The organism is Haloarcula sp. CBA1129 (assembly GCF_008729015.1).
Taxonomy (GTDB): Archaea; Halobacteriota; Halobacteria; order Halobacteriales; family Haloarculaceae; genus Haloarcula.
This window is the reverse complement of record NZ_RKSM01000001.1, coordinates 2,630,331-2,745,673: the sequence shown is the minus strand read 5'-3', so window position 1 is coordinate 2,745,673 and position 115,343 is coordinate 2,630,331. Positions and strand designations below refer to the sequence as shown.

Sequence of the window (115,343 nt, the reverse complement as noted above, 5' to 3'; positions counted from 1 at the left end):
GCTGGAGCCGCCGTAACTGCTCTGTTCTTTTCCCACGGAGCTGTCAGTCTTGTACCCGCGTTGACTGCCGCAGTCGCCACACGGTTGGATGGCGAAGCTATCCGTCAACGGTGACCGTTCCATCGGTGTCGACGACCACGCGGTAGCCGCTGTAGTCGAACGCCACATGGCCGTCGGTGTTGGAATCAGCGATGCACGTCGTCAGTGCATCTGGGTTGATACTGTCGGCCAACGGCGGCAGCGTCTCGACCGGCCGTCCCTCCGCGGTTGCGACGGCGCGAACGACTGCCGTGACGATAGACTGGCCGGTGCCGTGGACTTCTATAGTGGTTGGTGATGTTCCAGACACGGTTCTCTGACCTCATGCCGGATTTATCTTGTAGCTGTAAAGTTCAGCATGGCTAGTATAGTAAACGGCGAAACACGCTGTATGCCAACATTCTTCACGAAATGCTGGCTACATTTATGTATGTCCCAACAGTCTGGTAACGGCCGGGCGGTGACCCGCGTGGAGTTTGCTCTCTCTGATGGGTCCTATCCCTTTGTCTCGGTGTCTGCAGCCGAATCGTGTTCCGTAATTCTTGAAAAATGTCTCCCGAAGACGGACGACACGTACGCGGAGTTTTTTTCAGTCACGGACACTCGTCCTGACCGGCTTGTCGAGCGCATCGAGGACAACAACGGCGGTGAGGCGCGGGTGCTTGAGCGCACCAGCGACGGTGGGCTCGTCGAGATAGACGTACAGGATAACTGTCCCGTTGTCTCGCTCGCGGACCTCGGGGCGGTACCACAGACTGCCCGGAGTGTTGATGGACAGGGGACTATCGTAGCCGATGTTCCGGATCAGACCAAGACGGCTGCGGTTATCGATTCGTTCCTGACGGCCCATCCAGAGGCCGAACTCGCGGCGAAGAAACAGCGTGAGTCCATCGTACCGCTGTTCGGCTTCAAAAACTACGCGTCAAACTCCGAGTCGCTGACCGACCGCCAGCGGGAAGTCCTCTCGACGGCTCACGAAGCGGGCTACTACAACTGGCCCCGCGGTGCGACGGCTGCGGATCTGGCTGCACTTCTCGATATCTCGGAGCCAACGCTCCACAAGCACTTGCGAGCTGCCGAACAGAAACTCGTCGCGACGATGTTCGCTTGCCCGCACGACGAACGGGCCGCTGATAGCGACAACTGACCGCCTGTTATTCGAGTCGGTCCTGCAGGTCCGCGAGCGCGTTCATCGCCTCTATCGGCGTCATCGTCGCGACGTCGAGCGACGCCAACTGCTGTGCCACCGATTCCGGCAATTCGCCCTCGGCGGCGGCTCCGTTCGTCCGAAGTGTCTCCTGTGTGTGGCCGTCTGCTGTCGCCTCACCATCCGAAGCCGACGCTGTGCCGTTTCTGCTCGGTCCAGTCGTCTCCGCGGCAGCGGCATTCGCGTCAGAATCAGCCATCTCTCCTTCTGATTCCCCGGTAGTTCTCACCTCATCTTCGTTCGTATCGGCCGCCTCTGCATCCGCTAGGAGGCCCCGTGACCGGTCGACGACCGGTTCGGGGACGCCGGCCATGCTCGCCACTTCGATGCCGTAGGAGGCCGCCGCGGGACCGGGCGCGAGGTCGTGATCGAAGCACACGTCGCCGTTCTCGCGGCTGGTCTCGAAGTGCCGGTTGGTCGCCCCGGGCAGGGCCGCAGCGACGGCAGTCAGGTCGTGGTGGTGGGTCGCAAACAGCGTGTACGCGCCGATCTCGTCGTGGAGATACTCCGTGACGGCGCGGGCGATAGCCAGCCCGTCGGCTGTCGACGTACCCCGGCCAACCTCGTCCAGCAGGACCAGCGAGTCGGCGGTCGCCGCGTCCAGAATCGTCGCCAGTTCGGTCATCTCGATCATGAACGTCGAGCGGCCGCCGGCGATGTCGTCGCTGGCCCCGACGCGGGTGAACACGCGGTCGAGGATGGGGAGGTCGGCCGCCTTCGCGGGAACGAAGCCGCCGGCCTGTGCCAGCAAGCAAATCAGTGCGACCTGACGCATGTACGTCGATTTCCCGCTCATGTTCGGGCCGGTGACGACGGCGAGGAAGGGCTGTATATCGTCCGCGGCGACGCCGTCGCCGCTTCCGTCTCCGCTTTCTGCCACTGGACCGCTCCCGAGTCGCGTGTCGTTGGGGACGAAGGCGTCCTCTGTCCGCTCGACGACGGGGTGGCGGCCGGCGGTGATGTCGATGCCGTCGCTCCCGACGGTCGGCCGGCAGTAGTCGTACTGCGCCGCGACTTCGGCGAACGAGACCAGCACGTCGAGGCGGGCGAGCCGGTCCGCGAGGGCCTGCACGCGCTCGGCCTCGTCGGCCACCTCGTCCCGGACCGCACAGAACAGGTCGTACTCAAGATCGTCGGCCGCGCTTTCGGCCCGCAGAATCTCCTCTTCTCGTTCCTTGAGTTCCGGCGTGTAGTAGCGCTCGCTGTTTTTCAGCGTCTGGCGGCGCTGGTAGTCCTCCGGGACCGAATCGAGGTTGGCGTTGGTCACCTCGATGTAATAGCCATGCACCGACGTGTGGCCGACCTTCAGCGAGTCGATACCGGTTCGCTCGCGCTCGCTCGCTTCCAGCTCGTCGATCCACTCCTTGCCCGACTGCTCGGTCGAGCGCAGTCGGTCCAGTTCCTCGTCGTACCCCTCGCGGATGACGCCGCCCTCGGTCACCTCTTGGGGCGGGTCCGGGCGAATCGCCGCTTCGATTTCCTCGCGGGTCTCGGTCAGCGGGTCCAGCGTGGCGTGCAGGTCCGCGAGCAGGCGGGCATCGGCGTCGGCGAGTTGGTTCCGAATCTCGGGTACGACCGACAGCGTCGCAGCCAGCGACCGGAGGTCTCGCGCGTTCGCTCGCCCCCGCGAGACGCGCGAGATGAGCCGTTCGAGGTCGTACACCTCCGCGAGCAGGTCCGAAAGCGCCTCGCGGGTCGCTGGGTCGCGCTGGAGTTCGGCGACCGCGCCGTGGCGGGCCTCGATGCGGTCCGCGTCGAGCAGTGGTCGGCGGAGCCAGTCGGTCAGTTTCCGCCGCCCCAGCGCACACGCCGTCTCGTCGACCGTATCCACGAGCGTGCGGTTCTCGTGGCCCCGGACTGACCGGCGCTCGAACAGTTCGAGGCTCTCGACGGCGACGGCGTCGAGCAGCATGTACTCCCGCGGGTCGTACCGCGTGAGGTGATTGAGGTAGTCGAGCGTGCCGGCGGGGTCAACGTCTGCGTCGACCGGCTCGCCGTCGGGGCCGACCGCGCCGCTGCTCCCGCGGGTGTACTCAGCGTAGGCCAACAGGCCGCCACAGGCCCGGATTTCCGCGTCGCCGGCGAGCAGTCGTTCCGGCGGGCCGAAGTACTGTCCCACGCGGTCCGCGGCGCGCTCCCGGTCGAAGGCGTCCGCGTCGTAGCGCGTCACCAGACAGGCCGGGCCGAAGACGGCGTCCCGGTCCACGTCGACATCCGGTCCGACGATTGCCTCCGCCGGGCCGAACCGGCTGAGTTCGTCGGCGACAGCGCTCTCCGAACCGACGCTCGTGGCGTAGCAGTCGCCGGTCGACACGTCGAGCAGCGCCAGTCCGTACCGCTCGCCTTCGGTCAGGGCGGCGACGTAGTTGTTGTCCGCCCCGCCCAGCAGTTCGCTCTCGGTCAGCGTCCCCGGCGTGACGATTCGTGTGACGGCCCGTTCGACCACGCCGCTGACCTCGTCGGGGTCCTCGACTTGGTCGGCGATGGCGACCCGGTAGCCCGCGTCGAGCAGGGTTTCGACGTACGACTCGGCGTTGTCGATGGGGATGCCGGCCATCGGGTACTCGCCGGTCGAGTCCTCGCGCTGGGTCAGCGTAATCTCACACAGCCGGGCGACCCGCTGTGCGGCCGCACAGAAGGCCTCGTAGAAGTCCCCGACCTGAAAGAGGACCAAGGCGTCGTCGTACTGCCGGCACAGCTCGTAGTACTGTGCCATCATCGGCGTCAGGTCCTCCTCGAGCTCGGCCATCTTCTCGGGCGGGCCAAGCGCAGCGTCCATACCGGAGGGCAACAGCCGGCCCCTGATAGGCGCTCCGCTCTCCTGTCCGCTCGGCACTGCCCGGGGTAGAACTCCGAGTGCGGCTGGCCACTGATTTTTATACTCCCCAGGTGACATCAGTCGTATGTCACGTCGTGCCAACTACGCGCTCTGTCAGTTCCAGCAGCACCTCGGTCCGTCGGCGGATTCGCTCGACGTTCCTTGGGCCGAGTACACCGGTGATTCGACCGATCCAGTTACCTTCGACCTCCCGACCTCGTCACCGGCGGACCCGTACGTGCAGATGCAGGTCTACGATGTCGAGGATTTCGACCACGAGATCGTGGTCAACGACGAAGCGCTGTCGGGGTTTGACATCGCGCCCGGCGAGGGGTGGCAGCTCTGGATGGATACGATTGCGCCCGAGCGACTCCATGTCGGCGAAAACACGATTCAGTTCCGCCGGAACCCCGATTCGAAGGACGCGTTCGTCGTTGGGTCGGTCACAGTCCACTGGACGGAACCCGTCGAATGAATATATAAACAAGTCGTCGGCGTCCTGATGTGGCGTGCCAACAGCTACCACTACTGGCGGACAGTACTCCCTCAGTCGGGTGATTTCACCTGTTCTGGCTAGATCAACAGGTGGCTGGCGAGCGCCCTATAACCCCTACTTTTATATAGAACCACATGCAATCTTCGCTTGATTATGAGCCAACGCCAGATGCAGGGCCAGCCGATGATCATCCTGGGAGAGGACTCCCAGCGGATGAAAGACAAGTCTGCACAGGAACACAACATCTCGGCCGCTCGCGCGGTCGCCGAGTCAGTACGGTCGACGCTCGGCCCGAAGGGGATGGACAAGATGCTCGTCTCCTCGATGGGCGACGTGACCGTCACGAACGACGGCGTCACCATCCTCACGGAGATGGACATCGACAACCCGACAGCCTCGATGATCGTCGAGGTCGCCGAGACACAGGAGGACGAGGCCGGTGACGGCACCACCTCCGCCGTCGCCATCGCAGGCGAACTCCTCAAGAACGCCGAGGACCTCCTCGAACAGGACATTCATCCAACGGCCATCATCAAGGGCTTCAACATGGCCGCCACAGAGGCCAAGGCCGAACTCGACGACATCGCCACCGAAGTCGACCCCGACGACGAGGAACTCCTGAAGAAGGTCGCCGAAACCTCGATGACGGGCAAGGGCGCGGAGCTCAACAAGGAACTGCTCGCCCAGCTCATCGTCGACGCGGTCAACGCAGTCACCGTCGAGGCCGAGGACGGCTCCGTCATCGCCGACCTCGAATACCTCAACATCGAGACCCAGACCGGCAGCTCTGCCGGCAACTCCGAGCTCCTCGAAGGCGCGGTCATCGACAAGGACCCGGTCCACGAGGAGATGCCGACCGAAGCCGACGACGCCGACATCCTGCTCGTCGACACGGCCATCGAGCTCGACGAGACCGAGGTCGACGCCCAGCTCTCCGTCGACGACCCGAGCCAGCTCCAGAACTTCCTCGACAAGGAAGAACAGCAGCTCAAGCAGATGGTCGACCAGATCGCAGACACCGGCGCTGATGTCGTTTTCTGCCAGAAGGGCATCGACGACATGGCCCAGCACTACCTCGCCGAGAAGGGCATTCTGGCCGTCCGCCGCGCCAAGAAGTCCGACATCGAGTTCCTCAAAGAGGTTCTGGGTGCTAACGTCGTGTCCGACCTCGCTTCCGCGACGGCGGAGGACCTCGGTCACGGCTCCGTCACCCGCGACGACGCCGAAGGCCTGTTCTACGTCGAAGGCAGCGGCGACGAGGCCCACGGCGTGACCCTCCTGCTCCGTGGCTCGACCGACCACGTCGTCGACGAACTCGAACGCGGCGTCACGGACGCGCTCGATGTCGTCGCGTCGACGGTTGCCAACGGCAGCGTCCTCGGCGGCGGCGGCGCACCCGAAGTCGAAGTCGCCCGCCGACTCCGCGACTACGCCGACAGCGTCGAAGGCCGCGAACAGCTCGCTATCGAGTCCTTCGCCGACGCGCTGGAGATCATCCCGCGCACCCTTGCAGAGAACGCTGGGCTCGACAGCATCGACACGCTGGTCGACCTGCGTGCCGCCCACGAGGACGGCGACGTCAGCGCCGGCCTGAACGTCTTCTCCGGTGACGTCGAGAACACGCTCGACACCGGCGTCGTCGAGCCCGCACACGCCAAGCGCCAGGCGATTTCCTCGGCTGCAGAGGCCGCGAACCTGGTCCTCAAGATCGACGACATCATCGCTGCCGGCGAGCTCTCGACCTCCGGCGGCGACGAAGGCGGTCCCGGCGGCCCCGGTGGCGCCCCCGGCGGCATGGGCGGCATGGGTGGCGGCATGGGCGGCATGATGTAGGGTAGGGCCGAGCAAGAGCGAGGGCCTACCTCACGGCCGAGCGGCGGAAGCCGCGAGGCAAGCGAGGTTCTGAGCAACGCGAAGAACCTCGGAAAGACGAACGGGCGAAGCCCGTGAGTCGGGTGGTCGACCGGAGCAAAGTCTCCGAACGAGGAATAACTGAGTGCGGTCCGGTTTTTTGCGGTTTCGTACCGCGGTGAGTGTGTCCCAGTACGCATATCGAGACGTGAAACCGGAGCAACAGTTAGGTGTATCTCTGCGAAGTATCGACTGTCCCGGTCCGTTTGGTGGGACGGACTGGTGACAGCGGGTGGGGCCTCTTTCCGTTTTGGGGTGGTTCGACGGCACCCAGCATCGCTCGGTTCAGTCAGGGCGTGCTGTTCGGGTTCGATGGCGCTCGGTCCGCTGTTGGTCCTCGAACACCACGTCCGTCGTCCCCAGATCGCTGTAGCGGAGAATTTCGGTCACCCGGTGGGTCTCAGACCCGTTGATGACCGTGTACTGGAGGGCGTAGCTTCGGACGACGCCGTGAGGCGTCACGGTCGCCGAGAGGGAGACGTTTGACACACGGTCGACGGACCGGGTGGCAACCGCGCTGTCGTCGGCTGCCCCGGTTCCCTTGATGCGATACAGCGAGACCCCATACAGTTGCTTGATGACTTCATCGCCGGGGCGAATGGACGTGATGTTAACGACTGAAAGTAACGTAATCAGTCGGTCGTTGAACGTGGGTTCGAAGAACAGCGCGGCCCGCGGGGGGCGTGGCGGGCCACCGATACCGCGGCTGTCCGCGACAACTTCCGTCGATGTTGATCCGTTGACGGTCGTCCGCCTGAGCGCACGGCCGTCCCGCCAAGTGCTGTGAATCTCACGCGGTGTCACGCCGTGGCCGGATGCCGTTCGGGTGGCCGTGTACGACTGATAGCCTGCGCTGATGCTGGCACGGGTTCGGACGCGACTGTGCAGGCCGCTGCCGTTCATGACGGTTCTGGTGTGGTGGACCTGATACGAAGTGGTCGAGAGCTGGCTAACGTGGGCACGGCCGAGCGCGGTGGCGTTGACGACGCGGTCGCCGACGACGCCCGGGGCGCGTTGTGCCGGACTCGTTGGCGCGTCTGCAGTCGGGACTGGGGCTGGTGTCACCGTCTCCGTGGCGGCCGTCTCGTCCCCGAACAGACCGGTACACCCGGCGCTCAGCAGACAGAGACAGACCACGGCAATCGCCACCCCGCGACGCATACCAGTGACTCGTCGTGTGGCGATATAACCCCTGTGACGGCGGGGGTATAAGTGCTAGCAAGCACCAATATATCGTATGCAGACGCTGCTTCTCGGCGCGGATGCGGTCGAGGATCACGCGACGATGCCGGCCGTCATCGACGCGGTTGCTGCGGCCTTCGCCGCCGATGCCAAGGAGAACACCATCATGCCGGCCAAGTCCTACATCGACCTGCCACAGTACAACGGCGACTTCAGGTCGATGCCGGCCTACGTCAACGCGGAGACGTGGGACGCCGCCGCGGTCAAGTGGGTCAACGTCCATCCGGACAACCCTCGCGACCACGACCTGCCGACTGTGCTCGGGACGCTCATCTACTCGGACCCCGAGACGGCGTTCCCGCTGGCAGTGATGGATGGCACTGTCCTGACGCGCCTGCGGACCGGAGCGGCGGCGGCCGTCGCTACCGACCACCTCGCCGTCGACGACGCCGACTCTCTTGGTCTGGTCGGGGCCGGCACGCAGGCCGCCACGCAACTGGCGGCTATCTCGTCGGTCCGGAACATCGAGACAGTAGTCGTCGCCGACCGGGACGCGGAGAAACAGCAGGCGTTCGTCGACGCCTTCGCCGACCGGTTCGACGTGCGCGCTGGCACCATCGAGGCGGCCGCCGGCTGCGACGTGTTGTCGACGATTACGCCTGTCGAATCGCCTATCGTGGACCGAGAGTGGCTCGGTGAGCACACGCACGTCAACGCTATCGGTGCCGACGCCGCCGGCAAGCAGGAACACGACGAACGAACGCTGCTGGACGCGAAACTCGTCATCGACAACTACGAGCAGTGTACTCACTCAGGCGAAATCAACGTCCCGTGGGGCGAGGGCGTCCTGACCGACCACGACCTCCACGGTGAACTCGGCGACATCGTCGCGGGCACGCTTTCGGGGCGGACCGACGACGACGGGGTTACCGTCTTCGACTCGACAGGGCTGGCGATTCAGGACGTCGCAACCGCACACGTCGTTTACGAGAACGCGAGGGCCGCCGGCGACGGGACGCCGTTCCCGCTTGTCGACACCGACACCTCCTGATTACGACGACGGCGTGAGCATCTCGGTCACTTTCGAGATGCCCCAGACGATGATAATGAACGGCAGGAGCGGGACCAGCAAGACGAGCAGGCCGGCGAGCATCCCCCAGCCGATCACGTCCATGCCCTCGTTGGGACGGCTACGCGTCCCCGGCGTGACCGACCGGAGCGCCGCCGGCAGTCGTCCGCTGTCCCCCGCGTCGTCGTCAGGTGATTTCGACATACTTTCTCTTGCACTGAGACGTGTATAAGCCTAGGCCTCGGTGTACCTACATCGCACCGGCGACGCCGCTACCGATGGCGGCCCCGCAGTTGCCACAGGCCACGAGGTAGAACCGTTTTGAGGCGGTAAAGAAGCCAGTCGTCGAGTCCATGTCGAGGAACTCCACGTCGTCTTGGTCGGTCATCTCCGCGTCACATTCCGGACAGTGGACCATCAGGCCGCACCCCCGTTGGACTTCGCGCCGGCGACGCCGCTACCGATAGTGACGCCACAGGCCGCGCAGTTGGCTGTGTAGAACCGCTTGGAGGCTTTGATGAATCCGACTGCCGAATCAACTTCGACGAACTCGATGTCGTCGGCCGTTTCGAGCGAGGTGTCACAGTCAGGGCAGTGTACCATACACTCTTGACACCTGCAGAGTCCGGCAAAAATCTTGTGTGCTGTCCGACTTCGCCCGGTCGGAGCACGGGTGACGCTATCGGCTCGATACGCCGTGTCTCAGAGTCCCTGTTGACCTTCTTTGATCTGGGCTAACCGGGACCGCCTGCCACTCAAACGTCCGGGTGACATCGCTAAGCTGGCAGTCTTGAGTGGATTCTGCCCTTCGAAACACCCGAAACAGTGACAGTCCACCACACGCAACAGTGTGTGCACCGGGAACGCATCATGGGTAGCAAATCTGTTCTCGTCGTCGCAACCGACGGGCTGGATACGGCCACTCTCGAATCTGCTCTCGACGAGACGGCAGCTTCGATTACGCAACTGTCGTCCCTCACGGACCTCTTTGACACGCTCACCTATTCGGCGTTCCATGCGCTTGTTTTGCCTGAAACAGCAGACGGCCAGTCCGGAACCGATATCGCGTACGGCGTCAAGAAGCTGTTTCCCGACTTGCCGGTCATCGTCGCCGGAGCGGACCCGGCGGCGGTCCCGGATAATCTCGACGTGAGGGCCGTCGAGTCGTCGACACATCTCGAAGACGCCGTCGCCGAGGCCGTCCGAGACAGTCTCGACGCTGAGCCGCCGACTGTTGCCGGACGCCTCCCCTCCCCGATGGAGACACTGTTACTCTCCCTGTTCAACGAGCTGCCGGACCACCTGTACGCGAAAGACGAGCAGGCCCGACACGTCCTGATGGGACGGGGGTTCAACGAGCCGACAGACCGTCTCGGCCTCACTGATGTCGAAGTCCCGGAACTCGATGATGAACACGCGAAAGCGGCCCTGCGTGATGAAATGGACGTCATCGAGGAGGAAATAGATCAGATCGAAGTGGAGGAGTTCCTCGACCTCGACGCGTCGTACGTCCGCACTCGCAAGATGCCGTGGTACGATTCCACTGGAGACGTTCAGGGAATCGTCGGCCACACTCAGAATATCACTGAGCGAAAGCTCCGCGAGCACGCGTTTCGCCGCCAGAACGAACGGATGGTGAAAGTCGCACTCGTGGCGTCTCACGAACTCCGAAACGAACTCCAGATCGCCTACGGCCAACTCGAAGGACTGGCTGACTGCGACGGTCCGACCGACGAAATCGAGGAGTCGCTCTCCCAGATCTCTACGATTATCGATACCGTGGTTGAGCTCTCCACAAGCGACCCGAATGGCCAGATTCAGCACGACGAGATCGAACAGGTCCCGAAGCGAAAACACATGTGGCTCTCCCGTCTCAGCCGGGAAGTATGGGACACGCTCGCCGACAGCGAGGCACGCCTGACGTTCGATGGGGACACCCGTATTGTCGCCGATCAGGAGTCCGCCGGGCTACTGCTCCAGATACTGTTCCAGAACGCGCTCGAACACGCTGGTCCGTCGGTCACTGTCACCGTCGGCACGACGGCTGACGGTTTCTTCGTCGCCGATGACGGTCCGGGTATCGATGTCGACCCGCCGGAACGCGTGTTCGACGCAGGTCACACCGCTGTCGCAGAGAACACCGGGTTCGGACTCTACGTCGCCCGCCGGGTCGCCGCGGACCACGGCTGGACGATATCCATGTCAGAGAGCGAGTCGGGCGGCGCTCGGTTCGATATCGGAAACGTCGACTGTCAGGCATAGCGGGCGGTTTGTCGATTTGCGGCGACGCTCCCGTTCTGTAGTACACTGGCTCCCCGGGGTCACGCCTGTTCGCCCGGGCGCTCGCACGCCGGACCCCAGTAGCCCCTCGAAGGGAAAGGTATAGCACGGTCGCTACCGGATGTTCCGATATCATGACCACGACCGGTGAGGAACGCGAGCGGGGGTTCGATCACACAGAGATCGAACCTCGGTGGCAGCGCACGTGGGACGAGGCCGACGTGTTTCGTATCGACGACGACGAGACCGACCCGGAGTACGTTCTGGCGATGTTCCCCTACACCTCCGGCAGCCTCCACATGGGTCACGTCCGGAACTACACCATCACGGACGCGTATGCCCGCTTCGAGCGACTGCGCGGCGAGAGTGTCCTTCACCCGATGGGGTGGGACTCCTTCGGCCTGCCGGCGGAGAACGCCGCCGAGGAACGGGATACCAACCCCCGGGACTGGACGATGCAGTGCATCGACTCGATGCGCGAGCAACTCACGGAGATGGGCTTTGGCTACGACTGGGACCGGGAGCTCGCCACCTGCGAGCCGGAGTACTACCAGTGGAACCAGTGGCTGTTCAAACAGTTCCGCGAGGAAGGCTTAGTCGAGCGTCAGGCCGCCGAACTGAACTGGTGTCCCTCCTGTGAGACCGTCCTCGCGGACGAACAGGTCGAGGGCGAGGCGGAACTGTGCTGGCGGTGTGATACGCCCATCGAGGCCCGCGAGATGGACCAGTGGTTCTTCACCATCACCGACTACGCCGAAGAGCTGCTGGAGTCACTCGACGATCTCGACGGCTGGCCGAACAACGTCCGGGAGATGCAGCGCAACTGGATCGGCAAGCAGGAGGGCGCGAGCGTTGCCTTCGAGATTCCCGGCTACGGCGAGGTGGACATCTTCACCACCCGACTCGACACCATCCACGGGGCGACCTACTTCTCGCTGGCTCCGGGCCACCCCGTCGCGCAGGAAATCGCCGCGGACAACGACGAGGTCGCCGAGTACATCGAGATGGCTGAGGACGCAGACGAGGACGACCTCGACGTGACCTCCGGCGTGTTCACCGGCGAGTACGCCGAAAACCCCGCCACCGGCGAGGAGATTCCCGTCTACGTCGCCGACTACGTGTTGACCGACGTGGGGACCGGCGCGCTGTACGCTGTGCCTGCCCACGACGAGCGCGACCACGAGTTCGCCACACACCACGACATCGACATCGTGCAGGTCGTCGAACCGGCTGAGGACGCCGACGCCGACCCCGAAGACATCGACGTCCAGGAGGCGGCCTACCCCGAAGACGGCCGACTCGTCAACAGCGGCGAGTTCGACGGACTGGCAAGCGCCGAGGCCCGGGATCGCTTCGTCGAGGAGTTCGACGGCGAGCACCGCACGGAGTACAACCTCCGGGACTGGGGCATCTCCCGTCAGCGGTACTGGGGCACGCCCATCCCGATGATCCACTGCGAGGACTGTGGCTACGTCGAGGTGCCAGACGAGGACCTCCCCGTCGAACTGCCGGAGTTCGTCCACACCACCGGGAACCCGCTGGACGCCGCCGAGGAGTGGAAACACGTCGACTGCCCGGACTGCGGGGCCGACGCCGTCCGCGAGACGGATACGATGGACACCTTCGTCGACTCCTCGTGGTACTTCCTGCGGTACACCTCGCCGGAGATGGACGACGCCCCATTCGACACCGAGCGGGCCAGCGACTGGATGTCCGTCGACCAGTACGTCGGCGGCATCGAACACGCCGTGATGCACCTGCTGTACGCCCGCTTCTTCACGAAAGTGCTCGACGACCTCGACATGGTCGATGGCGTCCGAGAGCCGTTCACGAACCTCACGAATCAGGGCATGGTGCTGGGTGAGGACGGCAACAAGATGTCCAAGAGTCTGGGCAACGGCGTCTCGCCCCAGCGCATCATCGAGGAGTACGGCGCGGACACGGCCCGGCTGTTCATCATGGAGGCTGCCCAGCCTGAGAAGGAGTTCGCTTGGAGCCCCGAGGGCGTCCAGTCCGCCCACAGCTTCCTCCAGAACGTCTACACGCTGGTCTCGGAGTACGCGGATGGCGAGGCAGGGACCACCACAGACCAAGGGAGCGGGGCCGATATCGCGGACTACGTCGCCCGTGAAATCGACGCCACCGCCGCGAACGCGACGGCGGAGTTTGAAGACTTCCGGTTCAACCACGCACTACAGGCCGTGCGGGAACTGGTGTCGCTGCTGCGTCGGTATCAGGAAGCGACCGCCCCCGACGCCGACACCTTCGAGCGCGGGCTGGCGACGGCGGCGAAACTGCTCGCCCCGGTCGCCCCCCACGCCGCTGAGGAGATGTGGGCCGAACTGGGCCACGACGACCTCATCGCGGAAGCGGAGTGGCCGGCAGCCGAGGCCCCCGCCGACTACGAGATGGAGCGCCAACTGGTCGAGAACACCCGCGAAGACATCCGCGACATCGTCGAGACGGTCGGTATCGAGGACCCACAGACCATCACGCTCGCAGTCGCGCCACAGTGGAAGCATCGTGTCCTCGACCTCGCTCGAAACGCCGACGGCAACGTCGTCGGAACCGTCATGCAGGACGAGGAACTGCGCGAGCAGGGAGAGGCGGCCGCGGACTTCGCCAAGGAACTGGCCGGCCGCGCGCAGTCGCTCGACGAGCAACTGCCGCCCGAGCGTGAACAGGCGGCACTCGAACGGGCCGCGTGGCTCATCGAACGCGAGTTCGGCGCTGACGTGGTCGTTCAGGGGCCCGAGAAAGCGGACCCCGACCTTGTCGGCAAGGCCGGTCCCGGCCGCCCGGCCATCGACATCGACGAGTAGCCTGCGGCCGCCCGGTTTTCGCCTGCCGCGGCTTACTCGGCCCTGACCAGTCCAGTATCGACGAGGTCCTCGAAGACGCTCGCTGCGTGCCCATCGGGAGCGACCCGCTCGTACACGCCGACGACACGCCCGTTGGCGATGATGTACGTCGTCCGCTGGCTCCGCCCGTCGACGAGCGGCACGTCGAAGGCGTCACAGAGCCGCCCCTCTGGGTCGGCCAGCAGGTCGAAGGTGATGTCGTTCGCCGCGGAAAAGTCGCGGTGGCTCTCCACGCCGTCCGTCGAGACGCCGTACACGGAGACGCCGGCGTCCTCGAACTGTTGTGCGTACTCCTCGAACTGTTCCGCCTCAGTCGTACAGCCCGGGGTGTCGTCCGCCGGATAGAAGTACAGCACTGTCGGTTGCCCGAAGCCCGGTTGGACCGAGTCTCCGTGCTGGTTCGTCGCCCTGATGGTCGGCACGTCCGTGCCGGGTTCGAGTACCATCGTCAGTTCACGGGGATATCCGTCCCCTCGTCGTCCTCGCTGTGTACGACCTTCGCCAGCCGAACCGTGAGGACGCCGCTGTCGTAGCTCGCGGTGGTCCCGTCCTCGTCGACGGCCTCCGGGAGGTGGACCGACCGGCTCAGCGACTGCTGGCGGCGCTCGCGCTTGACGTACTGGCCGTCGGTCGAGTCCCGTTCTTGGCTCGCGGTGGCACTGATCGTGAGCTTCCGCTCCTCGACGAGCTGGACGTCGATGTCCTCGCTGTCGTAGCCCGGTAGGTCCGCGTGCACGACGAAGGCATCGCCCTCATCGACAACATCGACTGGAACAGCGCCCATGTCGACGCCGAACTGCTCTCCAAGCATATCGAACGCGCGCTCGATCTCGCTGAACGGATCGCGGTCAGACATACACGGGGGTACACAGGCCCGGAACTTAACGCTTGAAGCGGGGCCGATGGGTACCCGTCGGCTCAGTTGACGACCGTCTGGGAGTCGTACGATCCCAGACGGCGGACCCAGCCCTTCTCGGCAATATCTTCGATGTCTTCGAGGGCCGCCTGCGTGCGCTGCTCGTAGAGACCGGCCGAGATATCCATGTGGAAGACGTAGTCACCTAGGCGCTCGCCGCTGGGCCGGGATTCGAAGCGGGTCATGTTGATGTCGCGGTCGGCCAGCGGCTCAAGGAGTTCCAGTAACAGTCCGGGGTAGTCGACGTTCGGCGAGATGATGAGCGAGGTTTTCCCGCCGGCTTCCGAGCGTTCGCTCTTCGGGGCGACGACGACGAACCGCGTCGCGTTTGAGGCCCGGTCTTGGATGTCCTCGGCGAGGACTCTCAGTCCGGAGCCGTTGGTCGCGTTCTCGGGGTGGCCGATAGCGGCGATGTCCGAGTTGCCGCGGGCGCGCTCGACGCCGCGGGCCGTCGATGCGACGGCCTCGACATTGACGCCGGGGTAGTGTTCGTCGAGCCAGCCGCGACACTGGGCCAGCGCCTGCGCGTGGCTGGCGACCAGCGAGAAGGAGTCGTCCTGTGCCAGCAGGGCGTGGCGGATCGGCGTGATGACCTCCTCGACGACGGCGATGTCGTACTCCGCGAAGGCGTCCAGCGATTCGGTCACGGAGCCCTCGATACTGTTCTCGACGGGGACGACGCCGCGTTCGGCCTCGCCCTCCGCGACCGCCTCGACGATGGCGGTCACCGACTCGGAGAAGGAAATCTCGGCGTCGGTGACTGCCTGTGCGGCGCGGTGGGAGTAGGTCCCCTCGGGACCTAAGGTAACAGTGGTCATACCCGGGGTACAGCAGTGGGGACCAAAAGAACCGCGGTCACCGACGGGCGCTGTGCCAGTGCAGTCGCCCGCGGCCGCAGGATAGCTGGCCCAGCTCCTCGGCGGTGAGGTCGATAGCGCTGGCAGCGACGTTCCTCGGACTGCAGTCAGTGCGTGCTAACACGTCAGACAGACCGGTGTCGCTGTTTGAGCATCGACCACAACTGGGGTGCACTTTTTTTAACAAGCGTGGTGACTCTCTCCTGTATGTCACCGTCACCACAAGTGACCGATGAAACCGCGTTTGAAGCCGGGTCGCTCGGCTTGCAGGTCGTTCTGTTTGTCGTGACCGGCACACTCTATGGCCTGTACTGGCTGTACAAGACCGCCAAGCAACTCGACGCAGGAACGGACCAGAACCTGACGCCCATCTTAGCGGTCATCCCCATCGTGAACATCATCGGGGTCTGGCAGATCTCAAACGCGGCCGAAGCCGTCACCGACCAGAGCGGTGTGGTCCTGTTTCTGCTGTTTGTCGTCTTCGGTCCCATCTCGTGGTTCTTGATACAGTCGGGGATCAACGACGCTGCGGCCAATTAACGGCGTTGTCCGGGTGCAAAATTCCGCTATCGACGTATCACGCCCGATTCGATCCTCCTCACTCGCTGTTTCGGTGGAACAGCGCGAGGTGAACGAGGAGATACCGCGAGGCGTAAAAAACCGCAACGCTGGCGACGAAGGCGAACAGCGAGACGGTCGCAACCGACATACCGAACCCGGAGTCGACGAACGGGTTTCGACCCATCGTTGCGATGTACGACGACACCATCTCGCCGCCACCCAGACCCACAGCGAACAGGCAAAGTGAGAGGGCAATCGCCAGTCCGCCGGTTCCGAGACCGACGTAGCGAGCGAAGTCCTCAGCGTTGAGTGCCGCGTGCGCCTGTCGCTCAGTCAACGGAGCGAGTCGGATCCGGTAGAGAACTGACCCGACGAGCAACGTCGCACCGAACAACTGCAAGAACCCGCCAAACAGCCCGAGCAACAGCACTTTCGGCGAGGCGGCGGCGGGGTCAACTGCCGGCAGAAACGCCGCGGTGCTGTCCGGATACAGACCGTAGATCGGTAATAACAGTGCCAGCGCGCCGAGCAGCGCACTCTGGAGCGCGAGCGTCCGCGGGACAGTCTGTCTGAGATACGAATGGCGTTCGTAGCGGAGTCGCTCGTAGGTCGACCCTGAAACGATCGCCTGAGCGATGGTGTCGTCGGGCTGTGAATCAGTAGACATATGTTACCGGTTCCTATCTACCGGGAGTTTACTCAATCCGCGATATAACCTTTTTGCACGGCGCAAGATTCAGACTCGCTGTCTGTGAACACCACCTGCGTTGTGTTTACCGACCTTCCCGAACCGTCCTAGAACGCTCTCACTGCGTATGAATGGCCTCGCCACGAGCGGCCGCGGCCGCCTCGTGAACTGCCTCGGAGAGCGTCGGGTGCGTGTGAATCGTCCCGGCGATGTCTTCCAGCCGCGCACCCATCTCGATGCCCAGCCCGAGTTCGGCGATGAGTTCCGACGCCTCCGGGCCGACGATCTGGGCCCCGAGCAGGAACTCCTCGTCGGCGTCGGCGACGACGCGGACGAACCCATCCTTTTCGTTGACGGTGAGCGCGCGACCGTTGGCCCGTAGCGGCATCTGTCCGACGACCGGGTCAAAGCCCGCCGCCTCGGCTTCGCCCTCTGTCATGCCGACGGTGGCGATTTCGGGGTCGGTAAAGACTGCCGCCGGAATCGCCTGATGGTCGAACGCGGCCGGCTCGCCGGCGGCGGCTTCCGCGGCGACTTCACCCTCGGCCATCGCCTTGTGGGCAAGCATCGGCTCGCCAGCCACGTCCCCGACGGCGAACACCGATTCGAACGCGGTTCGGCACTGGTCGTCAGTCGGGAGGCATCCGTTCTCGTCCGTCTGGAGGTCAATGTTCTCCAGCGCAAGTGTGTCCGTGACCGGCTCGCGGCCGACCGCGACTAAGCATTTCTCGGCGTTGTACTCGGTGATTCCGTCGTCTTCGTTGACGGTCTGGACGCGAATGCCCTCGTCTGTCTCCTCCCAGTCGTCGGCCGCCTCGCCGAAGTTGAAATCGATCCCCAGCTCCTCGGCGCGGTCGCGGACGACCGCCGCGATGTCGTCCTCGTAGCCCGGCAACACGTCGTCGAGCATCTCGACGACTGTGACCTCCGCACCCAGCTTCGCGAACACCGTCGAGAGCTCCATCCCGATATAGCCCGCGCCGACGACGAGCAGTTCTTCCGGCACTGCTTCCAGCGCCAGCGCGTCCTTCGAGGAGAGGATGTGCTCGCCGTCGAACTCGAAGCCCGGCACTTCCATCGGTCGGCTCCCCGTCGCGACGACAGCGTGCTCGAACGACAGCGACTCCGAACCCTGTCCCTCGCCGCCGTGGGCGACCCGGACCGTCTCGTCGTTGACGAACTCGGCGGTCCCTTCCACCAGATTGACGCCGGCGCTCTTACACAGCGACTCGACGCCCCGTGTCAGCCGTGTGACGACGCCGTCTTTCCACTCTGTCATCCCGGCCATGTCGACGGCCGGGTCCGCGAACACGCCCATCGACTCGGCCTGCCGGGCGTCGTGGGCCACGTCCGAGGCCGAGATGAGCGCTTTCGAGGGAATACAGCCGTGGTTCAGGCAGGTCCCGCCGTAGGCGTCCCGCTCGACGAGTGTCGTGTCCAGTCCCAGCTGTGCGCCCCGGATCGCGGCAACGTAGCCGCCCGGTCCGCCGCCGATAACAAGCAATTCGGTTCCTGTAGTGACATCTCCAACGACCATAGCGGTGCCTCGTCCGGGTCCGTGAAAAGCTATCGCCCTTCACCTCGCTGTCGTGTCTCGCTTGCGCCGCCGATACAGGTAGTATCCGATGACCGGTACCGACACCGCAAACGCTGCGAGCAGTGTCGACCCCACTCCGTGGACGATGCCTGCGAGCGCATACAGCGGCGTCGGCGTCCAGTCCGCATCGGTCCGCCGGAGCTGCCGACTATCGAGAAAGAGGCCGACCGTGAGGAGGACGCTGAACAGCACCGCCGCCCAACTGGTGAGCACAGTCAGCGCAAACACGCCGAGGGACGCGCCGACATTCACCTCTCCCGTTGCGGTGGCCGAAATGAACAGTCGCATTGACATCTGTGAGATGGCGACACACGCCGGCGACAGGACGAGCAGCGCAGCCAACCCGTACCAAATCCAGTTGTCTCTCGCGGAGGGCATTACCTCTCCTGTCGCTCCAGCGACTTGTTTCGGTTTCGGTTGCGAACCCAAGCGGCTACTCCAGCAGGAGTCGCGTTGGGTCCGTTAGATACTCTTTGAGCGTGTTGACGAAGCGCGCGGCGTCGGCCCCGTCGATGACGCGGTGGTCGATTGCAAGCGAGAGCGGGAGCGTGGGTTTCGCGACGACTTCGCCGTCTTCGGCAACCGGGCGCTCTTTCAGCGCCCCGATGCCGAGAATCGCCGTCTCGGGGACGTTGATGATCGGGCTGGCGTACTCGCCGCCGATGACGCCGAAGTTCGTGACGGTGAACGTCCCACCCTGCATCTCCGACCGCTCGATGTCCCGCTCGCGTGCCCGTCCGACGAGGTCGTTGATCTCGCCGGCGAGTTCGACCAGCCCCTTCCCGTCTACGTCGTCGACGACCGGGACGACCAGTCCGTGGTCGGTCGCTGCCGCCACGCCGATGTTGTGAACGTCCCTGTAGACGATTTCCTCGTTTTCGGTGTCCAGCGCCGTATTGAGCACCGGGTGCTGCTCCAGCGCCGCGGCGACGCATTTCACCACGAAGGGCGTGTACGTCAGCGTGACATCGCGCTCCTCGGCGAGTGGCGCGAGCCGTTCACGGGCCTCGACGAGGCCGGACACGACGACCTGATCGTGGTGGGTCGCGTGAGGCACTTCACGACGGGAGCGAGCCATCTGTTCGCCGATAGACCGACGGACGCCGCGGTACGGCTCGCGGCGCTCGCCTTCGCTTGTCTCCACAGCTGTCGGTTCGGCTCCAGCGCCCCCGGTCGCCGCCGAATCACCGGCCCCGGCTACCGTTCCCGCCACGCCACCTTCGGCGCTGACGGCTTCGGCATCGGCTGCCTGTGCGGCCTGCTGTGCCTCCGCGTACGTCCGCACGGTCGCCTCGTCGACGTAAGGCTGGCCGTCCCGCGTCTGGTCGGTCGGGACGGCGTCGATGTTCACGTCGAGTTCGCGGGCGGCCTTTCTGGTGGCCGGCGTCGCCAGCGTTTGGTCGCGACTGGCGGCCGCCTGTCCGTCCTCGGAGACACTTTTCACGGCTGACTTGACAGCCTCTCCGTCGTCTGTGTCGCCCGCATCGTCGACCTGTGAAACCGCTGTGGTCGGGCTGTCCCCGTCGTCGGACGCCTTCGAAACGACCGACGTCGGGCCGTCGTCACCGGAAGTCGTCTCGCCGCCCGACGCCGTGGCCGCTTCGACATCGCCTTGGGTGACGCGGCCGCCCGGCCCGCTCCCGTCGACGGCAGCGATGTCGACCCCTTTCTCACGGGCAAGCTGACGCACACTAGGCGAGGCAAACACGCGGCCGTCGGCCGTGCTGGCGTCCGACTGCTCCGACGTCTCGACCGCTGTGGTTTCGCCTGCATCGCTGTCGGTCTGCGCTGTGTCGGCTTCCGCCGATTCGGCACCCTGCGAACTGCCTGCCGCTGCGTCGGCCGCTTCGGCGTCGCCCTCTTCCTCGATGGTGATGAGCACCTCGCCGGTCTGTACCATCTCGCCGACTTCGGCGTGCAACTCCTGTACGACGCCGTTGACCGGCGACGGCACGTCGACGGCGGCCTTGTCGGTCTCCACCTCTGCGAGGACCTGATCCTCGGTGACGGCGTCGCCGGGCGAGACGTGCCAAGTCAGCACCTCACCCTCTGCGACCCCCTCACCGAGGTCTGGGAGATTAAATTCAAACATATGTCAGAACTCGACTGCCTCTCTGATACCGTCTTTGATGCGGGCGGGTTCGGGGAGGTAGTAGTCCTCTAAGGCGTACAGCGGGTAGGGCACGTCGAAGCCCGTCACCCGCGTAATCGGGGCCTCCTGATACAGCAGGACCTCCTCCTGAATGGTGGCGATGATTTCGCCGGCCAGCCCACCGGTCTTGGGCGCTTCGTGGACGACGGCCGCTCGCCCGGTCTTCTTGAACGACTCGACGATGGCGTCGGTGTCCATCGGCGACAGCGTTCGCAGGTCGATCACTTCGGCGTCGATGCCCTCCTCGGCCAGTTCCTCGGCGGCCTCGACTGTCGGCTGTGCCATCGCGCCCCATGTGAACACGGACACGTCAGTCCCCTCGCGCCGGGTCTTTGCCGTGCCCAGTTCGACAGTGTAGGGGTCGTCGGGGACCTCCTCACGGAACGACCGGTAGATGAGCTTCGGTTCGAGGAAGATGACGGGGTCCGGGTCACGGATGGCCGCCGTGAGCAGTCCTTTGGTCTCCTTTGGCGTCGACGGGACGACCACCTTCAGCCCCGCCTCATGGACGTAGAACGCCTCCTTGGATTCGGAGTGGTGTTCCGGCGCGCGGATGCCGCCGCCGTAGGGCGCGCGAACGGTGAGCGGACAGTTGTACCGGCCGCGGCTCCTGTTCCGAAGCCGGGCGGCGTGGCTGACTATCTGGTCGAACGCGGGGTACATGAACCCGGAGAACTGCATCTCCGGCACTGGTCGGAGCCCGTAGGCGGCCATGCCGATGGCCGTCCCGACGATGCCGGCCTCCGCAAGCGGTGTGTCGATGACGCGCTGGTCACCGAACTCCTCGTGGAGTCCTTGCGTCGCCCGGAAGACGCCGCCGTTTTTCCCGACGTCTTCACCCATCACGACAACGTCCTCGTTTCGCTCCATCTCGCCGTAGAGCCCATCACGGACGGCCTGTACGAGCGTCAAACTCTGTGTGTCTGCGTCCTGTGTACTCATTCCAGTAGCACCTCGTCGCCGTGTCGTTCGCGCAGCTCTTCGAGGTAGTCCAGTTGCTGTTCGAGTCGCTGTGGCATCTCCGCGTACACGTCAGCGAACATCTCTTCCGGTTTCGGTCGCTCGGTCGCCTCGGCCTCGTCGATGGCTGTGGCCACCTCATCCTGAACCGATTCGTCGATGGCGTCAGCGCGCTCGTCGTCGAGCAGGCCTCGGTCTCTGAGGAACGCCTCCATCCGCGGAATGGGGTCTTTCTGCTTCCAGTGTTCGACCTCGCTGTCGTCGCGGTACACCGACGGGTCGTCAGCAGTCGTGTGCGCGCCGAAGCGGTACTGCACGGCCTCGATCATCGTCGGCCGAAGCCCATCCTCGGGCGGGTCGTGTGCCTTCTCGACGGCCTCATGAGTCACCTGATACACCGCCAGCGGGTCCATCCCATCGACTTGGACGCCGTCGAAGCCGTAGGCGTTGGCCTTCTGGGCGAGCGTCTCGCTGGCCGTCTGACGCTCCCGCGGGACCGAAATCGCCCACTGGTTGTTGTTACAGAAAAACACCGCTGGCACGTCGAACACACCCGCGAAGTTCAGTCCTTCGTGAAAGTCGCCCTCGGAGGTCGCACCGTCCCCGAAGTACACGAGTGCAGCGGTGTCATCGCCTTTGAGCTTCGATGCCCACGCGGCCCCGGTCGCGTGCGGAATCTGTGTCGCGATTGGGACCGCAAACGAGAACGCCTGTACGTCTTCCGGCGGCGAATTACCCGACTCGGACCCCATCCAGTACAGCAGGTCATCGGACAACGGCCACCCTTTGACATACATGGCGAGATGTTCCCGGTAGCTCGGGAAGGCCCAGTCGCCGTCTCGCAGGGCCAAGGCGCTGCCGACTTGCGAGGCCTCCTGTCCCGACATTGGGGGGTAAGTCCCCATCCGACCTTGGCGTTGCAAACTCACCGCCCGCTGGTCGAAGTGCCGGCCGAGTTTGAGATGCCGGTACATCTCCACCAGTTCGTCGTCAGAAAGGTCCGGTACTGTTGCGCCGTCGACCACTGTCCCGTCTTCATCGAGAATCTGTACCTTATCTGTTGGGTCGCGCTGGAGGACACTCATAGAAACCGCCTCCGTCGAAGTGGCATACGACGACTGTTCACTCGCATTACGTTTAGAGCTTTCGCGGCGCTGAAAAATCTCTCCTAGGTGGGTATTACTGGCAGTATCGGTCTTTCAGACACTCTATAGACGTTTTAATTCTACCTAATTTATCAACGATAACTCCGATGTATCAGTTGTCCGCGCGTACTTTCGCCCGCGCCTCGTCTGCACTCTCCCCCTCACGCAGGACGCTCTCGACGAACAGTTCGCCGGCGCGGTAGGACGACCGGACCATCGGCCCCGAAGCGCAGTACAGGAAGTCGAACTCCTCCTCGGCGACCCGCTGCCAAGTGTCGAAGGCGTCGGGATGGACGTACTCCGAAACCTCCAGATGTGAGCGGGAGGGCTGGAGATACTGGCCGAACGTCACTACGTCGACGCCGGCTTGCCGGAGGTCCGACAGCGTCTGGTACACTTCGTGGGCGTACTCACCGACGCCCAGCATCACACTGGTCTTGGTGTAGCCGTCGCCCTCACGGTTGGCCTGCCGGAGCACCGAGAGGGACTGCTCGTAGCCGGCCCGGCGGTCCCGAACCGGCCACTGGAGGCGGTCGACCGTCTCGATGTTGTGGGCGATAACGTCCGGGTCGGCGTCGATAATCTTCCGTACGAGGTCCGGCTCACCCTGAAAATCGGGGATGAGACACTCGACGAGGATTGACGGGTCACGCTCTTTGATTGCGCGGATCGTCTCGGCGAAGTGGCCCGCGCCCTGATCGGGCAGGTCGTCGCGGTCGACGCTGGTCAGCACCACGTAGTCCAGCCCGATCTCCGCGACGGCGTCGGCCACCTGCTGTGGCTCGTCGGCGTCTAGCGGGTCCATCCCGCCCGTCTCCACGTCACAGAAGTTACAGCCCCGCGAACAGCGGTCGCCCATCAGCATGAACGTCGCTGTTCCCGGGCCGTCACGCCCGCTCCAGCACTCCCCGAGGTTGGGGCAGTTGGCTTCCTCACAGACCGTGTTGAGGTTCCGATCCCGGAGTGACTGCTTGATGTCGGTGAACCGCTCGCCCGACGGTGGCCGCATCTTCAGCCAGTCAGGCTTGCGCGAACGACTCATTACTCGGAGTTAGGTTCGCCCGGTCAAAAACGTGCGGGGGTCGCGTCGCCTCTCACATAGCGTGTGGGCGGGTAACCGACTGGTCCGGCGACCGAGTCGAAACGACGGCCATCCGCGTACTCGCGAGCGCCCACTCTCCCGTCCGTACTGCCAGCTCAGACACGACAGACGGCGAGCATATGTGCGGACATGTCTACGGCAGTCCGATCCTCGCGGAGTTCGTCAACGAGTGCTCGGACACCGGCCCGCTCGTCCGCTGATAGTTCGTCAGCTGTCTGCCGGAGTGGGGCGGCGGCGAGTACTGACGCCAGTCCTTCCAGTCCGACCAGCGTCTCGATGGTCAATCCACCCGCCTCTAACAGCGCCTCGAACTCGGCGGCGCGGAAAAAATGGGTCTCGGTGAATGCCGCGTCATGCCCGGATTGGGCCACGAACTGACTGTCGTAATCGCCTGTCTGGGCGAGTTCACTCGCATTCGTGAGGTGTTCGGACTCCCCGACAAGTGAGAGAACGAGCCAGTTGAGCCGCCCCATAACGGACGCGAACACCGGACCCCCTGCTTTTGTTACTCGGCGGAGCTCCCGCACGGCGGCCGCCCGTTCGCCGGCGTCGAGCACGTGCGAGAGCGGCCCACCCAGACACAGCGTCGCGTCGAACGCGTCCCGGTCAAACCCGAGGTCGCGCACGTCGCCCGCCCCGACGGTCACCCGCCTCTCGTGCCCGTGTTCGGCGATTTTCTCTTGTGCGATAGCTCGCTGGCCCGTGCTTGGGTCGATGAGCGTGACATCGTACCCCTGTTCGGCCAGCCAGACGGCGTACCGACCAGCGCCGCCGCCCACGTCGAGGACGTGTCCCGTGTCGGGGAGGTTCGATTCGAGCTGTGCAACGGTTCCCGTCCACTCTAGCTGCCCGTGCAGCGTGGCTGTCAAGCGGTCCCACTCGCTCTGGCTGTTCTCGTCGTAATAGTCATCAGGGTCGCTGATAGGCATGCTTGCGCACTGTCAGCCGGCTGAGTTAATCTTTGGGCAGGAGTGTGGGACAGCCCCAATGAGCAGCCACGCCGTGAACCTGAAACACACGGCCTCGTCTCACGCGCTTTCGCTCCCCCATAGAAACGCCTTTGCCGTCGCGGAACTGCGACTGTGACGTGCCATCCCGAACCGACAGCGAGCCGACTGTGGCGGTCGCGGAGGTGCTCCCCGACTTTGCCGATGCCTTTCCCTTCGAGGAGTTCAACCGGATGCAGTCGGCGGCCCTGCCGGCCCTGCTGAACCGCGACGACAACGTCGTCGTCAGCGCGCCGACGGCCAGCGGGAAGACGGCGCTGGCCGAACTGGCCATCTGCAAGACGCTCGCCGAGGACGGGACCGCGCTCTTTCTCGCACCGCTGCGCGCGCTCACCAACGAGAAGGAAAGCGAGTGGGAGCGGTTCGAAGATCTGGGGTACTCCGTGTACGTCGTCACCGGCGAGCGGGACCTGAACCCTCGCCGCGCCGAGCGGGCCGATATTCTCGTGATGACGCCGGAAAAAGCTGACTCGGCTACCCGGAAACACGAGACCAGCCGCTACTCATTCATCACTGACGTGGACTGCTGTGTCATCGACGAGGTCCACCTGCTTGACTCAGACCGACGGGGGGCGGTGCTCGAAGTCACTGTCTCGCGACTCCGCCGGCTCTGTGACCCGCGCGTGGTGGCGTTGTCGGCGACGATGCCGAACATCGACGACGTGGCTGACTGGCTCGACGCCCCTGACGAGACCACCTTCGCCTTCGGCGAGGAGTATCGGCCAGTGCCGCTGAACGCCGACGTGAAGACGTATTCACACGGCGAGAACGCTTTCGCCGACAAGTACCGGCGGCTCTACCGGGCGCTTGACCTCGCCGAGCCACACATCCGCGAGGAGGGGCAGGCACTCGTGTTTGTCTCCTCGCGTCAGGACACGGTGCAGGCCGCGAAGAAGGCCCGCGATGAAATCGTCGAGCGCGATATTCCGATGGGCGCGCGCGGGGACTACGATTTCCACAACGACGCTGCCGACCTCTCGAACGACACGCTCCGCCAGTCAGTACTGGACGGCGTCGGCTTCCACCACGCCGGACTCGCGCGCGAAGACAAAAACAAAGTTGAGCAGTGGTTCAAAGAGGGGGAGATACAGCTTCTCTTTTCAACCTCGACACTGGCATGGGGCGTGAACCTCCCCGCCCGCTGTGTCGTCATCCGCGACACCAAACTCCACGATCCCTTGGAGGGCGAAGTCGACATGAGTCCCCTCGACGTGCTCCAGATGCTCGGCCGCGCGGGCCGGCCCGGCTACGACGACATGGGCTACGCTTGGGTGGTCTGTGACCGCTCGGACGCCGACAAGTACCGCCGCCTGCTCCGGGACGGCAAGGAAATCGAGTCCCGGCTCGCGGCGGAACTCGACGCCCACCTGAACGCCGAGATCGCGCTCGGAACCATCGACGACGTGGACGACGTGATGGACTGGCTCGCCACGACCTTCTACTATGCTCGCTCGCAGTCGGCCCCCGACAAGTACGACGCTGGTAGCGACCTCCGGAGCCGGGTCAGTGACACGCTTTCAGCGCTCGTCGATGAGGGATTCGTCGAACAGGACGGCCTCAACGTCGAACCGACGCGGCTGGGCCAGTTGGCGTCGAAGTTCTACCTACGGCTCTCGACTGCGCGACGGTTCGCGGATGTCGCCGAGCGCTGTCAGGAGGCTGCTGACCCCGACTCCGGGGTGACTGTCGACGCGGACGACCTGCTGACTGCGGTGGCCGGTTCGACCGAGTTCGACAGTGTCAGCGCCCGGTCCGACGAGGAGGACGCCGTCCACGCCGTTCTGGGTGACAGCGTCGACGAGAGCCTCGACGCCGGCCAGCGCAAGGTGTTGGCAATCCTCCGCTCTGGCATGACCGGGACGACCCCGACGGAACTGAAAAGCGACGCGTGGGTCATCCGCCAGAACGCCCTTCGCCTGCTGGCCGCGATGCGGGAGTTCGTCGACACGCTGGGGCCAGCTCGCTACGCAAACCTCGCCTGTCGGGTCGAGGCCCGCGTCGAACACGGTATCAGCGCCGACGCGGTCGGGTTGACGGCCATCGACGGCGTTGCCAGAGGCCGTGCCGGAAAACTCGCTGCTGCGGGGCTCACATCTCCCGCCGACGTGGTCGAAGCCGGCGAAGACGGCCTCGTCCGTGCTGGACTCTCCGATGGCGTCGCCGAACAGGTGCTTGCGAACGCGCGGGACCTCCCTGTCGTCTCCATCGACTGGGGCGATTTCCCCGAGACAATCGCACCCGGCGATAACGATATGCGGGAGGTAACGGTCGAGAACACCGGCGGCAGCGCCCGCGCGGGCCTGCGTGTCACAGTGAACGGTCGTGAGATGACCGCAAAGCCGTCGTATCTCGGCGAAGCCACGCTTCCGGTAGCCGTTTTCGGCGCGGATGCGGACGAACTCACGTTCACTGTCGAGGTCGCGTTCCCTGCGCTGCCGCTCCCGACGATCACCGAAACCCGGTCCGTGCTGGTCCGGTAATCGGCGTCTCGTCTGTTTCTCTGAAACGGCCCTATATTACGCGATAAAATTTATAAAGCGTTCTCGAAGCGTTTCTGTGGGCCGTGAAACATCGCTGAAAGGTACTGAAATCCGGTTAACATTCCGAAAAGAGCACGAATTATCCCCAAGGGTCTGGCGTTTATATGGGGGTATGGGTTCTTACGAAGAACCGAGGAAGCCCACAATGTCCAGTGCATCGCCCTTCCGCTCCCCGATGGAAGCCGCCCCAAGTAGCGTCGCCCTCCGATCACTCACTCGTCCCCTGCAATTCATCGCGTTCTGGCTGGCTATCGTCACGCCGCTGGCATACCCACCGCTGCTGCTTGGCGGGCTGGACAGTCAGAGCTTCCTCATCTTCGTGGGTGTCGTTGCCCTCAACGTCTTCGGCCTTCTCGCGGGCCGAGGATACGGTGACCCCGCCTGACTTGGCCGGGTCTTCCTCCCCTCCACGCTGGCAGTTCTGGCATACTGTTTCTGTGTCCGTCCCCTCTCAAAGACACTCTCCTCGGCTGTTATACACCCCCTAACAGTACCTCGCGTAGTGTCGTCGCGTCGTCCGCGATTTCGTGCACCATCGAGAGGTCCGTCTCGTCGCCGTCACCGCGGAACCCGACAGTCGTCATCCCGGCGGCGACGGCAGCGCGTGCGCCCGCGGTGGAGTCCTCAACGGCCCAGCAGTCCTCGGGTGCGACGCCCAGTTCTGCCGCGCCCCGCTCGTAGATGTCCGGTTCCGGCTTGCCGGGACCGTCGATGTCGTTTGCGCTGATCGCAACGTCGAACTTCGAGAGCAGGTCGAAGCGCTCGTCGGCCACGTCGATCCATGCCCACGGCGCGGATGTCGTCAGCGCCAGTGATACCCCGGCATCTCGGAGGTCGTCGAGCAGTCCGTGCGCCCCTTCGAGGACGGTTGCCTCTTCGCCGTAAATCCGCTCGCCGTGCTCCTCGAACAGTCTCTCGAACACCTCGCGGCTGACTTCGAGGTCGTACTCGCTATTTAGATCCGGATACACTTCCCGGTAGTTCCGGCCGGTAATCGCCGAGAGCGGGATGTCGTCGTTCGGTGCGACTGTCGGAAGGATATCCTCGCGCTGTGCACGGACCCAGTGATCCTCGGACTGGACGAGCACGCCGTCCATATCGAAACAGACCGCCGCCGGTGGTTCGCTCATTGCCTTGCTGTCGCTCGGCGACAACTTTGGCTGTTCCGACTTCGGCAGCGGCGACTGCTCTGCGAAGCCACTCCACCGCCTGATGGTTTAAATACTGGAACGCGGCCAGACCGGTCCATGCACGACGGAACCCATGTGATGGCCGGCGAGTGTACGACCGTTTTCGAGGGACCGCGCGAGCGGGAACAGCGCGGCGACGTGCTCGTCGTCGTCAAACCGGACAACACCGTTCTCGTTCACGACGCCGACGGGTATCAACCGGTCGCGTGGCTCACACGCGCCGAAAGCGTCACTATCGACGCCGGAGCGGTGACCGCCCGCGACGGCGACGAACTCCTCCGAGTGGTCACCCACGAGGAACACGGCAGTGCCCGCTATCCGGCCTCGAGCGCCGGCGTTCCGGTACGTGACTGCCCCGACTGCGTCGGGACGCTGGTCCGAACCCGAAGCGAGGTCACCTGTACCGGCTGTGACGCCGCCTACGGGATTCCGAGCGATGCCGCGGTCACCGGCGGCCGGTGTGACGACTGCGGCCTCCCCACACTTCGGGTGGAACGCGGGCGTGCGTTCGAACTCTGCCTCGACCGGGACTGTGACTCGCTGGACGACGCTGTCACCGCGGCCTTCGACCGTGAGTGGGACTGTCCCAACTGCGACGGCGACCTGTTGATTCTCCGCCGCGGCGGCCTGCTCGCCGGCTGTGAACACTACCCGGACTGTGACACCGGCTTCTCGATGCCGTCCGGCGTCGTCGTCGGCGACTGTGACTGTGGCCTGCCGCTGTTCGAAACTGCCGGCGGCACGCGCTGTCTGGACAGTTCCTGTGCGGCATTGGGGTGAGTCCCGGCGCTACACAGCCGCAGTCGTCGGAACCGCTACGATTGCATTACCGGCTCGGACCCGCAGGGGCTTTGTCGCCGCGGGAGCCACGTCAGAGCATGGAACTGACGCTCGACGGTGATGTCGTGCGGGCCGGCTACGAGGCGCGCGAGCGGTTCTACGACTCGCGTGGCTACGGCAAGGTCCGAAACGGCGACATCGATCTGGCCCCGGTAGAGGCGGCACACCTCCTCTACCGCGGGGATATCGAGAGCATCGATGGGATGGACTTCCGGGCGTTTCTTGGGTCGGCGGCCGTCTCTGAGGTCGATTTCGCCGTCTACAAAGATCTGCGGGACCGCGGCTTCTACCTCACGCCGGCCCGCAAGGGATGGGTCGACGACGCCGCAGGCACGGACTTCGTGGTCTACCCCCGCGGCAAGGGACCGTGGGACAACGAGGTGGCCTACCGCGTCCGGGTCGTCGGTGAGCGCGACACGGTTGGGGCCACCGGTCTGGGCGACTGTGTGCTGGCGGTCGTCGACGAGGAGAGCGAAGTGACCTATCTCGACACCGACCGGCGCGACGTTGCAGGGACCAGCGACGCCGCCGTTCCGGCAACGGAGGGTGAACTGCTCGGAGAGCGGGTGGTTTGCTGGGAGCCGCCGACGGAACTGTACGAACAGGCCTTCTACGGCCAGCAACTCGGCGACGATGGCGCGGTCCAGCTTTCGCTCGTGGAGGCCGCGTATCTCACACAGGAAGGGCTGCTCACGGTCGATGGCGGAGCCGATGCGGTCGTCGAGCGGGGCCGCGAAGTCGAGGGCGACCGATTCGACCGGCGGCTTGCCGTCTATTCCGCCCTGCGGGGGAGCGGCGTCGCCCCGAAGACCGGCTTCAAATTCGGCGCGGACTTCCGGACCTACGCCGACGTCGAGAGCGCCGAAAACCTCGGGCATTCGGAGCTACTGGTTCGGGTGTTGCCGGCGGACCACCGGTTCGAGCCGCGGGACCTCGCGCTGGACGTACGGCTTGCCCACGGCGTCCGGAAGACGATGGTGTTCGCGCTCAGGGCGGACGGCGGCGATAGTGCCGGTAGCGACGACATCGAGTGGGTGGCTGTCGAGCGACTGACGCCCTGACTTACTTCTAGCACTGGTCCACCAACCGACAGACTGCCTGCTGGTATGGCGCTCTGTGTGGCGCATCGAAACGAACCCTTTTTGCGCCGACCGGAACCAAAGCATCTGTAACGTGGCTCACCGCGAGCCGACCACATCCATGACAACAGACGACTCCCACCACGACGACGCATTGCCCGACGAGGACCGCCGCCAGTCGGGCGGAGAGTGGCAGGAGTCCGACGCCCGCTCCGGCGGCGAGTCGGTTCGCCCCGACGGGGGAACCGAAGCTGAGGGGGCCGACGAGGCGACGCTCGACCCGTGGGGCTCCTCGACCATCGCTGACTACCGCAAACTGTTCGAGCAGTTCGGCATCGAGGAGTTCGACGAGGTGCTCTCCGAGGTTCCTAACCCCCACTATCTGATGCGCCGGGGCGTCATCTTCGGTCACCGCGACTACCGGCCGGTCGCCGAGGCGATGCGCAACGACGAGCCCTTCGCTGCGCTGTCGGGGTTCATGCCGACCGGCGACCCCCACATCGGCCACAAGCTCGTCTTCGACGAGATCATCTGGCACCAACAGCAGGGCGGGGACGCCCACGCGCTCATCGCGGACCTCGAAGCCCACAGCGCCCGCGGACTCTCTTGGGACGAAATCGACGAACACGCGACGGACTACGTCCTCTCGCTGCTCGCGCTCGGCTTCGACCCTGAGGACGGCATGCTCTACCGTCAGTCGGACAACCGCGAGGTGCAGGACCTCGCGTTCGAACTCGGCGCGGAGGCGAACTTCTCGGAACTGCAGGCAATCTACGACTTCGACGGCGAGACAGATGTCTCTCACATGCAGTCGGTCGTCACCCAGATGGCCGATATCCTGTACCCGCAACTAGACGAGCCCAAGCCGACGGTCATCCCCGTTGGCCCGGACCAAGATCCACACATGCGGCTCGCACGCGACCTCGCCGCGCGGATGCGGTACTTCGGTGTGACGGAAGCCTTCGCCAGTTTCGAGGCTGACGGCGTCGAGCGGACACTGCTCCGGCAGGCCTACGACGCCCGCGAGGAGTACGCCGAGGAGCCAGACCGGCCCCGCTGTGGCGAGGCCGCCGACTGGCTGCGCGACCACCAGCCGGCACCCGCTGACGCCCGCGAGTCCGTCGTCGCCAAACTCGACGAGGCGGGCAAGGAACCGCTCCGCCCGCGGATTCGGTTCCTCGACCGCAACGCGACTGCCGAGGCCTTCGAGGCGCTCATCGAGGCCATCGACGGCGAGAAGCGGGTGTACGACGAGCACATCGACACGTTCGATCTGGACCACGCCGAGGCCGAGGAACTGGCCCAGCGGGTCGAACTCGACACCGGCGGCTACGGCTTCCAGCCGCCGTCGTCCATCTACCACCGCTTCATGACAGGCCTCACCGGCGGCAAGATGTCGTCGTCGATTCCAGCCTCGCACATCTCCTTGCTTGACGACCCGGAGGACGGGTACGACAAGGTGAAATCGGCGACTACTGGCGGCCGCTCCACGGCCGAGGAACAGCGCGAAAAAGGCGGGAAAGCCGATGAGTGCCCAGTGTACGAGCTGTATGCCTACCTGCTCTCTGGCGACGACGACGAGTTCGCCAAGGAGGTGTACGACGAGTGTGTCGGCGGCGAACGCCTCTGTGGTGGCTGTAAGGAGCAGGCCGCCGAACTGATGGCCGAGTTCCTTGAAGACCATCAGGAGAAACGCGACGAGTGGGAAGACAAGCTCGACGAACTCGACATCGACCTCGACTCTGACCGCGTGCCGACGAGCGCGGACTGAGTTCCGGACCGATACAGGTACTTCGTGCCGAGACGTGCACACGCACAACGTTTATATTTGCCAGCCACAACCGCTCAGACATGGCATCCGAATCCCACACAGGTGTCGCTCGCCAGCCACCAGACCGCCCGGGGTTCGGCTTCTTTTTCGCCACCTGATCGTGTGTGGACTCCGACGGCGCCGAGAGGCGTGGTCGGACGAAACCGCGAACAGGAAGTGAGAACCGTTAACTGAGCGACCCGCGGTTATCCCACAAGACCGAGACACCCGTATGAAACGACCACAGGCACAGGTGGCTGTCCTGCAGGCCGCCGACGCACAGGAAGACAGGCGTATCGACGACGTGGCCGAAGAAGCCGATCTCAAGCCGGAAGCGGTCACCAGAGCGGCGTTCGAACTCGAAGCCGATGGACTGCTCTCCGTCACAGAAGAGACGCTCGAACACTACGAACTCACCGAGGAAGGCGACCAGTACGTCCGTGAGAGCTTGCCCGAACAAGACCTCTACGAGGCAGCTATCGACGCTGGCGCGGCCGACGGCCCAGTCCAGATGGGACAGGCTATCGGGGCCTCGGGCCTCGAAGGCGGCGCGGTCGACATCGCGCTCTCGAACTACGCCCGCAAGGCCTACGGCGAGATCGACAGCGGCGAGATCACGGCCAACGCTGACGCCGACCCCGGGTCCGATCCCGAGATGCTGGCGCTTGAGGCCGTTGCCGACGGACGCGTTGACGATGCCGACTCGGATGCGCTCGACCAACTGGAACGGCGTGGCCTCCTCAACGTCCGCGAGGAGACTGTTCGCTCGATCAAACTCACCGACGACGGCGTCACCGCGCTGATGGAGGGCGTCGAAGCTGCCGAGACCGTCGACCAGCTCACGCCCGAGATGCTCACCAGCGGCGAGTGGGAGGACGTGGCCTTCACTGAGTACAATGTCGAGGCCGACGCCGAGGACGTGAGCCACGGCAAGGAACACATCCTCCGCCAGACGGCCAACCGCGTGAAGGACACGCTCGTCGGGATGGGCTTCTCCGAGATGGAAGGCCCCCACGCCGACGCCCAGTTCTGGATTAACGACTGCCTGTTCATGCCACAGGACCACCCGGCCCGAACCCACTGGGACCAGTTCGCGCTGGAGGAACCAGAGGAGATCGGTCACCTCCCCCCGGACCTCGTCGAGCGGGTCCGCTCGGCGCACAAGGAGGGTGTCGGCCCCGACGGCGAGGGGTATCACTCGCCGTGGACCGAGAACATTGCTCGCGGGATGGACTTGCGTGGCCACACCACATCGCTGTCGATGCGGTATCTCTCCGGCCACCAAGTCGGCGAACTCGACCCGCCCGAACGCTACTTCAGCGTCGAGAAGGTGTACCGCAACGACACGCTCGACCCGACACACCTGCTGGAGTTCTTCCAGATCGAGGGCTGGGTGATGGCCGAAGATCTCTCCGTGCGGGACCTGATGGGGACGTTCACGGAGTTCTACGAACAGTTCGGCATCACTGATCTGGAGTTCAAGCCTCACTACAACCCCTACACGGAGCCGAGCTTCGAACTGTTCGGTACCCACCCCAAGACCGGTGAGGTCGTCGAAGTCGGGAACTCCGGTATCTTCCGCGACGAGGTGCTCACGCCGCTTGGCGTCGACTGCGACGTGATGGCGTGGGGTCTCTCGCTCGAACGACTACTCATGCTCATGTACGGCTTCGAAGACATCCGCGACGTACACGGGACGCTGTGTGATCTTGAACTGCTGCGGGAGACGGAGGTGATGCGCTGATGCCGGTCGTCGATGTTGACCCCGACGAACTGCGGTATCTGACCGGTCACGACGAGAAAGACGACGACGAACTCAAGTCTGACCTGTTCGATCTCGGCCTCGAATTCGAGGGCTGGACCGAGGACGACGAGTTCCAACTAGAGTTCGCACCGGACCGACTGGACCGTCTCTCGGTCGAGGGTGTTGCTCGCTCCCTGCGGTATCATTACGGCGACGACCGCGGGGTAGACATCCCCAACACGAATAGCGCTGACTGGACCATCGAGGTCGAGGACCAGCCCGAGGAGCGACCCTACGTCACCGGCGCTATCGTCCGCGGGCTGGATATGGACGAGGCCGCGCTGGAGTCGCTCATCCAGCTACAGGAGAAGCTCCACGCGACGATGGGGCGCAAGCGGGCGAAAGGCGCTATCGGCGTCCACGACCTCACCATGCTCAAAGGCGATTCGGTCACAGACGAGACGGGCAAGTCCATCACCTACACCAGCGCCGACCCCGATGAGGCGACGTTCGTCCCGCTGGACGCCGACGCGGAGATGACCCCCAGTGAGGTCATGGCTTCTCACGAGACCGGCCAGACATACGGCGACCTCGTGGCCGACTTCGACCGCGTGCCGGCCATCTACGACGCCATCGGGCTGTTCTCGTTCCCGCCGGTCATCAACGGCCGCCGGACCGAGGTCAGCGTCGACTCACGGGACCTGTTCATCGAGATGACCGGGACCGACCAGTGGACCATCGACCACATGTGTAACATCGTCTGCTACGCGCTTGCCGCCCGCGGCGGTCAGGTCGAGAAGGTCGACGTGTCCTACGCCGACGACGCGCCCGGCGAATACGCTGGCAAAACCCTGGAGCGCCCGGATTTCGCCGTGCGGACGAAGACGGTCACCCACGACCGCATCGAGTCCATCCTTGGTGTCTCGCTGGACGAGCGCGAAGTCATCGATTACGCTGAGCGCGCGGGCCTCGATGCGACCGAGACGAAATCTGACGATGGCGTGGCCTACGACGTCGAGGTGCCACCCTACCGCGTTGACGTCATCCACCCGCTCGATATCATCGATGACATCGGGCGGGCGCTCGGGTTCAACAGCCTCGAACCGACCTACCCCGATGTCTCGACAGTCGGCGGCCGCCACGAGCGGTCTAGACTGGAGGACGCCGCCCGGGACGCTCTGGTCGGCTTGGGCTTCGAAGACCTGCTGAACTTCCACATGATAAACGAAGCCGAGAACTTCGAGCGGATGGGGCTGTCGGTTCCGGGGACCGACGAGCAGGCCGACGGCGTCGTCGGCCTATCCGACCCGGTCACCATTCAGGAACCCTACAGCGAGGACTACACCATCCTCCGGACGTGGGCGCTCCCCTCCATCATGATGGTGCTTGAGAACAACACCCACCGGAGCTACCCGCAGGACCTCGCCGAGATTGGGCTGGCGGCGGGTCTCGATGACTCGGAGAACACCGGTGTCGCCGAACACCGTACCGTTGCCGCCGCGCTCGCGCGCACAGACGCCTCCTACGAGGACGCCAAGGCTCGCCTGCAGGCGCTGGCCGACGCCTTCGACAAGGACCTCAAAACGCCCGCGACCACGCATCCGTCGTTCATCGGCGGCCGCGTCGCCGACGTCGTCCTTGACGGGGAGGTAGTCGGCGTCATCGGTGAACTCCACCCGAAGGTGCTCGTCGAGCACGACTTAGAACTGCCAGTCGCCGCGTTCGAGTTCCGACTGGACGCGCTGAAATAAGTTCGACTGCGAGAGCCAGACCGCTACCCGTCATTCGGGTAGACGTACTCCACGTCGCTCGGTTTTCCTGTTTCCTCTTCGTCGGTTTCGACGACAATAGTCGAGGAGAGTTTGTTGAACAGCCGCAACCCCTCCTCCTCGTAGGCAAGCCAGCCCACGAGGATGTCTATGGGAAGCAGGAACGCCTTCCCGAAGCTCTCGATGGCTGCCGTACCGTAGCCGATGGCATCGCCACGCTCGTCTGTGACGGCGATGTTCATGACTATCTTGCCGGCTGACTGACCCTGTCGGCCTTCGAGTACAGTCCAGTACACGAACAAACCGAGACCGTTCAGGCCGGTGGCGGGGGTCGTAAGCGAGAGGCCTCCAGTCAGTAGCGAGAATACACCTGCGGCTTGGCCCAGCGCAGAGAGGACGACACCAACGAGCAGGATGTCGAGGAGCCACGCGAGAAATCGGTCGTCCCAAGAAGCGATATGCAGTGTTCGGGGGCTGTCGGTCATGCTGGTGATTCGCCGCAACTGTACTTCAACATTCGCCGGCTACAGGTCCGCGCCGACGGCGTCTTCGACCGAGTCGAAGCCGTCCTCCACGAGCAGGTCAAGCAACCCCTCGTTGATCTCGCGGGCGATGGACGGGCCGCGATAGACTAGGCCGGTGTACAGCTGGACGAGCGAGGCCCCGGCGCGGACCTTCCGGTATGCGCCCTCAGCCGTCGAGACACCGCCGACGCCGACGACGGGCACGTCGACGCGCTCGGCGACGAACCTGACCATCTCAGTCGCCTCGTTCTCGATTGGTTTCCCGGAAAGACCACCCGTCTCGACGGCATTCGGCGAGCGCAGGCTGGCGGGCCGTTCCGTTGTCGTGTTAGTCGCGACGACGCCGTCTAGGTCCAGTTCGGTCACCAGATCCAGCGCATCCTCGACTGCCGGCTCGGGGAGGTCCGGCGAGAGCTTCACGAGCAGCGGGGCCGCGCCCGCGTCCTGTAGCTCGCTGAGGATGGCCTCCATCGCATCCCGGTTCTGGAGTTCTTCGAACCCCTCGGAGTTGGGACAGGAGACGTTGACGACGAAGAAGTCCCCGCCCTCCGCGACGTGTTCGTACGTTGTCCGGTAGTCGTCAGGGGCGGCCTCTGTTCCGACGTGTTCCGTCTTGGCGATGTTGACGCCGACTGGGAAGGGTGCGTCGACGTTCTTCAATCGCTCGCCGATAACGGTGGCTCCGTCGTTGTTCAGCCCCATCCGGTTGATGATGGCCTCGTCCTCTTTGAGCCGGAACATCCGCGGGCGGGCGTTGCCGGTCTGTGGCTCGGCCGTGACACCACCGACTTCGGCGAAGCCGAAACCAAGCGATGCCAGCGTTCCGGGAATGGTGGCGTTCTTGTCGAATCCGGCGGCGACACCGACGGGGTTGTCGAAGGTGTGGCCGAAGGCCTCTACAGTGAGTCGGTCGTCAGCGACGGTGTAGCGGTCGGCCATCACGTCGGCGACCTGCGTTCCGTCGACTGCCGCCAGCAGTCGGTGGATGCTTCGGTTAGCGGTCTCTGCTGGCAGGGCAAACAGGAATGGCTTCGCGATATCGTAAGGTCTCATTGTGTGGGTGGTCGGGTTGGCTTGAAGAACGGTGGTGAACGACCGATTCCGGGCATCGGCCCCAACAGCCCCGCCCAGTGGCACTGTGTCACCGTCGATATGGAGTTAAAAGTCGTGTTCGACCTCTTCGGGGTCGGCCTTCTGGATAATAATTTTGTTGTCACGGACGCGAACGAACACCTCGTCGCCAATTTCCATCCCGGCGACGGCTAGCTCGTCTTCGTGAATGTTGATATGTACGTTGTGGTACTCGCCGTCCTCATCTTTGGCGCCACTTGGGCTGAGCTTCTTCTTTCGCACCATCGCGCTATCCTACTCCGCACTTCACCGCAGGATACACTTAAGTCTACCGTGCCGCCGGCCGCTGGCTGGTGGTTTTCTGGCGCGCGTGACGATTTCGACCCGCATATCCGGCCTGAACCAGCCGGTTTGCAGGTCTGGATCGACACGTAGTGTCTCCACTGTATAAAAACACCCCCCGACGGAGGGCGGATTGGGGGGTATATTTATGTTCTGGCATGTGCTGAATTGGCATGGAGCGGTGAAATCCATGGCACCCGACAGTGACAAGCGCAACTTCGCACTGCGCGAAGACGGTGACGAATCGAGCGTCTTCTCCGGCGGAACACCTCGACAGGCTGCGTTGAAGGCAGCACGTCGACTCGAGCCGGCCGACGGTGAAGATCAGGCTGACCCTGAGGAAATACGACTACGAGAGAAAGGGACCCACAAAGTCCACATCTACGAAGCGTGGGCATGGGTCGAGGAGGCGCCGGACGATAAACCCGACTGGATGCCCGGTGACATCACGAAAGGGAACGTCTCGAAACAGGGCGTTGAACACCTAGACGAGATCTAGGCCGTATTTCCGACATTTTCGGAGACGACATCGTATCCCTCTCGGTTGTGTTACGCTCGCGTGTGCGCGAGAGGCCATGCGCCGATTGGTCGCAGTCCCACCTGTTCTGATAGCCCGTCGTTTCGTCTGTACATATGTGGGACACTCACACTCGTGCAATCCTGTCTCGCGGGTGATTTCCTTCGACGGGATTAAGTGTGGCTCACCCATCGGAATGTAATGCGAACACGGTCAGGGGAGATGTCCCCCGAACGAACCAGTTCCGACGCGCTTAAACGTAACAGGGCGTTCGGAATGAACGCAAAGGTCACTCGTGTCGTGTGGTTCGACGCAAGTCCTAATCCGACGCCCTTAAGTGTAACAGGGCGCTCGGAGTGAACGCGAACGACGTTCGGTCGGGGTGTCAAACCCTACCGACACGGACCAGGCGGGATCGCCTCGCCAACGAAACTCGAAGCCTTTATGGTGGCTTCGAGACAACAATCAGGTCCGAAGAAATGAGGATTCCACCCCTGCGGTCCGCCGTCAAGATGGAATCTGATGTTAGCCCTGATAGTTCGGTGACACTCGGTCGACGGGTGTCCTCGAACACCCTTCGATAGCGACCACACCCATTATATGGGTGTGATCCCGCCTAACCCCCCGGCCTTGCGCCGGGATACATTCCGGTTGATCCTGCCGGAGGCCATTGCTATCGGAGTCCGATTTAGCCATGCTAGTTGCACGAGTTTAGACTCGTAGCATATAGCTCAGTAACACGTGGCCAAACTACCCTACAGACCGCGATAACCTCGGGAAACTGAGGCCAATAGCGGATATTACTCTCAGGCTGGAGTGCCGAGAGTGAGAAACGTTCCGGCGCTGTAGGATGTGGCTGCGGCCGATTAGGTAGATGGTGGGGTAACGGCCCACCATGCCGATAATCGGTACGGGTTGTGAGAGCAAGAACCCGGAGACGGTATCTGAGACAAGATACCGGGCCCTACGGGGCGCAGCAGGCGCGAAACCTTTACACTGCACGACAGTGCGATAGGGGGACTCCGAGTGCGAGGGCATATAGCCCTCGCTTTTCTGTACCGTAAGGTGGTACAGGAACAAGGACTGGGCAAGACCGGTGCCAGCCGCCGCGGTAATACCGGCAGTCCAAGTGATGGCCGATATTATTGGGCCTAAAGCGTCCGTAGCCGGCCGGACAAGTCCGTTGGGAAATCGACGCGCTCAACGCGTCGGCGTCCAGCGGAAACTGTCCGGCTTGGGGCCGGAAGACTTGAGGGGTACGTCCGGGGTAGGAGTGAAATCCTGTAATCCTGGACGGACCACCAATGGGGAAACCACCTCAAGAAGACGGACCCGACGGTGAGGGACGAAAGCTAGGGTCTCGAACCGGATTAGATACCCGGGTAGTCCTAGCTGTAAACGATGCTCGCTAGGTGTGCCGTAGGCTACGAGCCTGCGCTGCGCCCTAGGGAAGCCGAGAAGCGAGCCGCCTGGGAAGTACGTCTGCAAGGATGAAACTTAAAGGAATTGGCGGGGGAGCACCACAACCGGAGGAGCCTGCGGTTTAATTGGACTCAACGCCGGACATCTCACCGGTCCCGACAGTAGTAATGACAGTCAGGTTGACGACTTTACTCGACGCTACTGAGAGGAGGTGCATGGCCGCCGTCAGCTCGTACCGTGAGGCGTCCTGTTAAGTCAGGCAACGAGCGAGACCCGCACTTCTAGTTGCCAGCAATACCCTTGAGGTAGTTGGGTACACTAGGAGGACTGCCGCTGCTAAAGCGGAGGAAGGAACGGGCAACGGTAGGTCAGTATGCCCCGAATGGACCGGGCAACACGCGGGCTACAATGGCTATGACAGTGGGATGCAACGCCGAGAGGCGAAGCTAATCTCCAAACGTAGTCGTAGTTCGGATTGCGGGCTGAAACCCGCCCGCATGAAGCTGGATTCGGTAGTAATCGCGTGTCAGAAGCGCGCGGTGAATACGTCCCTGCTCCTTGCACACACCGCCCGTCAAAGCACCCGAGTGGGGTCCGGATGAGGCCGTCATGCGACGGTCGAATCTGGGCTCCGCAAGGGGGCTTAAGTCGTAACAAGGTAGCCGTAGAGGAATCTGTGGCTGGATCACCTCCTACTGATCGGGATTGGGGCTTTGCCCCAACCCACCTTTCGGTGTTCGAGAACACCCGTCGTCCGGGCACCTATGAACTATCAGGGCTAACAACCGTGCGGATCTGCCGGGCCCATAGCTCAGCGGGAGAGCGCCGCCTTTGCAAGGCGGAGGCCCTGGGTTCAAATCCCAGTGGGTCCATACGACGTGCCAGCCTCGAACCGTGCCCCTTAAGTGCGGGACGGCGTTCGGGTGTGGTACGACGACAGATGCACCAAGCCGGGTGAAACCGCGCTTGGGAAGGGTCGATTCGCCCACCATCTCCACCTTGGGGGCGAATATGAAACCGTGTGTACGTGCGATCCAGGCGTCCACTGGACTCGTTCAGTTGAACGAGTCACAACGACGTTGGCTACTATGCCAGCTGGTGGATTGCTCGGCTCAGGCGCTGATGAAGGACGTGCCAAGCTGCGATAAGCTGTGGGGAGCCGCACGGAGGCGAAGAACCACAGATTTCCGAATGAGAATCTCTCTAACAATTGCTTCGCGCAATGAGGAACCCCGAGAACTGAAACATCTCAGTATCGGGAGGAAAAGAAAACGCAATGTGATGTCGTCAGTAACCGCGAGTGAACGCGATACAGCCCAAACCGAAGCCCTCACGGGCAATGTGGTGTCAGGGCTACCTCTCATCAGCCGACCGTCTCGAGGAAGTCTCTTGGAACAGAGCGTGATACAGGGTGACAACCCCGTATTCGAGACCAGTAGGCTGTGCGGTAGTGCCAGAGTAGCGGGGGTTGGATATCCCTCGCGAATAACGCAGGCATCGACTGCGAAGGCTAAACACAACCTGAGACCGATAGTGAACAAGTAGTGTGAACGAACGCTGCAAAGTACCCTCAGAAGGGAGGCGAAATAGAGCATGAAATCAGTTGGCGATCGAGCGACAGGGCATACAAGGTCCCATGACGAATGAGGGAGACGCGAGTCTCCAGTAAGACTCACGGGAAGCCGATGTTCTGTCGTACGTTTTGAAAAACGAGCCAGGGAGTGTGTCTGTATGGCAAGTCTAACCGGAGTATCCGGGGAGGCACAGGGAAACCGACATGGCCGCAGGGCTTTGCCCGAGGGCCGCCGTCTTCAAGGGCGGGGAGCCATATGGACACGACCCGAATCCGGACGATCTACGCATGGACAAGATGAAGCGTGCCGAAAGGCACGTGGAAGTCTGTTAGAGTTGGTGTCCTACAATACCCTCTCGTGATCTATGTGTAGGGGTGAAAGGCCCATCGAGTCCGGCAACAGCTGGTTCCAATCGAAACATGTCGAAGCATGACCTCCGCCGAGGTAGTCTGTGGGGTAGAGCGACCGATTGGTGTGTCCGCCTCCGAGAGGAGTCGGCACACCTGTCAAACTCCAAACCTACAGACGCTGTTTGACGCGGGGATTCCGGTGCGCGGGGTAAGCCTGTGTACCAGGAGGGGAACAACCCAGAGATAGGTTAAGGTCCCCAAGTGTGGATTAAGTGTAATCCTCTGAAGGTGGTCTCGAGCCCTAGACAGCCGGGAGGTGAGCTTAGAAGCAGCTACCCTCTAAGAAAAGCGTAACAGCTTACCGGCCGAGGTTTGAGGCGCCCAAAATGATCGGGACTCAAATCCACCACCGAGACCTGTCCGTACCACTGATACTGGTAATCGAGTAGATTGGCGCTCGCATTGGGTGGAAGCAGGGATGAGAATTCCTGTGGACCGATGCGTGACGAAAATCCTGGCCATAGTAGCAGCGATAGTCGGGTGAGAACCCCGACGGCCTAATGGATAAGGGTTCCTCAGCACTGCTGATCAGCTGAGGGTTAGCCGGTCCTAAGTCTCACCGCAACTCGACTGAGACGAAATGGGAAACGGGTTAATATTCCCGTGCCATCATGCAGTGAAAGTCGACGCCCTGGGGTCGATCACGCCGGGTTTTCGCCCGGTCGAACCGTCAAACTCCGTGGAAACCGTAATGGTACGAAGCGGACGAACGGCGGTATAGGGAAACGTGATTCAACCTGGGGCCCATGAAAAGACGAGCATGATGTCCGTACCGAGAACCGACACAGGTGTCCATGGCGGCGAAAGCCAAGGCCTGTCGGGAGCAACCAACGTTAGGGAATTCGGCAAGTTAGTCCCGTACCTTCGGAAGAAGGGATGCCTGCTCCGGAACGGAGCAGGTCGCAGTGACTCGGAAGCTCGGACTGTCTAGTAACAACATAGGTGACCGCAAATCCGCAAGGACTCGTACGGTCACTGAATCCTGCCCAGTGCAGGTATCTGAACACCTCGTACAAGAGGACGAAGGACCTGTCAACGGCGGGGGTAACTATGACCCTCTTAAGGTAGCGTAGTACCTTGCCGCATCAGTAGCGGCTTGCATGAATGGATTAACCAGAGCTTCACTGTCCCAACGTTGGGCCCGGTGAACTGTACATTCCAGTGCGGAGTCTGGAGACACCCAGGGGGAAGCGAAGACCCTATGGAGCTTTACTGCAGGCTGTCGCTGAGACGTGGTCGCCGATGTGCAGCATAGGTAGGAGACATTACACAGGTACCCGCGCTAGCGGGTCACCGAGTCAACAGTGAAATACTACCCGTCGGTGACTGCGACTCTCACTCCGGGAGGAGGACACCGATAGCCGGGCAGTTTGACTGGGGCGGTACGCGCTCGAAAAGATATCGAGCGCGCCCTATGGCTATCTCAGCCGGGACAGAGACCCGGCGAAGAGTGCAAGAGCAAAAGATAGCTTGACAGTGTTCTTCCCAACGAGGAACGCTGACGCGAAAGCGTGGTCTAGCGAACCAATTAGCCTGCTTGATGCGGGCAATTGATGACAGAAAAGCTACCCTAGGGATAACAGAGTCGTCACTCGCAAGAGCACATATCGACCGAGTGGCTTGCTACCTCGATGTCGGTTCCCTCCATCCTGCCCGTGCAGAAGCGGGCAAGGGTGAGGTTGTTCGCCTATTAAAGGAGGTCGTGAGCTGGGTTTAGACCGTCGTGAGACAGGTCGGCTGCTATCTACTGGGTGTGTAATGGTGTCTGACAAGAACGACCGTATAGTACGAGAGGAACTACGGTTGGTGGCCACTGGTGTACCGGTTGTTCGAGAGAGCACGTGCCGGGTAGCCACGCCACACGGGGTAAGAGCTGAACGCATCTAAGCTCGAAACCCACTTGGAAAAGAGACACCGCAGAGGTCCCGCGTACAAGACGCGGTCGATAGACTCGGGGTGTGCGCGTCGAGGTAACGAGACGTTAAGCCCACGAGCACTAACAGACCAAAGCCATCATTCATACGCACTGTGACTCATTCACCGACGATTTAACTCGTCGCTGAACGAGTCCAGGCGCAAACTGGATCGCACGAACGCACGGTGGAGCGTTGATCGAGACTGGTACTTTCACGGTTCGATTCCGTGACTCGACGTTAGGCGGCCACAGCGGTGGGGTTGCCTCCCGTACCCATCCCGAACACGGAAGATAAGCCCACCAGCGTTCCGGGGAGTACTGGAGTGCGCGAGCCTCTGGGAAACGCGGTTCGCCGCCACCATTCATACCTATCATAGCCCACTCAGGAGAGGGATCTCTCTGGAGTGGGCTTTCTGTATTTCTAAGCAGTGCGTAACTATCCGACTGCATTGAGAGCGTTCCGTATGACTCGAGAAGTCAAACTGAACGAACTCACGGCACTCCTCGAAACCGCGACGTATCCGCTGTCGGTCGAAACGGCTCGAGCGGAGTTCGACGATGTACGGCTTGTGTACGCAGACGGTTCCGAGCCACTAGCTACACTACTAACTCGGGTCAACGACGAGCAGTTCAGTTCTCCGGACGAGGCACAGTCGTCAATCTACAGCACCATTCCGGTTGAGGGGGTTGGTGAACCGGGCCAGTCGGAGGGCGAGGGCTGATCGAATCCGCTACGCTTAAACGACCGAGTTGACTACCTACATTCGAGCCAAGGTGGCAGAGTCTGGCCTAACGCAGCGGCCTGCAGAGCCGCCCATCGCCGGTTCAAATCCGGCCCTTGGCTTCTTAGTCTCTTAGGCGCCGATAAATTCCGGTAGTAACTCGATTTCAGCCTCGCTTTAGTGTGAGGACGGCGTTACAGAAGTTGCTCGAAACCAACTGGCATACCAATCAATGTGCCAAGGCATGAGCACGTCGCCGATAAAATCCGCTTTGATAGTGAACTACTGATATAGCTTGACAGGACGAACTAACGCAACAGGGGCTTCCAGTCCCCTCGTAGGCGCTAGCCAGTCCAGTCTCCGCAGTTGCGTAATATAGGGCGTGATGAGTCCCAGTGCAGAGCCGAGAAAATGCTCATAGGGATTTAGCACGCCGCCGTTGATCTGTGGATTAGCGGGAAATGCGATGACCGGTACAACGAAAAGTAGCAGAACAGTTAGTAATAGTAGGTCAGTGTACCCGTTCGCCCGCATTGTACACCTGACTTTTGTCCGCGCTTCGTCGGTCTGTTCGTACACTGAGAGACTGTATAATGCTGGGCACCGTAGCTAAAACCAAGCGGTACCCAGCAGTACTGTTGGGTTCTGAAGAAGTACGGACTGGGGGCTCAACACCGAGATAAGTCCAAACTTGCAAAGAACAAGGCTGGCGCGAACACGTTGACCGGACCGATATCGATGTTTGTGTTGTGGTGATCGCTCAGTGCAACTGGGAGGTAGCCGACAAACGAGGGTGTCATAGAACTCTTGTCACACCGTGATGATCGTGCTTCCCGGATTGTCTCCGCGTTCGTAGTTGGTGATAGCGACGACGAGGCGAAGGCACAGAGCAAGAAACACCTGCGATCGTGCGTGGACGCGGCCTCGGGCGTGCGTTCGCCCGAGGCCGCAGTCCTTCACTGATTCGTTGGTTCGTTCGACGCCAGTACGGCGGTTGTACGTCTCGTCTAGGATTGATTGCTTCAGCTGGACGCCCTCACTGTGTTCCTCGATGCGGTCTTCGATCCTGTACTCGATGTCTTTCGGGTCATCAGTGTTTCGCGCGTTGTACGGAGCGACTGGCACGACCCCTGCGGTCAGCAGGTGGTCGTGCCAGTCGAGCGTGTCGTAGGCGCTGTCACCAACCATCCAGATTGGTTGCTCAACGGCGAGCGCGTCACGTGTGACGCGCATCGCCGTCTCTTCCGGTGCTTGTTTGCTCTCGGTGAACTCGGCTGCAATCGGGATCTTTTGCCCGGTCGAGACGATCGTGCAACCGTAGCCGTAGTAGTACTCGTCGTCGGTTGGATCGTAGCACTTCGACGCGTCTGGATCGGTGGGCATCGCCCTCACGTCGGTTGAATCGATACAGTAGGTCAAGTCGAGCAGGCCGCGTCGGGCGGCCTGCTCGACGAGTCGGTCAAAGACCTCGTTGACGACGTGTTCGAGGTCGGTGAGAAAGCGATCGACCGCGTCTCTCGACGGCGGTCGATCGAAGCCACAGCTCAGCCAAACAACCGTGTTCCGAAGCTCCCGCTCAACCGGACGAATGCCGTAAATGTCCTTGTAGTAGCAGTGGAGAAAGCCACGCATCAGCTCTGGTGGTTCGTGGTCTCGTGTTCGCCCCGTCTTTGCCGGGGCGAACACGTCGAACCCTTCGAGAAACTCGAAGGAGAGGTGCTCAAACAACGCTAACGTTTCCGTCTCCACGACATTGAAGAACGACTCTACCGAAGGATCATCTTGCAGGGTCGCTGGACTCATCCACCTCAGCGTTCACCCTGCTCTTTGGTGTGCTACTCGTTCTATGACACCCTCGACAAACCATAATAACGCCGGATGAACCGAACGTTACAGAGGGCCTAGCAATTGCGAGATTCGGTACGAAAGAACGGGAGGAAACGTGTAAGGAAGGCCGTGAAGACAAACATCCGGAACTGCTGCGACGACCGCTCAGCACACTCAGAAGATATAGTGTTGGGTCGTAAGGGCGGACAATCCAACATTCGTAATCAGTGTCCGAATCCGAAATGGATGAACGTGTCACTAGCGTAGCGAATATCGTGGTGAAGGAACAGCAGACAGTATAAGATACCGACTGACCATGGTGTTTTACTACTCTTCGGTGCCGCGGTCAGTGGCATGTGATTTGGACGTCGTATCGAGTTCTGGGACCAGCCGGTACCCGGTTACCGTGCCGACTGCAGCAGAGAACGCTAGTGCCGTAGCCAGCTGCGAGACTGGGCCGAAGCCAGCGCTTGAAGCCACCGGCACGACAAGCACCGTGAGTACGGTTCCGGCAAGGCCGATTGTCGCTTCGCGGACAGCGACACGGCGGAACCGGCGACGGCGATCGCTCGGTTGCGTCTGGAGCACCGGGAGGACATCATGATATCGCGTCTGCACGAAGTAGTTCGTCACTACGGCGAGCAGGCCAGTGATGAGCGCCCACGGTCCCCAGCCGATGCCGAACGCCGGGCCGAACTCGAATATAAATCCGCTCGGCTCGGTCGACTGCTGGCCTTCGGGTGCTGGTGGCGCGGGTTCGGCCCCGCCGCCGGCCACTGTTTCGGTTTCTTCTTCGCTGTCGGTAGACGACTCAGTCTGTTCGTCGGTCGATGTCTCGACGTTAGCACCACTGCCACTACCTCCTTCACTAGCGGGCGTTTCGGTCGGCTCGTCAGCCGGTGTCACTGTCTCTGGGCTAACGCCGCCCCCGCCGTCAGTACCATTTCCATCGCTTGCATTGGTGTCGTCGCCGCCACCAGCGCCACCACCGCCCACACTACCGCCTCCACTGCTTCCACCGCCGCTACCCCCTCCAGTGGTTGACTCACCATCCGGAACCTCCATCGTGTAGGTCACTGTTTCGGAGAGGGATGGCGGACTGTTCGCGTCTGTCGTCACAGTGAACCCGAGCGTTGCTTGCTCGCCCGGGTCAAGTGTAAGCGTGTTACTCGCCTCATCGACCGACTCGCGTGAGCCTGCATCAGTATTCCTGTATATGTCTAGCCACTCGCTATCGTGTTCGATCCGGAGCGTCGCCGCCTCGTCGCTTCCGGTGACGCCGGAAAAACCGACGACGAACACGTCGTCGAATATCGTCTTGGTGCTGGAAATAACGTCAATAGAGATGACAAGCTCGCCGTTACTGTCGAACGACGCGTAGCGGTCGCCGTTGGGCGTGTCAGCCGGGGCCAGCGCAACTCCGGTGTCCGCCTCCGGGGCGAGGTCGTCGACTGGCTCGGAAAGCGGGGCCGCGCCCGTGGACATGACTGTCCCGCAGACGATGAACGCGAGCCCAAGGGCGAAGTACCACTTCATGTCGTAGCTTGGAGAAATTCAGCCAGAGTGTTGTCGGCTAGTGATACCCTGTTCCAGTATAGCGATCATTATCGGAGCGGTTATGCGTTGTAATCCTTCTGCCGGGCCGCGAAAACGACCTCACTAACGTTGTCTATGTTTTCGTCAGCGTTGTCCTGTAAATCGATAACAATCGTGAGGGCGATGCTGGGATTGTTTTCTCCGGACGCAAGGTCCGCAGCGTATCCGCGTGCGGGATCACCGTTACCGACGATAGAGCTTCCATCGTGCCGTATATCCAGAAGCTTTCCATCCCCAATGAGACTCGTATTATCCGTATTGTCTACCGAGACACCGACATCCTTGTCTCCCCTGTTGACCACCTTTAGAGCGTCGTTAAACTTGGTTGTCGCGTTCTGATTGAGGTCCTTCTGTTGAAGTTTGATTACAGAGTCACCGCCATCAGTTGCTGTATCATCAGCTGTATCTTCTGTGTTAATTATGTTGTTCGGGTCCCCGTTCGAGGTGTTTGGTTCGAAGCCCAGAAGCGCATCTGAATCATCAGAAGTATTGAGGTCAACTGTCCGCGTCGCTTCGACTGAGGAGAACGCGCCAGAGCCAAACGCGCCGCCGACAGTCGCACTGATTGTCCCGAGCCCAAGCAGGACACTTCGTCGGTTTAGTCTCATCTGTTGTGTTACACAACGCTAGTCCACCAGTTACTATTGACGTGCCTGAGCGTGGTTAATGCAGTCCATTAACGCCTCAAGCACGGCTATAACGGGCCTCAAGCAGCCCAATAGTAAGTCCCCGGAAGATGTTGTAGGTGGTACGGCACGGCCATAACGTGCTGACTAACTACAACTATGAATCGCAGAAACGTACTTACGGGACTCGGTGGACTGGCAATCAGTGGTGGGGCGCTCTTTGGGTCGGGCGCATTTACGAGCGTTAGCGCGACACGTTCAGTAGAGGTGAATGTTTTCGGTGCAGATAGTGGTACAAACGGCCTCGTAGAAGGTGCAGACCAATCTACCGAAGACGAGATTGCGGCGACGATCACCGACAACGCTGTCGACGTACTCGTTGACACGTCGTCAGCTGATGTCTCAGTCAAGGGGCCCGAGGGCAACTCTGCTGAGGCGACCAGCCTGTTTCCCGCTAATCCGGGGGCTTCGGACGGAGCGAACCCTGGTACGGATGGAACATACGACAACGTGAGCCACGAGTACGTGAGCCTTGTCGCCAACGACGTAACGATCGTCTTTGGCGAAGAGAACGGTCTCCCGCCGAACTCGACGCTCGGATACAACGGGCTCTTTGAATTTGTGGCAAACAGTAACGGCAGCACGTTCGAGGTTACGTTCGGGGAAAGCAATGGCGGCGATGTGCTTACCAAAGTCGGTGGAGAATCGGTTAGCAACGGCGCAACCGTCTCGGTCTCCCAAAGCAGCACTTCGAGTGATGCCGAAGTTGCGACAGAAAGTTCGGGTAAGAGCGAAGACCTCGATATTCGCATTGCAGAACAGTAATCGAATGTAACACGTGCTTGGCGGACTGGACCCGACAGCACGGGCAAGCAGTTAGATCCTTGTGCCCGCTGTGACTGGCACACCGTGGCGTAGCTTTACGGGGTAATCGCTGGCAGAGCGCGATGAAACGCCGATCAATCTATTGTTCCCCCAGTATAGCTCTAAATAGCAGTCTGTAAACACCATGTTTGAAGCATTCAATGGCAGACCCTATCTGCTAGCTTTCCAGCATACATACAGCTTTGTTACCAGTGACACTCCAGAAGACTTTTTATACTATAAACAAACCAATAGCTAATGGCTGTGGGTGGGAAGCAAAGCGACCAGACAGGGGCTGGTAACGCGATTACGCGGGACAAGGTGTTTGAATTACTCAGTAATCACCGCCGGCGATACGCGCTCCACGTAGCGAAGCAGACGGACGGTGCGTCTGAGTTGTCGGATATCGCAGAGCAGGTGGCGGCGTGGGAAAACGGGAAAGCGCAGAGTGAGATTACGTCCGACGAGCGCCATCGCGTGTACACGTCGATGCAACAGACGCACTTGCCCGCGATGGACCGCGCGGGCGTAATCGACTACGACAACGGCACGGTTACGCTGACCGAGCAGGCGGCGGATCTCGACGTGTACATGGATGTCGTGCCGGAGGACTCCATCCCGTGGGGACAGTACTACCTCGGGCTGGCAGTCCTCTCAGGTGCTGTCGTCGGCGCGGCCGGGCTGGGCGTGTTTCCGGCAAGCGTGCCCGACCTCGCGTGGGCGGCCCTCGTCGTCGCGCTGTTCCTCTGCTCCGGGCTGTATCACGTCTGGCAGAGTCGGCAGCTCCGTCTGGGAGCCGGCAGGAAGCCACCGGACGTTGAAACATGAGCAAGGAGTGGACTCGCCGGAGTGCACTCGCGCTTATGGGTAGCGGCGCCGGGCTCCTTACGTGGGGGACTGGCGGGTTCACAGACGTGACTGCTGACCGTCAGGTAAACATCGACACGACGGCTGACGACAGTTCCAGTGGTCCCCTTGTCGGAGTTGAGACAAAAACTTCCAGCGGAGGACCCGGGGAGACAGTGTCACTGATCGAACTGACAAACAACTTGGGCGTAAATATCAACGACGTATCGGCGAATGTTGAGATTAAAGATAGTAATGGGAACATCGTTCAGCCCGACACGCTGTTCAAAGGAGGTCCCAACAATATTCTCGACATCCCAGATACGATCGCGACAGAATCTACCGAGAGTATCAAAGCAACCCTTGACACGCTCTCGTCAGCGCCTGCCGACTCTGACAACAGCACGTACGACGTCACTCTGGATGTCTCCGTTGCTACCAAAAACGACAATCAAAAAGTAACGCTCGAACGGGCATCTACCGTTACCTACGACGACCCGCGGCTTTCGTACTGGGACTTCGCTACGGTTCGAAACCCAAGTCCGTGTGACGATAACGCCGACGACGGAACTCTTACCACGGATATATGGAGTGGGAATAATGTTTACAGAGAGCGGGACTTCTCAGGGTTTGTTTTCTGCCGCCGGAAGTTCGAATTCCGCCGAGACTACGACTATGAACCTATCAAGGAAACAGATGAAACGCGTGGCTCAGTCCTCGGTTTTGGAGGCGAGTACAGCTCTAATACTAGTGTTCTCACTGCAGGCGACTCTGACCAACTGGACTTTACTGGTGGCTTCTCACTTTCGGTTTGGATATATTCAACAGGGCAGAATAACTTCGCACGACTGTTCAGTAAATGGGATTCTGGTACCGAAAAGGGGTACCAGTTCTTTCTCACAGGAAGCGATAACCTCGGGATAGAAACTGCGAAGCAGACTGGGAAATACATAACTACGGACGTCTCGGTGGCCTCAAATCAGTGGTCCCATGTTGTCTGGACCCACAGATCAGAAAATGACGAAGTGGAAGATAGAGTGTATCTCAATGGGACTGAAAGGAGAAGGTACAAGAACGAACTGGGTGATCCGATTGGATCCGATGAACCACTCCGGATCGGCAACGGGATCGACGATGATGACAACCTCATTTTTCCGTTCAATGGCCTCATGGACGAGCCAAAAGCCTACGACACTGCGCTCACCACCGAGCAGGTGAAAAGTCTCTACGAGACAAGTAAAGACGGCGATGGCGGTAGCATCGGTGGGTGAATTCTGTGACTGTGCCTATCGGAAAAACCACAGCGGTATCTGCTCCACATCTTGACGTGGCGCGTGCAACGAACAATATGGCCAACAGCGAACCAAATGAAGCAAAAAACGCTGGTGTGACGGTCTCGATAGTGTTAGTGGCACATTGTATCGCAGATTACTGGGGATGGTGAAAATGAATAATCTACTTTCAGTGTCTGTCCGCTCCGCTCTCAACCGCTGGTTTGTACTCGTACTACTCGTTGCACTTGGATTAGCGCTCGCTGGCGGCTACGTCACGTACGACAGCCACGTCGACGGCGCGGAAACGGTCGTCGAACAGCAAACGACTGGGACGTGGACGGTGGAAAGCGAGTTCGAACACGGCGCGACAGTGACGCGTGACACAGAGGTGTTCAGCGCGGGCGAGGAACTCACCAACCGGTCGCTGTATTTCACGACGGCGTCGCCCGAGCTTGAGGGCACGTACACGGTCTCACACGACAACACCGACGGGAACCCGGCAGTCACCTCGACGGACCTGTCGCTGGTCATCCGTGCGGTCGAGGAGCGGAACGGGAATCAGGTGGTCCACTGGGAGACACGCGACTCGCTTGAGACGATTGAGAGCGTCGAAACCGAGGACGGCGGGGCGACCGCAACGACCGTCAATGTCGACATTCCGATGATTCTCAACCGCACAGAGGCGATACAGAACGACCTCGGGGCTGCCCCCGGACAGACCGAGGTGTTGCTCGTCGCCGACACGACCGTCGAGTCGTCGGTCGACGGGGAGACGTTCACCGACACCCGCACCGACCGCATCGAGATCGTGCCCGGCCGGAGTGTCTATCGCGTTAGCACGACGACGCAGGACGCGAGTTCCTACGAGGCGACCGAGCAGGTGACCCGGACTATCGAGCCGACACGGCTGGAACTGTACGGCGGGCCCGGACTCTGTGCGCTCGGACTGCTCTCCATGGCTTTCCTCGGGACGGCACGGTGGCGTGGCTGGCTTGCAGTCACCGACCGCGAGCGAGCGCGCAACGAGTTCGAGCGTGCGCGTGACGATTTCGACGAGTGGATCTCGACGGCACGGATCCCGGACGCCGACGACCGGACGCCCGTGCCGACGGACTCGCTGGTCGACCTCGTCGACATCGCTATCGACAGCGACAGGCGCGTCCTCGAAGACGGAGAGCGGTACGCCGTCCTCGTCGACAGCGAAATCTATACGTACACGGCTCCGCCAGCCGTCGACCCGCTTGCGTCACCGGCGACTGGCGACACAGACCCTGTCGCGGAAGACACAGAACAAGGGACAGCGTCGCTTTCCAGCCTGCTGTTCAGTGACTCGACCGAGAGCGCTGGTGGGACACATCCCGATGAAAGCGACACACGCGACTCGAACGACAGGTGACACCATCGACCAGCACGTCCTGTAATTGCTGATCGCTCTGCTTGACTGAGCAACACCGATTTATATTCTGCTGGTCTACATCGCGTAGCGATACACTGGATGCTCCGAACATATGTGACGAGGGGGCTGACAATCGCCGGATTCGTGTTGGTCCTGACACTCATCGTGGGCGCACTGGTCGGGCAGCCAGTGCTTTTGAGCTTCGTCGTGTCCGGAAGTATGTCGCCAACGATTCAGGAGGGGGATGGCTTCGTTGCGATTCCGGAGCAGGTCGCAGGCGACATTGAGCAGGGCGATGTCATCGTCTTCCAGTCACAGGAGATTCGCGGTGGGGAGTTGACGACACACCGCGTCGTCGGCGAAACCGAGCGGGGATACATTACGCGGGGGGATGCAAACCCGTTCACAGATCAGGACGGGGCTGAACCCCCAGTGACCGACAGCCAGATCGTCGCAGTCGCTTGGCAGCCCGGCGGACAGGTGGTGACAATCCCGAACCTCGGCACGGCCATCCTCGCCGGCCGTGTCGTTGTCACGAACATACTGACTGCGGTTACGACGGTCCTCGGAGTAGAGCAGGCAGCCGAGTCTTGGCAGGCGGGCTCTGTGATGCTAGTCTCCGGCGTGATACTGTTTGCAATAAGCATCGGCAGTGGGATCGTGAATGGCTCCTCACGCGAACGAGCACGTTCGCGCGGACAGGATACCTTTGATCCGCGGTACGCCGCGCTCTTTCTGACCGCAATCATCATTGTGCCGGCCAACATCGCAATGGTGGCCCCGAGCTCAACCCACCAGATCCCGGCCGGTGAGATCGCAACCGGAAACAATATTCCCGCCGGTGAGCCGGTCGAAGCCACGCTTGTAGCCAACAACGAAGACGCGCTGGTGACAATGCTCGTCGTGTTTAACGCGTCCGGTCAGACGACAATCGAGAACCGGTGGCTCGATGTCCCCGGCGGAGAAACGACCTCAACATCGCTGTATACGCCCGCACCGCCACGGGGCGAGCAGAAGGTAGTGACCGTCTCTGAGTACCGATACATCGTTTTGCTGCCACCGACTGTCATTATCGCAATGCATGATATTCACCCACTGGTGGCACTGGGCGTGATTAATGCGGCGCTCACTGTGGCTGTACTGGCATTCGTCATCGGGTTGCTCGGGACAAGCAAGCGACGTGTCCGTGACACCGACCGGGACATTTCACTGTCCCTCCGATTAAAGCGTCGACTGCTGTGACGATGCGACTGCTCAATGTAGCGTGGCGTACGTGGCGGTGCATCGTCCAGACTCGTCGCCAACGGCAACTGTTGTGCTCGCAGGCCACTCTATCGCGCAACGGGCCAGTTTCGATCGGCTATGTCACTGCTCACCCACTTACTCTGTTTCGACAGGGATCGTGTGGACCTTCCGAAGCGGTTCGATGTGGCTTTTCGCCGTCTCGTCCAGTGGAAAGGTCCCGTGGATATCGGACGGGGCCTGTCCGTGGACGACGCGCCCGAACGGCGCAGCAGCGGTGGGATACACCTGTTCGGCCAACCGGGCGACAGGGGATGCGACATCAAGTCCTTCCAGCGCTTCCTTCACAGCCGCTTCGCCGACGTGGACGGACTCCCCTTCGATCAGAATGAACGCGAACGGTGAGTCGTCGAACTGCGCTCGGAGAAACGCCTGAATCGCATCGGATTCCCAAGGGACGGGCGTGATGTCCGTGGCACAGCGAGTTACCGTCTCGGCAGCGCGCCGGAACAGGTCAGTACTGCCGTCGTAGACGAGAAGCGACTGAGTCACATCCTCTGTACGGGTTTCGGCCGTTTGAACGTTGTGTAGTGTCACAACGGCTTATGCTTCTGGACCCCAACGCTTCCCTATGGACGCACAGGACGAACCGATGGCCAGACTCGCCCGACGACTCGAAACGGCACTGGACCGCACACTCGCCGGTAGCGTGTCGTGGGCGGTCACCACCGACGGCCCAGTCGTCGCTCGGCTGCCAGACCGCGAGTTCGCGTTCGAGCGGAACGATGGTCCAGACGGTCACCGGTGGACAGTCGTGGTCCGCGCGGACGATGCGGTCGTGAGCAAGTTCGGGCAGTTCGAGACTATCGATAGCGTTGTCGAGCGGGTCGAATCGCTGGTCCACTCCGACGTTCGATACACGGTTTGCTGTGACGGCTAACTGTCCCAGCGACAGGGCCTCACATTAAGCGAATTCAGTGGCCACGTTTCAGTCAGCGACACATCGCTTGTGGGTAATCTCTATACGAACCCCGCACCAACGAACAGGCGTATGAGCCTGTTCAAGAACAAGCACCTCCTCAATGGCATCGTCTCACTGGTCGTCAGCGTCGCTATCACTGTCTGGTTGGCCGACGACGAAGACGCGCCGTGGAGCCTGACTGACATGGCCATGGCCGTCGCTATCTCGTCGTTCCTGTCCGGCTTTTTCACCAGCTACTTCGCCGACTGACGGTCGGGCGACTCCGGCAACGGGGGAACACCGATGCTGTTCCGGCCCATTTTACTGGTATGGACGAACCAGAACCCGCCGACAACTGGCCTCACCGCCCGCTCTCGCTGGCGGAAGCCAGTGCCCTGCTGGACGACATCGACGGTGCTGTCGCAGTCTGGGTGATGCACCACGACAACGACATTCGGTCGGCTGTCGTTCTCGATGATGCCCCCGAAGACGCAGTCATCGATGTCGTCGTCGAGACCGACGCCGCCTTCGAAATGTACAGTTACACGAGCGGCGTGTGGATGGACTACGGGACACAGCGCAAAGACGATCCGGATGCCCCGTCGATGGCAGGGACGCTCGACAGCTACGACGTTCTCGCTGGCGAGTCTGAGACACCCTGACTGGTGGATACATCGACACCGCCGTTCTGGGGTGAAACGCTCTTGCCACCCGCGTACCGGTGCGCTCGAAAAGTAATCATTAAACGGCGCGGCGACTGACCCTCCTGATATGCAACGACGAGCCGCGGCGGCGTACTTCGCGTTCTTCCTCGTTATCAGTGTTGCTGCGTACGCCTACATCGGCGTCGCGGAGAGTCAGCGGCCGGCGGTGTCGCTCGACGCTGACGCCGAACTGACCAACGAGAGTACGTTCACTGTCGACGGAACGGAATACACAGCCACGAACATCCACATGTCCGGTGGCGGCGGTGGCGGCCACGGCGGCGGTGGCGGCGGCAGTATGGCAGCTGACCTCTCGTGGACGAACGAATCGTCACGGTATACTGCAACATTAGAGCACAACGCCACGACGACCTACCAGAACGACACCTATCGCGTCCACACCGACAGCAACGAGAGCACGGTGACGCTTGAAGAGGATCTCAACGTCAGCGCGCTCCTCGCCGCGGATTCCTCGGTCCAGAACACGCTGGCGACCCAGAACGGGACGCAGTACGTTGTCTACCAGTCGAACAATACGCAGGTCCCGCTGAACGAGTGGCTCCCGGAACCGGAGACGGTGACGTTTACCACCGGCGATACCTACCCGTACGCGACCGATAGCGGCACTCAGGAGACCACCATCTCAGCGGTGTCCGATAGCGGCGCGACGCTCGAATGGTTCGCCCCACGGGAAAATACCGTCGAGCTTTCGGAGGGTGGGAACGTCACGCTGAGCGAGCAGCGGTTCTTCACGCACTTCCCCGACCATAGCACCGTCCAGATCGTCCCGATTCAGCAGTACGATCAGTATCAGACGACGCTCGACCAGCAGGACTACTTCCACGAGCGCAAGAACGGTTTCTGGGGCGTCTCGATACTCTCGGGCATTGCGGCCGTGCTGATGCTTTCGATGGCGTATATGCCTGTCCGCGGATAACACCGACGTCCGTTTTCGACCTTTTTTGTGACTGACTTACGCGTCGGCTGCCCAGCTGATGTACGCCAGTCCGATACCGATTACACCCATCAGGACTGCCGCGACCATCTGTACAATCACCGCGCCCATCGACGCCTGCGTCTGCCATGGTGTCCCGGCAACCGCTGCGAGCGTGGCGACGACGAGCAAGACGCCGACAGTGACACCTAGCGGGCGCAACGGCTGCGTGAGTACGCGCTGAACCGTACCGGTAGTTCCATCCATACTGGTGACATTCGCTGTCTCGGTGGTAAATGAACCGGTCTCGAACTGTGCACTGTCGCGCCGCTTCTTGTACACAGAACAGCGGGCCGGGAGGGTTGAACCGGAGCCAGACGTGCTCGCTCCGCTGCGCGCGACTGGCAGGGTTCAACGCTCTCCATAGCCGCTTCACTCCTCACATCCGTTCGTCGTAGAAGCGGGCCGGGAGGGAGTTGAACCCCCGACCATCTGGTTAAAAGCCAGACGCTCTGCCTAACTGAGCTACCGGCCCTCGCTATTCGCTCGGGGGAGCGGCGATTAAGACCTTACGGTCCGTCGTCGAAGTACGACTCGATAGCCTCACTGATGACTTCCCCCGGAGACACCCCATCAAGTGCGGCCTGACGGCGGAGTCGGCAGTAAGCGTCGCGGCCGAGCTGTGTTCGTAATTCACCCAGCGCGTACCCGTTTCTGGCGAGCGCCGCGTCGACGGACGCCCCGTCGTTGACACTGCTGGCGACCGACCGGATCTGGCGGACGGTGAGGTCGTGGTCGAGGGCGGCCCACGCCAGCAGCAGGCGGGACTCGCCGGAGACTCTGGCGATGTGTTTGGCCGCCGTCGGCGCGATCTCTCCCTTGGCAACGTGAATGCGGACGGATCGTGGAAGGTCGTGTACGCGGGACCACTTGCGAATGAACGAGACCGACGCTTCGCCGCCGGCCCGCCCGGCAGCGGCCTTGTAGGACCCTTCACCGCGGACCAAGGCAGCGCACGCGGCTGCGCCGCGCAGAATGAACACGTTGTCGTCAGCGCCGGCGGTGTTCTCGGAGAATTTCTCGACTGTTCTGGCGGCGAGCTCGAGGCTCTCGGAGTCGTTGGGATCGAACTCGATGGCTTCCTCGGGTCGCTGGCCAGTGAGCGCCGGGTCCCCGCGGATGACCGGTTTACCGACCGGTGATTCACGGTCGGTCGATGGAACGTAGTTGTCGGGCCCCTCAGGCATCGCTACGTGCTTGGGGAGCGCCGCACAAAAGTATCCCGTACGGGGGTGTCATACAGGCCATTGTAAGTCATTCCCGGATGTCGCCGACCCGGCGTCGGCGCAATCAGTACGTAGTCACAACAGTCTGTATCAGTCGTCAGAGGCGCTTTCGCGCTCTTCGCTCATGTGCTCCCAGATTTCTGTGCAGCCGCAACCATCCTCGACATTGTCGAGGTGGTCTGTGGTCGGCTCTTCGCGTTCGGCGTCGTCGTCGTGAGTCTGTTGTGCGTTCGTCATCGTTTCTGTCACAGCGGCGACCTGCGTGGCCGCCATGTGGTGTCGTAATCCATCATAATGCCCCCATTATCTTAAACACGGACTCTCCTGTAAGCTTGGCCCGCACTGCGACTTACAGGCAATATCTGTGCGTATCTCGTACACTGCCCAACAAATAGTGGGTTATTATCCACTGATGCACTCACCGCATGACTGCGCCGGATTCGACTCGACCCGGTGATACTTGCGACCGCCGATGCCCTCAGGTGCCTCGGGAATCTAATGAGATGTAATGACGACTGACGTTCACCAACTCGATGATGGGGCTTGGATCTCCGTCAATGACTCGCGGGAAGTGAACGTCTCGGACCTGTGGTTGTTGGCGCGAAGCGACTTCTGTGGGTGTGAGACGACGGATTTCCTCGCCGAAGGGTTCGTGAAGGTGGGCATCGATTACCCGGACATTCAGGCACGCATAGCCGGACAATGTATCGCCTGCGGTGAAAGCGGTGTTACCGACTGGCTGACGGTCGGCCGCGTCGTAGACCCCGACTCCGGCGAGTTCTACGGTGTTGTCCACCAGAGCGTCCATTTTCCGGAGAAGCGAACCCGGCTTGCCCACCCCGTAGAATAGGCAAGAATGTCTTGTTTCGGGGAGTGGGGGAGACGGTTGACGGCAAAGTGTGTTGTATAAGTCTGTGAGACTTGTGGAAGAACACATTAGCTATGCCCAGTAAAGTCGAGAAATGGAAGGACGAGGTTTACGGTAACGAGATCCGGGAGCATTTGATGGAGTTCGCGGAGAAAGGCTGGGACGCCATCCCGGAGGACGAACACGACGCTTGGTTCGAGCGCTTCAAGTGGTGGGGGCTGTACCACCAGCGCTCCGGTCAGGAGTCCTATTTCATGATGCGCATCGGGACGCCAAACGGCGTCATCAAGCCCGGCCAGCTCGAAGTCATCGGTGAGGTCGCCAAGGAGTACGCCAGCGGGCCTGCCGACAACCCCGAGTTCGGCGACGCCTACTGTGACTGGACGACTCGCCAGAGCATCCAGCTTCACTGGATCAAGCTGGAGGACATCCCGGAGATCTTCGAGAAGCTCGAAGCCGTCGGTCTGGGAACGCAACAGGCCTGTGGCGACTCTTGGCGGAACATCGTCGGCTGTCCGGTCGCTGGTAAGGACAAGCACGAGCACGTCGATGCTTGGCCCGTCGCCGAGGACCTTCACGAGACGTTCAAGGGCAACGACGACTACTCGAACCTCCCGCGGAAGTGGAAGGTCGCCATCGCCGGCTGTGACGAGGGCTGTGGGCAGGGCGACATCAACGACCTCGCCTTCGAACCGGCCGAGAAGGACGGCGAACTCGGCTTCAATGTCCGTATCGGCGGCGGCCTCTCCCGTAAGGAACCGCGCCTCGCCCGTGATATCGACGTGTGGGTGCCGCCGGAGCAGGCCGCCGACGTGGCCCACGGTATGTCCACGCTCTTCCGCGAGCACGGTGACCGCGAGGACCGCTTCAACGCCCGTATCAAGTTCCTCATGGACGAATGGGGACCGGAGAAGATGCGCTCTGTCCTGCAGGAGGAGTACGTCGACTTCGAACTGCCGACCGCAGGCGAGGACATGCGCGACCAGTACAGCTACAACACTGGGTCTCAGGACGGGCACAACGACCACGTCGGGATCCACGAGCAGAAGGACGGCAACTACTACGTCGGCCTGAACGTGCTGGTCGGCCGGATGGGTGCCGACGACGTTATCGAACTCGCGGAACTCGCCGACGAGTACGGTTCCGGCGAGGTCCGACTGACTCAGCGCCAGAACATCATCGTCACCGACGTTCCCGAGGAGAACCTCGACGCGTTCACCAGCGAACCCCTGCTGGAGAACTACTCCCCGGACCCGTCGCCGTTCATGCGTGGCTCCATCGCCTGCACGGGCACGGAGTACTGTTCGCTCTCTATCGTCGAGACGAAGAACCGGCAGGTCCGCTACGCCCGCTGGCTCAAGGACAACGTCGAACTGCCCGAAGACCACAAGGACTTCCACATCCACCTCTCGGGCTGTACGGCCTCCTGTGCCCAGCCCCAGATCGCCGACGTGTCCCTGCGTGGGATGAAGACCCGCAAGGACGGCGAGCCGGTCGAGGCGCTCGACATCGGTCTCGGCGGCGGCCTCGGCGACGACCCGCGCTTCGCCGACTGGGTGGAGATGCGTGTCCCGGCCGACGAAGTCCCCGGCGCGATCAAGAACCTCGTCAACAACTTCGAGGACGCCCGCGAGGGCGGCGAGACCTTCCGTGACTTCGTTGAGGACCGCGACGAGGAGACGCTGGCCGAGATGGTCGAACCCGAAGAGACGGACTACGACGACCCGTACATGCACAACACGAAGATGACGTGGTATCCCTACGCAGAGGACGACGACATGCAGTCCTCGCCCGCGCCGACCGACGGCTCCGGCGAGCCGCTGCCGTCCGACGACTAAGTCCACGCTACTGGGCACTCTCGGTTCGATTGTCGCTGACTCGCGTGGCTGCCCGCGTTTTGATTACTTCTCTTCTCTGCCGTGGCCGGGAGCGCGCTCCGTCGCGCGACCCTCCGTCAGAGCGCTGCTCTGACGAGCCTTCGTTCGCTTCGCTCACGAAGACGGGGAAGGGCAGGCTTGCCTGCAAACGGGACACAAATACAGTACTGCTGCTGTCGAGCATACCGCGAGCGAAGCGAGCGGTTTCACGCGAATCGCGTAGTGGCTAGTGGAAGTTATGAAGGTGGAATATGATGTATGAGTATGTCTGGAGATCGCCGCAAAGAGATCGTTCGTCACCTCAGTGAGGACGATCTCGATCGACTCCTCACAGAGTCTACGGATGAGAAACTCACTGAGCGGCTGATCTTCATTAAGCGGCTGTACAAGGGGGCGACCCTGGAGGACGCTGCCGACGACGTCGGCAGGTCCTCCGCAACAGGAACACGCTGGGCTCGTCGGTGGAACAAGGGTGGTCTCGGACTTTTGATGCCGAACTTCGGGGGCGGCAGGCCCCCGAAGCTCGGCCCAGCCCAACGAGAACGCCTCCTGGACCTGCTCCGTGAGGGCCAACCCTGGAAGAAACAGGAGATACAGCACCTCATCAACGAGGAGTTCGACGTTGAATTTCACCCAGCCCACCTCACTACATTCCTCGAAAAGCTCGGCCTCTCCTACGCAATTCCACGGACTAAGCGTCCATCACGGCCAGAGAATGCCGAAGAGATCCTCGACGAACGCGTCAGCGACGTGTTCGACGAGGGGTCTGATGAGCCCCACAACAAACGCGATGGAGACGACGAGGAAGGCTGGGTCGTTGACGAAGAGATCCGTACGGACGGTGGAACTGTACTTGGATTCCTCGACACATCGCATCCGCAACCGTGGGACAACTCATAGCGACTCTACACCGTCGACGACCCTCACATCACCCGACCGCTGGTGAAGTTAGACGAACCAGCGGTCGGGTTCTATGCACTCTCTGGTGAGAGTGTACTTCAGTTTCCAACCACTCAGGAGAAAGAGCGAATTTGCGAGTGTCTCGAGGGGATCCGCGAGCAGAATCCGCTGGCTCGGATTCTGCTCGTTTTGGATAACTTCTCTTCACACGTGTGCGAGTATACACGCAAGCGAGCCCATCAACTCGGGATTGACCTCGTGTTTCTCCCCGTTGGCTCACCGGATCTCAACCCAATCGAGCAGGTCTGGAAGAGTCTGAAATGGGAAGCGTCACCGTTGATTGTGGAGAACGCGGCAGAATACCGCGCTCTCCTCACCGAACTCTTTGAGAAGCTCACAGCTCAGCTGAGTTTCGCGGCCTCTTGGATCGACAATCATCTCGGCAGTTATCTTCAAAAGTTACGCTAGGTACTACGCGATTCGCGCTTTTTTCGCCCACGTTTTTTGGCCGGGGTTGAGCGCTCGCCGACGGCGAGCGCGAAGCCCCGGTGAAAAAAGGTGGTTGGTAAGCCTTATTCGCCGCACTGGCGTAGCAGTATCTGGCAGCGGGAGGCCGGCTCCCGTGGCGCAAGCCATGAGGAAAGTCCCCCCACCTGTCGGACAGGTGACCGGGCGCAAGCCCGGGGCGGGAGACCGTCGGCTCTGGAACAGCAACGACACGTCGTCGCCGGACCGATGAGGTGTGCGAATCCCGAGCGAGGCGACCCGTGCTCCACCAGACGGTGCAGCACGCCGCCAAAGCGAGGGAGAGTTAACCCACCGAGGGCAGTCGCGACCCGGTGACTCCGGGACGCGCGTTCGTGGGCCGCTGACGCGCCCCACGCGTGGGCCGTCTGAGACGCCCCACGCAATCCGTGGACCACAAATGTGCTCCACGCTCCCGGCGACGGACCGATGGAACGGCGAAACCTCACCGGTGCAAGGCCGCGTCGACAGGTAGTCCGACGCTGCGCGCAAGCGCTGGACGTGGCCGCTCAGCCGAATGCTGGCCCGAACAGAAGGGGGCTTACTCCCCGCAGCCACTTCCTTTGGTAGCGATGGGTTCGATGGTTACAAGCCCGCGCCGGCCGCAGGCCAGAGTATGACCGCAGCAGATCTTCTCGACGCCGTTCGCGACGACCAGCAGACGGAACTCTCCCGACTGGGCTCCTCGAAGACGCTGTACGCCGACACCCGCGGCGAGATGGAACCGGACGTAGTATTGGCGGCGGCGGCCGCCCGCGAGGGGGCGGCCCACGACACCTTCGACGCGTGGACCGGCGACGACCACGACGACGCGGCGGCGCTGTTTGCCGACGCGGCGACCGAGACAGCCGAGCGACGCGACAGCATCGACGCCGACCCAGTCGACCGGACGCCGGCGATGCACGACGTGCTTGATGACTTCGACGGGACCGTCGAACGCCTCGGCGGCTTCGTCGGCTGGGCACTCGTCGACAAGAAGGTCAAGGAGCAGTACACGGGCTTTTTCACTGGGCAGGCGGACCCACAGACGGCGAGTACGTTCCGCAGCGCCGGGAGCGACGTGGTGGACCTCAGAGAGGACGCCACGGAACTGCTCGACGCTGTCTGTGAGAGCGACGACGACTGGGACGCCGCGGAGGCGGCTGCTATCGACGTCATTTCGACGGCCTACGACGAGTATTTCGAGACGCTTGAGGACCTCGGCGTGAACCCGAAGCCGGTCTGCTAACGCGAACCACGCGGCTCAAGTCCGTCCAGCCCGACGTATGGGTAATGAGCGACACCGGCGGACCACTCTCTATCGACCGACCCGATGTCGACCGCGAGTTCCGCGTCGACGCCCCGTTCGAGCCGGCGGGCGACCAGCCCGAGGCCATCGAGCAGCTCGCGGCGGGCTATCGGCAGGGGATGGACCGACAGACACTGCTCGGCGTGACCGGCTCCGGGAAGACCAACACCGTCTCGTGGGTCGTCGAGGAAATCCAGCAGCCGACGCTGGTCATCGCCCACAACAAAACGCTCGCGGCCCAACTGTACGAGGAGTTCCGCGAGCTGTTCCCGGACAACGCTGTCGAGTACTTCGTCTCCTACTACGATTACTACCAGCCCGAGGCCTACGTCGAGCAGACGGACACCTTCATCGACAAAGACGCTTCCATCAACGACGAGATCGACCGGCTGCGCCACTCCGCGACGCGCTCGCTGCTCACCCGCGACGACGTGATCGTTGTCGCGTCGGTGTCGGCCATCTACGGCCTCGGTGACCCGCGCAACTACGTCGATATGCCCCTCTCGCTTGAGGTGGGCCAAGAGATCGAGCGCGACGACCTGCTCTCTCGGCTGGTCGACCTGAACTACGAGCGCAACGACGTGGACTTCACGCAGGGAACCTTCCGCGTGCGCGGGGACACGCTGGAGATTTACCCGATGTACGCCCGCTACGCCCTGCGCGTGGAGTTCTGGGGCGACGAGATCGACCGGATGCTGAAGGTCGACCCGCTGGAAGGCGAGGTCAAAAGCGAGGAGCCCGCCGCCCTGCTCCACCCGGCGGAGCACTACTCGATTCCGGAACAGCGGCTCCAGCGCGCCATCGACGAAATCGAGAAACTGCTGGACCAGCGCATCAGCTACTTCGAGCGCCAGGGCGACCACGTCGCCGCCCAGCGCATCGAGGAGCGGACCACGTTCGACATCGAGATGATGCAGGAGACGGGCTACTGCTCGGGCATCGAGAACTACTCGGTCCACCTCTCGGACCGCGAGACCGGTGAAGCCCCCTACACGCTGTTGGATTACTTCCCCGACGACTTCCTCACCGTCGTCGACGAGTCTCACCAGACGCTCCCCCAGATTCGCGGCCAATTCGAGGGCGATAAGAGCCGCAAGGAGAGCCTCGTCGAGAACGGTTTCCGCCTGCCGACGGCGTTCGACAACCGTCCGCTCACTTTCGAGGAGTTCGAGGAGAAGACCGATCAGACGCTGTACGTGAGCGCCACCCCGGGCGACTACGAGCGCGAGCACAGCGATCAGGTCGTCGAGCAGATCGTCCGCCCGACCCACCTCGTCGACCCGGCCGTCGAAATCGCCTCGGCGACGGGGCAGGTCGAGGACCTGCTCGGACGGATCGACGAGCGCGTCGAGCGCGACGAGCGGGTGCTGGTAACGACCCTGACCAAGCGGATGGCCGAGGATCTCACAGAGTATCTGGAAGAATCCGGCGTGAGCGTCGCGTACATGCACGACGAGACGGACACGCTGGAACGCCACGAGCTCATCCGCTCGCTCCGGCTGGGTGACATCGACGTGCTGGTCGGTATCAACCTCCTCAGGGAGGGGCTGGACATTCCAGAGGTGTCGCTCGTGGCGATTCTGGACGCCGATCAGGAGGGTTTTCTCCGCTCGGAGACGACGCTCGTCCAGACGATGGGGCGGGCCGCCCGGAACGTCAACGGCGAGGTCGTGCTGTACGCCGACGAGCGCAGCAACGCCATGCAGTCGGCCATTCAGGAGACCCAGCGACGCCGGCGAATCCAGCAGCAGTACAACGAGGAACACGGCTTCGAGCCGACGACCATCGAGAAGGAAGTCGGCGAGACGAACCTGCCGGGGAGCAAGACCGACACCGGCGGTATCTCCAGTGACGGCGCGAGCGACCCTGACGAGGCCGCCCGCCAGATCGAGCAATTGGAGGAGCGGATGCAGGAGGCCGCGGACAACTTGGAGTTCGAACTGGCCGCCGACATCAGGGACCGCATCCGCGAACTCCGCGAGGAGTTCGACCTAGACGGTGGCGACGACAGCGACGGCGTGCCGGCACCCGGCCCGGAGTTCTGACTGCTCGGTTCGTCTGGCTGACGTGAGTCCCGGATAACCGATTTATATCCTGACGCGAAATGGTACGTATCTCGATAGTCACTCTGTCGGGGCCAGACTATGTTTGAGTACGTTCGTTCCTTGGGCCGTGGCTTCTCACCGACTGGACTCATTGTCGCCGGTCTCGGCTTCTTTCTTACCCGGTTCACAGTCACGCTGGCAGTCAACGACGGACTGACGGCGTTCGTCTTTGGCGGGGTGTTACCGCTGGTACTAGGGCTAGGGCTGTCGGCGTTCGGTGTCGTCCTCGTCGTCGGTGAGTTCGAACGCAGGTTCGTCCGGACAGTCACGTTGTGGTGTCTCGCCGGGACCGGTGCGATGCTTGTCCTCGTTCTGGTAACGCTGGTCGGAAACGGCGGTATGGGGCCGCTGTCTGCCGGAGGGAGTCGCGCGTATCTGTCGAACTTCCTCATCGGCGGCGGCGTCGGCGGGGCGCTCACCGGCGTCTACGCCGGACGGTCGAACCGCCAGCAACACGAACTCGAACAGCAGGCCGCCAGGCTGGACCTGGTCAACCGCATCCTCCGCGACAGGGTGCTGAACGCGCTGACGGTCATCCGGGGCCGGGTAGAGATCGCGGAGTCGCGGGACGGTGTCGGCACGGCCGATCTCCTGTCGGTCGTCGACGACCGCTCGGCCGGCGTCCAGCAGGTCGTCGAGAACATGAAACACATCACCCACGGCGGGTCTGAACTGACCCTAGACGCCGTGCCCGTGGTCCCGTGTGTCGAGTCCGGCGTCGACACAGTCCGGGAGACGCACCCGTCGGCCGACTACGACCTGCGGACCGACGTGCCCGCGGACCTCCAAGTGCGGGCCAATACGATGCTCGACAATCTCGTCGCGCATCTGGTCGAGAACGGGGTCGTCTACAACGACAGCGACAGCCCACGCGTCGAGGTTGCGGTCACCGACACCGAAGACACCGTGACCATCAGCGTTAGCGACAACGGGCCGGGGTTGCCCGAGCGACAACGCGACCTGTTAGACCGCGGCGAAATCGGCTCCTACGAGGACCGTTCGACCGGTTTCGGGCTGGACCTCGTTCGCCTGCTCGTCCGGAGCTACGGCGGACGGACGGCGGCCACCGTCACCGACGAGGGGACGACGATAACGCTGATACTGCCGCACGTCTCGGCCGACGGCGGCGTCGCGACGACCCAGTCCAACGACGTGCTGGGACTTCCGCCGCGCCGCTTGGGCCTCGCTGTCGGCACGTCCCTCGTCGCTGCCGTCGTGATGGGTGTCCCGATGCAGCTACTCTCCGGGAGCGTCCCGGTCATCGGGGCGCTGTACGGCGTCCAGAACGCTCTGGTCGGATGGATAACCCACGGCTTCCACAGCGTCGTCTTCGGACTGGTGTACGCCGCGCTGGTCCAGACCGTACCGGGCCACTTCTCCGACCGCCTCCGGTACGTCGGGGTCGCACTCGGCTGGTCGCTCGTGCTCTGGCTTGTTGCCGCTGGGCTCATCATGCCGCTGTGGCTCTCACTGGTCGGTATCGAGGCGAGCCTCCCGAACCTCAGCGCGGTGGCGCTGTTGGCCCATCTCCTCTGGGGTGGTTCCCTTGCCGCGCTCTACCGCTACGGTTGCCGTGTCTGGGCACTGTGACCCATCTGTGCCCGGCGTCGTTCGCCGGACCCTGCTATCATCCGCAGTTGGACTAATACAACCAAAATTGTTTTACGCGCTACTGCAGTTGTATAGCGTGATGTCCCGCGTCTCGCTCCCACACGATGCGAAGGCCGGTCCCACCAAGCCGGAGGTCCGGGCCGTCCTCGCAAGCAAACTCGCTCTCACCGGGTCCGACCACTTCGCGGAGGTCGGGTCCTGTACCGGTGCTGTCACCATCACGGCGGCGCGCCGGGCCGGGCGGGTCACTGCGCTCGAACGCAAGCCGAACCGACTCGACGTGACCCGCAAGAACCTCGCGGCCAACGACATCGACGCCGATGTCGAACTACGCGAGGCCGAGGCCCCTGAGGGATTGCCGGACGACGCCGACGCCCTCTTCCTCGGCGGGTCGCGCAACTACGAGGCGGTCCTCGACCACGCTGTCGAGACCGGCGTCGACCGTATCGTGATGAACGTCTCACGGCTCGAAGTCGCCGGCGCAGCGACCGAGGCCTTCCGCGACCGCGACATTCTGGAGGAGGTCGTCCAGTTTCAGGTGAGCCACGGCTACGAACTCGCCGGCGCGACGAGCTTCAATTCGGAGAATCCAGTGTACATGCTCGTCGGCAGCGCCAGCGAAGACGTTGCCGCCGACGGCGCTGGCGGGCCGAGTGACGCCGATGCCGCAAGCGGAGGCAAGCGATGACCCTCTACGGCATCGGCCTCGGCCCCGGTCAGCCCGATCTGGTGACGGTGCGGGGCAAGCGTGCCCTCGAATCCGCCGACGTGGTGTACTCCCCGGGCCGACTCTCGCGGTCGGTCGCGACCGAGCACGTCCCCGAGGAGCGCATCGGCGACCTCGATTTCCCGATGACCCGCGACGAGGAAAAGCTCCGGTCGGCGTGGAAAGAGGCCGCTGCGGAAATCGCGCCGACGGCCCGCGAGGGCGACGCCGCCTTCGTCACGCTCGGTGACCCGAACGTCTACTCGACCTTCGGCCATCTCCGGCGGACCCTCGCCGCCTTCCATCCCGAGGTCGACCTCGAAGTGGTGCCCGGCGTCAGCGCCATGTCGGCGTTTGCGACGGCGCTGGGCGTCGAAATCACCGCCGGGTCGAGCCTCGCTCTCAGGGAGGCCGACCGCGGCGCGTCGCCGACCGGCCCCGACCGGATGATTCTGTTCAAGGTGACAGACGCGCCGGCCACCCACGAGGGACTGGTCGAGGCCGGCTACGACGTGGTGTACGGCCGTCGGCTGTTCATGGAGCAGGGCGAGACAGTTGTCACGGACGACCCGAGCGAGATCGACGAGCGAGACTACTACACGCTGGCCTACGCCGAGAAGCCCGAGACGCGCGTCGAGCAGGCGACCGACGCCTTCCTCGAAGCGGCCGACGAGAGCGGTGTCGTGACCGACGGCGGCGAGCAATCAATCGGTGACCTCGCCAGACAGGAGCGCTCCGAAGCCGCCCTCTGTGGCGACGAGGTGAAACATGACTGACGAGACTGGCGAGACGGACCCGCAGACGGCAATCGACTCCGTCGCCGGGAACCGCGACGACCGTGTCTACGAGCACAGCGCCGGCGACGAGCAGGAGGGCATCCCCTTCGTCGGGGCCGGCCCGGGCAACCCCCGGCTGCTGACTGTCGCCGGCCGCGAGCTGCTGGCCGACGCCGACCTCGTAGTCCACGCTGGCTCGCTGGTCAACAGCGAACTGCTGGAGGAGTACTGCGCCGACGCTGAAACGGTGTCCTCCATCGGCAAGGACCTCGAAGAGCTGATTCCGCTGATGCGGGACGCCTACGAGGCCGGCGACACCGTCGTCCGGCTTCACAGCGGCGACCCCGCCATTTACGGTGCAGCACTGGAGCAGATGGACGCACTCGAACACGAGGGCGTGCCGACCTACATCGTCCCCGGCGTCACCTCAGCCTTTGCCGCCAGCGCGACCATGCGGACCCAGCTGACGCTCAACGAGGTCGCCAACCACGTCGCCTTCACGCGCCCGCAGGGCAAGACCCTCGACGAGGACGAGGACCACATCTCCGAGTTCGTCGGCATGGGTGACGTGACGACCTGCATCTATCTGGGCACCCACGCCGTCAGCGAGACGATGGAGCGGCTGCTCGAAGACGGGCACGACCCTGAAACTCCGGTGGCGGCCATCTACCACGCATCTTGGCCTGATGAGGACGTTATCGAGGGGACGATTGCGACCATCGGCGAGAAACTGGAGGACGCCGGGTATCGGGCGTCTGCGATGGTCGTCATCGGCGACGCCGTCGGCGGCGAGGACTACGAACGCTCCTTCCTCTATGGCGACTGGGCCAACCGGGGGAGCGACGCGGATTCACAGGAGGCTGACGACTGATGAGCACTGACAACGACTCCGGTTCGAACAGTTGCAAAGCACCCGACTCCGACGGCGAGGTAGCCGAGAACATCGCTATCGTCGCCTTCGAGCGGAAGATGGACACCGCCGAAGACATCGTCGACGGCATCGGCGACCGCTACGAGTCCATCGACATCCTCGAATACCACGGCGACGTGTTCGAGGAGTACTGGGGCGAGTACGACTGCTTCATCGGCCTGATGGCCAGCGGTATCGCGATGCGCAAGACGGCCCACCTGCTCGACGACAAGTGGGACGACCCCGCCATCTGTGTCGTCGACGAGGAACTGACGTGGGCCATCCCCATCACCGGCGGCCACCACGGCGCGAACCAAGTCGCCGACGACCTCGCGTCGATGGGCGCGGTGCCGGCGATGACGACCGCAAGTGAGGCCGCAGACAAACAGGGCGTCGAGAAGCAGGCCAAGGCGCTTGACGCCCACGTCGTTAACGGCGACTCGACGGTCGCGACGAACCTCGCCGTGCTCGACGACGAACTCGGCCCCATCGAGCGCCTCGACGGGCCCAAGGCCGTGCTGGTCGACGACGACGTGACGGTGCTCAAACGCAACAAAGACGACGGTGTCGTGCTGGGCTGTGGCAGCGTCGCCGGTGCGGCTGTCGAGCAGTTCCACGCAGCTTGGGAGCAGGCGCTGAACGAGGCCGACCTCGACCGCTCGGACGTGGAGTTCGTCGCTACCGGGACGCGGAAAGCCGACGAGGAGGGGATGCTCGCCGCCGCCGAGGAGTGGGGGCTGGGTGTCGTCGCCTTCGAGAAGGGGACCTTAGAGGAGTTCGAGGGTCCGACCCCCTCGCGCTCGAAGGAACTCATCGGCTGGCCGGGCATCGCCGAGGCGTCGGCCATCGCCGCCGGCAGCGAGCACGACCTGCTGGCCGAAAAGACCCGCTACGACGAGGCCGTTACCGTCGCTATCGGGCAGTAATTCCGACGCCTTCTTGACCGCTACCGCTCAGTCCGGATTTCTTGCCATGCGAGCGGTCGCTGTACGCTCTTGTGGCGCTGCAACTGGTGCACCGCGCTACAACTCTAAACTTATTTACCATGTGCGGCTGTGGTGACAGGTGTTGTATGACAACACTGCTCGAAGACAAGGCGGCAGTCGTCACGGGTGGCGCGAGCGGGTTCGGCCGGGCGATCTGCCGACGATACGCGGAGCACGGTGCTGACGTGATTGTCGCAGACCAGCAGGAGGAGCCCCGTGAGGGCGGTCAACCGACCCACGAACTAGTCGAAGCCGAGACCGACCGAGACGCACACTTCGTCGAGTGTGACGTGACCAATCCCGACGATCTGGAAGTGGCCGTCGCCGCGGCCGAAGAACTGGGCGGTATCGATATCATGGTCAACAACGCCGGGATCTCCGAGATCGCGGACTTCTACGAAACGACGGAGGAAGATTACGACCGGCTCATGGACGTAAACACGAAGGGCGTGTTCTTCGGTGCGAAGATCGCAACGGAGGCGATGCGGGAGAACGGCGGCGGGACCGTCATCAATATGTCCAGTTCGGGCGGTATCCGCGGTACCGGGCTGCTGGTCAACTACTGCACTTCCAAGGGTGCGGTTCGACTGTTCACCTACGCGCTCGCGGACCGCCTGAGCAACTACGATATCAGAGTTAACGCCATCCATCCGGGCTACAGCAAGACCCAGATGTTCGAGGACGAGCGGATCGACGACACGACCAAAATGATGCTGAAGGAACTCATCCCTTCCGGACGCTTCGGCGAACCCGAAGAGATCGCCGACGCGGCGACGTTCCTCGCCAGCGACATGGCCTCCTACGTCAACGGCGAGAGTCTTGTCGTCGATGGGGGACTGAGCAACACCTGATCAGTTGTCGCGGTTTTCGCGCGCGACTGCGGACACAACCGGTCGAAGCTCCGTGTTTTCTCGATCAGATTCCGGCCCTCGTGACAAGCTGACTTTCCCTGCTAACACCTCTGCTTGAACTAATACAAGCACAATTGTTTTATGCGAAAGCGGCGTTGTACTCACCATGCGCCACAGTATCGAGATTCGACCGTCGGTTCTCGGAGCGCTAGGATGAGCAGCGACGGACGCCAGTCGGCAGCGGCCGCGACCGAGGCGACGCGCCCCGCTGACTACGGAACGCTGTACGTTGTCGGTATCGGCCCGGGGCTGCCCCACGACATGACCCAGCGGGCGAAAGACGTCATCCAGACCGCCGACTGCATCATCGCCTCGAACCTCTATCAGGAGTTCCTGCGGAAAGACGGGACGCTTCCGCCCCAGTCTGCCGAACTCGACGGCGAAACCGACGACGGCGAAATCGCCGATGAGGAAGGGGCCGTGCTGGAACGGCCCGACGGCAGCCGGCAGACGCTCATTCGGTCGTCGATGGGCAAGCAGGTCGAACTCGCCCGCGAAGCGTTCGAGCGGGTCCGTGCCGGCGAGGACATCGCCCACGTCTCCGGCGGCGACCCGAACGTCTACGGGAAGTCCGACCTGCTGTTTACGATGGCCGACGCCGACGACGCCGACGACGTGCCAATCGAAATCGTCCCCGGCGTGACCGCGGCGCTGTCGGGGGCGGCGAACCTCGGCGCACCGCTGTCGAACGATTTCTGTACCATCTCGCTGTCCGACAAGTGGCGCGGCTGGGAGGAAATCGAGGAGAAGCTCCGGGCAGCCGCGATCAGCGGCTTCGTCGTTGTTCTCTACAACTGCTGGCGCGACTACGAGCGGGCCGTCGACGTGTTGCGAGAGGAACGAGCGGACGACGTGCCCGCCGCTATCGTCAACGACTCCGGCCGCGGCGAGGCCGGCCGCAACCTCGACGACGAGACGGAGACGATTACGACGCTCGGCGAACTGACCGAGCACGACGACAAGGTCGGCGGCATGGGCTCGTCCATCGTCGTCGGCACCCACGAGACTGAAGTCTGGCGCAACGACTACCAGGAGTTCCTCGTCACCCCGCGCGGCGGGCGTGACGTCGACGATTTCTAATAATGAGCACTGACAACACCACCGACGCGAGTACAGAGACGGAATCGAAATGCGGCGCAAGCGAGGCGCGAAGCGCCTCGGAAAGCGCGAGCGGCAACGCCGCGAGCGAAGCGGAAGCGGGGCCCGACACCGGCTCCAAATGCGGCGCAAGCTCGGCAAGCTCGTCCACAGAAACGACGCCGGACACAGGCGACGATACGGCGTCGAAGTGTGGGGCGTCCTCGTCCGACTCCTCGTCGTCATCCAGCAGCAGTTCCTGCGGTGCGTCCTCATCGTCCAGCGAATCGGACGACGAGGAGGAAGTCGGTGCGACTGTCGACGACTTCGATGCCGAGCCGGGCCAGCTCATCGCCGTGGGTCTTGGCCCCGGCCAGCCAGAGGGGATGACCGCCCGCGCCCGCTCCGCGCTGCTGGACGCCGAGCATATCGTCGGCTACACGACCTACGTCGAACTGCTGCCCGACGAAGTGACCGACGCCGCCGAGGACATCTACAACACGCCGATGTGTGGCGAGGTGTCCCGAACCGAGGAGGCCATCGACCGCGCGCTGGCGGGCAACGACGTGGCCATCATCGGCAGCGGCGACCCGAACGTGTACGCGCTGGCCGGCCTCGCACTGGAGATCATCGAATCGAAGGGCGCGACGGCGACGATGCTGGACTTCGACGTGGTGCCGGGCGTTCCGGCCGCCCAGTCCTGTGCGGCCCGCGTGGGCGCGCCGCTGGTCAACGACACCGTCTCCATCTCGCTGTCGGACCACCTCACGGATATGCCGACCATCGAGTCGCGGCTCCACGCCGCCGCCAAGGAGGGGTTCACTATCACCATCTACAACCCATGGAGCCGCAAGCGCCGGGACAACTACGAGAAGTGCTGTGAAATCCTCTTGGAACACCGCGACCCCGAGACGCCGGTCGGTGTCGTCCACGCCGCCGGCCGCGAGGACGAACAGGTCGAAATCGTCGAACTCGGCGACCTGCCCGAACTGGGCGAAACCGACCTCGTCGACATGACTACCACCCTGCTCGTGGGCAACGAGGACACCTACGTCTGGGACGACCGGATGGTGACGCCGCGGGGCTACGAGACCAAGTACGACTACTAATGTACCGAATCACCATCGACCGCGACGCCTGCGACGGCGTGTTCGCCTGTCTCGTCCGCGACGGGCGCTTCGCCGAGGACGGTGAGGGGCTGGCGACCCTCGACACTGACGGGCCGACCGAACTGGAGGTCGACGACGCCCACACCGTTGCGGCGAGGTTCGACGACGACCGCCGTGACGACGCCGAGCAGGCCGCTGCAGCCTGTCCGCTGGACGCGATTCACGTGGAATCCGTTGAGGAGGACGTGGCGGCAGATGCCGCCTCCGGTGGCGATACAGAGGAGGTCCAGCCATGAGCGTCGAAACCGGCGCGCCGAACGACATGCTCGCCGCCCATCCCGAGACGGCGTATTTCTGGGGGCGAGTCGCCGGCGACGGCGAGTGCGAGGACGGCTGTGTCACCGTCCGTACCAATGATGAGACGGCTGCTCGGCGGCTCGCGTCCGTTGCCGGGGCCGAGCGGGCCGACCGCCGCATCGTCGAGCGGGCCTACGCTCACGACACTTCGATTACCCGCCAAGAGGAGGAGTTCACGGTGCAGGTCGTCGGTGGCCTCGCCGACCGCGCCAGTGCAGCGCTTGGCCTGCCGTTCGACGGCGACTCGGGCGGCTATCGCTTCGACGCGCTGGCCGACTACGACCGCCAGCTCCTCCGGGGCTTGCTCGAAGGCTGTGGCACCGTCTGTTTCAAGTCCGACGACAACGCGGTCGGCATCTCATTCGTCCACGAAGACGAGCGCCTGCTTCGGACGGTGCAGACGCTGCTGGACCGCTGTCCGGTCGAGGCGCCCTACGACGACCTCTCGGAGACCTCGTCGGGCTACTGGTTCGGCGTCGACGACGACGCGGCACCTGCCCTCGGCGACTGGCTGTACGAGGGCAGCGAGGAGACGGGGCTGTTCGCGCCGAGCCGGCGGCGCAAGCTCCGGAAAAGCGTCGAACGAGTCCGAGAACGATGAGCGAAGCTACCACTGCTCCGAAGACACTCAACGACGAAGCAGTGTTGCTGGCTGGCCACGGCTCCCGCCGCGAGAAGTCCAACGAACAGGTCCGCGAGCTCGCAGTCGAGCTTGAGGGACGGCTGGGGATTCCCGTTGATGCCGCCTTCCTCGAACTCGCAGAGCCGGCCATCGACGAGGCCATCGCGGGGCTGGCCGGGGCAGTCTCGGAAGTGTCGGTGGTCCACCTTTCGCTGTTCGCCGCCAGCCACGTGAAAAACGACGTGCCGCTGGCCGTCGAGCAGGCCCGCGAGGCCCACCCCGAGCTGACGATCAACAACGGCGCACATCTGGGCGTCCACCCGGCACTGCTCGACCTGCTGGACGACCGCGCGGCCGCTGTCGAGGCCGAACTGGGCGTCGACCGCGAAGAGGACGAGGTGGCCGCCGTCGTCTGTGCCCGCGGCTCCAGCGACCCGGACGCCAACGCCGATGTCCACAAGCTTGCCCGGCTCCTGTACGAGGGCCGCGAGTTCGACCGCGTGGAGGCTTCATTCATCGGCGTCACCGAGCCACTGCTGGACGATACGCTCCACGACATCGCGAAGACCCGACCCGATGCCGTCGTCGTGATTCCGTACATGCTCGGCGACGGCGTGCTGACCGGCCGCATCAAGGACGGCGCACGCGAGTTTGACGAGGAATACCCATACGTCGACGCCGCGCCGGGCGAGCCGCTCGGGACTGACACCCGTCTGCTCGACGTGCTCGGCGACCGCTGGCAGGAAGCCCGCACCGGGAGCGTCGAGATGTCCTGTGACACCTGCAAGTACAAGGTCGAACTCGACGGCTACGAGGAGGATCAGGGCGGCGCTCGCGCGATGCTGCGGGCGCTGACCCATCAGGCCGAACACGCCGACCGCGAGAACGTCGACGACGACCCGCACGTCCACGACGCCCCCGAGAAACACGTCGCCGTCTGCACGAACCAGACCTGTGCACAGGACGGCGCGCCGGCGGTCCTCGAACGACTGCGTCAGGCCGCCCGCGATAGCGACCAGTGCGACGCCCGCATCACACGGTCGTCGTGTCTCGGTCGCTGTGGCGAGGGGCCGATGGTCGCCGTCTACCCCGACGGCGTCTGGTACGGCGGCGTCGAAGACGAGGATGCTGACGAGATTGTGTCCTCGCACTTGGATCGGGACCGCATCGTGAGCGAACTCGTCGACCAGACCCTTTGAGAATACACCCCTACAACACTACGACACACAATGAGCTGCTACGAAATCGAGGCCCTTCGACTGGGCCTCATGAACGTTCTCGGTACCGAAGACGACCACGCGCGCCAGCACGCGGAACAGGAGCTGGAGGGCCACATGACCGGCCCGATAGAGGCCCTTGCCGGCGCGGAGACGCTCGCCGGGATCGAGCGCCACCTCGACGCGGCGCTCGTAGACCTCGAAGAGGAAATCGCCGCGACCGACGAGGACGACCCCGAGTACGACTACCTCCGGGGCCGACTTGTTGCAGTCCGCGACGCCGAGCGGGCGGTGTCGCGCATCACCATGCAGGGCGAGGACGTTCTCAGTGGTCTCGGTGAGGCCCACGACGTCCTCCACGAGGCGTTCCCTGTCGATGAGTAGCCAGCGCGGATGGACCGCGTCGCTCGGTGAGATACCCCCGGCCCGCTCGCGTCATCAGGGCCGCCGCTCCGCAGTGACGCTGACCGACGGGCTGGCAGTCGTCGGGACCGCTGATGGGAATCTTCGGGCGTTCGACGTATCGACGGACGCCGACCCGCAACGTCATCGATGGCAATACGACACGGATGGCGACCCCAGCGTCGTCGGGGCAGTGCCGTTCGACGGCGGCTTCGTTGTCGGCGAACGCAGCGCACGCGGCGAGATCCGTTGTCACGACGCTGACGGGGGCCTGCGCTGGCGGTACGAAAGCAGGGCGGACCTCGGCGAGCCACAGCAAAACACCCGCTTCCTGCTCCCCTTCGTCGCGAGTCTCGCCACTGACGGCGACCGCCTGTACGCTGCCGCCCGACGGTACGAGCGCCGGACCGACGACAACGGGACCGACCAGCGCCACTTCGAGAGCGTCGTGTACGCGTTCACGCCCGATGGAACCGTCGAGTGGACCTACCGGACCGACGGCTCACCGATATCGCTCGACGCCGACGACGGTCGCGTCGCCGTCGCGTACAACCGCTGCCCCGGCGACCACCAGCACGGCCTCGTCGTCCTCGACGCCAACGACGGCGACCCGCGCTGGATGTGGGACCCCGGGACCGACGGCCAGCGCCGCGTCGGCGATGTGGCCCTGCTTGCCGACGGCGTTGTCGTCTCCAGCCACGGCGACTACTGTGGCTACCGGCTCGACAGCGGCGGCCGGGAGCGCTGGCGCGTCCCGCTTGCGACGCCGACCGACGTGGGCGGGGACACCGTCTATGCCTACCCCAATCACGTCCACGCGACGGCCGAGGGCGCGGTGTTCGTCACCGGCAACACCTACCCCGAGGAGGGCCGCGAGACTGAGGCTCGTCATCCCCGGGAACACACCGCAACTGGCGTCTCGCCCGACGGCGACCGCCGCTGGGACGCGCCCGTCGGCGGCTTCGCCAGCGGGCTGGGGACCGACGGCTCGCTGCTGGCCGTTCCCGGCGCACAGAACTTCCGGGACCGCGACGCCGACGACCACGCCCTGCGGTTGTTCGATGTCGTCGACGGCCCTGTCGGTACGCTCGACACCGACGGCGTCGTGACAGCGGCCGCAGTCGCGGACGGTACTGCCGTCGCCGTCGAGGAACCGGTCGTCTACCACGACGAGGGCCGCGAGCGCGGCACGTACCGGTTGCATCGAGTCGGAATCGAGAACGAGATGGCCCAGCCGCGCTGTTGACGCGTTGCCACAGCGATCTGGCCCAATAGCTGCCTGTTCTGCTGATCCTCTCTCGGACGTGATTTCGTCGGTTTGGCTGCGGTTACTGTGTTATGTGGTATCAAACTAACCGTTTGCTAGCCGTAGTGCCTCGACATGGGAGCCGACCATGGCTAATGACACAGACGCGGACCACGAAGATGCACCGGCCGATGCGGACGCCGATGTCGACGACGACAGCGCCGCTACCGATGACCACCCAACCGAGCGCGAGCGGGAGTTCGCGCAGATGCAGCGTCGGCTCAACGAGCGGGAGATGGGTCTCGACCAGCGGAGTGCGGAACTCGACCGGCGTGAAGAGAAGGTCGACGCTCGGGAGGAGGAACTGAACCGGCGAGAGACGGAACTGGACGAGCGGGAGTACCAACTCGACGAACGCGAAGCCGCCCTCGACGACCGGGAGACCGATCTCGACGAGCGCGAGGCCGAACTGACGGAGTACGATGCCCAATTGTCCGAGCGCGCCGCGGAGCTCGACGAGCACGAGGAGACGCTGAACACCTACCTTTCGGGGCAGATGGCGGACGTAGAGGAGTCGGTCACGGAGACGATGCACAACGCACTGGACCGGTACGAGGCGACCCGGTCGGCCGGTCAGTTCGGTCCGACCGGGACGATGCTCGTCGGACTGGCCGGCGTGGCGCTCGTCGTCGCTGGCATCGGGTTCAGCGCGCTGGTATCGGCCGGCACAGCCCCGTTTAGTGTCGGCGGGACGACGGCGGACCTCGCTATTGCCGCCGTCGTCGCTATCGTCGGGCTGGCACTGAACCTCGGGACGGTTGCCGGAAAAATCTGAGTCGCGTCGTCGTCAGTCTGCCGTCGCGGGATAGTCCAAGTCGTCCATGGCTGGGGTATCGCCGTCTCCGAGCCATGCGTGAACACCAGCAATCGTGGCCCACAGCAGCAACTGGCCGAACACGACCGTCCAGCGATAGGCTGCGACCAACGCGGCGGGCACGTCGCCGTGGACCGGGTTCGCTGGTGCGAGTACGACAGGAACTGCAAGCAGTGCGAGCGGCAGCGCCGCGGCCCCGAGTCTGACTGCGGTGTGGCGACGCTCCGTCCGCCGGTATGCGAGCCCGGCGAGTACCGCGACCAGTGCGCCCAGCGCCATCAGGCCGGCGTACCAAGCGAGTCGCGTCTCCGTTCCAAGCGCCTGCTCGACGCCCGGCGGCTGTGGCGGGAGGACGAGCCACGGCGCACCGGAGACGGTGAGGAAGCCAGCCCCCGCAAGCGCCAGTCGCTTCGTCGCACCGGAGCCGGGAATCGCCGGTTCGAGGAAGAAGTACGCCATCCCGAACACTGCGACGCCGAAGAGGATTCCCCAGAGGACGCCGCCGCCGATGCTCGCGACGGTCGTCGTGAGTTCCGAGACGACGGGACCGCCCCCGCCGTGGCTGTGTTCGAACGTCTCCAGTCCGGCAGTGAAGCTGTTCCCGACCGTCGCAACGAAGAGGCCGTAGACCAGCCCACCTGCCACGCCGGCCACCGCGCCGCGTTCGAGGTAGTCAGTCGCCATCAGTGGCAGGTGATCCCGGCGCTGTGTCGGAAGTTGTGCAGTGAGTCGTGCAGCATCGGGTCCTGCACGAACAGTAGCGTGAAGCCGAGCGCCGCCACCAGTGCAACGGCAATGGCGACCTGTGGGCCGGTCAGTGCCCCTTTGGCGCGTTCGATGCGGTCGTACACGCTGTCCGTGGCGCGTGCGGTGTCAGTGTCATCCTGCATTGAAATCTCGTTTGTCTTAAGAACAAGTAAGATTGTAAAACTTCCGCCTGATACAGCTCCACCGGGGGGTTATCGTTCGCCAGCGACGGCGTCCACTCGCTCCGCGGTCAGCGCATCGAGTGGCACCACCGAGGCGCTCGTTTCCTCGGCCACGACATCCAGCAGGCCGGCACGGCTCCCGTCGCCGGCATCCACGACAATGGTTCGGTCGGCCGCCTCACCGAGCGCCTTGGCCGCGGTTCCGGTCTCTTCGACCGGACTCCCGTCGGCGGTGTTCGCCCGCCCGTCGGTCACGACGATGACGACGCCGGCGTCCGGGTCGGCTCGGTCGAGCACGTCACGGGCAGCGGTCAGGCCGTCCGGCAGTGGCGTCCGGTCGCCTGTCGGGAGGTCCTTCAGGTGCCGGGCCGCCAGCGAGACGCTGTCAGTCGGCGGGAGGACCACATCTGCGCCCTCGCCGGCGAAGGTGACGAACGCCACCTCGTCGCGGGCTTGGTAGGCGTCTTTCAGCAGTTCCAGTACGGTGCCTTTCGCAGCCTTCATCGCCGGGCGCATCGACGCGCTCGCGTCGACGGCGAACACCACCAACGTCTCGGCGTCGCCCGCTCGGACCGACTTGCGGAGGTCCCGTGATTCGACGCGGCCGCTCCCGCGACTGGCTGCCGCACGGACCGACGCTGCGGCGTCAACCTCGTCGTCGCGACCGGCACGCTCGGTCCGCACTGTTGCCCCTCGCTTTGTGCCCGTCGCGTCCGCACGCCCGCTCGACATCCCGCCGTCGGTGTCGACGGTCGGGGCGTCTACGTCGGGTGCGCCGCTGTCGCCGACTTCGGCTCTGGACTGGCCCGGCAACAGCGGTGTCGCGTTTTCTGGGTCGTCGGACTGGTCGGAGTCACCTTCTTCACCGTCGCCTCCAGCCGCCCCGTCGCTGTCGCCGGCCTCTCTCTCCTGTCGCTCGCCGTCGCTATCTGCCGAAGCGGGCGTCGGCTGTTCGCCCCGCTCGCCCGACTCGTTGTCGCCGTCCTCATCGGACTGCTCGCCGTCATCCGGCTGCTGTTCCTGCTGTTCGTTCGCATCTCCACCGCTCTCAGAGTCGGCCCCGTCATCTGCCGGGTCGCCGTCGGCCCCTTCGTCGTCACCGTCCGCGCCACTTTCCTCGCCATCGCTCTCCCCTTCCTCGGCGGACCCTTCCTCGGATTCGTCCTCCTCGTCCTCGAAGTGGTCGTCGAGCACGTCGTCCATGTCCGGCGAATCCTCGAACGGTCTGGACGTGAGTCGGTGGGGCAAGGCGAACTCGGCGGCCCGCTCGATGTCTGATTCGAGGACTGTCGTTCGCCCATCCAGCGCGGCGAAGGTCCGGGCCGCCCGCGCCGTGGCGATGTCCCCGCGGTGGCCGTCGAGGCCGGCGTCCCGACAGAGTTCGGCGATCTGCTCGCGGAACTCTCGGGCGAGGTCGACCTCGGGCAGCAGCTCGCGAGCGGTTCGCAATCGTTCTCCGGGATCGCGGTCGGGTTCGGCCCGTGACTCCTCGTCGTCCTCCCCCAGCGCCTGATCGATGATGGCGACGCGGTCGCCTACGTCCTCGCAGGCGGACACCTCGGTCTGGAGAGCAAAGCGATCCCGTAGCTGGGGGCGCAGATCGCCCTCCTCGGGGTTCATCGTCCCGACCAGCGTGAACTCGGCGGGGTGGGTGACGGTGACGCCGTCGCGCTCGACGCGGTTCTGACCGCTCGCGGCGGCGTCGAGCAGTACATCGACGAGGTGGTCGTCCAGCAGGTTCACCTCGTCGACGTAGAGGATGCCGCGGTTCGCGCGGGCGAGCAGGCCGGGGTCGAACTCGTGGTCGCCGTCAAGGGCGTCGGCGACAGACAGCGTCCCGACGACGCGGTCCCGGGTCGCGCCGAGGGGGAGCGTGACAAGTGGAACCGACCGCGTCTCGACGGGCGGGTCCGCCCGTGTCCGGCAGTCCCCACACTGGGCTTCCGGCCTGTCCGGCGGACAGCCGTAGGGGCAGTCCGCGATTGCGCGCTGTTCGGGCAGCAGGTCGGCGAGAGCGCGGACGGCCGTCGATTTCGCAGTCCCCTTCTCGCCGCGGACCAGCAGTCCGTCGAGGTCGTCGTCCGTCGCGACGGCCAGCAGTCCGTCCTTGAGGTCCCGCTGGCCGACGACGGCCGCGAACGAGGCCCCCTGCGAAGCTTTTTTGCCCGCGCCGAATACAACCATACTTGTATTAGTGCAAACGGAGATTTAATAACGTTATGCCACAGCTAGGACTCTACACCGCGACGGAGAACGAACTCGGGGCCGTCCAGCGGGCCGCGGGCGAGGTCGATGCGGACCTCGTCGTGCGCTCGGAGAGCGACCTCGACGACGAGCCAGCGGTCGAGGCGTTCGTCGACGAACTGACCGACGCCGACGCCGTCGTCCTCTGGCTCCACGGGGCCGAGGACAGCATGCCCGGCTACGACCTCGCCGTCGAGCGGTTGCGCGAGGCCGGCGTCCCGCTCGTGGTGAAAGCGACGGGCGACGCCTTCGCCTTCGAGGACACGTCGGTTCCGGACGAGCACCGCGACACCGTGTACGACTACCTCGACAAGGGCGGGGCGAGCAACGTCGCCAACTGCGCCCGCTACCTCGTGGCGCAGTACGGCGACGCCGACCCCGCGTTCGACGATCCGGTGACGCTCCCGACAGAAGGGGTCTACCACCCCGACCATCCGGGCGCGAGCATCGAGGACCTGCGGGCGACGTTCGACCCGGCGAAGCCGACCGTCGCCGTCTGGTTCTACGAGTCCCACTGGACACACGAAAACACCCGGTACGTCGACGCACAGGTCCGGGCTATCGAGGCTCAGGGGGCGAACGCGCTCCCGATATTCTGCGAGCCGGCGACCGACGCCGACGGCCAGTGGAACGCCGAGCAGGTCACCGAAGAGTGGCTGCTGGACGACGCAGGGAATCCGCTGGTCGATGCCGTCTGTTCGTCGTTCATGTTCTCGCTGTCGATGGACGAACGGGGCCGCAGTGCTGACGACGAGGGCCAGAGTGCGGAGGACGTGTTCCTCGACAAACTCGGCGTGCCGGTCATCCAGACCGTGACAACGATGCGCTCTCGCTCGCGCTACGACAGCAGCGACACGGGCGTGATGGGCTTCGAACTCGCGCTCTCGGTCGCCCTGCCGGAGTTCGACGGCAACGTCATCACCCACCCCATCTCGGGGAAGGAACGCACCGACGACGCCGCCGGCATCGGGAGCGCGCCGAAACAGCACTTCCCCATCGACGACCGAATCGACCACGTCGCCCGGCTGGCGGTCAACTGGGCCGAACTGCGCCACACGCCAAACGACGAGAAGAACGTGGCCGTCGTCCTCCACAATTACCCGCCCAGCGACGACGGCATCGGGACCGCCTTCGGGCTCGATTCGCCGGAAAGTACCGTCAATCTGCTCGAAGAACTGGACGGGCGTGGGTATAATTTAGGAGATACGATGCCCGACAGCGGCCAGTCGCTGGTCGAACGCCTCACCGCCCAGCTGACGCTTGACGACCGCTGGGTCGCACCCGAAGACGTGCGCGACCTGAGCGTCGACACCGTCTCGCCGACCCAGTACGGTGAGTGGTTCGAGACGCTCGACGCCGACTTCCGCGAGAACGTCATCGACGAGTGGGGCGACCCGCCGGATCGACCGTTCGCGATTCCCGGCGTTGAGTTCGGCAACGTACTCGTGACGGTCCAGCCGCCGCGTGGCTTCGGCATGGACCCATCGAAGGTGTACCACGACTCCGACCTCCAGCCGCCACACGACTACGTCGCCTTCTACCGCTGGCTCCGCAACAGCTACGATACCGACGCCGTCGTCCACCTCGGGACCCACGGCAGTCTGGAATGGCTGCCGGGCAAGACTGTCGGCTTGGACGGCGAGAGCGCGCCGGACCAGCTCATCGACGACATCCCGAACGTCTACCCCTATATCGTCAACAACCCCGGCGAAGGCACGCAGGCCAAGCGCCGGTCCTATGCCGCCATCGTCGACTACCTGACGCCGGTGATGGCCAACGCCGGCACGTACGACGACCTCGCCGACTTGGAGGAACTGGCCGACCGCTACCGTGAAGCGGGCATGGAGGACGCTCGGACCGACGACGGCGAACACCTCGCCGAACAGATTCGAGCGACTGTCGACGAACTGGACCTCGCCGTCGAACTCGGTATTGCCGGTGAAATCGACGAGAAAGCCGACGTACGCGGCCCGGACGAGGCGGGGTCGACACTGGCCGAAGGCGAAGTCGCTGGCGAGGACCTCGACATCGACGACCTCGTCGAGCGCGTCCACGAGTACCTCACTGACGTGAAGACGACCCAGATCCGGAAGGGCCTGCACACGATGGGCGAGCCGCCGGCCGACGACCGATTGGTCGACTATCTCGTCGCGCTCACGCGACTCGAAAACCCCGGCGCGCCGTCGCTGCGCGAGAGTGTTGCGGGCGTGCTCGGCGTCGACTACGACAAGCTCCGGAACGCACCGGGCGAGTACGACGAGGCGCTGGGAATGACCTACGCCGAAGCCGCTGACCGCGTCCACGAGACCAGCAAGGACCTCGTCCGGACGCTCGCGGAGTACGATTTCGACGTGCCAGAGAGCGAACTCGAAGACAGTGACTCCGAGGTGAACATGAACCTCCTCGTGGTCGACATCGAACCGCTCGGAGACGCCCGCGTACGGTCGGGCGCACACGAAGACCTCCGTGCCGCGCTGGCCTACATCTGCGAAGAAGCGGCCCCGCGGGTGGCCGGCGCGGCCGACGAGATACCGCGGACTGCCGACGCGCTGGCGGGCGAGTACGTCCCACCCGGCGGCTCTGGCGCGCCGACGCGTGGCGGCGTCGACCTGCTCCCGACGGCCCGGAACTTCTACACGCTCGATCCGCGGAAGGTCCCGGCCAAGACGGCGTGGGATGTGGGCAGCGAGGTCGCCGACGGCGTGCTGGAACGGCACGAGACGGACGAAGGCGAGTATCCAGAGGAGATCGGCGTCGTCGTCTGGGGCACGCCGACGGTCCGGACCCGCGGCGAGACCATCGCGCAGGTGCTCGCGTTGATGGGCGTCGAACCGGTCTGGTCCGACGCCGGCCGCGTCGAGGACGTGGAACCGATTTCACTCGATGAGCTCGGCCGTCCGCGCATCGACGTGACGACGCGCGTCTCCGGACTGTTCCGGGACGCCTTCCCCGCGGCGGCGGGCGTGGTCCACGACGCCGTCGACGCCGTCGTCGACCTCGACGAACCCCACGAGATGAACTACGTGAAGAAACACGTCGAGGAGGAGACCGACGACCTCGTGGCTGATGGCATGGACGAGAGCGACGCCGAAAGCGCGGCGAAACACCGCGTCTTCACCACCCGGCCCGGCGGCTACGGTGCCGGGACGAACAAGGCCGTCGACGAAGGGAACTGGGACGACCGCTCGGACCTCGCCGACGTGTACGTCCAGTGGGGCGGCTACGCGATGGGGTCCCGCGGCCGCGTCAGCGACGCCCACGACGCCTTCGAGCGCCGCCTCTCCTCGGTCGATGCGACGGTCAAAATCGAGGACACCGCCGAACAGGACGAGTTCGACTCCTCGGACTGGTACGCCTTCCACGGCGGCTTCATCTCCGCCGTCACGGAAATCGCCGGCGAGGAACCGAACTCCTACGTCGGGGACTCCTCGGACCCCGATAACGTCGACGTCTACACGAACGAGGAGAAGGTCCGGAAAGCGATGCGGGCCCGCGTGCTGAACCCCGCGTGGCTCGACTCGATGGAGGAACACGGCTACAAGGGCGCTGGCGACCTCTCGACCACGGTCGACGTGGTGCTCGGCTGGGACGCGACGACCGACGTGGTCAGCGACACCCTCTGGGAGGACGTGGCCGAGCGCTACGCCTTCGACGAGGACCGACAGGACTGGCTCCGGGATGTGAACCCGTGGGCGTTGGACTCGATTACCGAGACCCTGCTTGAGGCCATCGACCGCGGCCTCTGGGACGCCGACGACGAGACGCGCGACCGACTTAGGGACTTGAATCTGGAAGTGGATGGCGACCTCGAAGCGCGGAATAGCGGTGCGGAACGAACGGAGGTGCCTTCAGATGACGACTAACACAACTGATGCGACAGACGACACGAACAGCGAGGACGACTTCGAGGAGTACGCCGACCTCGGCGCGACCACCTCGAACGCGATGGACATCGCCGAAACGTCGATGGACCGCGTGCGTGAACTCGTCCCCGACGAGACGCTGGCCGACCGTATCCGGCAGAAATCGGTCCACGCGACCGGCGACCCCGAATTCCAGTACCTGATGCGCTTTACCGGTGAGGACGACGATGAGCCGGTCCGCGCCGGTGCACGAGCGGTGCTGGACGAACAGCCTATCGTCACCGACATCACGATGGTCAAATCGGGTATCACCGGTCGCGGGCATGACTGCCCGGTGAAGAAGGCCATCGGCAACGGCGCGGAACTGGCCGCCGAGACCGGTATGACCCGAACGGCGGCCTCGGTGCTGGAACTCGACAAGCAGGGCGTCTACGACGGGGCCATCGCCGTCGTCGGGAACGCGCCGACGGCGGCGCTCGCACTGGCTGACTGCATCGAAGACGGGACCCGTCCGGCCGTCGTCGTCGCCACGCCGGTCGGCTTCGTCAAGGCCGCCGAGAGTCGACAGCGGCTCCGGGAGGTCGCCGCCGAGCACGGCGTTCCGGCGATTACGAACGTCGGCCGCCGCGGCGGGAGCGGACTGGCCGCGGGGCTGACGAACGAACTGGTGCACGTGGCAAGTGACAGCCGGGACGGAGAACTCACGCTCGATGAGTAGCGGCGACTACGACCTCGACTCGGGACCAGACCCGGCAGATATCGCGGCGAGCGCGCCCGAGGACCCCGACGCGGACCGGCCGGTCCACGCCGTCGGCATCGGCCCGGGGAACCCTGATTTCCTGACGCCGCGGGGCGAGCAGGCCATCCGCGAGGCCGACGTGGTCGTCGGCTTCGAGACCGTCGTCGACTTTGTCGCCGACCGGACCGACGCGGACCTGCTGACCTGTGGCTACCGGGACGAACTCGACACGCTGGACACCTTCGCTGAGCGCGTAGCCGACGGTGAACGCGGGACTGCGGTCGCGATGGGTGACCCGAACCACTCGGGCTACCAGTTCGTCGGGAAGGTCCAGCGCGCCGTCGACCGGCCGGTCCGCGTGGTGCCGGGTATCTCGTCGCTCCAGATCGCGGCCAGTCGCGCCCGGACGCCGATGGAGGACACAACGTTTGTCACGTTGCACAAGAGCGGCGACCTCTCGGCGGACCTCGACCGCCTCCGGAGCGATGTGGGCGAGCGACACCTGCTCGTCCTCCCGCGCCCGTTCGACCTGATGCCCGAAGACATCGCGGTAGACCTCATCGATGCTGGTGGCGACCCTGACCTGCCGGCGCTGGTGTACGAACGACTTACCCACGACGACGAGGCCCGGACCGCGACCACGCTCGGTGACCTTGCACAAGATGCTGGCGGTGACAGCAGGGACGACACGCGGTTTTCAGACCTGTCGGTGTTCGTCGTCCGGCGGGACTGAGACCGTAGCCGTTCCCGATTAGCTGACCGCGACTGAGTCCTTCTGTCGCCGCCTGTACTCGTTGATCAAACGGAACGCGATCACGTACCCGATAGCGGCGAACACGACAGCCAAGATGATGTTCCCGGTCCACAGACGTACGAGCACCTCACCGCCCATCGAGACGGAGACGCCAGTAAACGACAGTCCGGGTACCGGTCCCAGAATCCGGTTGCCGAGCCAGAAGCTCGTCGCGTACACGCCCCATTTGACCGGTGGGTTGAGTATCAGGACGGACGCGAACAGCGCGACCTTGCTGAGCTGTTTGAACAGGTACGCAAGAATGAGGAAGGCGAGAAATCCAGTGCCGAGCGTCGGTAACGCAGTGAGGAACACGCCGATGCTGAAACTGGCCGCGACCTCCTGAGGAGAGTGCTCCTCGACCAGCGCGGCCACTAGCTTCTCTTTGACCTGCCCCCGCGTCTGCGCCACTCGTCGGCGAACCATCTACGTGTCAGAATGTACCGTGGGTACAAATCGCTTCCTCTCGTCCGGTGTGTGTTCGGCTCTGGCGCTCCGACAGCCCTAATCGCCCTCGCCGTCGGTCGCCAGCGGCCGGTTTGTCGCGGCCAGCGTCGCCTCGAACGTCTGTGGTGTACGTGTCTCTGCCATCGTCCGTGCCGTCTCGACAGCGGTTGCGACGGCCTCGGTGACGAGCGGGTGGTCGCCCAGCGTGTCAGTGTAGGCGAGTCCGCCCCTGTCGAGGTCGAGCTTGGCGGGAATCTGCGTCTCGGTCGCGTCGGTTGGCGCGAGAAAGAGCGGCACGGCGACGGCGTGGTCGTGAGTGAGATTGTACCGGACACATTCGACAGCGGGGTTTTGCAGCAGATAGCAGGGCTCGACCTCGCCGAAGGCCGAGCGCTCGCGCAGGCGCTCGGCGTGATACTCCGTTACCTGACGTTGATACGGCTTGCCGCTGGAGCCGAAGGCGACGAGCGCGACGGAGGAGTCAGCGGCCTCCGGGACCGCGCCACTGCTGCGGTCCCGGAGCGCTTCGGTCAGCAGCGGGCTTCGCCCGACTGGTTCACAGTAGTGTGTCTCGGCGTCGATTTCGTCGAGTGCTGCCGGGACGTCCGTGACTGTCGTGTGGTCGTGAGCGACGGTCATCGGCAGCGCGAACACGCGGTCGGCATCGATGGCTACCAGTTCGTCGCGTAACTCCCGGCGAGGTTCGTGGTCGTAGGTCAGCACCGTGACGTCAGCGGCTACCCCGCGCTCGCGCAGACGACGAGCGTGTGTCTCGTAGGGCGTAGCGCGTGACGTGTCCCGACCGATGAGCAGGAGTGTGTCGTGTGGCATTGGTAGCTCCCAACGCTAAAACAAATCAGCTTGTTTTAGCGAAAGTTGGCTTGCCTGAACGTTGGCAGGAACCCACTAATACCTTTGGGTCCCCCGTCGTATCGGCTATCGACGACTGTCTGCGCAGAGCATCTGGCACCGGGTCTTATACATGCTGGACCGCAATCTCGGGCTATGGACGTGACCGAGAGCGACCTGCCCGGTGTGGGAAAAAAACACGAGGTGGACATCGGCGATGGCCAGCAACTGGTCGTCGTGACCCACAACACGGGGACTCGCGAACTGTACCTGAAAGAGAACGAAGACGCCGACTCGGAGAAACTGCTCGAACTCTCTGACCGGCTGGCACGGATAGTCGGCACGATACTCGAAGGCGCGTACTTCCAGCCGGTCGAATCCAATCACGTCGAGACGATGCTGTCGGAGGGCACGCTGCTCGAGTGGTACGCCGTCGAGGCGGGCTCGCCGCTGGTTGGCGAGACGCTGGCTGGCGCTGATGTCGGCCAGCGCACCGGCATCACCGTCGTCGCGATACAGCGCGGCGACGACGTCATCGCCGCCCCTGCGTCCGACGCCGAAATCGAGGCCGGCGACACCGTCGTCGTCATCGGTGAGCGCGACAACTGCGAGCGGTTCGAGAAGCTTCTGGCCGGAGAGCTGTAGAGAGATGCTTGCACCCGACTCGTCGGAGGGCCACCGTCGTGGCTGACTTACTCGGTATCGGCGTGTTGTTCGCCGCCGTCGCGTTCGCCACCCTTGTGGCCGTGTGGCTGAACAAGTCGGTGATCCCGTTCTACATCATCATCGGGATGGTACTGTCGCCGTCAGTTGCGGGGCAGTTCTCCGTCGCCGGCTACGGCCTCCCGGTCGTCGAGTCGACCGAGTTCGTCGAACTCGGTGCTGAGCTCGGTATCGTCTTCCTGCTGTTTTTCCTCGGACTGGAGTTCAATCTCGACCGGCTGCTGGAGAGTTGGGAGCGCATCACCAGAGCGGGAATCACTGACCTCGGCATCAACTTCGGTGCCGGACTCCTGCTCGGGTTCGCGCTGTTTCGAGACCCGCTTGCGGCCTTTCTGGTCGCCGGGATCGTCTACATCTCCTCGTCGGCCATCATCACGAAGTCGCTCATCGACCTCGGCTGGATCGCCAACGACGAGGCAGACCCGATGCTCGGGACGCTCGTGTTCGAGGATCTGGTCATCGCTGTGTATCTCACGATAGCCGCCGCGCTCGTCGCTGGTGGGTCCGACGTCGGGGCTGCCGCGACCTCCATCGGCATCGCGCTATCGTTCATCGTCGCGCTCTTGCTCCTTGCCCGCTACGGGACGCCGTGGTTCGAGCGGGCCTTACAGACGAACTCGAACGAGTTCACGGTGATACGGGCCGTCGGCATCACGGTCCTCATCTCCGGCGTCGCGCTCGCCATCGGCGTCAGCGAGGCCGTCGCCGCCTTTTTCGTCGGGATGGCCTTCGCCTCGACGACCCACACGCACAAACTGGAGAACCTGTTGGAGCCCGTCCGTGACACGTTTGCGGCGGTGTTCTTCTTCTGGATCGGCGTGGAGACCGATCCCCGATTGTTCGCCGGTGTCGCGGGGCTGGTCGTTGCCGCTGTCGTCGTGACGACGCCGACGAAAATCGTCTCGGGCTATCTGGGTGGCCGTGCCTACGACCTCGACCCGCGCCGGTCGATGCGCGTCGGCCTTGGCATGGTCACTCGCGGCGAGTTCTCGCTGATTATTGCCGCTGTCGCACTGACCGGCGCAGGCACGTCGCTGTCGTCCGAGCTAGCCAACGCCGTCTACTCCTTTACGGTCGCCTATGTGCTCGTGATGAGTATTCTCGGAACAATGTTGATGCAGTACTCGGCTCCCTTCGAGGAGTTTGCGACGGCCCGCTTCGGAACGGAGTGACGGCGAAAATTCGGGACCGGTCTTACAGCTCGCTGTCGGGAACGACGACGACCTTCCCGAAGCCCTCGCGGTCCTCGATGATCTCGTGTGCCCGGGCGATCTCGCTCATGGGCAGCGTCTCGCGGACTCGCGGTTCCATCTCTCCTTGCCAGACTAGGTCAAGTACTTCGTCGGCTTGGCCGGGCGTCGCCATCGTCGAGCCGATGACCTGTAGCTGGTTCCAGAAGATGCGGTTGATGTCCGTCTCCGGGTTGCCGCCGGTGGTCGCGCCGCAGGTGACCACGCGACCGCCCTTGACGAGGCTCTTGAGCGAGTCCTGCCAAGTCTGTGCGCCGATGTGGTCGACGACCATGTCGACGCCGCGGCCGTCGGTCAGGTCCCGGATCTCGCTCGCGAAATCCGTCTCCTCGTAGTTGATGGTGTGGTCTGCGCCCAGTTCCTCGGCGTAGTCGAGTTTCTCCTGACTACTGGCGGTGGCGAACACCTCAGCGCCGGCGTGGTCGGCGACCTGCACGGCCGCGTGGCCGACGCCGCCCGATGCGCCAAGTACCAGCACTGACTCGCCGGCCTTCAGGTCGCCACGGTCGCGAAGCATCCGCCAAGCGGTCTGGAACACTAGTGGCGACGCGGCGGCCGTCTCCCAGTCGACGCCCTCCGGGACCGGTGTGAGGTTCTCGGCCGGGACGGCGGCGTACTCGCTGTGGACGCCTCGGACGTGTTCGCCGATGATGTGGAAGTCCGGGGCGAGTGTCGGGTCGCCCTTCCGTGAGAACTCGTCGCCGCCGCCGCTCTTGCCGGCGAGGACGGCGACGCGGTCGCCCGGTTCGAACCGCGAGACGCCGTCGCCGACCTCGTCGACGACACCCGCGGCGTCACTGCCCGGGATGTGTGGCATATCGAGGTCGACGCCGGGGAGCCCGCGCCGGGTCCAGATGTCGAGGTGGTTCAGCGCGGCCGCCTTCACGTCGATGACCACCTCGTCGCGGCCGGGTTCGGGGTCTGGAAACTCGCTATACTCAAGTACATCACGGTCGCCGTGACTATCGAACTGAACGGCTTGCATCGTCATCACTTCCCGTGGCTTGCTTATAAACGCCAGCCTCCCGGAGGCTCTTCTGGCTGTGGTAGCCAGTGTTCAGTCCACTGTTGTAATTCAATTTGTGCCTACTCTGTCTCTAATATCTTCACGTATTGGACACCTATCTACATAAAATACAGTCTGTATTCACTCAGTCGATTTATACTTTTACTCATTGCTTATATGGTTATATTCTCTCTATCTGTAGTGATAGGATATTGACGAGGAACTAAAAGATGCCCGTCTACGATATTTGGACGTACCTTCCGGTCGTACAGAATTGTCCGGGATTGGTGTGTGGTACTTTTCACCACTGCTCGACCGATGAGGAGCATACTTACCGCTTGAGCCCGTTCTCTACGCCACCAATGACACACACTTCAAACACACCCACGGGCCGCTCTCGGGGCGTCCCGACACGCACCTGCGTGGCCCCTCGATTCGGGACAGTGGTGACCGACCGATGAATCTCTCACTCGTTATTGTCGCGACGATGACTGGCGTCGCCACCGGCGTCGTGTTCGGCCTGCTGGATGTCCCCATTCCGGCCCCGCCGAACCTCGCCGGTGTGATGGGTATCCTCGGCATCCTCGTCGGCTATCGCCTCATCGAGTACTTCGATGTCGGCGTCAGCCTGCTGTCGTTACTGAAGGTCTGACGACTGTCAAGCGCTTTTCGGACCGAATCGCACCATCAGTTCTCCCTCCCAGAACGACAGTGGCGGCAGTGACGATACCGCCCCGTCAGTGGTCTGCGTGCTCGGTCCCGTTGTGGTGCTGGTGACTGCTCTCGTTCTCGCTGTGGTCGGTGTCGCGCTCGCCGTGGTCGTGCTCGCGAGTGAGGCGGCCGTGATACGTGTCGAGCGTCCGTTCAAGAAGCGCTGTCCGCGTCTCGTGCCCCTCGACGACCGGTTCGATCCACCGCGATTCAGTCCGCCAGTAGCCCATCACCTCGCCGGACGGTTCGATTACCTCCGCATCGAGGCCATCGACCTCCCAGTCGTCCGTGTACGCTTGGATGAACGAAACGACAACCGTCTCGATGCCGGCCGCGAGTTCGTGGCTGCGCGTGCTCTTCGTGACGTAGGTCAGCCTGATGCGGCTGTCTTCGACAGCGAGTGAGTCGATGTCGACGAACCACTTCCGCAGATTGGATTCGAACGCGGCCAGCTCGGTGTCGGTAGCACCGTCGGCTTCGTCGTCGCTATCTGCGTGTTCGCTGTCGTGGCTGTGTCCCTCGCCGTGGTCGTGACCGCCGTCGGCGTGCGTGTGGCCGTGTGACTCGTCGTGGTGTGCCCCATCGTCTGCCGCTGGCATTTCACTCGCTTCGGGCGTTGCCGTCGAGCCGCCGGCCCCGGTGTCGCCGGACTGGCTGTTCTGGGTGCCGCCGAGGCTGCTACAGCCCGCGCTGGCCACCGCAGCCAGCGCGAGGGTTCCGAGGAACCCACGCCGACTCCGTCGCTGGCTGGTGTCTGGCACGGCTCAGGTCCCCCGTCGCGTTGCGAGCAGCGCTGCGCCGACGAGCGCGAGCAGTGTCACGACGGCGGTGAACCCGGGCCCGGACGCGGCGGCCGTCTCCGACTCTGTGGCTGCAGTGTCAGCTGCCGCCGTTCCCGCTGATTCGCCCTCTGTGTCTGGTGTACCGGCCGCCGTGGCACCGCCGGATTCGCCGTTGCCGTCAGTTCCGGATTCGGCTTGCTGGTCGGTCGAAATCCAGACCGGGCTGGTCAGCGCTCGGTCGCCGTCCTCGTCGACGACGCGGAAGGCGACCCAAGCGTTCCCGTCGATGTCCACGTCAGTACTCATGGTGTCGTTCGTGCCGTCGAGCGTGACGTTCGAGACGGTCGTGCCGTTCCGGATGACCTCAGCGTACGCGAGTTCATCGAGGTTCCGAACCGTTGCGGACGCCTCCACGGACGACCCGGCGGTCGTGTTCACGGTCTCACCGGGCATCCGGTCGTCGACAGTGAACTCGACGGCCGGACCGTACGTCGCGTACGTGTGCCCGTCTTTCACCGACTGGGCCCACTTCTCGGGCGTGACGGTCCCCTCGACGTATGCCCGGGTGCGGGCGCTGCCGTATTTCGCCGGGAAGCACTGTGAACAGTGATCGTCGCTGACACCGGTCGCCGTGATCTCGTAGCCTTCGTTCCAGAGAGTGAACAGCCCCTGCACGCTGGCAGCGTCGGACTCGCCGTACGGGCCGTTGTACGCCTCGATGGCGTCGACCATCGGGAGGTACTTCTCGTGCTGGCCGGGCGCGCTGTCGAGGCTGACGAAGCGGTCGCCCGGATGGTTGATCTGGAACACCGTTGCGTTGTGTCTACTGCGGGACTCCTCGATGAACTCCACGAGGGTCCCGTCGGAGTCGACCATCTCCTCGCCGTGCATCGGGTAGGGGTTGAAGTGTCCGAGGTCGCCGGTGGTGATCTCCTCACTCCGGATGAACATGATATCGCGCTCCTCGGCCTGTGACTCCATCGATCCCCAGCCGCCGATGGCGTTATGATCGGAGATGAACACTGCGTCGACACCCGCCGATTTCTGGATGGCGACGAAGTTGTCGATGGGCGTCTTGCCGTCGAAGCTGACGCTGCTGTGGGCGTGGGGGTCGATGCCGACCCAGTTGCGCTCGCTGGGGTCGAGTTCCTCGGTGAACGTCGCGTTGACGCTGACCGATTCACCCGGCGTCACCGAGACGTTCTTCTCGACCGGTTCGGCGATGTACCCGGTTCCGTGGTTGAACACCAGCGTGTAGTTCCCCGGCGGGAGCTGGAACGAAGCCGTGCCGGCCGGCGTCGTCTGGGTGTAGACGGTCTGGACTGCGGTGCCGTCGTCGAGTACCGTAATCCGGGCGTCGGCGGGACTGACCTCGCCCTCGTCATCTATCGTTGCGGTGACGTTGACGGGGGCTGGCCCCTCCAACGAGTCGAAGTCGGCGGTTGCCGTTTCACCGCTGCTGACGGTGACGGACTGTGGCTCTGATGCCGCAAATCCGCTGGCGTCGGCCGTCAGCGTGTACTCGCCGGCGGGGAGTTCGAGGTCGTACGTTCCGGTCTCCGACCCGACGGTGTAGGTGAACGCGCGGTCACCCTTCGAGGCGGTGACTGTTGCCTGTGAGACAGACTCGTTGTCCGTACTTTCGATGGTCCCGGTCACAGTTCCCGTCTCGGTTCCCTGCTGCTGGTTGTAGTACTCGCTGGTCGCGCTACTTGAGCCGTCTTCGCCGACGAAGAGGGCGAACTCCGCTGAGCGCGTTTCGCCGGGGTCAAGTCGGTGTTCGAGCCACGGGTCGATCCATGTCGTGGAACCAGTGTACGAGGTAAAGGAGCCGTTCCCGCCCCAGACGCCGTAGCTCACACGGTCACCGGTGAGTGCGGCCCATGGCTGGTCGAGTGTGTCGGCGCTCACTGGCGGCGAGCGCGTCTCCTCGACTCTCCCCGAACCGGGGAGCCAAGTGGATTGGCCTTCTGAACTCAGTGCGGCCCCGCTCTGAAGCCGTTCGGAGTCGTTGATCGGGAGGCGCTGGTCGCCGCCGTTCTCCATCGTGGTGTTCATCCAGATGTGGCTGGAGTTGGCCGGTAGCGTGTACGTCGTCGTGACGGAGACGTTCGGGTTCGTACTGACGTGGCCGGTCGCGGTGACGACCGCCGCGCCGTTCGGCCCGGTGGCGTTCTGGCGCTCGAAGGACTCATAGACCGGCCACGTCCCGAAGTTGTTGAACGCGAACTCGGCGACGCCGATTTGGTCGGTTGTCAGCCCGTACGCGTTGGCGTCGTAGATTCCGCCCGGGAGCGTACCGAACGGTCCATTGCTCTCAGTACCGATGGCGGCGGCGACTTCGCTGTTTTTCAGGACAATCGTCTCGTTTGCCGGCGTCTCGCCGCCCTTGATTCGCTCGCCGGTGACGGCGACCGGCTTGTCAGGTCGCTCGACGTGACCCGACGAGGCCAGCCACTTCACCGTTCGGAAGAGGAACGGTCGCGTATCGGTTTGCTGGTGTTCGGCCTGCCACTCGTCGGTGAGATACGTGGTGACCGACTTCTGGCTGCCGAAGGCGACGACACGGCCGTTGTCACCGATGTCCCACGTCGCGGCCGCGCCGACGATGCGCTCGCCACGGGGGTACTCTTTCTCTGTCGTGGAGTAGGTGTACTCGTAGGTATCGCTGTCACCGTACAGCAGCGGGGCCTGCGTCCCGTTGTCCGTGTCGGTGACGTTGAGACTGACGCCATCGTACTCCACGGTGTCGACGTTGTTCATTATCGGATGCCGGCCCGTGTTGTGCAGGATGACCCGCCACTCGTAGTCCTCGACGGTCTTGTTGGTCGGGTCCTGAACATTTCGGAGCCACTTGTCGCTCTCGCCGTTGAAGTGGAGTCCGTACGGATCGGTGATGTCGTTGAGCTTGCCGGCGTGGCCCTGCAGCGGCGAGGTCCAGTCCCCGACGACGAACAGGCTACCGCCGTTTCTGACGTACTCGTCGATTGCTGCCTGCTCGGCCTCGCTATAGGCTGTCTGGGGGACGGGGATGATGACCACGTCGTAGTCCGACAGCCCGCTCGCGGCCGAACTGTTCCACGAGGTCAGCCCGCCGGTCGTCGACCGTTTCGTGTCGACGTCGTAGCCGCGTTCGCTGAGGCGGTTTGCGAACTTGGTGAACGTCGAGCCCTGATGGCTCCCGTCGATCAGCACGTCGACGCCGGCACCGCTGTTGTTGAGATCGACTGAATCATCAGGAACTGGACAGCTCTGGTCGAGCTGACAGGTCGCCCCACCAGCCGAGGCCATCTGTGTTGCTGTCTGACTATTCGCCGTTGTCAACTCGGTTTGCTTGCTCGGTGCAGCAGCGGCACTTCCGAGGAAGCCGGTGCTGACAACCGAGAAAACGAGCAGTATGCTGAACGCGACTGCCCATATGCAATTTTTATTCATTACTTCCTGTACGGTATAAGCACCGACTAGTTAAAATTTACCATAGACAGACTATTCTCAGATAGTGACTGTTTTCTGTAACAAACCACTAACTCTGCATTGTCTTTGGGAGGTGCAACTCTGCCCCATCTCCAGAGGTGAACATATCCGGAGCTGTCGTTTGATACTGTACTGCCTAGCCACTATAAGACGGCTTTGACGGACACACCTGATCTGTCGGCCACACATTCCGACACACCGATTGTGGTGGCGACGACGGCCCGACAGACTGCCCATAGAACACTGCCTGTCTGTCTACAGCGATGCGTGTGTCACGATCAGCACGTACCAGCTTTTAAGACCCGATGGGCGGAACTTCGGAGGTATGTCACGCAAAGTGTTCTTCGATACGGACCCTGGCTGCGACGACGCGGTCATGCTGGCGATGGCGCTCGGTCACGATGCAATCGATGTTGTCGGTCTCTCGACTGTCTGCGGGAACACGACTATCGAGAACACGACGCGAAACACCCACGCGATACTGGGGCTCGGTGGCTACGACGTTCCGGTAGCTCGTGGGTGTGGCCGTCCGCTCGTCGACGACCTCACGACCGCTGAGTGGATTCACGGCGAGAACGGACTCCACGGGGACATCCCCGACGTCGACGGCGACACACGGAAGATCCATGGAGCCGACGCAATCGTCGAAGCCGCCCACGAGTACGGGGAGGAACTGACGATTGCGGCCGTCGGCCCGCTCCCGAATCTGGCGATTGCGCTGGCGAAAGAACCGCGCCTCCCCGACCTCGTCGACGACATATATCTCATGGGCGGGGCGGCGATGACGACCGGGAACGTGACGCCGATGGCCGAAGCCAACTTCCACAACGACCCTGCAGCGGCCAGTCGTGTTCTGCAGGACGCGAACACGCGGATGGTCGGTCTAGACGTGACCAACCGTGCTACCGTCTCCCCCGAGTTCATCGAGGCGTTCCGCACGGCCGGCGGTGTCCGCGGGACAATCGCCGAGTGGCTCGACTACCGGCCCGACTCCGGGACCTATCCGACGGCCGACGCACCGGCTATCCACGACGCCGCTGTCGTCGCCGACATCATTGACGAGTCGGTACTCACCTTCGAGGAGTACTACCTCGATGTAGACACGACCGGCGGTCCTTGCCACGGGGCCGTCATCTGTGATGAGCACGGCACGACGGGCAACGACCCGAACAACCGCGTCGCTGTCGACATCGACGTGACACGCTACCGCGAGATTCTCGAAACCGGCATCGAAGCCTACGCGGCTGAGTAAGCCACTATCCGGCAGGCACAGAGAGAACGGCTGTCCGTGGCGTTATTCGTAGGTGTGGACGCTTCCGGTGGTGTTGCCCTCGATGTAGTCCCAGTCGTACTCCACGCCTAGGCCGGGGCCGTCAGGGACGCCAACTGTTCCGTCGTCGTCGACGGCGTCCATCAGATCGGAGTAGCCGCCCTCGTACACCGGCGGCTGGGTGTTCTGGCAGTCCGGGTGGACCAGCGCCATCTCGTAGTAGTTCGAGTTCCGGCAGGCGGCGATACAGTGGCGTTGGGCGGGGCCGGGTGCGTGGAACTCAACGTCGAGCCCAAAGGCCTCGGCCATGCGGGCCACCTTGATCGCACCGGTGATGCCCGCGTCGTACTCGGGGTCAGCCCGCAGGAAGTCGGTCGCCTCGCTGGCAGCGAAGTCGGACTTGATCTCCAGTCCGCGGATGTGTTCGGTCTGGAGAATCGGCGTATCGAGCTTCTGAGCCAGTTTCTTGTGGGCGTGCTGTGAGATGCCGCCGTCCCGGAACGGGTCCTCGTACCAGAAGAAGTCCTGTTCGTCAAGCGCCCGACCCAGTTCCAGCGCGTCGGCGAACGTCTCCAGTTCGCAGGCGGGGTCGTGCATCAGGTCCATCTCGTCGCCGACCGCTTCGCCAACAGCATGGACCGCCTCGACCTCGCGGTCGAGACTTCGGGCGTCGTCGCCGCCGCCCCAGCCGTGAATCTTGAAGCCACCGAAGCCCTCGTCCCGGCACTCCTCGGCGAAGTCAGCAAAGGCCGCTGGCGAGTCAAGCCCACCGGCGTCGTCGCCGTGGTACGTTGACGCGTAGGTGGGGATACGCTCGCGGTAGGTCCCCAGCAGTTCGTGAATCGGTGCGTCGTAGTACTTCCCCGCGAAGTCCCACAGCGCGATGTCGATGGGGCCGATGCCCATCCGATCATATTTCCGGAGTGCGCGCTTGCATTCGGACCAGTGTTTCTCGCGTTTCAGCGGGTCCTTGCCGATGAGGTACTCCGCGATGATGTTGTACTGGGCGGCTGCTGGTGAGTTTCCACCCACGTACTCGCCCGTGATTCCCTCGTCAGTATGAATCTGGACACCGAATAGTTTCCGCGTGGTTGTCTCACCCGGCGCATAAACCAGATTGAAGCCGTGTTTGTCCGTCCCTACGTCTTCGAGGGGGTACTCGAACTCTCGGCTTTCGATTTTCGTTATCGTTGGCGACATTTGCCGGACATACTGTGGTGGGGATATTAAAGCTACCCCGCGACAGATACGCTGTCTCTGTTTGAGTGGCCGACACAGCAGCGACCGGAACCACGGTTTCACTCAGTCCAGCGCGTCAAGGCGACGAATACCGGGCTCTCCCAGCCGAACCGAACAGCCGATGTACAGCGGTTCGATGACTCTGGGGTAGTCGAAGGACACCGCGTGTTCGTGGAGCACTTTCGGGTCGCCGGCTTCGCCCTGCCACATATCGTGATGTGAGGGAAGCAACCGGGACAGTTGGAGCTGGTTTGTGGCCTCGATGATCTCGTTTTCGTCCATATACCACTTTGTTCTGACACCGCAGTCCGGCTCGGGCTCGTAGATCGAGCCGACGGTGCCAAACGCCAGCGCGCCTACGTCGATGTCGAACCGTTCTCCGATGCCGGAAAATGCCTCTGCGGGCCGGCTATCGCCGGCGTGGAAGAACGTCCCGGCGTCGTGCTCGATGACGTACCCCACCGGTTCGATGGCGTCAGGGTCGTTCGTCCCGGTCACATGTACGGTGAAATCGCCGACAGCGAACTCGTCACCGACAGCGATCTCGTTGCGCTGCTCGTCGGGCACCCGCATCTCGCCGTCGTAGTCCGGGGAGTCATACGATGCCGACGGCGCGTACAGGTCTGCCCCTAAGTTCTCGACCAGCGGGCCGTACGACGGCGGATGCATGTGGTCGATGTGTTCGTGCGTGACGAGTGTCGCATCACACTCGGTCGCGTCGGCGGGGTCCATCGGCACTGGAATCATGCGGATGAGGTTCGGCGGGTCGCCAGTCCCGAAGTAGGGGTCGATGTACAGCGTCGTCGACTGTGAGCGAAGCACGAAGCCGTTGCAGCCAAGATACCAGATTACGACACCGTCGCCGGGATTTGTTGCTTCTATTTCGTCACGGACGAACCAGTCGTCCCACGTTGACTGTACCATACCCACTCCTGTGCCCGGCCCGCTGAAAAAATTTCGTGCCGCCACTCACTCCAGAGTAACCGTCGACTCCGCCTCGGAGGCCTCGTAGATGGCCTTAATCGTCTTGATATCGACGAGGCCGTGTTCGCCATCGGCGTAGGGGTCGGTGTCGGTCAGCAGACAGTGGGCGAAGTACTCGAACTCCTCTTCCATCTGGTCGATCTGTTCGAAGTCGATGTCGACTGTCGTCCCCTCGTGGGAAAGCTGGAGCGCACGGTCGTCCCAAGGGTAGAAGGCCGGTTCGACACGGACCTTGCCTTCAGTTCCGAGTACGGAGATGTGGTTATCGAGATGGGCGTTCTGGCTGGCGGTACACACCGCGTACACATGGCCGGGGAAGTCTAGCTGGAACGCGCCGTGTTCGTCTGGCACGTCGGCGAACTCTTCCTGAACCGATGCGACGGTCCCCCGGACGGCCACGGGGTCAGCATCCAGCAGGAATCGGCTCGTGTTCAGTGGGTAGAGGCCGATGTCCATCACGGCACACCCCCCCGAAAGCTCCCAGTCCAGCCGCCACTGGTCGGGGTCGGGGACGAGTTCGAGGATGGGTTCGGTCATGTTCCCGTGGACGAACAGCGGGTCGCCGATGTACCCCTCGTCGATGAGGTCCTTCGCTCGCCGGACGGCTGGCTCGGTGTGCATCCGGTAGGCGATCATCAGCGTCGCGTCGTGCTCGTCACAGACCTCGACCATCCGCTCGGCGCGCTCGATGGTGGCCTCCATCGGCTTCTCGCAGAGAATCGCCTTGTCTAGTTCTGCCGCGGTCTCGACGTAGGGGAGGTGGCGAGCGTTCGGGGTGACAATGTAGACAGCGTCGTACGCGTCGCTCGCGACGCCGTCGTGAAACTCTTCGTAGGTGATCGCGTGTTCGACTGTCTCCGACTCAGCTGCCACGTCGGCTGCCTTCTCGCGGTCACTGCTGACCAGCACAGTCGTTTCACAGAGGTCTCCCGCGTTGACGGCGGGCATCGCCTGTTCGGTGGTCCACCAGCCGACGCCGATCATCGCAAACCGAACCGGGTTGTCAGTCTCTGTCTGTTCCTGCCAGTCTCGACGGTCGAAGCCTCCCGTGAGCGCGTCAACGTTCATGCCACTGTCATCGACTGGCTGGATATTATCTTTTGTGTTGGCACGCCCATGTCAGCTCGTCCGATTCCAGAGCAGCGAATACTAGTTCACTCACTGCGTAAGCTAGTTCCGGCAGATGAGATGTTTGTTTGATATAGTGGAACAGAATGTCGGTCCCAGCTGCAGTTATTCTACAGCGGCCGGTCGGTAATTCGAGTCGACAAATGCTGTTTCGTGGCTTTCTGCGGGCCGTCATCGCCTATGACTCCGGACTTCCGTGTCGAGAATAACGACAGTACAACCGTTACGGAAGGTGTTCCATAATTATGAACGGCCGGTTGTGGGCGGAGCGCAACGGTTCGGTTGACCGGGGCCGCTTCGAAACTCTGTCCCAATTGCTGTGTTCACTGCGGTGGGATGGGACGTCTGTTATGACTGCCGACGACGAAACGGCGCTGTGTCCACCGACTATCGGTCTAACTTCACTTTTCACTGTACTCAGACTGGCCGGGCTAATGCATTTAGCGCCGGTGCAACCCGGATGCTGGGGCGCTGTTAACGAGAGTGGAACGTCTGTACGGGACAGACAGTGCCGATGCTGGGACCGTTCCACCTATCTAGCTATTTTGTAACAGAAACACCACTTCGGAGTCAGCGACGGTGGCCGCCTCGATTAGCTGTTGCGGTACACCGTCTTGATGTAGCTGAAGAACTCAAGTCCGGCGTCTCCCTGCTCGCGGTAGGTGTTCGTAGAGGAGCGCTTGAGGCCGCCGAAGGGAACGTGCAGCTCCAGTCCGGTCGTCTTCTCGTTGACCTTGACCACGCCGGATTCGGAGCGCTCGATGAACTCGTTCTCTTCCTCGATTCGGTCGGTCACGATGCTGGCCGAGAGACCGTAGTCGATGTCGTTGGCGACCTCGACACCTTCGTCGAAGTCGGAAACCGGAATGACGGCGAGCACCGGCCCGAACACCTCTTCCTGTGCGATGCGCATATCGGGCTCGACATCGGAGAAGACGGCCGGCGAGATGAAGTTCCCGGCGTCGTACTCTCCGCCGGTGAGTTCTTCGCCGCCCGTTTCGAGGGTCGCCCCCTCCGACTGTGCGATGTCGATGTACTCTAGGCTCCCCGCGAGCTCGTCCTCGCTGACGTGGGGACCCATGCCGGCCCGGTCGAGGCCGTTCCCGATCTCGAGGGACTCGGCGTAATCGACGACGGCGTCGAGGAACTCGGCGTACACGTCCTCGTGGACGATAGCTCGGGAGGTCGCCGTACAGGCCTGCCCTGTCCCGCCGAAGGCCCCGGCCCCGACGATGTCAGCCGCCTTGTCCACGTTGGCACTCGGCATGACGACCGTCGGGTTCTTTCCGCCCATCTCTGCCTGTGCGCGCTTTCCGTTGCTCGTCGCTTGTTCGTAGACGTGCTCGCCGACAGCGGCGCTGCCGGTGAACGACACCACGTCGACGTCGTCGTGAGTGGTCAGCCGTTCGCCGACCTCGCTACCGGGGCCACAGACTAGATTGATAGCGCCGTCCGGAATCCCAGCCTCATCCAGCGCCTCGACGATCATCGCACCGACGGTCGGTGCCTGCATCGCGGGCTTGATGACGACGGTGTTACCGACCGCAAGCGCCGGCGCGATTTTCCAGGCCGGAATCGCGATGGGATAGTTCCACGGCGTGATGAGCGCTGCGACGCCCATGGGTTCTTTCTTCGTCTGCAGGCCGGCCCGGCCGCCGCTGGGCTGTTTAACGGTACCCCCAAAGTCGCGGGCCTTCTCCGCGTAGTAATAGAAGATATCAATCGCACGCTGTACCTCGCCCTCGGCTTCGCCGAGCGGCTTCCCCTCTTCGCGGGTCAGCGTCTCCGCAAGTTCGTCTTTCCGAGATTTCAGGATTTCACCGGTCTCACGCAGGACCGCACCGCGTTCCGGGCCGGGCATTCCGCCCCATTCGTCTGTCGCTTCCGCCGCAGCCGCGACCGCTTCGTCGGCGTCGGCCGCCGAGGCCACCGGAACCGTGCTGACGACGTCAGTCTCGTCTGCCGGGTTCGTGACGTCCTGTGTCTCCCCGCTTCCGGTCCACTCGCCGCCGATATAGTTCTCATACGTCTGCGTCATACGTTTAATTCATCTCATTCCCAATACTTACGCGTTTCCCATCCCTCGCTGTGTCGCTTCGTTCGACGGTGCGGAACGACTCAGTTGACTCCGGTGTGTCACGGTGCCAATACTGAACAACAAGCACTGCAGTCGGTGCACTCACCGTCTCCGGTCTAACCCCGCATTCGTGATAACGGATTCACGGCGGAATCGAAATTGAGTGGTAAATAGCTACCGCTGTCAAACAGCAAAACAACACTATCTGTGTGCCAGATCTGTCACATCGTGGCAGTAGTACGTTGCGGTGCTTGTGTTGCCGGAAATACTACTGCCCAGTCTGTCGCTCGGTCCCGTGCTACTCGTATTCTGTCGCCGTGTCGCTATGACTGATCGCTGCTGCGGCCCCTTCTAGTATATAAATCTATTTCACAGTATAACATGTGTATGTATGTTATCGATTCACTGTTGACAGTTGCTGCTGGTGGACTGTTTGCCGTCGATCGGAATATCTACCGTAATTTGATATAGCGATATTTTATTTATAGCGATAAACATAATGACCTAGTGATCTCAGTCAGTCCGCTGTCGTACGTCCAATTCTCTCACCTCAGGTCAACCTACTGAACTAGCGACCCGGTTCGCTGCCCGATTTCAAAATCCAACTATCAATCAGACATATCTGATAGCAAATATTACATACTCCTACCCAGAATTTACTATTTAGAACTACCAGACGATACCGTCACCCGCTCCGAAATTGACGGACCTACTCGTCGCTGTCCACTCTTTCGAGAAGCGCGGCAACAAGTGCGCTCTTCCGGTGTGAGACTAACAGATGGCAGTAAATATCGTCTTCACTGTCCGCACCACAGTTACACAGCGGGCATCCGTATGTGTGGCTACCTGCCGCTTCGGTCGCTCGCTGCGGGATGCTGGCTCGCATATGCGGATATAGCTCTGTGCCGAACATAGCAGTTTCTAGGACCGCTATATCGCTCTCAATGTCCATATAGAGACAATGGTGTGTTCGCCGTCGGAAACAACACTATCCGGCCATCACTCTCGTATCCGGTCCAGCGCTGGCAAAAACTCTACATCCGTCTGTCGGCTGAGAGTGTCGCTGCTGCCGATCTCTTGTGTGGTTGTTGGACCCGTTCGAGGGGTCGACAACGTGGCTGACCGCGCGTCGCTCACCCAGTCGAGATGTCCGTATACGATCCTGCACACCAACCGAGACTTTGTCGGTCGTACAAACTGCCGAAACCGACGCACATCGAGAGTATCTGTTACGAATACAGCCGATTATACACCCATATTTCCTCTATCTGACTGTTGATGGAACTAATCTCTCTCAAAGAGCCACTTTGAAGATACTGCGTCGCTACCAGTATCACTGAACAATCCAGTAACCGACGGCTGCTCGCCCGCTCGTTACACTCACGGAATTATTGTGCTGCGCTCGCTCCTCTGACCGGTGCATTCGTTCGCCCATCGGCAGACACGCCGATAGAAGTCGTGAACGCTCGCTGTCCGCTTCGCTGTGGACGTATCACCGCTGCACGAGACCGGCAACGACCTGTATCGAGTATCGTTGTGTCCGGCCGGTCAGAACTGCGACCACGACGATGGGTCGCCACACAACAGGGAGTGAGCGCGCGACAGCACGGTAAGCACCACAATGGGAAACAACGCGAGGCCGATGAGCCCGATAAGCGTCTGTACGAGACTATACGCGACAGTCTGAATCAGGGTATCGCGGATCTGCAGATGTGCGAGTTCTTGCGCCAACAGCGCCTCAAACACCGACACGGACAGCAGTCAGAACAGCTGTCGGTCGACGACATGGCCCCAACGCCGCCCCCAATGGCGAACGTGTCCGGTGCCGGTAGCTCTGCCGGTGGTCGGTGTCTCGACGTTCATTTCATCGACAAGTGCATCGTGGTGGTGGTTAGGCTTCTGGCGCACGCGCTTGCGCGAGTTCGACTGCATCGAGTGGGTGCTTGAGCTGCGCCGTTGCAACCCAGTAGTTCACGACACCGAGAACATTGCCATTCCGATAACGACCAGAGCACCCAGCAGTGGCGACGGACGGTGTCCCACACTGGCGAAGCAGCAAATACTCCACATGCCGCCACGAGATAGACCAGCAGCGACACCAGTCCGACAACGGCCATGAGTGGCCGTCGGGTCACAGCCATAGCTGGTGAGACGTGCTGCCCGAAAAGTCACTCCGGTGGGCAGTACGGTGTTTCTGACCGGCAGGTCTCGGACCGGGGTTGCCGTCAGTGGCTATTTCATATAGCGCCTTACAGTTTATGAGGCACTGCTCCAATGATCGTCCCATTCGACGAAGCGCCTTCAGAACGGCTCAGACACCCACTCAAACTATGTTCCAAGCGGTTCCTGATGCGGGACGACACGTCTTTTTGACCGGCCTCCGGAACACACTGTATGCGAATTGCACGTCTTCTGACGGACGATGGGCCAGTCGCCGGCGAATACGTTGACGGCGTCGTCCACGCTGATGACGGCCAGTACACGGTCGGCCGTGATGGACGCCTACTCCCGCCGTGTGAACCGTCCGCGCTGTACTGCGTCGGCCGGAACTACGCCGCGACCAACGACCAGATGGACTACGACCGGCCCGAGGAGCCGGACTTCTTCATCAAGCCTTCGACGGCGCTACTCGCCCACGAGCAGGACATTCCGTACCCGACGTTCACCAACGAGCTCACCTACGCCGGTGAGTTAGCTGCGGTCATCGGTGAGCGGTGTCACGACCTCGACCCGGCCGACGTTCCCGACGCCGTCAGGGGATACACGATACTGAACGATGTCGACGCGCTCGACCAGCAGGGCCGAACCGCGCGGAAGGCCTTCGACGGGTCCGCGCCTCTGGGACCATGGATCGAGACTGCCGTCGATCCCACCGATATCGATATGCATACCGACATCAACGGTGAGCGCCGCCAGTCTGCCAACACCAGCGAGATGCTGTTCGGTCCCCACGAGGTGGTCGCGTACCTCTCGGAACGGTTCACACTCCGTCCCGGCGACGTCGTCGCTTTCGGCAGCCCGGCCAACCCCGGGACTGTCGAACCCGGTGACAGCATCGAGATAACCTACGACGGCGTCGGCATACTCCGCAATTCGGTCGTCGAACCATAACGGCGTCCGAGCCGATTGATTCGACCCGTAGCGACCTTCTTTGGTACCTTTTCGACAGCGTAGTGGATTCAGCCGCTTGGGTTCGATAAACTACTATCTGCTATACAAAATCACTGCAGTCGGGTCCGAATCGTCTCCGCGGTTTGCTCGCCGATGCCGTCGATAGCCGTCAGTTCCTCACCGGAAGCTGTCCTGACGTTGTCCACGCTACCGAAGCGCCGGAGCAGCCGCTTCCGCGTCTCGGGACCAATACCGGGTACGTCGTCGAGTGTCGTCGACACCTCGTCTCGTAGCGTCTGATGGTACTGGACGGCAAAACGGTGTGCCTCGTCGCGAATCCGCTGGAGCAGGTGGAGCTGCGGGGCGTCGTCGTCCCAGTCGTACACGCGGTCGGGCGTGATGACCAGCTCCTCGTCTTTCGCCAGCGCAACGGCCGGTATGTCCCAGCCAGTCTCGGCGAGAGCGTCGCGGGCCGCCCCGAGCTGGCCGTCCCCGCCGTCGATGAGCAGCAGGTCCGGGTCCGGCCGGTCGTCCCGGCCCTCGACGGCACGCGTGGCCCGCCAGCGGAGGAGTTCGCGCATGTTCGCGTAGTCGTCGTTTTGCTCGGTGAGCTTCTTCCGGCGGTAGTCGCTCTTCTCGGGCGTTTCATCGACGAAGGTGACGTTCGAGCCGACGGCCGACCGCCCTTGGGCGTGGCTCACGTCGAACCCTTCGATACGGCTCGGACGGTCGATGCCCAGCGCATCGGCCAGACGGCCTGTCTCGTCGTCGGTCCCGCCGCGCTGGCGGGCGTTTTTCAGCGCAAGGTCGACCAGCGTCGCCTCCCGGCCAGCGCCGGGCACGCCGAGCGTGACGCCCTCGCTCTCCAGCCATGCCTCGATGTCCGGATCGGCAGGAGCTTCGGCACAGAGAATTCGGTCCGGCAGTTCCCGTTCGGCGTAGTACTGCGGAATGAATGCTCGGTAGACTCCTGCTGTTCCCTCGCCGTCTGGGGCCTCTAGCGTGTGCCGGTCCCGTTCGACGAGCTTGCCGCCTTCGGCGTGAAGCCGGGCGACGATGGCTCGATCGCCCTCGATGGCGGCCCCGAGCACGTCCGTCGTCTGGTAGCCCGCGGAGTCACTGACTGCGGTGTCGCCCTCGCCGTGAAGCGCCTCGACCGCCCCGAGCTTGTCCCGGAGGTTCGCGGCGCGCTCGAACTCTTGGGACTGGGCTGCGGCCTCCATCTCGCGGCGGAGCGGGTCCGCGAGCACGCCGGTTTCCCCCTCGAAATACCGCGTGACCGCTTCCACGTCCTCGGCGTACTCGGCGTCGCTAATCTCGCCGGTGCAGGGCGCGGTACAGATGCCCATCTCGTAGTCCAGACAGGGTCGGTCCCGGTTGCTGTACTTGTGGTCCGAACACCCCCGTAGTCCGTACGTCTCCCGCAGGGCTTTCACAACCGTCTCGACCCGCCTCTTGTCGGTGAACGGCCCGTAGACGGTCGCACCGTCCTCGGGGTCTCGGGTCACCTCGATTCGGGGGACGGGATGGTCGGTCAGCTGGACCAGCGGGTAGGACTTGTCGTCTTTCAGCCGGACGTTGTACGGTGGCCGGTGGCGTTTTATCAGATTGGCTTCGAGCAACAGTGCCTGCGTCTCCGTGTCGGTGACGGCGAAGTCGATGGTCTCTGCACGCTCGACCATCTTGGCGATGCGCTCGCTCCGTGGGTCGGCATACGAGCGCACACGATCCCGGAGGTCGACGGCCTTTCCGACGTAGAGAACCCGGCGCTTGTCGTCCCGGCCCTGTTCGAACAGGTACACGCCGGGCTCCCGTGGCAGCGACCCCGCGCGCTCTCGTACCTCGTCGGCGTCCATTAGTTCGGGGTTGGTGCTCGGCGGGGTTGAACGTCACGGGAGCGGGTCGTCGGGCGGCGGTTGGTCCGCGTTCCCGGCCTCGGCAGGTGCCGCACCCGGGACGATGGCGGCTTCGATTCGCGCCACGACGCTCTCGTCGTCCGGTGCAGTCAGTTCGATGTCGTCACCGCCGGCGACGCGTACGACGAGCAGCCGGTCGCGGCTCCAGAGGTAGACCACGAGGACGACGACGGCGAAAGCCAGCGCGAGGCCGCCAAACAGGCGCATCAGGTCGTCTAGTTGCGCCATCAGTGTCAGCATCGTCTGGAGCATCCCCAGCATCCCGCCGATGCCGACAGCGCTTGCGGCACCGCCGCTGTCCAGCGAGACGTTGCCGACGAGACTATCAAGACTCACGGTCATCCCGGCGGCCACCAGCACAATACCGACGACCAGCGCCTTCACGCCGAGTTCGAGGAACGACCAGTCGCCGCTCGTGGTGACGTCGACGCCCTCGACGTTGGGGCGGTCGACCTGCCGGTAGTTCGACCCCTCGCGGTCGGGCGTGAATACGAGGACGCGGTGACTCGTCACGACGACCCCGCCACGGTTCAGGCGAACGTCCGCTTCGATCACCTCGCCGTCGTACAGGAGGCTCTCGGCCCGTGCGACCCAATCCATACACCCCGTTTACTGCGGACACGTGTATATTCTCCCCCCGTAACCGCTAACTGTGCGCCCTCGAACATGACAGTATGACCGCCGATCCCCGCTGCCCTCACTGCTCGGAGAAAGTCAGTGCGACCGCGACATGGTGTATGCACTGTGGCCGGGACTTCGACAGCCCCGTCGACGCCGGGACCGGGTCAACAGTCCTCGACGCCGGCGGCAGCCAGACCACGTCGGACCTCGAAGCGGCGCTCAACGCCGGTGATCTCGATGGGATCCAGAACGCGCTCGCGCAGAGTGAAAACGGGCCGACAATTGTCGGTGTCGTCCTCGCCGGTATCGCGCTGGTTACCCTCCCGCTCGTCTCGCCGCCGGGCGCCCTGCTGTTTCTCCTCATCGTTGCCGGCGTGGGTGGAATTGCTGCGACACAGTCAACGTCCGAGGCGGCGGTCAGAACCGGCGGGAAGGCACTTGCTCTCGCTCCCTTCCTGCTTGTGTTTATCGACGTATTTCTCGGATATCTGTTCGGCGGAGCGGTTGCGATCAGCGCCACAATTCTGATTGGCCCGGCAATTTACGCCGGTCTGGTCATGTACGGTGTCCGCCTGTATCGCCGTCGCTGAGCGGTTTGTGGTGACCTGACCGCGAGTCGGCGTGCATCTCGACCAGCGTATCGGCGACTTGCTCGACCGCCCTATCGGCGACAGCCGCTCGCTGGGCGTCCGTGAGTGGGGTGTGGCGGCCCATAGACGGATGTGACTGCTCAATTGGTAAATACTTCCTGCAGAGTACAGTCGCTGTCTGAGTCATCCTTTCTGTGAGCAGTCCGCCCGCGTCAGACGACGCAGTGATTCGCTTCGCCCGGTATCAAAACTACCATGCCTCCCGGATTCGAGAGTTAACCTACTACAGGTGGTTCTGTGACCGAAAAACGCGAATACAAAGACGATTATCAGGACAAGACGCTGTATCTCCCGGGGCCGACAGAGGTGCGCGAGGACGTTATCGAGGCGATGGCCGAGCCGATGTTCGGGCACCGGATGGACCGGATGACGGACCTCTACACCACCATCGTCGAGGACACGAAGGCGTTCCTCGGCACCGACAACGATGTCATCGTGCTCACGGCGTCGGGCACGGAGTTCTGGGAGTCGACGACGCTCAATCTGGTCGATGACAGTATGCTCGTGCCGACCTCCGGCGCGTTCAGTGAGCGTCAGGCCAACGTCGCAGAGCGCCTCGGCAAGGACGTCGACCGCGTCGAGTACGACTGGGGCACGGCAGTCAAACCCGACGACATCCGCGACGCGCTCGAATCCGGCGACTACGACGCCGTCGGTGCAGTGATGAACGAGACCTCGACCGGCGTCCGCAACCCCATCGAGGAGATCGGTGACGTGGTCGCTGAGTACCCGGACACCTACTTCATTGTCGACGCCATCTCCTGTCTCGGCGGCGATCAGATCGACATCGAGGCCCACGGCATCGACGCCATCTTCACGTCCACGCAGAAGGCCTTCGCGATGCCGCCCGGACTCGCGGTCTGTGCTGTCAGCGATGCGGCCTACGAGCGGGAACTGGAGAAGGAGTCGGCGTCGTGGTACGGCGGCTTCCAGCGCTGTCTGGACTACTACGACCGGAAGGGCCAGACCCACTCCACACCGGCGATTCCGCTCATGCTCGCCTACCGCAAACAGATGAAGCATATGCTCGATGAGACCCACGACGCCCGCGACCAGCGCCATCAGGAGATGGCCGAGTACACGCGCGAGTGGGCCCGCGAGCACTTCGATCTGTATCCCGAGGAGGGCTATGAGTCCCAGACAGTGACCTGCATCGAGAACACGCAGGATATCAACGTCGCCGAGACGGTCGAAGCCGTCTCCGAGGAGTACGACATGGTGTTCTCTAGTGGCTACGGCGACATCAGTGAGGAGAGTTTCCGCATCGGACACATGGGCGAACACACCGTCGAGAGCATCAAGGAACTAACCGACGCAATCGAAGACGTCGCAGACCTGTAACTCAGATAATAACCGACGAATATCGGGGCTGTGGACTGATTTGGGGCGAATCGGCTCTACACGCTGGCGTTTTCACAGTTTGATAATGCTGGGAAGACTATATTACTGTTTGCTACTTTGATGTAGATAGACGAACCATATGAGTAAAAGCAACAGGCAGAGCGGTAACAGCGATTCTTCAGGACCAATGAATGTGACCAGAAAACAGTTCGACTGGAGTGAGACGCGACCGAGCGCAGCAGTGACTGAGTACATCTCCGCCATGACCGGTCGGGAACAGACTGATTTCGCGCCGCTGTACGAGACTGTGGACCCCGAAGCGCTCGACTCGATCATCGACTCTTCGCACCGCTCGACACCTGTCAGTATTTCATTTGAATATGCCGGTCACTCGGTCACTGTCCGAAGCGACGGCGAACTCGTCATCAAGGCACCAAGCGCCAGCATCGGCCGGTAGCTGGCGGTCTCTGCACTATCTGTCCCGTCGTAACGGATTGCAGCGACGTCAGTAACACTCACACTCTGTTTCCGTCTGTTGCTTCCTCGAGATCCGGAGCAGAGCCGTTTTTGTACGCGAGACGCAACTCTCCTTCAACATGACCACTGCCGAGGACGTCGCTGAGAATCCCTATCTCTCCGATCCACGGACTGCATTCGAGCCCATTGAGGACATCGACGCCGAAACCGCCCGCGAGCAAGCCGACCAGTTGCGGGAGGCGCTCCGCTACCACGACTACCGGTACTACGTCGAGAACGACCCGGTCATCGGCGACCGGGCCTACGACGCGCTGTTTACCCGGCTCCAGAGACTTGAATCGGCGTTCGACCTCGATACCGACGGCAGTCCGACCCAGCGCGTCGGCGGCGAGCCACTGGACGAACTCCCCGATGTCGAGCACGTCGCCCGGATGGGCTCTATCGATCAGGGTGGCGAGGAAGCGGATGTGCGGGAGTTCGATAGACGGGTTCGGACCAGCCTCGACGGCGACGTGCAGTACTTCTGCGAGCCGAAGTTCGACGGGCTCTCTGTCGAGGTCGTCTACGAGGACGGCGTCTACCAGCGGGCGGCGACCCGCGGCGACGGCGCGGTCGGCGAGGACGTGACCGAGAACGTCCGTACTATCGCCAGCGTCCCACAGCGCCTGCGCGGCGAGTACCCCGACTTTCTGGCCGTCCGCGGCGAGGTGTACATCCCGCGGGACGCCTTCACGGCGTTCAACCGCGAGCGCGTCGAGCGCGGCGAGGATCCGTTCGCGAATCCGCGCAACGCCGCCGCCGGGACGCTCCGCCAACTCGACCCGTCCGTGACCGCGCAGCGTCCCCTCTCCGTGTTCTTCTTCGGTGTCCTCGACGCCTCGGTCGACTTCGAGAGCCACAGCGGGATACACGAGCGACTCCCCGAGTGGGGACTGCGAGTCTGCGACCGAACTGCCGTCGTCGATGATATTGAGGAGGCCATCAGCTACCGAAACGACCAGCAGCAGGCCCGCGACGACCTCGATTACGAAATCGACGGTGTCGTCATCAAGGTCGACGACATGGACGCCTGCGAAGCACTGGGAGCGACCTCGCGGGCCCCACGCTGGGCCTTCGCCTACAAGTTCCCGGCCCGGAAAGAGGAGACGACAGTACGGGACATCGTCGTGCAGGTCGGTCGGACCGGCCGGCTCACCCCCGTTGCGCTCATGGACCCGGTCGAGGTCGGTGGCGTCACCGTCTCGCGGGCCTCACTGCACAACCCCTCGCTCATCGCCGACCTCGGCGTCGACGTGGGCGACCGCATCCGCATCAAGCGCGCCGGCGACGTCATCCCGGATGTCGTCGAAGTGCTCGACGATGACGACGACGGCCACTTCGCGTTCCCGGATACCTGTCCGGCCTGTGACAGTCCGGTCGAGCACGACGGCCCGATGGCCTTTTGCACCGGCGGCCTCACCTGCCCCGCCCAGCGCGAGCGCAGCGTCGAACACTACGCCAGCCGCGACGCACTGGACATCGAGGGCCTCGGCGAGAAGGCCGTCCAGCAACTCCTCGATGCCGGCCTCGTCTCGGACCCTGCGGACCTCTATGCACTCACCGTTGCGGACCTCACAGAACTGGAGGGATGGGGCGAGACCAGCGCCCGGAACCTCGTCACGGAGATGGATGCCGCCCGTGAGCCACCGCTCGCGGACTTCCTCGTCGCGCTGGGTATCCCCGAAGTGGGCACCGTCACCGCACGAAATCTCGCACAAGAGTTCGGCACGTTCGAGGCAATACTGGACGTCGCCGACGAGGGCGACACCGACGCGTTCGAGACCGTGCCTGACGTGGGATCGACCGTCGCGCGCTCCATCGTGGAGTTCTTCGAGGGCGAGGGGAACCGCGCCGTCATCGACCGCCTGCTCGACCACGTCGACCCACGGGCCGCCGAGGAGACGGGCGGCGACACTCTTGCGGGTCTGACATTCGTCTTCACTGGCTCACTCGACGGGTACACCCGCAGCGACGCACAGGAACTGGTCGAACGAAACGGCGGGTCGGCGACGAGTAGCGTCTCCGGCAACACGGACTATCTGGTACTCGGTGACAACCCCGGCCAGCGAAAACAGGACGACGCGGAAGAAAACGACGTTGAAACGCTCAACGAAGCCGAATTCGAGGCCCTACTCCAAGAGACGGGCGTGCTGTGACGGTCCCGGCTGTGTCTCACAACAAGTGATACCAATCGCACTGCTGTCGTGCGGTTGCGTGTCAATTGAGCTTCAACGGCTCCAGTAGCCGGCGGCCAACGTGGGAGTGTCCCCGAAACGACTGCTCGTTTCACTGCCTATCCCGTCTCGCCCGTATTTATTTGTTCGCGTACGCCCAAGCAGTAGAGATGATGAAACATGGACCTCTCTCGTGAGTCGGTCCGCGTTCTCCACGTCGACGACAATGCCAACGTCGCCGACACGACCGCGGCGTTGCTGGAACACGAGGACGACCGGTTGTGCGTCGAGACGACGACGAGTGTCGAGACGGCGATTGAGCGACTCTCTGCGGAGCAGTTCGACTGCATCGTCTCGGACTACGACATGCCCGGACAGACCGGGATCGAGTTCCTTGAAGCCGTTCGCGACCGCCACCCGGAGCACCCGTTCATTCTCTACACCGGGAAAGGGTCCGAGGAAATCGCGAGCGATGCGATCTCTGCGGGCGTGACCGACTACCTCCAGAAGGGCTCGGACACCGAGCGGTACGCACTGCTCGCGAACCGGATCCACAACGCTGTCGACGCGCATCGGTCCCAGCGGAAGCTCGACGAGCGAACTCGCCGGCTAGAATCGCTCATCAGTAGCCTCCCGGGCATGGTCTATCGCTGTCTGAACACGTCGGGGTGGCCGATGGAGACCGTCGAAGGCGAAATCGAACCCCTCACCGGCTACACGGCGGCGGACTTCGAAACCGGGGCGGTGACTTGGGGCGAAGACGTACTCCATCCGGAGGACCGTGACCGGATGTGGGAGGCGGTCCAAGAGGCGCTCGCGGCCGACGGCGAGTTCGAGGTCACGTATCGGATTATCACTGCAGACGGCACCACAAAGTGGATGTGGGAACGCGGGCACCGGGTACCTAGAGCGGCTGATGATCCGGCCGCTCTGGAGGGGTTCATAACCGACGTCACCGACCTGCGGGAGCGAGAACAGGAGCTGCGACGGTACGAGCGGATGGTGAACACGATGCAGGAGTCGGCCTGTATCTACGACAGAGAGGGGCGATTCGAGGTCGTCAACCAGCATCTGGCCTCGTTCTACGGGACGACGAGAGCCGAGCTGGAAGGCGAGTCGAGCCAGCTCGTGCCCAAGATCCGGAGCGAGCACGAGGGGGACCCATACCAAGAGCTGATCGACGGCGACCGCGACGAACTTCGCGGGGTGGTGAGCGGCGAGTTTTCCGGCCACGGGTACGAGGTGCTGGAGTACCGCCTCACGCCGCTGGAAGTCGATGGGCAGGTCACGGGCGTGGTCGCCGTCACCCGCGAAGTGACGGAACAGCGGGCACGTGAGACGGAGCTCGCTAAACAGCGGTCGATTCTCAAGGCACAACAGGAGGCGGTGATCGACGGAATCCTCGTGGCCGACGAGAGCCGGTCCATCACTTGGTACAACGACCGTTTCATCGACATGTGGGACATCCCACAGGACATCGTCGAACGCGGCGACGAGGCGGCCGTGCTCGAGTGGGCGGTGGAACAACTCGCCGAGCCGGAGGCGGTCCGCGCGGCGGTCGAGTCCCTGTATGACAACCCCGAGATGACTTCCCGCGACGAAATCGAGCTCGCCGACGGCCGGGTGTTTGACCGCTACACGGCACCTGTCGTCGGCGAGGACGGAACACACTTCGGCCGGCTGTGGACCTTTCGGGATATCACCGAGCGCAAGGAGCGCGAACGGGAACTGGCCCGCCAGAACGAGCGTCTGGAAGAGTTCGTCAACGTCGTCTCTCACGACCTCCGGAGCCCGCTGCAAGTGGCCGGTAGCCGACTGATGCTCGCTCAGGAGGAGTGCGACAGCGAGCATCTGGAGTCAATCGACAATGCCGTCCGCCGGATGAACGATATCGTCGATGACGTCCTCAAACTGGCGCGGGAAGGGGTCGATATCGGGGAGACTGAGCCTCTCGACCTCCGTGAGACGGCCGACGCTGCTTGGCGGATTGCCGCGGACAACGCCGACGACGCGGAGCTCCGCTACGTGGCCGACGAGAAGCGGAACTGGACTATCGAGGCCGATAGCGACCGGCTGTCCGGGCTGTTCGAGAACCTCCTCGGAAACGCGACCGAACACGCCGGCCCGTCGGTAACCGTCTCGGTCGGCCATCTCGACGACAGACCCGGGTTCTACGTGGCTGACGACGGTCCGGGCATCCCCGCCGATGAGCGCGAGCGGGTGCTTGAGCCGGGCTACTCGACCGCTGACGACGGGACCGGCTTCG

Annotated in this window: 99 protein-coding genes, 3 tRNA genes, 3 rRNA genes, 1 other RNA gene and 1 pseudogene (2 of these 107 cut by a window edge); 64 read left to right on the top strand and 43 right to left on the bottom strand. The window is 63.1% G+C overall.

Annotated features, from left to right (window positions below; all coding sequences use genetic code 11):
• Positions 1-16, top strand: partial view of an endonuclease NucS gene (nucS, locus tag Har1129_RS13840; protein ID WP_151101187.1) — the final stretch only. The gene continues 704 nt to the left of window position 1, outside the view; 16 of the gene's 720 nt are visible here — the last part of the coding sequence; the start codon falls outside the window, past its left edge; it ends in the stop codon at positions 14-16.
• 81 nt (positions 17-97) lie between these two features.
• Here nucS and Har1129_RS13835 read toward each other — a convergent pair whose 3' ends face one another.
• Positions 98-349: a HalOD1 output domain-containing protein gene (locus tag Har1129_RS13835; RefSeq protein ID WP_151101186.1), complete on the bottom strand. Its 252-nt coding sequence runs from the start codon at positions 347-349 to the stop codon at positions 98-100.
• Between the two features lie 120 nt (positions 350-469).
• Here Har1129_RS13835 and Har1129_RS13830 point away from each other — a divergent pair, with 120 nt between their 5' ends.
• Positions 470-1,186 (top strand): helix-turn-helix domain-containing protein, encoded by a 717-nt coding sequence (locus Har1129_RS13830; protein ID WP_151101185.1) that lies wholly within the window; start codon positions 470-472, stop codon positions 1,184-1,186.
• 7 nt (positions 1,187-1,193) lie between these two features.
• Here Har1129_RS13830 and mutS read toward each other — a convergent pair whose 3' ends face one another.
• Positions 1,194-4,025, bottom strand: coding sequence for a DNA mismatch repair protein MutS (mutS, locus tag Har1129_RS13825; RefSeq protein ID WP_151101184.1), 2,832 nt, complete (start codon positions 4,023-4,025; stop codon positions 1,194-1,196).
• Positions 4,026-4,149: 124 nt separating this feature from the next.
• Here mutS and Har1129_RS13820 point away from each other — a divergent pair, with 124 nt between their 5' ends.
• Positions 4,150-4,539: a hypothetical protein gene (locus Har1129_RS13820; RefSeq protein WP_151101183.1), complete on the top strand. Its 390-nt coding sequence runs from the start codon at positions 4,150-4,152 to the stop codon at positions 4,537-4,539.
• Positions 4,540-4,713: 174 nt separating this feature from the next.
• Positions 4,714-6,393 (top strand): thermosome subunit beta, encoded by a 1,680-nt coding sequence (thsB, locus tag Har1129_RS13815; protein ID WP_370455423.1) that lies wholly within the window; start codon positions 4,714-4,716, stop codon positions 6,391-6,393.
• 363 nt (positions 6,394-6,756) lie between these two features.
• Here the strand turns inward: thsB and Har1129_RS13810 are convergent, their stop codons facing one another.
• Positions 6,757-7,632: a hypothetical protein gene (locus tag Har1129_RS13810; RefSeq protein WP_151101182.1), complete on the bottom strand. Its 876-nt coding sequence runs from the start codon at positions 7,630-7,632 to the stop codon at positions 6,757-6,759.
• 76 nt (positions 7,633-7,708) lie between these two features.
• Between Har1129_RS13810 and Har1129_RS13805 the strand changes: the two genes are divergently transcribed.
• Positions 7,709-8,704, top strand: a complete 996-nt coding sequence (locus tag Har1129_RS13805; RefSeq protein WP_151101181.1) for an ornithine cyclodeaminase family protein — start codon at positions 7,709-7,711, stop codon at positions 8,702-8,704.
• Here the strand turns inward: Har1129_RS13805 and Har1129_RS13800 are convergent, their stop codons facing one another.
• Genes Har1129_RS13800 through Har1129_RS13795 form a run of 3 tightly spaced genes read right to left on the bottom strand, consistent with a single transcriptional unit; the run spans position 8,705 to position 9,325 of the window.
• Complete coding sequence (locus tag Har1129_RS13800) at positions 8,705-8,926, bottom strand: hypothetical protein (RefSeq protein WP_151101180.1); 222 nt, start codon at positions 8,924-8,926, stop codon at positions 8,705-8,707.
• Between the two features lie 46 nt (positions 8,927-8,972).
• Positions 8,973-9,140 (bottom strand): hypothetical protein, encoded by a 168-nt coding sequence (locus Har1129_RS20645; protein ID WP_174242973.1) that lies wholly within the window; start codon positions 9,138-9,140, stop codon positions 8,973-8,975.
• On the bottom strand, positions 9,140-9,325 hold the full coding sequence (locus tag Har1129_RS13795) for a hypothetical protein (protein WP_151101179.1): 186 nt from the start codon (positions 9,323-9,325) through the stop codon (positions 9,140-9,142). The genes Har1129_RS20645 and Har1129_RS13795 overlap by 1 nt, the downstream gene beginning before the upstream one ends.
• Positions 9,326-9,592: 267 nt before the next feature.
• On the opposite strand from Har1129_RS13795, the gene Har1129_RS13790 reads away from it, so the two are divergent.
• Together Har1129_RS13790 and leuS are read left to right on the top strand one after the other, a co-directional pair.
• Entirely contained in the window at positions 9,593-10,984 is a 1,392-nt protein-coding gene (locus Har1129_RS13790; RefSeq protein ID WP_151101178.1) for a HAMP domain-containing sensor histidine kinase, read from the top strand.
• A gap of 152 nt (positions 10,985-11,136) precedes the next feature.
• Positions 11,137-13,824: a leucine--tRNA ligase gene (gene leuS, locus Har1129_RS13785; RefSeq protein WP_151101177.1), complete on the top strand. Its 2,688-nt coding sequence runs from the start codon at positions 11,137-11,139 to the stop codon at positions 13,822-13,824.
• Between the two features lie 32 nt (positions 13,825-13,856).
• Here leuS and Har1129_RS13780 read toward each other — a convergent pair whose 3' ends face one another.
• From Har1129_RS13780 to pheA, 3 genes are all read right to left on the bottom strand, one after another.
• Positions 13,857-14,309, bottom strand: a complete 453-nt coding sequence (locus Har1129_RS13780) for a peroxiredoxin (protein WP_151101176.1) — start codon at positions 14,307-14,309, stop codon at positions 13,857-13,859.
• A gap of 2 nt (positions 14,310-14,311) precedes the next feature.
• Positions 14,312-14,719: an Hsp20/alpha crystallin family protein gene (locus Har1129_RS13775; RefSeq protein WP_151101175.1), complete on the bottom strand. Its 408-nt coding sequence runs from the start codon at positions 14,717-14,719 to the stop codon at positions 14,312-14,314.
• Between the two features lie 62 nt (positions 14,720-14,781).
• Complete coding sequence (gene pheA, locus Har1129_RS13770; protein WP_151101174.1) at positions 14,782-15,597, bottom strand: prephenate dehydratase; 816 nt, start codon at positions 15,595-15,597, stop codon at positions 14,782-14,784.
• A gap of 246 nt (positions 15,598-15,843) precedes the next feature.
• Here pheA and Har1129_RS13765 point away from each other — a divergent pair, with 246 nt between their 5' ends.
• A complete protein-coding gene (locus tag Har1129_RS13765) occupies positions 15,844-16,176 on the top strand; it encodes a DUF4234 domain-containing protein (RefSeq protein WP_225307817.1) in 333 nt (110 codons plus the stop codon).
• Positions 16,177-16,234: 58 nt separating this feature from the next.
• Here the strand turns inward: Har1129_RS13765 and Har1129_RS13760 are convergent, their stop codons facing one another.
• The 8 genes from Har1129_RS13760 to Har1129_RS13725 all read right to left on the bottom strand — a co-directional run bounded on the left by Har1129_RS13760 (position 16,235) and on the right by Har1129_RS13725 (position 24,770).
• Entirely contained in the window at positions 16,235-16,864 is a 630-nt protein-coding gene (locus tag Har1129_RS13760; RefSeq protein WP_151101173.1) for a hypothetical protein, read from the bottom strand.
• 139 nt (positions 16,865-17,003) lie between these two features.
• Positions 17,004-18,422, bottom strand: coding sequence for a dihydrolipoyl dehydrogenase (gene lpdA / locus Har1129_RS13755; protein WP_151101172.1), 1,419 nt, complete (start codon positions 18,420-18,422; stop codon positions 17,004-17,006).
• 39 nt (positions 18,423-18,461) lie between these two features.
• On the bottom strand, positions 18,462-18,770 hold the full coding sequence (locus Har1129_RS13750; RefSeq protein WP_151102150.1) for a hypothetical protein: 309 nt from the start codon (positions 18,768-18,770) through the stop codon (positions 18,462-18,464).
• A 145-nt stretch (positions 18,771-18,915) separates the two neighbouring features.
• Complete coding sequence (locus Har1129_RS13745) at positions 18,916-20,574, bottom strand: dihydrolipoamide acetyltransferase family protein (RefSeq protein WP_151101171.1); 1,659 nt, start codon at positions 20,572-20,574, stop codon at positions 18,916-18,918.
• A 3-nt stretch (positions 20,575-20,577) separates the two neighbouring features.
• Positions 20,578-21,576 (bottom strand): alpha-ketoacid dehydrogenase subunit beta, encoded by a 999-nt coding sequence (locus tag Har1129_RS13740; RefSeq protein WP_151101170.1) that lies wholly within the window; start codon positions 21,574-21,576, stop codon positions 20,578-20,580.
• Positions 21,573-22,679 (bottom strand): pyruvate dehydrogenase (acetyl-transferring) E1 component subunit alpha, encoded by a 1,107-nt coding sequence (gene pdhA / locus Har1129_RS13735; protein WP_151101169.1) that lies wholly within the window; start codon positions 22,677-22,679, stop codon positions 21,573-21,575. The genes Har1129_RS13740 and pdhA overlap by 4 nt, the downstream gene beginning before the upstream one ends.
• A 172-nt stretch (positions 22,680-22,851) precedes the next feature.
• A complete protein-coding gene (gene lipA / locus Har1129_RS13730; RefSeq protein ID WP_151101168.1) occupies positions 22,852-23,781 on the bottom strand; it encodes a lipoyl synthase in 930 nt (309 codons plus the stop codon).
• A gap of 155 nt (positions 23,782-23,936) precedes the next feature.
• The gene (locus Har1129_RS13725; RefSeq protein WP_151101167.1) at positions 23,937-24,770 is read right to left on the bottom strand and encodes a bifunctional 2-polyprenyl-6-hydroxyphenol methylase/3-demethylubiquinol 3-O-methyltransferase UbiG; all 834 of its coding nucleotides are present in this window, start codon (positions 24,768-24,770) and stop codon (positions 23,937-23,939) included.
• Between the two features lie 188 nt (positions 24,771-24,958).
• Between Har1129_RS13725 and Har1129_RS13720 the strand changes: the two genes are divergently transcribed.
• Both Har1129_RS13720 and Har1129_RS13715 read left to right on the top strand, forming a co-directional pair.
• Entirely contained in the window at positions 24,959-27,328 is a 2,370-nt protein-coding gene (locus Har1129_RS13720; protein ID WP_151102149.1) for a DEAD/DEAH box helicase, read from the top strand.
• 205 nt (positions 27,329-27,533) lie between these two features.
• The gene (locus Har1129_RS13715; RefSeq protein ID WP_225307815.1) at positions 27,534-27,773 is read left to right on the top strand and encodes a hypothetical protein; all 240 of its coding nucleotides are present in this window, start codon (positions 27,534-27,536) and stop codon (positions 27,771-27,773) included.
• 88 nt (positions 27,774-27,861) lie between these two features.
• Here Har1129_RS13715 and Har1129_RS13710 read toward each other — a convergent pair whose 3' ends face one another.
• Entirely contained in the window at positions 27,862-28,518 is a 657-nt protein-coding gene (locus Har1129_RS13710) for an HAD family phosphatase (protein ID WP_151101166.1), read from the bottom strand.
• A gap of 117 nt (positions 28,519-28,635) precedes the next feature.
• On the opposite strand from Har1129_RS13710, the gene Har1129_RS13705 reads away from it, so the two are divergent.
• The 5 genes from Har1129_RS13705 to pheT all read left to right on the top strand — a co-directional run bounded on the left by Har1129_RS13705 (position 28,636) and on the right by pheT (position 35,802).
• Positions 28,636-29,358, top strand: a complete 723-nt coding sequence (locus Har1129_RS13705; RefSeq protein ID WP_151101165.1) for an endonuclease NucS domain-containing protein — start codon at positions 28,636-28,638, stop codon at positions 29,356-29,358.
• A gap of 98 nt (positions 29,359-29,456) precedes the next feature.
• The gene (gene endA, locus Har1129_RS13700; RefSeq protein WP_151101164.1) at positions 29,457-30,479 is read left to right on the top strand and encodes a tRNA-intron lyase; all 1,023 of its coding nucleotides are present in this window, start codon (positions 29,457-29,459) and stop codon (positions 30,477-30,479) included.
• Positions 30,480-30,618: 139 nt separating this feature from the next.
• The gene (locus Har1129_RS13695) at positions 30,619-32,268 is read left to right on the top strand and encodes a tryptophan--tRNA ligase (RefSeq protein WP_151101163.1); all 1,650 of its coding nucleotides are present in this window, start codon (positions 30,619-30,621) and stop codon (positions 32,266-32,268) included.
• Positions 32,269-32,539: 271 nt separating this feature from the next.
• On the top strand, positions 32,540-34,051 hold the full coding sequence (locus tag Har1129_RS13690; RefSeq protein WP_151101162.1) for a phenylalanine--tRNA ligase subunit alpha: 1,512 nt from the start codon (positions 32,540-32,542) through the stop codon (positions 34,049-34,051).
• Positions 34,051-35,802 (top strand): phenylalanine--tRNA ligase subunit beta, encoded by a 1,752-nt coding sequence (gene pheT, locus Har1129_RS13685; RefSeq protein WP_151101161.1) that lies wholly within the window; start codon positions 34,051-34,053, stop codon positions 35,800-35,802. Before Har1129_RS13690 ends, pheT begins: the two co-directional genes overlap by 1 nt.
• 23 nt (positions 35,803-35,825) lie before the next feature.
• Here the strand turns inward: pheT and Har1129_RS13680 are convergent, their stop codons facing one another.
• From Har1129_RS13680 to Har1129_RS13670, 3 genes are all read right to left on the bottom strand, one after another.
• A complete protein-coding gene (locus Har1129_RS13680; protein ID WP_151101160.1) occupies positions 35,826-36,305 on the bottom strand; it encodes an RDD family protein in 480 nt (159 codons plus the stop codon).
• A 39-nt stretch (positions 36,306-36,344) separates the two neighbouring features.
• Positions 36,345-37,397, bottom strand: a complete 1,053-nt coding sequence (locus tag Har1129_RS13675) for a quinone-dependent dihydroorotate dehydrogenase (RefSeq protein WP_151101159.1) — start codon at positions 37,395-37,397, stop codon at positions 36,345-36,347.
• 105 nt (positions 37,398-37,502) lie between these two features.
• Positions 37,503-37,700, bottom strand: coding sequence for a hypothetical protein (locus Har1129_RS13670; protein ID WP_004516407.1), 198 nt, complete (start codon positions 37,698-37,700; stop codon positions 37,503-37,505).
• 247 nt (positions 37,701-37,947) lie between these two features.
• On the opposite strand from Har1129_RS13670, the gene Har1129_RS13665 reads away from it, so the two are divergent.
• The 7 genes from Har1129_RS13665 to Har1129_RS13635 all read left to right on the top strand — a co-directional run bounded on the left by Har1129_RS13665 (position 37,948) and on the right by Har1129_RS13635 (position 44,439).
• Positions 37,948-38,256, top strand: a complete 309-nt coding sequence (locus tag Har1129_RS13665) for a non-histone chromosomal MC1 family protein (protein ID WP_004516406.1) — start codon at positions 37,948-37,950, stop codon at positions 38,254-38,256.
• A 662-nt stretch (positions 38,257-38,918) separates the two neighbouring features.
• Positions 38,919-40,390, top strand: a 16S ribosomal RNA gene (locus Har1129_RS13660).
• Positions 40,391-40,496: 106 nt separating this feature from the next.
• Positions 40,497-40,568: transfer RNA gene (locus Har1129_RS13655), tRNA-Ala, on the top strand.
• A 201-nt stretch (positions 40,569-40,769) separates the two neighbouring features.
• Positions 40,770-43,700 (top strand): 23S ribosomal RNA (locus Har1129_RS13650).
• 133 nt (positions 43,701-43,833) lie between these two features.
• A 5S ribosomal RNA gene (gene rrf / locus Har1129_RS13645) occupies positions 43,834-43,956 on the top strand.
• The 16S, 23S and 5S rRNA genes sit together here with 1 tRNA gene alongside, the layout of an rRNA operon.
• Positions 43,957-44,059: 103 nt before the next feature.
• A complete protein-coding gene (locus Har1129_RS13640; protein ID WP_151101158.1) occupies positions 44,060-44,317 on the top strand; it encodes a hypothetical protein in 258 nt (85 codons plus the stop codon).
• Between the two features lie 46 nt (positions 44,318-44,363).
• Positions 44,364-44,439 (top strand) — tRNA-Cys (locus tag Har1129_RS13635).
• A 688-nt stretch (positions 44,440-45,127) separates the two neighbouring features.
• Here the strand turns inward: Har1129_RS13635 and Har1129_RS13630 are convergent.
• The 3 genes from Har1129_RS13630 to Har1129_RS13620 all read right to left on the bottom strand — a co-directional run bounded on the left by Har1129_RS13630 (position 45,128) and on the right by Har1129_RS13620 (position 48,348).
• Positions 45,128-46,120, bottom strand: a complete 993-nt coding sequence (locus tag Har1129_RS13630) for a transposase (RefSeq protein WP_151098964.1) — start codon at positions 46,118-46,120, stop codon at positions 45,128-45,130.
• A gap of 351 nt (positions 46,121-46,471) precedes the next feature.
• Positions 46,472-47,680, bottom strand: coding sequence for a hypothetical protein (locus Har1129_RS13625; protein WP_151101157.1), 1,209 nt, complete (start codon positions 47,678-47,680; stop codon positions 46,472-46,474).
• 80 nt (positions 47,681-47,760) lie between these two features.
• The gene (locus tag Har1129_RS13620) at positions 47,761-48,348 is read right to left on the bottom strand and encodes a hypothetical protein (RefSeq protein ID WP_151101156.1); all 588 of its coding nucleotides are present in this window, start codon (positions 48,346-48,348) and stop codon (positions 47,761-47,763) included.
• A gap of 177 nt (positions 48,349-48,525) precedes the next feature.
• Between Har1129_RS13620 and Har1129_RS13615 the strand changes: the two genes are divergently transcribed.
• From Har1129_RS13615 to Har1129_RS13595, 5 genes are all read left to right on the top strand, one after another.
• The gene (locus Har1129_RS13615) at positions 48,526-49,191 is read left to right on the top strand and encodes a hypothetical protein (RefSeq protein ID WP_151101155.1); all 666 of its coding nucleotides are present in this window, start codon (positions 48,526-48,528) and stop codon (positions 49,189-49,191) included.
• Positions 49,192-49,488: 297 nt separating this feature from the next.
• A complete protein-coding gene (locus tag Har1129_RS13610; RefSeq protein WP_151101154.1) occupies positions 49,489-50,058 on the top strand; it encodes a hypothetical protein in 570 nt (189 codons plus the stop codon).
• Positions 50,055-51,347 carry a LamG domain-containing protein gene (locus tag Har1129_RS13605; protein ID WP_151101153.1) on the top strand — a complete coding sequence of 431 codons (1,293 nt, stop codon included), beginning with the start codon at positions 50,055-50,057 and terminating at the stop codon, positions 51,345-51,347. The genes Har1129_RS13610 and Har1129_RS13605 overlap by 4 nt, the downstream gene beginning before the upstream one ends.
• 175 nt (positions 51,348-51,522) lie before the next feature.
• Positions 51,523-52,746 (top strand): DUF5305 domain-containing protein, encoded by a 1,224-nt coding sequence (locus Har1129_RS13600; protein WP_225307814.1) that lies wholly within the window; start codon positions 51,523-51,525, stop codon positions 52,744-52,746.
• A 144-nt stretch (positions 52,747-52,890) separates the two neighbouring features.
• Complete coding sequence (locus Har1129_RS13595; RefSeq protein ID WP_255518346.1) at positions 52,891-53,988, top strand: signal peptidase I; 1,098 nt, start codon at positions 52,891-52,893, stop codon at positions 53,986-53,988.
• 138 nt (positions 53,989-54,126) lie between these two features.
• Here the strand turns inward: Har1129_RS13595 and Har1129_RS13590 are convergent, their stop codons facing one another.
• Positions 54,127-54,540: a hypothetical protein gene (locus tag Har1129_RS13590; RefSeq protein ID WP_151101150.1), complete on the bottom strand. Its 414-nt coding sequence runs from the start codon at positions 54,538-54,540 to the stop codon at positions 54,127-54,129.
• 79 nt (positions 54,541-54,619) lie between these two features.
• On the opposite strand from Har1129_RS13590, the gene Har1129_RS13585 reads away from it, so the two are divergent.
• The 4 genes from Har1129_RS13585 to Har1129_RS13570 all read left to right on the top strand — a co-directional run bounded on the left by Har1129_RS13585 (position 54,620) and on the right by Har1129_RS13570 (position 56,590).
• Positions 54,620-54,928: a hypothetical protein gene (locus tag Har1129_RS13585; RefSeq protein ID WP_151101149.1), complete on the top strand. Its 309-nt coding sequence runs from the start codon at positions 54,620-54,622 to the stop codon at positions 54,926-54,928.
• Between the two features lie 111 nt (positions 54,929-55,039).
• Positions 55,040-55,219: a hypothetical protein gene (locus Har1129_RS13580; protein WP_151101148.1), complete on the top strand. Its 180-nt coding sequence runs from the start codon at positions 55,040-55,042 to the stop codon at positions 55,217-55,219.
• Positions 55,220-55,278: 59 nt separating this feature from the next.
• Positions 55,279-55,611 carry a hypothetical protein gene (locus tag Har1129_RS13575; protein WP_151101147.1) on the top strand — a complete coding sequence of 111 codons (333 nt, stop codon included), beginning with the start codon at positions 55,279-55,281 and terminating at the stop codon, positions 55,609-55,611.
• 109 nt (positions 55,612-55,720) lie between these two features.
• Positions 55,721-56,590, top strand: coding sequence for a hypothetical protein (locus tag Har1129_RS13570; protein WP_151101146.1), 870 nt, complete (start codon positions 55,721-55,723; stop codon positions 56,588-56,590).
• Positions 56,591-56,626: 36 nt separating this feature from the next.
• Here the strand turns inward: Har1129_RS13570 and Har1129_RS13565 are convergent, their stop codons facing one another.
• The 4 genes from Har1129_RS13565 to Har1129_RS13550 all read right to left on the bottom strand — a co-directional run bounded on the left by Har1129_RS13565 (position 56,627) and on the right by Har1129_RS13550 (position 58,146).
• A complete protein-coding gene (locus Har1129_RS13565; protein WP_151101145.1) occupies positions 56,627-56,854 on the bottom strand; it encodes a hypothetical protein in 228 nt (75 codons plus the stop codon).
• A 194-nt stretch (positions 56,855-57,048) separates the two neighbouring features.
• Positions 57,049-57,122 (bottom strand) — tRNA-Lys (locus Har1129_RS13560).
• Positions 57,123-57,156: 34 nt separating this feature from the next.
• A complete protein-coding gene (locus tag Har1129_RS13555) occupies positions 57,157-57,834 on the bottom strand; it encodes a hypothetical protein (RefSeq protein ID WP_151101144.1) in 678 nt (225 codons plus the stop codon).
• A gap of 129 nt (positions 57,835-57,963) precedes the next feature.
• On the bottom strand, positions 57,964-58,146 hold the full coding sequence (locus Har1129_RS13550) for a hypothetical protein (protein WP_004594137.1): 183 nt from the start codon (positions 58,144-58,146) through the stop codon (positions 57,964-57,966).
• A 235-nt stretch (positions 58,147-58,381) separates the two neighbouring features.
• On the opposite strand from Har1129_RS13550, the gene Har1129_RS13545 reads away from it, so the two are divergent.
• From Har1129_RS13545 to Har1129_RS13450, 20 genes and pseudogenes are all read left to right on the top strand, one after another.
• Positions 58,382-58,723 (top strand): hypothetical protein, encoded by a 342-nt coding sequence (locus tag Har1129_RS13545; RefSeq protein ID WP_151101143.1) that lies wholly within the window; start codon positions 58,382-58,384, stop codon positions 58,721-58,723.
• Positions 58,724-58,815: 92 nt separating this feature from the next.
• Positions 58,816-60,579: a nitrite/sulfite reductase gene (locus tag Har1129_RS13540; RefSeq protein WP_151101142.1), complete on the top strand. Its 1,764-nt coding sequence runs from the start codon at positions 58,816-58,818 to the stop codon at positions 60,577-60,579.
• 303 nt (positions 60,580-60,882) lie between these two features.
• A pseudogene (locus Har1129_RS13535) lies at positions 60,883-61,986 on the top strand (IS630 family transposase).
• Positions 61,987-62,119: 133 nt separating this feature from the next.
• Positions 62,120-62,599, top strand: an RNA gene (rnpB, locus tag Har1129_RS13530) — RNase P RNA component.
• A 60-nt stretch (positions 62,600-62,659) separates the two neighbouring features.
• Positions 62,660-63,271 (top strand): rubrerythrin family protein, encoded by a 612-nt coding sequence (locus tag Har1129_RS13525; RefSeq protein WP_151101141.1) that lies wholly within the window; start codon positions 62,660-62,662, stop codon positions 63,269-63,271.
• 44 nt (positions 63,272-63,315) lie between these two features.
• On the top strand, positions 63,316-65,376 hold the full coding sequence (gene uvrB, locus Har1129_RS13520) for an excinuclease ABC subunit UvrB (RefSeq protein ID WP_151101140.1): 2,061 nt from the start codon (positions 63,316-63,318) through the stop codon (positions 65,374-65,376).
• A 99-nt stretch (positions 65,377-65,475) separates the two neighbouring features.
• Positions 65,476-67,026, top strand: coding sequence for an ATP-binding protein (locus Har1129_RS13515; RefSeq protein WP_151101139.1), 1,551 nt, complete (start codon positions 65,476-65,478; stop codon positions 67,024-67,026).
• 100 nt (positions 67,027-67,126) lie between these two features.
• A complete protein-coding gene (cbiT, locus tag Har1129_RS13510) occupies positions 67,127-67,735 on the top strand; it encodes a precorrin-6Y C5,15-methyltransferase (decarboxylating) subunit CbiT (protein ID WP_151101138.1) in 609 nt (202 codons plus the stop codon).
• On the top strand, positions 67,732-68,529 hold the full coding sequence (locus Har1129_RS13505; protein WP_151101137.1) for a cobalt-factor II C(20)-methyltransferase: 798 nt from the start codon (positions 67,732-67,734) through the stop codon (positions 68,527-68,529). Before cbiT ends, Har1129_RS13505 begins: the two co-directional genes overlap by 4 nt.
• Positions 68,522-69,400, top strand: a complete 879-nt coding sequence (locus tag Har1129_RS13500) for a cobalt-precorrin-4/precorrin-4 C(11)-methyltransferase (RefSeq protein ID WP_151101136.1) — start codon at positions 68,522-68,524, stop codon at positions 69,398-69,400. Before Har1129_RS13505 ends, Har1129_RS13500 begins: the two co-directional genes overlap by 8 nt.
• Entirely contained in the window at positions 69,400-70,365 is a 966-nt protein-coding gene (gene cbiG / locus Har1129_RS13495) for a cobalt-precorrin 5A hydrolase (RefSeq protein WP_151101135.1), read from the top strand. Before Har1129_RS13500 ends, cbiG begins: the two co-directional genes overlap by 1 nt.
• A 146-nt stretch (positions 70,366-70,511) precedes the next feature.
• Positions 70,512-71,276, top strand: coding sequence for an SDR family oxidoreductase (locus tag Har1129_RS13490; protein WP_151101134.1), 765 nt, complete (start codon positions 70,512-70,514; stop codon positions 71,274-71,276).
• A gap of 213 nt (positions 71,277-71,489) precedes the next feature.
• Positions 71,490-72,416, top strand: a complete 927-nt coding sequence (locus Har1129_RS13485; protein WP_151101133.1) for a precorrin-3B C(17)-methyltransferase — start codon at positions 71,490-71,492, stop codon at positions 72,414-72,416.
• 2 nt (positions 72,417-72,418) lie between these two features.
• On the top strand, positions 72,419-73,522 hold the full coding sequence (gene cobJ, locus Har1129_RS13480) for a precorrin-3B C(17)-methyltransferase (protein WP_151101132.1): 1,104 nt from the start codon (positions 72,419-72,421) through the stop codon (positions 73,520-73,522).
• Positions 73,522-73,818: a ferredoxin gene (locus Har1129_RS13475; RefSeq protein ID WP_151101131.1), complete on the top strand. Its 297-nt coding sequence runs from the start codon at positions 73,522-73,524 to the stop codon at positions 73,816-73,818. Before cobJ ends, Har1129_RS13475 begins: the two co-directional genes overlap by 1 nt.
• Positions 73,815-74,480 carry a cobalamin biosynthesis protein gene (locus Har1129_RS13470; RefSeq protein WP_151101130.1) on the top strand — a complete coding sequence of 222 codons (666 nt, stop codon included), beginning with the start codon at positions 73,815-73,817 and terminating at the stop codon, positions 74,478-74,480. The genes Har1129_RS13475 and Har1129_RS13470 overlap by 4 nt, the downstream gene beginning before the upstream one ends.
• Complete coding sequence (locus Har1129_RS13465) at positions 74,477-75,700, top strand: CbiX/SirB N-terminal domain-containing protein (RefSeq protein WP_151101129.1); 1,224 nt, start codon at positions 74,477-74,479, stop codon at positions 75,698-75,700. Before Har1129_RS13470 ends, Har1129_RS13465 begins: the two co-directional genes overlap by 4 nt.
• A 30-nt stretch (positions 75,701-75,730) precedes the next feature.
• Positions 75,731-76,102 (top strand): DUF3209 family protein, encoded by a 372-nt coding sequence (locus Har1129_RS13460; RefSeq protein WP_151101128.1) that lies wholly within the window; start codon positions 75,731-75,733, stop codon positions 76,100-76,102.
• Positions 76,095-77,366, top strand: coding sequence for a PQQ-binding-like beta-propeller repeat protein (locus Har1129_RS13455; RefSeq protein WP_151101127.1), 1,272 nt, complete (start codon positions 76,095-76,097; stop codon positions 77,364-77,366). The genes Har1129_RS13460 and Har1129_RS13455 overlap by 8 nt, the downstream gene beginning before the upstream one ends.
• A 148-nt stretch (positions 77,367-77,514) precedes the next feature.
• Positions 77,515-78,201: an Rnase Y domain-containing protein gene (locus Har1129_RS13450; RefSeq protein WP_151101126.1), complete on the top strand. Its 687-nt coding sequence runs from the start codon at positions 77,515-77,517 to the stop codon at positions 78,199-78,201.
• 12 nt (positions 78,202-78,213) lie between these two features.
• On the opposite strand, the gene Har1129_RS13445 is transcribed toward Har1129_RS13450, so the two are convergent.
• From Har1129_RS13445 to Har1129_RS13435, 3 genes are all read right to left on the bottom strand, one after another.
• Positions 78,214-78,924 (bottom strand): CbtA family protein, encoded by a 711-nt coding sequence (locus Har1129_RS13445; RefSeq protein WP_151101125.1) that lies wholly within the window; start codon positions 78,922-78,924, stop codon positions 78,214-78,216.
• Complete coding sequence (locus Har1129_RS13440) at positions 78,924-79,130, bottom strand: CbtB domain-containing protein (RefSeq protein ID WP_151101124.1); 207 nt, start codon at positions 79,128-79,130, stop codon at positions 78,924-78,926. The genes Har1129_RS13445 and Har1129_RS13440 overlap by 1 nt, the downstream gene beginning before the upstream one ends.
• 69 nt (positions 79,131-79,199) lie before the next feature.
• Positions 79,200-81,353: a VWA domain-containing protein gene (locus Har1129_RS13435; protein WP_151101123.1), complete on the bottom strand. Its 2,154-nt coding sequence runs from the start codon at positions 81,351-81,353 to the stop codon at positions 79,200-79,202.
• 35 nt (positions 81,354-81,388) lie between these two features.
• Between Har1129_RS13435 and cobN the strand changes: the two genes are divergently transcribed.
• The 3 genes from cobN to Har1129_RS13420 are packed head-to-tail and all read left to right on the top strand — an operon-like array spanning position 81,389 to position 86,748.
• Complete coding sequence (gene cobN, locus Har1129_RS13430) at positions 81,389-85,276, top strand: cobaltochelatase subunit CobN (RefSeq protein ID WP_151101122.1); 3,888 nt, start codon at positions 81,389-81,391, stop codon at positions 85,274-85,276.
• Positions 85,266-85,994 (top strand): precorrin-8X methylmutase, encoded by a 729-nt coding sequence (locus Har1129_RS13425; RefSeq protein WP_151101121.1) that lies wholly within the window; start codon positions 85,266-85,268, stop codon positions 85,992-85,994. Before cobN ends, Har1129_RS13425 begins: the two co-directional genes overlap by 11 nt.
• Positions 85,987-86,748: a cobalt-precorrin-7 (C(5))-methyltransferase gene (locus Har1129_RS13420; RefSeq protein ID WP_151101120.1), complete on the top strand. Its 762-nt coding sequence runs from the start codon at positions 85,987-85,989 to the stop codon at positions 86,746-86,748. The genes Har1129_RS13425 and Har1129_RS13420 overlap by 8 nt, the downstream gene beginning before the upstream one ends.
• An 18-nt stretch (positions 86,749-86,766) precedes the next feature.
• Here Har1129_RS13420 and Har1129_RS13415 read toward each other — a convergent pair whose 3' ends face one another.
• Both Har1129_RS13415 and Har1129_RS13410 read right to left on the bottom strand, forming a co-directional pair.
• A complete protein-coding gene (locus Har1129_RS13415; RefSeq protein WP_151101119.1) occupies positions 86,767-87,234 on the bottom strand; it encodes a DUF2062 domain-containing protein in 468 nt (155 codons plus the stop codon).
• A gap of 78 nt (positions 87,235-87,312) precedes the next feature.
• Positions 87,313-88,086, bottom strand: a complete 774-nt coding sequence (locus Har1129_RS13410) for a CbiX/SirB N-terminal domain-containing protein (protein WP_151101118.1) — start codon at positions 88,084-88,086, stop codon at positions 87,313-87,315.
• Between the two features lie 174 nt (positions 88,087-88,260).
• Between Har1129_RS13410 and Har1129_RS13405 the strand changes: the two genes are divergently transcribed.
• Together Har1129_RS13405 and Har1129_RS13400 are read left to right on the top strand one after the other, a co-directional pair.
• Positions 88,261-88,749, top strand: a complete 489-nt coding sequence (locus Har1129_RS13405) for a cation:proton antiporter regulatory subunit (RefSeq protein ID WP_151101117.1) — start codon at positions 88,261-88,263, stop codon at positions 88,747-88,749.
• 38 nt (positions 88,750-88,787) lie between these two features.
• The gene (locus tag Har1129_RS13400; RefSeq protein WP_151101116.1) at positions 88,788-89,999 is read left to right on the top strand and encodes a cation:proton antiporter; all 1,212 of its coding nucleotides are present in this window, start codon (positions 88,788-88,790) and stop codon (positions 89,997-89,999) included.
• A 22-nt stretch (positions 90,000-90,021) separates the two neighbouring features.
• Here the strand turns inward: Har1129_RS13400 and Har1129_RS13395 are convergent, their stop codons facing one another.
• Positions 90,022-91,062, bottom strand: coding sequence for a zinc-binding dehydrogenase (locus tag Har1129_RS13395; RefSeq protein ID WP_151101115.1), 1,041 nt, complete (start codon positions 91,060-91,062; stop codon positions 90,022-90,024).
• A 478-nt stretch (positions 91,063-91,540) separates the two neighbouring features.
• Between Har1129_RS13395 and Har1129_RS13390 the strand changes: the two genes are divergently transcribed.
• Positions 91,541-91,735: a XapX domain-containing protein gene (locus tag Har1129_RS13390; protein WP_004518274.1), complete on the top strand. Its 195-nt coding sequence runs from the start codon at positions 91,541-91,543 to the stop codon at positions 91,733-91,735.
• 85 nt (positions 91,736-91,820) lie between these two features.
• Here the strand turns inward: Har1129_RS13390 and Har1129_RS13385 are convergent, their stop codons facing one another.
• Positions 91,821-92,555, bottom strand: coding sequence for a hypothetical protein (locus Har1129_RS13385; RefSeq protein WP_151101114.1), 735 nt, complete (start codon positions 92,553-92,555; stop codon positions 91,821-91,823).
• A gap of 3 nt (positions 92,556-92,558) precedes the next feature.
• On the bottom strand, positions 92,559-96,011 hold the full coding sequence (locus Har1129_RS13380; RefSeq protein WP_151101113.1) for a CehA/McbA family metallohydrolase: 3,453 nt from the start codon (positions 96,009-96,011) through the stop codon (positions 92,559-92,561).
• Positions 96,012-96,375: 364 nt separating this feature from the next.
• Between Har1129_RS13380 and Har1129_RS13375 the strand changes: the two genes are divergently transcribed.
• Positions 96,376-97,302 carry a nucleoside hydrolase gene (locus Har1129_RS13375; protein WP_151101112.1) on the top strand — a complete coding sequence of 309 codons (927 nt, stop codon included), beginning with the start codon at positions 96,376-96,378 and terminating at the stop codon, positions 97,300-97,302.
• Between the two features lie 42 nt (positions 97,303-97,344).
• On the opposite strand, the gene Har1129_RS13370 is transcribed toward Har1129_RS13375, so the two are convergent.
• The 4 genes from Har1129_RS13370 to Har1129_RS13355 form a co-directional block, all read right to left on the bottom strand.
• Positions 97,345-98,520 (bottom strand): mandelate racemase family protein, encoded by a 1,176-nt coding sequence (locus Har1129_RS13370; RefSeq protein WP_151101111.1) that lies wholly within the window; start codon positions 98,518-98,520, stop codon positions 97,345-97,347.
• Between the two features lie 102 nt (positions 98,521-98,622).
• Positions 98,623-99,483: an MBL fold metallo-hydrolase gene (locus Har1129_RS13365; protein ID WP_151101110.1), complete on the bottom strand. Its 861-nt coding sequence runs from the start codon at positions 99,481-99,483 to the stop codon at positions 98,623-98,625.
• 45 nt (positions 99,484-99,528) lie between these two features.
• Positions 99,529-100,611, bottom strand: coding sequence for a D-xylose 1-dehydrogenase Gfo6 (gfo6, locus tag Har1129_RS13360; protein ID WP_151101109.1), 1,083 nt, complete (start codon positions 100,609-100,611; stop codon positions 99,529-99,531).
• A 652-nt stretch (positions 100,612-101,263) separates the two neighbouring features.
• Positions 101,264-102,709 (bottom strand): aldehyde dehydrogenase family protein, encoded by a 1,446-nt coding sequence (locus tag Har1129_RS13355; RefSeq protein WP_151101108.1) that lies wholly within the window; start codon positions 102,707-102,709, stop codon positions 101,264-101,266.
• A 2,433-nt stretch (positions 102,710-105,142) separates the two neighbouring features.
• Here Har1129_RS13355 and Har1129_RS13340 point away from each other — a divergent pair.
• Positions 105,143-105,859 carry a fumarylacetoacetate hydrolase family protein gene (locus tag Har1129_RS13340; protein WP_151101106.1) on the top strand — a complete coding sequence of 239 codons (717 nt, stop codon included), beginning with the start codon at positions 105,143-105,145 and terminating at the stop codon, positions 105,857-105,859.
• 110 nt (positions 105,860-105,969) lie between these two features.
• Here the strand turns inward: Har1129_RS13340 and Har1129_RS13335 are convergent, their stop codons facing one another.
• Together Har1129_RS13335 and Har1129_RS13330 are read right to left on the bottom strand one after the other, a co-directional pair.
• Positions 105,970-107,715, bottom strand: coding sequence for an excinuclease ABC subunit C (locus tag Har1129_RS13335; RefSeq protein ID WP_151101105.1), 1,746 nt, complete (start codon positions 107,713-107,715; stop codon positions 105,970-105,972).
• Positions 107,716-107,748: 33 nt separating this feature from the next.
• The gene (locus tag Har1129_RS13330) at positions 107,749-108,375 is read right to left on the bottom strand and encodes a hypothetical protein (RefSeq protein ID WP_151101104.1); all 627 of its coding nucleotides are present in this window, start codon (positions 108,373-108,375) and stop codon (positions 107,749-107,751) included.
• Between the two features lie 137 nt (positions 108,376-108,512).
• Here Har1129_RS13330 and Har1129_RS13325 point away from each other — a divergent pair, with 137 nt between their 5' ends.
• The 5 genes from Har1129_RS13325 to Har1129_RS13305 form a co-directional block, all read left to right on the top strand.
• On the top strand, positions 108,513-108,986 hold the full coding sequence (locus Har1129_RS13325; protein WP_151102148.1) for a hypothetical protein: 474 nt from the start codon (positions 108,513-108,515) through the stop codon (positions 108,984-108,986).
• 297 nt (positions 108,987-109,283) lie between these two features.
• On the top strand, positions 109,284-110,387 hold the full coding sequence (locus Har1129_RS13320) for an alanine--glyoxylate aminotransferase family protein (protein WP_151101103.1): 1,104 nt from the start codon (positions 109,284-109,286) through the stop codon (positions 110,385-110,387).
• A 187-nt stretch (positions 110,388-110,574) separates the two neighbouring features.
• On the top strand, positions 110,575-110,844 hold the full coding sequence (locus Har1129_RS13315) for a HalOD1 output domain-containing protein (RefSeq protein WP_151101102.1): 270 nt from the start codon (positions 110,575-110,577) through the stop codon (positions 110,842-110,844).
• Positions 110,845-110,983: 139 nt separating this feature from the next.
• Positions 110,984-113,059 carry an NAD-dependent DNA ligase LigA gene (gene ligA, locus Har1129_RS13310; protein WP_151101101.1) on the top strand — a complete coding sequence of 692 codons (2,076 nt, stop codon included), beginning with the start codon at positions 110,984-110,986 and terminating at the stop codon, positions 113,057-113,059.
• A gap of 198 nt (positions 113,060-113,257) precedes the next feature.
• Positions 113,258-115,343, top strand: partial view of a PAS domain S-box protein gene (locus tag Har1129_RS13305; protein ID WP_151101100.1) — the 5' portion only. Its footprint extends 113 nt past the window's final position; the window shows 2,086 of its 2,199 coding nt (coding positions 1-2,086); the start codon lies at positions 113,258-113,260; the stop codon falls past the right edge of the window.

Bases quoted from the DNA above. Each gene is read 5' to 3' on its own strand.
- Har1129_RS13830 (WP_151101185.1), top strand. From the start codon at position 470: ATGTCCCAACAGTCTGGTAACGGCCGGGCGGTGACCCGCGTGGAGTTT.
- mutS (WP_151101184.1), bottom strand. From the start codon at position 4,025: ATGGACGCTGCGCTTGGCCCGCCCGAGAAGATGGCCGAGCTCGAGGAG.
- Har1129_RS13820 (WP_151101183.1), top strand. From the start codon at position 4,150: ATGTCACGTCGTGCCAACTACGCGCTCTGTCAGTTCCAGCAGCACCTC.
- thsB (WP_370455423.1), top strand. From the start codon at position 4,714: ATGAGCCAACGCCAGATGCAGGGCCAGCCGATGATCATCCTGGGAGAG.
- Har1129_RS13810 (WP_151101182.1), bottom strand. From the start codon at position 7,632: ATGCGTCGCGGGGTGGCGATTGCCGTGGTCTGTCTCTGTCTGCTGAGC.
- Har1129_RS13805 (WP_151101181.1), top strand. From the start codon at position 7,709: ATGCAGACGCTGCTTCTCGGCGCGGATGCGGTCGAGGATCACGCGACG.
- Har1129_RS13800 (WP_151101180.1), bottom strand. From the start codon at position 8,926: ATGTCGAAATCACCTGACGACGACGCGGGGGACAGCGGACGACTGCCG.
- Har1129_RS20645 (WP_174242973.1), bottom strand. From the start codon at position 9,140: ATGGTCCACTGTCCGGAATGTGACGCGGAGATGACCGACCAAGACGAC.
- Har1129_RS13795 (WP_151101179.1), bottom strand. From the start codon at position 9,325: ATGGTACACTGCCCTGACTGTGACACCTCGCTCGAAACGGCCGACGAC.
- Har1129_RS13790 (WP_151101178.1), top strand. From the start codon at position 9,593: ATGGGTAGCAAATCTGTTCTCGTCGTCGCAACCGACGGGCTGGATACG.
- leuS (WP_151101177.1), top strand. From the start codon at position 11,137: ATGACCACGACCGGTGAGGAACGCGAGCGGGGGTTCGATCACACAGAG.
- Har1129_RS13780 (WP_151101176.1), bottom strand. From the start codon at position 14,309: ATGGTACTCGAACCCGGCACGGACGTGCCGACCATCAGGGCGACGAAC.
- Har1129_RS13775 (WP_151101175.1), bottom strand. From the start codon at position 14,719: ATGTCTGACCGCGATCCGTTCAGCGAGATCGAGCGCGCGTTCGATATG.
- pheA (WP_151101174.1), bottom strand. From the start codon at position 15,597: ATGACCACTGTTACCTTAGGTCCCGAGGGGACCTACTCCCACCGCGCC.
- Har1129_RS13765 (WP_225307817.1), top strand. From the start codon at position 15,844: ATGTCACCGTCACCACAAGTGACCGATGAAACCGCGTTTGAAGCCGGG.
- Har1129_RS13760 (WP_151101173.1), bottom strand. From the start codon at position 16,864: ATGTCTACTGATTCACAGCCCGACGACACCATCGCTCAGGCGATCGTT.
- lpdA (WP_151101172.1), bottom strand. From the start codon at position 18,422: ATGGTCGTTGGAGATGTCACTACAGGAACCGAATTGCTTGTTATCGGC.
- Har1129_RS13750 (WP_151102150.1), bottom strand. From the start codon at position 18,770: ATGCGACTGTTCATTTCGGCCACCGCAACGGGAGAGGTGAATGTCGGC.
- Har1129_RS13745 (WP_151101171.1), bottom strand. From the start codon at position 20,574: ATGTTTGAATTTAATCTCCCAGACCTCGGTGAGGGGGTCGCAGAGGGT.
- Har1129_RS13740 (WP_151101170.1), bottom strand. From the start codon at position 21,576: ATGAGTACACAGGACGCAGACACACAGAGTTTGACGCTCGTACAGGCC.
- pdhA (WP_151101169.1), bottom strand. From the start codon at position 22,679: ATGAGTGTCCTCCAGCGCGACCCAACAGATAAGGTACAGATTCTCGAT.
- lipA (WP_151101168.1), bottom strand. From the start codon at position 23,781: ATGAGTCGTTCGCGCAAGCCTGACTGGCTGAAGATGCGGCCACCGTCG.
- Har1129_RS13725 (WP_151101167.1), bottom strand. From the start codon at position 24,770: ATGCCTATCAGCGACCCTGATGACTATTACGACGAGAACAGCCAGAGC.
- Har1129_RS13715 (WP_225307815.1), top strand. From the start codon at position 27,534: ATGTCCAGTGCATCGCCCTTCCGCTCCCCGATGGAAGCCGCCCCAAGT.
- Har1129_RS13710 (WP_151101166.1), bottom strand. From the start codon at position 28,518: ATGAGCGAACCACCGGCGGCGGTCTGTTTCGATATGGACGGCGTGCTC.
- Har1129_RS13705 (WP_151101165.1), top strand. From the start codon at position 28,636: ATGCACGACGGAACCCATGTGATGGCCGGCGAGTGTACGACCGTTTTC.
- endA (WP_151101164.1), top strand. From the start codon at position 29,457: ATGGAACTGACGCTCGACGGTGATGTCGTGCGGGCCGGCTACGAGGCG.
- Har1129_RS13695 (WP_151101163.1), top strand. From the start codon at position 30,619: ATGACAACAGACGACTCCCACCACGACGACGCATTGCCCGACGAGGAC.
- Har1129_RS13690 (WP_151101162.1), top strand. From the start codon at position 32,540: ATGAAACGACCACAGGCACAGGTGGCTGTCCTGCAGGCCGCCGACGCA.
- pheT (WP_151101161.1), top strand. From the start codon at position 34,051: ATGCCGGTCGTCGATGTTGACCCCGACGAACTGCGGTATCTGACCGGT.
- Har1129_RS13680 (WP_151101160.1), bottom strand. From the start codon at position 36,305: ATGACCGACAGCCCCCGAACACTGCATATCGCTTCTTGGGACGACCGA.
- Har1129_RS13675 (WP_151101159.1), bottom strand. From the start codon at position 37,397: ATGAGACCTTACGATATCGCGAAGCCATTCCTGTTTGCCCTGCCAGCA.
- Har1129_RS13670 (WP_004516407.1), bottom strand. From the start codon at position 37,700: ATGGTGCGAAAGAAGAAGCTCAGCCCAAGTGGCGCCAAAGATGAGGAC.
- Har1129_RS13665 (WP_004516406.1), top strand. From the start codon at position 37,948: ATGGCACCCGACAGTGACAAGCGCAACTTCGCACTGCGCGAAGACGGT.
- Har1129_RS13640 (WP_151101158.1), top strand. From the start codon at position 44,060: ATGACTCGAGAAGTCAAACTGAACGAACTCACGGCACTCCTCGAAACC.
- Har1129_RS13630 (WP_151098964.1), bottom strand. From the start codon at position 46,120: ATGAGTCCAGCGACCCTGCAAGATGATCCTTCGGTAGAGTCGTTCTTC.
- Har1129_RS13625 (WP_151101157.1), bottom strand. From the start codon at position 47,680: ATGAAGTGGTACTTCGCCCTTGGGCTCGCGTTCATCGTCTGCGGGACA.
- Har1129_RS13620 (WP_151101156.1), bottom strand. From the start codon at position 48,348: ATGAGACTAAACCGACGAAGTGTCCTGCTTGGGCTCGGGACAATCAGT.
- Har1129_RS13615 (WP_151101155.1), top strand. From the start codon at position 48,526: ATGAATCGCAGAAACGTACTTACGGGACTCGGTGGACTGGCAATCAGT.
- Har1129_RS13610 (WP_151101154.1), top strand. From the start codon at position 49,489: ATGGCTGTGGGTGGGAAGCAAAGCGACCAGACAGGGGCTGGTAACGCG.
- Har1129_RS13605 (WP_151101153.1), top strand. From the start codon at position 50,055: ATGAGCAAGGAGTGGACTCGCCGGAGTGCACTCGCGCTTATGGGTAGC.
- Har1129_RS13600 (WP_225307814.1), top strand. From the start codon at position 51,523: ATGAATAATCTACTTTCAGTGTCTGTCCGCTCCGCTCTCAACCGCTGG.
- Har1129_RS13585 (WP_151101149.1), top strand. From the start codon at position 54,620: ATGGACGCACAGGACGAACCGATGGCCAGACTCGCCCGACGACTCGAA.
- Har1129_RS13580 (WP_151101148.1), top strand. From the start codon at position 55,040: ATGAGCCTGTTCAAGAACAAGCACCTCCTCAATGGCATCGTCTCACTG.
- Har1129_RS13575 (WP_151101147.1), top strand. From the start codon at position 55,279: ATGGACGAACCAGAACCCGCCGACAACTGGCCTCACCGCCCGCTCTCG.
- Har1129_RS13570 (WP_151101146.1), top strand. From the start codon at position 55,721: ATGCAACGACGAGCCGCGGCGGCGTACTTCGCGTTCTTCCTCGTTATC.
- Har1129_RS13565 (WP_151101145.1), bottom strand. From the start codon at position 56,854: ATGGATGGAACTACCGGTACGGTTCAGCGCGTACTCACGCAGCCGTTG.
- Har1129_RS13555 (WP_151101144.1), bottom strand. From the start codon at position 57,834: ATGCCTGAGGGGCCCGACAACTACGTTCCATCGACCGACCGTGAATCA.
- Har1129_RS13550 (WP_004594137.1), bottom strand. From the start codon at position 58,146: ATGGCGGCCACGCAGGTCGCCGCTGTGACAGAAACGATGACGAACGCA.
- Har1129_RS13545 (WP_151101143.1), top strand. From the start codon at position 58,382: ATGACGACTGACGTTCACCAACTCGATGATGGGGCTTGGATCTCCGTC.
- Har1129_RS13540 (WP_151101142.1), top strand. From the start codon at position 58,816: ATGCCCAGTAAAGTCGAGAAATGGAAGGACGAGGTTTACGGTAACGAG.
- Har1129_RS13525 (WP_151101141.1), top strand. From the start codon at position 62,660: ATGACCGCAGCAGATCTTCTCGACGCCGTTCGCGACGACCAGCAGACG.
- uvrB (WP_151101140.1), top strand. From the start codon at position 63,316: ATGAGCGACACCGGCGGACCACTCTCTATCGACCGACCCGATGTCGAC.
- Har1129_RS13515 (WP_151101139.1), top strand. From the start codon at position 65,476: ATGTTTGAGTACGTTCGTTCCTTGGGCCGTGGCTTCTCACCGACTGGA.
- cbiT (WP_151101138.1), top strand. From the start codon at position 67,127: ATGTCCCGCGTCTCGCTCCCACACGATGCGAAGGCCGGTCCCACCAAG.
- Har1129_RS13505 (WP_151101137.1), top strand. From the start codon at position 67,732: ATGACCCTCTACGGCATCGGCCTCGGCCCCGGTCAGCCCGATCTGGTG.
- Har1129_RS13500 (WP_151101136.1), top strand. From the start codon at position 68,522: ATGACTGACGAGACTGGCGAGACGGACCCGCAGACGGCAATCGACTCC.
- cbiG (WP_151101135.1), top strand. From the start codon at position 69,400: ATGAGCACTGACAACGACTCCGGTTCGAACAGTTGCAAAGCACCCGAC.
- Har1129_RS13490 (WP_151101134.1), top strand. From the start codon at position 70,512: ATGACAACACTGCTCGAAGACAAGGCGGCAGTCGTCACGGGTGGCGCG.
- Har1129_RS13485 (WP_151101133.1), top strand. From the start codon at position 71,490: ATGAGCAGCGACGGACGCCAGTCGGCAGCGGCCGCGACCGAGGCGACG.
- cobJ (WP_151101132.1), top strand. From the start codon at position 72,419: ATGAGCACTGACAACACCACCGACGCGAGTACAGAGACGGAATCGAAA.
- Har1129_RS13475 (WP_151101131.1), top strand. From the start codon at position 73,522: ATGTACCGAATCACCATCGACCGCGACGCCTGCGACGGCGTGTTCGCC.
- Har1129_RS13470 (WP_151101130.1), top strand. From the start codon at position 73,815: ATGAGCGTCGAAACCGGCGCGCCGAACGACATGCTCGCCGCCCATCCC.
- Har1129_RS13465 (WP_151101129.1), top strand. From the start codon at position 74,477: ATGAGCGAAGCTACCACTGCTCCGAAGACACTCAACGACGAAGCAGTG.
- Har1129_RS13460 (WP_151101128.1), top strand. From the start codon at position 75,731: ATGAGCTGCTACGAAATCGAGGCCCTTCGACTGGGCCTCATGAACGTT.
- Har1129_RS13455 (WP_151101127.1), top strand. From the start codon at position 76,095: ATGAGTAGCCAGCGCGGATGGACCGCGTCGCTCGGTGAGATACCCCCG.
- Har1129_RS13450 (WP_151101126.1), top strand. From the start codon at position 77,515: ATGGCTAATGACACAGACGCGGACCACGAAGATGCACCGGCCGATGCG.
- Har1129_RS13445 (WP_151101125.1), bottom strand. From the start codon at position 78,924: ATGGCGACTGACTACCTCGAACGCGGCGCGGTGGCCGGCGTGGCAGGT.
- Har1129_RS13440 (WP_151101124.1), bottom strand. From the start codon at position 79,130: ATGCAGGATGACACTGACACCGCACGCGCCACGGACAGCGTGTACGAC.
- Har1129_RS13435 (WP_151101123.1), bottom strand. From the start codon at position 81,353: ATGGTTGTATTCGGCGCGGGCAAAAAAGCTTCGCAGGGGGCCTCGTTC.
- cobN (WP_151101122.1), top strand. From the start codon at position 81,389: ATGCCACAGCTAGGACTCTACACCGCGACGGAGAACGAACTCGGGGCC.
- Har1129_RS13425 (WP_151101121.1), top strand. From the start codon at position 85,266: ATGACGACTAACACAACTGATGCGACAGACGACACGAACAGCGAGGAC.
- Har1129_RS13420 (WP_151101120.1), top strand. From the start codon at position 85,987: ATGAGTAGCGGCGACTACGACCTCGACTCGGGACCAGACCCGGCAGAT.
- Har1129_RS13415 (WP_151101119.1), bottom strand. From the start codon at position 87,234: ATGGTTCGCCGACGAGTGGCGCAGACGCGGGGGCAGGTCAAAGAGAAG.
- Har1129_RS13410 (WP_151101118.1), bottom strand. From the start codon at position 88,086: ATGCCACACGACACACTCCTGCTCATCGGTCGGGACACGTCACGCGCT.
- Har1129_RS13405 (WP_151101117.1), top strand. From the start codon at position 88,261: ATGGACGTGACCGAGAGCGACCTGCCCGGTGTGGGAAAAAAACACGAG.
- Har1129_RS13395 (WP_151101115.1), bottom strand. From the start codon at position 91,062: ATGCAAGCCGTTCAGTTCGATAGTCACGGCGACCGTGATGTACTTGAG.
- Har1129_RS13390 (WP_004518274.1), top strand. From the start codon at position 91,541: ATGAATCTCTCACTCGTTATTGTCGCGACGATGACTGGCGTCGCCACC.
- Har1129_RS13380 (WP_151101113.1), bottom strand. From the start codon at position 96,011: ATGAATAAAAATTGCATATGGGCAGTCGCGTTCAGCATACTGCTCGTT.
- Har1129_RS13375 (WP_151101112.1), top strand. From the start codon at position 96,376: ATGTCACGCAAAGTGTTCTTCGATACGGACCCTGGCTGCGACGACGCG.
- Har1129_RS13370 (WP_151101111.1), bottom strand. From the start codon at position 98,520: ATGTCGCCAACGATAACGAAAATCGAAAGCCGAGAGTTCGAGTACCCC.
- Har1129_RS13365 (WP_151101110.1), bottom strand. From the start codon at position 99,483: ATGGTACAGTCAACGTGGGACGACTGGTTCGTCCGTGACGAAATAGAA.
- gfo6 (WP_151101109.1), bottom strand. From the start codon at position 100,611: ATGAACGTTGACGCGCTCACGGGAGGCTTCGACCGTCGAGACTGGCAG.
- Har1129_RS13355 (WP_151101108.1), bottom strand. From the start codon at position 102,709: ATGACGCAGACGTATGAGAACTATATCGGCGGCGAGTGGACCGGAAGC.
- Har1129_RS13340 (WP_151101106.1), top strand. From the start codon at position 105,143: ATGCGAATTGCACGTCTTCTGACGGACGATGGGCCAGTCGCCGGCGAA.
- Har1129_RS13335 (WP_151101105.1), bottom strand. From the start codon at position 107,715: ATGGACGCCGACGAGGTACGAGAGCGCGCGGGGTCGCTGCCACGGGAG.
- Har1129_RS13330 (WP_151101104.1), bottom strand. From the start codon at position 108,375: ATGGATTGGGTCGCACGGGCCGAGAGCCTCCTGTACGACGGCGAGGTG.
- Har1129_RS13325 (WP_151102148.1), top strand. From the start codon at position 108,513: ATGCACTGTGGCCGGGACTTCGACAGCCCCGTCGACGCCGGGACCGGG.
- Har1129_RS13315 (WP_151101102.1), top strand. From the start codon at position 110,575: ATGAATGTGACCAGAAAACAGTTCGACTGGAGTGAGACGCGACCGAGC.
- ligA (WP_151101101.1), top strand. From the start codon at position 110,984: ATGACCACTGCCGAGGACGTCGCTGAGAATCCCTATCTCTCCGATCCA.